We start from the raw sequence: 111,405 nt of genomic DNA on the forward strand, positions 1-111,405 counted from the left end.
TGACCTGCAAATAATTGAAGCGCTACTAATAGGGACGTCCCAATTATGTAGAACACCCAACCAAACTTTCTTAGACGCCTATAATCGAATAGCATGAAGCTGATGATCACGATCAATCCAAGTAGCACTGAGATAACCTTCGTCTCCACAAGGTTGACTGTTGAAATGTGGTCTCCTAATACAAACAGCGGAAGAAAACCTAATCCGAGTGCTCCCATAACGAGAATCAGCATATACCAATCGACCTTTGGTTTATGAATTTTGTTCAGACTCTTTCCAAGTTTCGCTGGCTCACCCATTTGCAGGATCGCTTTTTCTTCAGCTTCTTCATCTGAAAAGCCTTTATCTTTCCACTTATTTTTCGCTTCTATAATATGATAAGACAACTCGCTCGAAACATAACTCCTCGCCTCATGTGATTTTATTTCCTTCATCACCTTAGTTAGATAAGAGTGTATTGGATTTTCCGCCATCATTTACACCTCCAACAACCGCTTAAGAACAACGCTCCGTTTTGACTGTTTCTGTTCCGCTTTCTCCAATAGACGCTTCCCTTTACTGTTTAATTTATAATATTTCGCACCATCATCATGCCATGTTGACTGCAAACAATCGGAAACCTCTAGTCGATGCAAATATGTATAAAGGAAGCCTTCATTATCCTGAAAAGTGACAACGGATCGTGCTCTTAGCTTTGTTGCAAGCTCAACTCCTGTGTTCTCATGCATCAGAATCTGCATAATCGCAAATAAAATATCCTCTTCGGTTTCAAGCGAGCGATTAATCTTTTCATATATTTCTTGCTTGTGCTTATCGGTGAACGTTAAATCGTTAAATGTCTTAGCCTTCATCGCTTTTTTTAAATTTCTCAACCGATTTTCCATATCCTAATCCTCCAATCTTTCTTTCAACATCAACTTCGCTCGCTTCAGCCGCGTTTTCACTGTACTACTATTAACGCCTGTCACCTGCTTGATCTCCTTAATCTGTAGCTCTTCAAAATAGCGAAGATAGATGACTTCTCGATATTTCAAAGGCAAGTTCATCACTTCTGAAACCAACTGTTGGTCCTCGTCTCTTTGAATAATCATTTTTTCAACAGACTCCTTCGGAGCTGCTTCTACCTCCATAACACCATCTGAAACCGAAACATTATTGTTATACCAGCTCTTCAAATAATCTTTACAGTGATTAATCGCAATTCGCCATAACCACGTTCGCAGTTTTGATTTTCCGTTGTACTTATGTAAAGATTTATAACATTTGATGAAAATTTCTTGTGTTAAGTCCTCAGCAACTGTTTTATTTTTTACATAGGAATAAACTAGCTGTAACACTTCCTGTCCATACTTTTTCATGACTTCATCAATGATCCACTCAGAATCTGTTGCTTCGAACAGTTCATAATCTATTTCTTCCATGCCTGTCCCTCCGTCCTACTTAATTAGACGACGCATCCATTGAATAAGTTTGCGAAACTTGAAATAAAATCCATACAAAAAAAGAGGAGGTAACTCCCCCTCTCCTGTCTTCAGTTCACAATTATGCAAACGCGGATCGAATAAGCCCTTCATAAGGATCTCCCTCGATCTCCAAAAGCTTACAAAATGCCGGCTCTGTCTTGTAGCCTTGTTTCTTAAGTTCGATCACGCCATCCTTCAAACCTGGATACTTCTTCATCAATTCAAACTCGATCACCATATGAAGAAAGGCAAATTGGGTATGTACAGGTTGAGCTTGACCGAAAAGCTCAAACTCGAAGTGCTGAAACACGAAGGTTGCTTTTATAATTTCGTTTCCTCTAATTGTCGTTCTCTTTACCTTGAACGAATCTTTTGAGCTGTACAAGTTTCGAATTTTCGTTTCAAATGCTTCAGCATCATTCACTTCCATCACAATATCAAGATCTGAGCTCTCGATATCGATGTCGATCGGAATCGTTCCGCATAGTACAGGGTGATAGGCTTTTAAGTCTTTCATTATCTCCAGTTCAGATATCGCTCGATATGCTCTTTTTTGCTTCTTAGTACCTGTTTTCATTTCATGAAAGAGATCGTCACCAATTGCTTTCTGTTGCTCACTAAGACTAAACACTGGCAGATCCTAGCGTCATACCTCCATCAACCACGATTTCAGTACCTGTACAATAGGAGCTCTCATCAGACGCAAGAAAAGCAACCGCTCTTGCTATTTCGATCGGTTGACCGATACGTCCAAGAGGAATCGACTCATAAAATGCCGGAACACCTTGTCCTTGTGTCGCCATTTCCGTTTCGACTCCACCCGGATGAATCATATTCACGCGAATCCCTTTAGGTCCCACTTCGATTGCAGCTGCCTTTGACATGGCGACCACCGCAGCTTTTGTAGCAGCATAAGCCGTAGACTTCCCGATCGGTGCAAAAGCTGAAATCGAAACGTTGTTAATGATCGACCCTTTTCCCTGCTTCTCCATCAAGGGGAGAACTGCCTGCATTCCGAGAAATACACCTAGCTGGTTTACGTTAATTAATTCCTGGTAGTCTTCAACCGTTATCTCCTGAAACGACTTGCGCTTTAACACGCCAGCATTATTTACAAGAGCATCGATCTTTCCGAACTGCTCTTCAACTTCACTCATTCCCGCCTGCCATTGCTCTTCTTTCGTAACATCAAGCTGGATAGGATAGGCTTTTTGTTCATTATCTATTTCTTTACAAACATTCTTAGCACTCTCATAGCTTCTGGCAGCGACCACTACGGTCGCCCCAAGCGTGATGAGGTGTTCAGCGATCGCTCGACCCTGGCCACGATTCGCTCCCGTGATCACGATCACTTGATTCTTTAAATCCGGCATTTCTTTCCCTCCTCGGTCCCTCGTCGGTGCCTGTCACTCCCCGCTATTTGTCGAATGTCGATCTAGGCCTGATCGGTACCTCTCTTATCTTCTTCGCTGGATTGCCTCCAACTACTTCATTATCCTGAATGTCTTTTGTGACGACTGCACCTGAAGCGATGACAACATGATCTCCAATCGTTACCCCAGGATTAATAATCGCTCCTCCGCCGATCCATACGTTATCTCCTATGATGATTGGTTTTCCAAACTCTTTTCCAGAATTTCGTTCAACCGGATCAAGGGGGTGCGTCGCACAGTAAATATGGACGCCAGGAGCTACCATACAGTTATCACCAAAACGAACTTCACAACTATCTAGTATGACACAGTCGAAGTTCATGAAGAAATTTTCTCCAACATGAATATTGTACCCATAATCACACTTAAACGTTGGTTCGATCCCTACGTTTTCCTTTGTCGAACCAAACAAACTTCTTAATAACTGAGACCGTTCTTCTGTTTCTGTCTCACTCGTTTGATTATATAACCTCGTCAACCGACGAGCACGTAATCGATCGTTCAAAAGTTCTTCGTCACCCGGATCATACATCTCTCCGTCTAGCATCTTTTGCTTTTCTGTTCTCATTCATTGGCCTCCCAAACACAAAAGGAGCTTACCGTTAATTGGTAGATTCCATCAAGTTACGATTCTTTTCCTCTACCTTGTCCAGAAATGCTAGTAACATCTCCGTGTACAAAGCTGGCTGCTCGACATGCACAAGATGAGATGCAAACGGAATCACGCTCACATGAACATTTTCATGCATCCTCTGATACGTTGAAGCGGAAATCACTTCATCCTTATTCCCTTCACCGACCATATATAAAATAGGAGCGTCGATGCGATTTAAATCTGCTGTGTGTTCAAACGGATACCAATCCACATCACGAGCCATATAGATGAACTGCTTCCAGTCAGAATCATGAATTTGATCCAATTGGCCAACAATCTCTTTATTTTGTAAAAGGTCCGTTTGGAACTTCACTTCTTCCTTATGAGATTCGCTCCAATGAGCTGGTTGATCAGCCGTAACCCCTGACATCGTTAAGCTTAGCAGTCGATCCGGGAATGCTTTCGCAAACAACAGTGCGACGAGTCCTCCTAACGAACACCCGACCAAGTGAAACCGTTCTACCTCTAAATAATCCAATGTTTCTTTTAAATCACGCGCAGCATCTTGGAAGTAATTGGAAAAATTATCACTCACAGATTTCCCATGTCCTCTTAAATCAGGCACGATTACTTTTCTACTTTCCAGTAACGCCTCTTGTTGTGCTACGAAATCTGTTTGCCCCGTTTGTAAGCCGGAATGCAAAAGAACCACCGTCTCGCCATCTCCATACGTTTCTGTATGTAAAATCACCGTATTCCCTCCTTCTAATTTTCCTGATCCTATGGTTACACTTGCTCAAAACACTTTAATGATGCATTTTTGTATACGAGCCTCATTCGCTTCTATCCCTACCTGATCACTGAGCACCTTGTTCAATCTAATAAACTCAGGCGTCATCCTCTCTATGAGATCCATCATTTCATTTGACTCAGGGTTACACTTCCAATCTACTAAAAGAGAAAGTTGATGCTCCTTCAATTTCCCACGCTTACTTTCAACCTTCGACCAAACACCATATGAACCATCAAGATGCTCTCCAAGTTCCATGTACCACCCAGAAGCGATAAGCCAGCGAACACGATCAACGTTCGCATACGCATAGTACACTTCATTTCTCATCACAGCTCGGTAAGTTTCGTGAATAAATGAAAGCACTTTTCCTCTCCAGAACGCTACCTCCTCTGACGATAACTTGTAGTTAATGTCAGCAGATTTCTTTATCACATCAGTTATAAGGTTGCTCGGGTCATAGAGCACTTCAGCTCCTCGTAACCAAAGAGACGGAACGAACTCTTCAGGAGCATGATACCAGCAATCTACTTTTACAAAGCAATCGTAGTGCGCCACAATAACGGGTGATGTCGACACCCCTTCAAAAAACATCACCTCTCCCCAGCGACCTGATCGCTCACGCTTCTTGTTAATAAAATCGCCCTTGCTCTCTGTTCTGACGAGAACATGAAGGTCGATATCAGAATACAAATCGGCGTTCCCTTTCGCTAAAGAACCACTTAAGTAAATCCCTAGTACGTTCGGGTCTGAGCGAAGATCGGTTACAGCATTCTCTAAAAGAGAATCTCGATGTGCAGGTAATCCTCCATCTCGTTTCACATTCTTACTCACAAGTCTTAAACAACTCCTTCACTAGTAGCTACTCCCAAAAACAAACCTGTAGGCGATTACCATCAAGGTCATATAAATCAAAAAACGTATTCACCTCATCACGCTGAAGTTCGCTTACTTCTACGCCACGCTCTCGTAGCGTTTCGTACGTCTCCTCAATGGTAGATGTGAAGAATATCGGATAGCTCTGGTGATTAGAACGTGCTGTTTCACCTTCTTCAATCGTGATTGGAACACGACTATCGCCAACACTCAATATGCGATAGCCATCATCGCGAAACGTCTCTTTCAACCTAAGTTTTTCTTGATACCACTGACTAGATCGTTCAATATCACGTACCTTTAAACAAAACGTATCGATTCGCTCAAGCATCTCAAACCCTCCTTATTTTATGTGAACAAAAGGGAATCAACCCGAGATCATAATACAATTAAGGCATTCTCATCAACTCAGTCACTCGTGGTTGAAAATAATCTCTTACTGCCAAAAGATCGCTTCTCTCAAATGAGTGCTCTTTCAAACCTGAATAATTCTCGTAAGCCTTTTCGATAGTGATACCAATCTTTCCAGGAAATGATGTTCTCCCCCATATTCCTGCCTCTTGCTTTGATGAAATCACCTCATCATGTAAGTACCAATACACTCTGACAATGTTCAACATACAGTACACGGGATTGCTCTCAATGTCCTCTAAACAGTCTTCATAATCATATAGAATAGAAGATATATAGTCTGATCGCGGTACGACCGGAAATACCTCGCTGATAGGTGGTCCTTCAATGCAGATTCCTCGATTGATTAAAATCGTGAGATGTGCCGCTAGATCAGGGTCTTCTCCTTTTAAATCTGCGATTGCTTGAACATCTCCTTTCGAAAGAGCATGCTCATACCAGTCACGCCAACCTTCACTATAATGAAACTCATAGAAACATGGATGCTTCCAATCTTGTAAATGCTGTACGGTGAGAATACTAATTTCGACCGGAAACGGTTCATTCGAAGTCTTCAGAAGGACCTCTGCAAGGTGCTTGTTCTCTTCAATCGTTAATTCTCTTACCGTTACAACGAGAATATCGCTATCACTTCTCATCGGATTAAATCCACCCATCGCTAGAGACCCATGTATGTAAAAGCCTACAAAACCAGCCCCTAAGATGGCTTTCGTTTCTTTTAATAGATTTCTTACAAAACCTTTAACATCATGTGAACACTCTTCCCAGCTACAACTCATACCGCATCACCTACTTCGTTTCTCCGTCCCTCTTCTAAACAGGTTCAACATAAACACCAAAAAGCCTGCCCGCTCTCGTTCGACAAACATCGACCAAAAGCGGGCAGTACCAGGCACCGAAGCGGACTCTACCAGTCTGCTGCTGGCTTATTCAGCTGTGGCGCAAAGCCAAGTTCTTCAGCTGCTGCGCATATTATTTCTTTTCGGAAATAGAAACTACGATGGTATACGATCTTATCATTTTCAACTTCTTGGTATTGGATATCGTGGATTTTCTCTCCCTCTTCACCATCATAAAACACCACGATGACAGGTTTCCCCCAGAGAAAGAATCGTTCTGCACGAAAGCCAGGGAGACCAAACTGCATAGAACCTGATCGCATTTCGCTCTTTGAGTACTCTTGTAATCCTAAGCCTGGATCACATGATCAGTTTGTTGAAGATTGCCCTTCTTACCATGGCCATCAATAGGAGAGGCGTCTTTCAGCTTTTCCTTCATTCGCCTCACGCTCGCATAAACAGCTCCTGGTGTTGTTCGGACGATCCCAGCGACTTCTTTTGCATTGAATGCGAATACTTCTTTCAAAAGAAACACAGCGGACTCTCTGGGTGAAAAAAGGTCTGTTAAGTATGTGAGTGCTTCTTCACCTTCCAAACTATCGGAAAACTCCTCGATTGGCATATCTCCTTCTTCTAACGAACCAACGACTCGATTTTGTTTACGACACTGATCAATCCAAGTCGTAGTCGCTACTCGATATAGGTAGGACTTAGGGTTCGTCGGATGCCACCTCTGGTAAAGTCCTCCGAATGCTTTTACCATCGTTTCCTGAAAAAGATCTTCTCCATCCCACGGAGAGCCTGTAATGTAGCGACAGTAATTCCATAGATCTTGTTTGAACGCTGCAATTAATCCATCAAACTCTGACCTTAAATCTCGATTCTTTTCTGAAACAGCAAGCAGCTCTTTCTCTTCTTGATTGAATTCCATCGAATCCTCCTTTAGATGTTTTCATTATGTATAACGATTGAACACAAAAGAATTGTACACGTAATGGTACCTGGTACCACCCGGAATTTGTCGAACGCCAAATAGACAACGACTTTTGAACTATTTCCAATTTATTGGTGTCTAAATTTTCAAAATAAATTGACAGCGCTTCCATAAAAGACTACTTTAAATATAACGCACATTACATAAACCGTGATAAAACTATCATACAAGGAGATGGTGAGATGGCTACTTATTCGGAGTGTGAAAGTTGGAATCCTGCCGAAATGAAAGAACATCAGCTAAAAGGCTTGCAGAATACAGTTGAGCGCGCTTTTCAAAATGTCCCTTTCTACCGCGATGCATTAATGAAAGCACACATCACCCCAAAAGATATTCAGACACTAGATGATCTACGCCGACTCCCTTTCACTCAAAAACATCACCTTAGAGAAAACTACCCTTTTAATCTACTAGCAAGTCCAATGGAAGACATCGTCCGAATTCATGCCTCCTCTGGCACAAGTGGAAAGCCAACAGTTGTCGCATATACAAAAAACGACCTAGCCAACTGGGGCGAAATCGTCGCAAGAGCTATTTCCTTGGCAGGCGGACGAAAAGGAGACATCCTTCATAATGCATATGGTTACGGGCTATTTACTGGTGGACTCGGTCTTCACGTAGGATCTGAGCAACTCGGATGTGCAACCGTTCCAGTTTCTGGTGGTAATACAGTCAAACAGATTTCCCTCATTCAAGATTTTAAACCGAGGATTATATGTTGTACGCCTTCTTATTTATTGAGTATTGGTGAAGCCATGATGCAACAGGGCATCGATCCTGCCTCAACTTCGTTAGAAATTGCGATCCTCGGCGCAGAACCATGGTCAGAAGGAATGAGAGAGCAAATCGAGAGCATGTTCGAACTGAAAGCGACCGACATTTACGGCCTTAGTGAAGTGATCGGACCAGGTGTTGCCCAAGAATGTGTGGATTGTCAGGACGGTCTTCATATTGCTGATGACCATTTCTTCGTTGAAGCGATCGACCCTAACACGCTCGAACCTGTCGAAGATGGCGAGGACGGTGAGCTCGTGTTTACGAGTCTTACAAAAGAAGCATTACCGACCATACGCTACCGAACAGGAGATATCGCTTCGATTACGCGTGAGCCTTGTGAGTGCGGTAGAACGACGACACGAATGAGTCGCGTCAAAGGCCGGATCGACGACATGCTGATCATACGTGGAGTCAATGTGTTTCCATCAGAGATAGAGAGGTTTATATGCAGCCTAGACGAACTTGCACCCCATTATCAGATTCATCTTCATAAGAAAGGCCCGATGGATCACGTGGAACTACACGTTGAGGTATCTCAAGAATTCTTCACCTCTCTTAAAGACCAAACGTTCAGCCACCCTGCTGCACAGGAGTTGACCTCACGAATCGCGTTGATGGTCAAGACCGAAGCGCTCGTATCAATGGAAGTCTTCTTAAAAGAACCATCATCGCTACCTCGCTCTGAAGGAAAAGCAAAGCGAGTGTTTGATCACCGTACAGTGACAGGTACCACCCGGATTAGCTCGAATGCTGTCGAGCAAAAGTAATAGGCTTATTTACAGCAATCTTCCAGAACTTACTTTACCTAACATCTTTTAAGCAAAAAGCTATGTTAAAGATTATTGTTGATAATTGAACTAAAAAAGGGGAACCCCGCAACATTTGGGTTCCCTTAGGTATTTAACAATTGCTCCGATATTATGGTAAACTTGAATTCGAGACATCCTCAGGCTTTGAGCTAATCCAGCTGTAGTTTAAGAATTTTTATTTACTTCATTCTCAACGACCTTGAATACCTCAGAATATATTCCTTTTACATTATCTCGTTGTACTTCACTGTTTTTAATTGGATATGCAAATTTCCAGCCACGATAGCCTTTTTCTTCTCCTTCATACAACAATCCTGATATAAAATTCTGCGTACCATTAACCTTTTCAGCTTCTTCTTCATAGGACACGGGATTTTCTAAATCTTGAAAAGGTATAGTATTTGCCTGTAAGCCTACAAAGAAGAATGGAACGTTCTTATTCTTATACAGTTCTACATATTTTGAATTTGAAGCATCAGATAAATGGTTTTCCATAATGAATACTGCATCATACTTTCTTGTGTTTGAATTATGTAACTTACTTAAAGATAATTCATTAAAGTTTATCTGTTCCTCTCTAACATTAGGTTGTTCACCAACAACTGCAATCCTTAAAGGCACGCCATCATATGGCTCTTCTTTTACATCATTCGTTTGACAAGCACTCAAAAGAAATAACATCAATGTTAAAACAGTTAAAAGTAATTTATTTGATTTTATAATAAATACCCCTCCCCTCATCTTCTACATACCAACATATCATTTTGACTTTACTGAACTCTACTGCCCAATTTGTTTTAGAACTTCGGAGTACATTTACCCCATTAAGCTGACCTGTTATTAGCTAAAATAAAGTAGAGCGTAATCCTTTTAGATTAACGCTCCGATATAGTTGAATAAAGTTACCGTAAAAACCACCAAACAAAAAATATAATCACTGCAAACATAAACCAAATAAGTGCCACTATATATTTTTTATCAGTCTTTTTCTTTCTAGAATTAGCGGCCACTACGCCACTCGTTATGCTACTCGCTAAAACAATAGCAATTGCTAGCCAAGTCCAAAAACTCATAAACTCCCCCCAATTTCTTATTCTATTCACATAAATTTAGTCTTCAATATTTCTGCCCATTTGCTAAAGAACAGCACACTCATCACTTTCTCCAAAAACTCTCACAATCCGCCTTATCTTCAATATTAAACTCGATCATCTTCTCAAGTAACTCGTAATTCACTGGGCCCTCCCACGGAATTCGAACGAGCTGCTTGGTGAAACTATAGCCAGCACCTTCAATTTCATCTGCAAAATGATGGATTACCACTTGTTCAGGCGCAACCGACATATGATGTTTCGCTTTACTAAAAGCGATAATAAACGTTCCATGGTCGGTAAACATAGGCTGATTCCAGGCAACCCTCTTTTGTAAGTTCGGATACTTTTCCTCGATCCAGGCAAAGATCTCTTCCATTCGCGCTCGATGCTCTGGATGTTCGATCTTGTTCAAATAGTCTTCAAAAGTCTCCATTCGCGCTTCCCTCCCTAACGATATTTAAGCTAAACTTCTTAGCACTGTGGGTCTTTATTTATCCCCTCAGCTGATTTTTAAAGAAAAGGACAGTCTCTAATTCATCTTCTCGGTCATGAAAGAGATCTAATTCGTTCCCAACAGCAACCGCAAATTCTACGTAAGCATTTCCTTCAGCGGTAATCAGATTCTCACAAACTGTTAAGTCGGCCTTACTTTTGTATGCAGGATCAAAGCAAGTCGGAAACTCCTCTATTTCAATAGAAGTAGAGTACTCCCTGTCTCGTAATACCGAGCTTATACCTAACAGTGTAGAAGCACCACAGATGGCTGCGATCCATTTCTTCTTCTCATCGAAACGTTGGATAAGAGTAACCGTCATACAACAAAAATAATGCTTTCATCCAGTCAACCCTTTCTCCCAAACCATTCTACGATTCTCATTTCACCAACCATATACAACAATAACCTTAACAACGCGTAACACGTCAAAAAGCCAGCAATAATGCTGATGAGCAGCATGACCGCGAATCCTTTCACACTACCTACGCCAAATACAAAAAGTCCCGCCGCTGCAATCAATGTCGTTAATTGAGCATCTCCGATAGTTCGAAATGACCGGTTCGACGCTTCCATAACGAGCGCTTCGAACGAAGCGTCCTTCCTCTTGATTTCCTTTAACCGCTCGAAAGTTAGAATCGACGCATCAACCGCCATTCCAAGTCCGAGAATAAAAGCAGCTAGTCCGGTCAACGTGAGAACACCTTCTAGAAACACAAAGATCGCAAACGTTAGATAAAGATAGCACACCATACAGAAAACCGAAATCGTCCCAAGATAGCGATACTTCCCTATCATAAATAAAAAGATCAACATCATCGCAATCCCACTTGAAATCACCGTATTGTGTAGAGCCTTCTCACCGAGCTGTCCACTAACAGAACGCGAATATACTTCTTCGATCGGAGCAGGAAGATCGCCAGTACTCAGAACCTTAGCAAGCTTATCTGCTTCTTCTTGGGTGAAATCACTTGAGAGCGCAAGCCCTTTATACGGCCATGTTCCTTCAAGATCGCCTGCGAAAATCACATTTGGTTCAGATTCACTAAATGTATCTCCTTTGATATAATCCAGCCAAAGAACAAGCATCTCACCTTGATAGTTTTCTGTGATACTTTTCATATCGACAGCGTCTCGAAACGAGACCGTAACCTGTGGTGGAAGATGATCTGATACGTCTTCAACACTCACAGAGGAAAAATCTGTCGAAGAAAGAACAAGGTTGTTCTCGGTATCTCGGAACGTGATGTTGCCCCCGATCGATAAGATATCGCGCGCTTCCTCCTGATCCTCCACCCCTGCCAGCTGGACGCGAATCCGATCGTCATCTTCAACCCTAATCACCGGTTCACTGATTCCTAATAGGTTAACCCGATCACGAATGATGGAAGCGGTTTGTTTTACTAGTTTCTCTTTCTCAATGCTTCTTCCTTCATATGGATCCTCTACTTCGTAAAGAATTTCAAATCCACCTTGCAGATCAAGCCCAAGCTTAATCTCACCCGCGATGTTTTGATAGGTAGAGAGCATGAACGTAAGGATCAGAAGAATCGTAATACTTGTTGAAATCACCCAACTTCTTTTCATAGTAAAAGCATCCTCATTATGTATGATTAGTTACCCCTCTGGCTTCGTTCCAGAAAAGTAAATCCGATGAAACTTAATAAAAGAATCTTGTTTTTCTCTGTAAGACGATCAGAAACTTCAACAATGTCATTATCCATATCTTTGAAAATTTTCGTATACTCATGTGGAAATCGCCCGTTGTAAAAGTAAGCCCAGCGGTGTCCTTCCTCATCTTTTAAATGAAAGTCTCCTGAAAAACCTGACACGTTTACAGCGAGGAGTAACTCTCCATTCTTATCTTTTATTTCTCCATTTTGTTTGACGAAGCTCTTAAACTCTTCCTGTTCATAGGTTCCGATGACATCCTCATGGTCGTCATACACTGTTAACCTAGTGTTTTTAAAACCTTCTCTCTTAAACGAAAATAACTTTTCTCCTTCATTCGTAAAGAAGGCAACCTTGTGCGGAAACAATGACATCAGTGACGATTGAAACCATACGATTGGATAATGGCACCACCATAGGTTGATCAGTTCAAACCTTCCAACGAAACTTCCGCTCTTCTCAAATGAAAGAAGTCTTGGAATCATGCTTGCGTCTTGTTTTAATATGATATGATTACAAGCTAGCAGTGAAGAGCTTGATTGAGGAATCTCCATATCTTTGACTTGGTTATACTTCTGACGACTATTAACTGCAACAAATACCATAAATAATACTGGTAACAGAAGCATGAGTACCTCGAGCCACTCCCTATTTGTTTCTGGCATATTAAACGCCAGGAACACTGCCCCCAGAGCGAACAACAATACTAACACGACATAGGCGGATTTCTCTCTACGCTTAAACATTTCTGCGATCAACTCAGCACCTCCTTGTTTATACATTCGCTAACCTAAAAAAGGTGCACGCAGCACCTTTTTTCACTTTTCCAACAGCTTCCGATTAATAAAAACATACACACTTGTTAAAAGCACGAACATTGTACTAACGGACACGGTCTTCTCATAGGGGTAGTCTATAAAACTATGAAGAATGAGCAAGAGACCTAATGGCAGGAAGAATCCCGCTCCGACCACTGTTCCTAGCCGTGCCTTGTTTCGGATGTTTTTTTCATTAAACCCAGAAAGAAGCCAAGTTTGTTTCTTTAGCGCGACTAGATAGGAAACGACTAACAAGCTTATCCCGATCACAAATAGCTCCAGTTCCACAAGCCCCACCTCCGCAAGCAACCCTACTATATGTACGAATCAAAGAAGGTGAAGTTCCATTTTTTACATAAAAAAAAGAAGAGTTTCCAAATGACTACAAATAATTGCCATTATTCCATCTATTGAATGAGTGAGTTTGATGATACTCTTTCGTAAAACCGATTGCAGAAAGCGCCGCTCCGGCTGTTAGTCCATAGCTTCCGATCGCGAGCAGCTGTTGTCCTAACTTGTTTTTTCCCTTCTTTAAATTGACGAGACCAATCGCTTCAATCGCGACTGAAATCGATTGGATTCTCTGTCCTGCGACAATAAGAGCGGCATAATCAGATTCACGGAGACTAGAACTATGCGCTTCGAAAGCTGCTCCAGTCGATTGAATCACGTCACCTATGATATCAACGCTTAACCCTTCTTCGACTTGACCATTCAGCACGAACGAGCCACCGACCACGTTCGCGATATTCCCTGCAGCTTGAAGCCAGTCTCCTGCGATGCCCATTGTTTCATCTTCGCTCTCTTGGATTCTTGTTTGACCGATTGCTTGAAGCGAATTACCAGTCGCTTCAATACCATTCCCAAGGATATAGAGTTCACTACTGACCTCTTCATCAGCGGAATCACCTTTCACCGTTGCTGCAATCGTGTTTCCAATCGCGGTCACACCAGCGCCAATCGTCTGAATCCATGCCCCTGTGATCACTAACCACTCTCCATACACCTCCATTCTACACACGCTCCCTATCTTCTTTATCCTATTCTAGAAACCCGCACATGTAACAGCTTTCTCCCATAACACAAAAAAGGTGACAGACGCTGATGTCTGTCACCTTACTCCTATTCTTCCAACAATCCATTCTCCACAAGCCAATCGTGCGCAACGATCGAAACTGGATTTCCTTCAATATCTACCTTGTAATTCAACTTTCGCATGATATCACTATTTAGCTTTTCAGCTAGTGGTGCAGTGATTTCTTTCACTTCAGGGTACTTTTCGTACACGTCTTCATTGATCGTAAGTGCTGCTCGGTACGGTGGGAAGAAACTCTTATCATCTTCCAATGTGAGCAAGTCATATTCTACGATTGTAGGGTCCGTTTCAAACGCAACAGAGATATCAACTTGGCCTTTATCAAGGGCTCTCTGAGTTAAGCCGATATCCATCTGCTTGATTTGACCCGATTGAAATTCAAAACCGTATTTTTTCTCTACACCCGGAATGCCGTCAGGACGCTTTGCGAATTCAGCGTCTGACGCGATGGTAAGCTCTCCAGGATGCTCGTTAATATAAGAAGCCAGATCACTGATCGACTGAATGCCTAATTCTTTCGCCCGCTCTTCTTTCATCGCAAGAGCATACGTATTGTTTACGTTAGACATATTCATCCAATCGATCCCATTCTTCTTATCGATTTCTTGCACCTTTTCAAAAGCTTTGACCGGATCAGCGATACTTTCCTGACCCATATAGGTAATGAGCGCTGTCCCAGTATATTCCCACATCACATCGACCTGTTCATTTTCTAGTGCCTTACGAACAACCGAACTACTCAAGTTGTTCATTTGTTTCACATCAAATCCCTCTTTCTCTAAAAGGAATGAAGTCATTTCAGAGAGGATGTACTGTTCTGTATAGTTCTTACCTCCAACAGAGATCTGTTTTCCTCCAATTCCTAGCGAAGAGCACGAGGTCAGCATGGAGAGGATCGCAACGATCATAACCCCACTCAATAATTTTCTTCTCAACGGTAACACCTCCTAACGATCACATTACAATTCTTGCGGTGGCTTAGAGCCTTCAGGTACGATTTTTCGCTCGAGTAGCCTTAATAAATAATCAACAAAAATGGCTAGAAGCGTGACCGGAATGGCACCTGATATTAAGTATCCATTATCAAACAGCTGAATCCCAGTGAAGATCCAAACACCAAGACCTCCACCTCCGACCACATATGCAAGAGCAGCCGTTCCAATGTTCAATACGATTGCAGTACGCACACCTGCTAAAATCGAGTAGGCCGCATTCGGCAGTTCGATTCTGAAAAGAATTTGGATCGGCTTCATTCCCATCCCTCTTGCAGCATCGATTAAATTCTCATCGATGGAATCAATTCCAGCTACAGTATTTCGATACATCGGTAGGAGCGAATAGATGAACAGCGCGAACACAGCCGTTTTAAAGCCGATTCCAAGAAAACTGATCATTAAAGCAAGGACGGCAAGACTTGGAATCGTCTGCCCCAGATTCACGGTATTCGAGACGATCCATTCTGCTCGTCGGAAGCTTTTGCGAGTAACGAGAATCCCGCCTGGAATCGCAATAAGTAATGCTAATGCAGAAGAAACGAATACCAGCTGCATATGTTGCTTCACAAGCAATAGAAAGGTAGAAGTTTCACTGAAAATATATCCAAAGTAATTGTTACTGATCGCCCAGAAAAAGAACAAAGCGACCAGTCCATAAACGGTATAGCGAACGATAAGACTAATAACCTTCTTCTTATTCATATCATCACCCTTTCTGAACCAGGGTTGGCTTTGCTTTGATTTCGAAATGGAGATACTTTTGGACAATATCGATCGTGATCGCACCAAGCTTATTGTCTTCGTCATCGATTACAATCACCTGATCAGCTTCCTGATTTAACAGCATTGATAGCGTATTCCGAAGATCATGGTTCACGTTGATCGTTTTCGTGTCCTCGATGTCTTCATCGAACTCCGCTAGTCCAATGATGTCTTCTAAATCTTGGATCGTATGTAGACTCAAGCTTTTGATTGCACGGTCTTTTCCAAAAAACTCACGAACAAATTCATTCTTCGGACGGACGAGCATCTCGGAAGGTGTATCGTATTGCATCAATTCTCCTCCGCGTAGCAGCACGATTTTATCCGCCATTCTGATCGCTTCGTCTATATCATGACTTACGAAAAGAATTGTTTTCTTTACTTCTTTCTGAATTTGAAGGAATTCATCTTGAATTTTTTCGCGAATGATCGGATCTAGTGCACCAAAAGGTTCATCCATAAGCATGACGGGTGGATCTGCTGCAAGCGCACGAATAACACCGATTCGCTGTTGCTGACCACCAGAAAGTTCGTGCGGATAGCGCTTTCCAAACTTTTCACTACTCATGCTGATCATGTCCATCAGCTTCTTAAATCGTTCCTTCTTCTCCTTCTTACTCCAGCCTAGAAGGTCTGGCACAATCATGACGTTTTCTTCGATCGTCATATTCGGAAACAAGCCATTACTTTGAATAACGTAGCCAATCTTCCTTCTTAACTCGATCGAATTCAACGACATGGAATCTTCACCATCAATCATGATTTTCCCATCAGATATCGTCTCAAGACGGTTCACCATTCGGAGCAACGTTGTTTTCCCGCAGCCTGATGGCCCGAGCAACACGACGATTTCTCCTTGTTCAACAGTGAAATCCACACCTTTAACAGCTGTGACGCCGCCTTCATATGTCTTCGTTGTTTGATCAAACGTAATCATTTCTACACCTCACTCTTTAATTAGCAATGCTTTTTGGTGTGTACCTTTTTTGAATCCAAATCAAGAATCCATCTGCAATCATCGCTAGGATCGCAACAGCGACGGATCCAGTAATAATTAAGTAATTGTCTCCACGTGTGATTCCTTGAGTAATGAGAACGCCAAGACCTCCAGCTCCGATATAGGCTGCGATAACGCCAATGCCGATGTTAATCACGACGGCTGTTCGGATTCCTGCCATGATGACCGGAAATGCATTCGGAATCTCCACACGAAAAAGCCTCTGAATCGGTTTCATGCCAAGACCAATTGCTGCATCTCTCATCTCAGGGTCTACGTTACGGATTGCGGTATATGTATTCCGTATGATGGGGAGCTGCGCATAGAGCACTAACGCAACGAAAGCCGGTACGAAGCCGATACCAAGATTCACAATTGAAAAGACCGGAATCATGACTCCGAACAAAGCGATACTTGGAATCGTTAACATAACTGAAGCAATTTGAAGTACCGTCTCAGCTAGATAATCATTCGTTGTTAAATAAATGCCAAGTGGCACTCCGATCAATAACGCAACAAGAATCGCTGCGCCAACGAGAATCGCATGCTCGATCGTCAAATCGAAAATTCGCGATGCATTAATCTCAAGAAACTTAATCCATTTATCCAATATAATCCCTCCTCGTCCTTTTATTCCCTAAAAACGCACCATTGTCCATGTTAACATAATAACTCCGTTTCGTCTTTGAAGCTCCTGGTGACTTGCTATGATGACATAAAAAAGCTCCACCTTGAGTGGAGTTTACAGAGTGTCGAGAACGTCCTAAGGAGCATCTTCCACTGTTAGTGTGGTGATTTCCGCTCCAGGATGCTCGCTTTCCGCGGGGCGGGCGGTGAGCCTTCTCAGCGCAAAAAACGTTGCGCCTCCGGGGTCTCACCTGTCCCGCACATCCCGCTGGAGTCGAGCATCCTTCCGCTCCAATCAACATTAAATATGTGATTACGAGAAATAAACAAAGCTACTAAAACAACGGACAGAGAATGAAAGCAGATACCAGCTTAATCATCAATAGAGGTTGGGAACTTTGCTGTGATTGACTGAATCCAGTAGGAGTAAATACCGTTTGACCTCCTTGGAAAACGACCGTTCGAGACTCGGTGTGGACGGACTTTTGTCCACAGGAAAGCAAGTGGTATTCTCCTACGGGATAAGGAGTTCAATCACCTATGGCTTCCCACAAACTTAAAGCTCCACCTTGAGTGGAGCATACTTTTCTTTATCATCGTTTTCCATGTCCCACTTCGAACCGGATTTGCCCATGTAATAGAGAAAGCCTGCTGATGATAGTACTGTCAAGAGAGCTAGAATAAGCCCCATTATATGTCATCCTTTCTTAAAGAAACTCACAAGAATACGAAACTCTTATCATGCCCTTGAACTCATCCTAACACATTATGGTAATCACCTTCATCATTCCACTACAATCAATCAAAGCAGGGGCTCTCCCTATTTTTCAAGCTCACGCTGTGCAACCTTTTTGTTATCGTCATGCACACCGCTCATGAAATTAAAGAAAGTGAACTTCTCTTGCATATGCGCTTTTAGCCCATCGTCTTCCTTTGGTAGTTGCTCAAGGTAGTGTTTCGAGAAGTCCAGGCGACTATCCATCTCGCGCTCATCTTCTGTCGTCCGCCCGTGCCCCGGTACATGAAGCTGTATATCGAAGCGATCAAAGGTCATTTCTGCTTTTTGGATCGTCCGAACATAATCACGATAGCTACCTGTTATGAATGGGAATTCGACGTCTGATAAATAGTCACCTGACAGGAAGACTCCGTAAGGTTCAACAACAGTGAAGATACCATCATCTGTATGTCCAGGTGAGAGATAAAAGGTTAGCGTTACTTCGCCTATCTCAAGCTTCTGTTCGTCATGCGTCACGACCACATCTACTTTCGGGTAGATATGCTCATAGTTCCGTTCTAAATAACGGGCTTCATCAAAGTCTCGGTTTTGCTGAACGATCTTTTCTTTATCTGGATAATGTGCGAACGCTTCAGATGCGATGACGATAGCATTTTGAAAGGCACCTGCTCCGATAATATGATCATAGTCGTTGTGCGTGTAGATAATATAAAGCTGTTTACTACCGAGAATACTTTCGACGTACTTCTGAATACCATCCACCTCGACTGGCAGCCAATTCGGATCGGTCATAATCACAGCCTCATCCGTTTCAATGACTGCTGACGTTGTCATATACAATGAACTTTGAAATACCGTTACATTCTTTTTCTGATATTGAATCATACGCTCACACTCCTCTGCACTAGCATTTCTATACTCGTTACCCCATTCCTTTCGACAAAAAACGGGTGGTGCCTGTGAACAGACACCACCCGCATTATTTACTTCGAACGCTCAAGAATATCCATAACACTTTCACGATCAAGCTCTTTATAAGTTCCAACGCCAGGCTTGATGAATGTCTTTTCAACGATCGAGTCGAACTCACTATCATCAATATCATAATCAGCCAGCGTGCTCGGAGCGCCGATCGAGTTCCAGAAATCGCGAAGTGCACGTGCACCTTCACGCGCAACTTCTTCATCATTCTTACCTGTAGCATCCACACCAAGAACGTTCACCGCAAGCTGCTTCACGCGAGATGGATCTTCTTCTAGCACGTGCTCGAGCCAGTTCGGGAAGAGAATCGCAAGCCCGCCACCGTGCGGAATATCGTATATAGCCGAAATCGCATGTTCGATTCGATGAGTAGCCCAGTCGCCGCCATCTGTACCGTTCATCAACGTACCGTTGAATGCAGTCGTACTAATATACATCATCGTCTCTCTATGTTCGTAGGACTGAAGGTCACTTACAAGCTTTGGACCTGTTTCTATCGCTGTACGAAGAAGTGATTCGATGAAGCCATCGATCATCGGCGTGTTTTCTGTTCTGTGGAAATAGTGTTCAAGCGCATGTGACATGCTGTCGACGATTCCGTACACCGTTTGGTCTTCCGGAACAGAGAACGTATTCTCAGGATCTAGAATAGAGAACGTCGGATACACGTGCACCGATCCCCAGCCTAGCTTATCGTTCGTTTCCCAGTTCGTGATCACTGAAACGGCGTTCATTTCAGAACCTGTAGCCGCAAGTGTAAGCACCGTTCCGATCGGTAGCGCGTCTTCAATAGGAGCTTTCTGGGTGATGAGTTCCCATACATCTCCGTCGTACTTCGCACCGATTGCGATCGCCTTCGTGCAGTCGATTACGCTACCGCCACCTACAGCTAGAAGGAAATCGATTCCTTCGCTTTTACAGATCTCGACACCTTTTCGAACGGTCGATAATCGTGGATTTGGCTCAACACCAGATAGCTCGTGTACCTCAGCCCCGACAGAATAAAGCTGCTCCATCACAGTATCGTAAACACCGTTCTTCTTAATGCTTCCGCCACCATAGACAACAAGCACGTTCGATTCTTTTTTGATTTCAGTTGATAGTTGGTCCATCTGACCTCTACCGAAGTAAAGTTTTGTTGGATTATATTGTAGGAATGTATTCATCGTTACACCTCAGTTTGAATTTGATTACGATAGCTAGTTTAACATAAGGGGTCAGGCACGTGCCTGACCCCCTCGCTTAAATCCTTTCCAAGCTTCGTAAGCAACAATTCCAACAACAACGAGCGCTGTAATCATCAGCGAACGTTCAATATACCGCTCTGGTAAAGGAAAGTATGAAGCGACCTTCGAATGAATGATCTTGTTATTGAAAATAATCATGAGAAACACTGTCGTCGAAAACGCAAGCTGAAGCGCGTTCAGAATCGCCAATCGCTTCGTCCAGATTCCTGCAATGAGTTTGTAGCCAGCGAGAAGCACCTCACCTACAACAGCTGCCACAACAAGTGGCCAGTAGGACAATAAGACATCGTTATTAAAGAACGGCACAACCATTTCTCCATCTTTCATCACACCGATGAAGTTCGAGGCATTAAAATAAAGCGCTGCGATGACAGCTGTCCAAAAGAGATCCGAGAAAACCTCTTTCTTCAAAACGGCTTTTTCGCTTAAATAACTTGGGGTTTTCTTCAAATCCTCAGGTGACCATTTCTTCACCGTCTCTTTCTTATGTTCCGTCCGTTCAAAGATCACAAACCCAATTGTCACCCAGAACAGCACTTGTAACGTTACTTCAAAAAACACGACGAACGCGTTGCCTACCGCCATCCAAAAGATATTTATAACCGACAGTGCTCCAGAATGTTCGATGAAATCAACGGTGAGAAGAGAGAGAAATGAAACGAGAAGCGCGATCGGAAGGATGATTTTGAGCAACGATACGTACGTCTCGAAATACTTTGGTCCGATCAGATGCATCGGCCAGTTTTTAAACCCATTCGCTAACATAAACGGACTTCCGAGCTCACGTAACGTAGCCTTCACGTCTTCTTCACTGTAATCTTCAGGCAGCGTATCATAGATCGTTGACCTTAGTTCTAGCGCAATATCTTCACGTTCTTTCTCAGGTAACCTTCTCGTCACTTCTCCAATATACGCTTCAATCAACTTCACTTGATTCGTCTCCTTTCAATAGGGAGCGAAGTTCCGCAGACGTCTTCTCCCACTCTTCCTTCAACTGCTCGTAAATCTCTGTTCCAAATTCACTCAAAACATAATATTTTCTCGGTCTCTTCTCAGTTGTATCCCAGCTACTCGTCACAAGCTCCTGTTTTTCTAGTCTTCGAAGAAGTGGATATAGCGTGCTTTGTTCAATCGTAATTCCTGACTTCTCAAGGGATTGAACGAGCGAGTAACCATACTGTGGTGACCTTAACTGGCTGAGCACGGCGAGTGTCAACGTACCTCTCCTGAGCTCGGTTACTAAGGAATTTAACAACGTCATTCCATCACTGCTTTCTATTACTGTATGTCGTACACCATCTATACTATGTATCATACAGTAATGTGTGTGAACCAGCAAGAGAAAAGTAATAAGGGATCAGGCACGCGCCTGACCCCTTACCATAATCTTGTCATCTACTTTTGGCTCATCAACTTTCCCTGGCCTTTTAATGAAGAATGCCAGCACAAGCGCAACACCTGCAATAAATGTTGCTACAAAGAAAGCAAAATTAATGCCTTCAAGCATCGCCTTCATCATGATTTGCTGCTGACTCGCGCCAGTAACTGCTAATTCTGAAGCCGTTGATTCTGTATGTGTCGACATAACTGTAACGAGTAGCGCTGTTCCAATTGCTCCTGAAACCTGGTTAAGCGTATTGTTCATCGCTGTGCCGTGCGGATAGAACTTTGCTGGCAGCTGATTAAGTCCGTTCGTTGAGACCGGCATCATCACCATCGACATCCCAAACATTCGTACAGCATGAAGAATCATCAAGTACGTGTATGTTGTTTCTAACGTAAGCGTACTGAATAAATACGTTGTTACAACAGTGATACTAAGACCTGTCATCGCGAGTACGCGCCCACCGTACTTATCGAAAAGTCGACCCGTTATCGGTGACATGAATGCCATGACGAGCGCTCCCGGAAGCATCATAAGTCCAGCATCAAAGGGTGAAATTCCTCTTATGGTCTGTACGTAGATCGGTAAAAGCAACATTCCTGAGAACAGCGCCATGTTGATCACCATCGTGATCGAAGAAGATAGCGCGAACATCGGATACTTAAAAATCGTAAAGTTCAGCATCGGTCGTTCAAGTTTTGACTGTCTGACGATGAAGGTGATAAGTGAAATCACACCGACAGCAAGAGTAACGGTCACGTGTGGGCTATCCCACCCCTTGCTACCTGCAGAACTGAATCCGTAAAGAATCCCACCAAACCCCGCGCTCGATAACACGAGTGAAAGGAGATCAAGTTTTAAGATAACTTTATCCTTCTTATCCTTTAATAAAAAGAAACCAAGTAACAAAACGCCTATTGCGATTGGGGTGACGAAATGAAACAGCATTCTCCAATCGTAATGTTCGATGATCCACCCTGAAAGCGTTGGACCGATTGCCGGCGCCGCCATCAGAATCAATCCGAACACACCCATCGCTGCGCCTCGCTTTTCGATTGGAAAGCTAACGAGCATTACATTCATTAGAAGCGGCATCATGATCGCTGATCCTGATGCTTGAAGCATCCTTCCTCCTAATAAAACAGGAAACACATCTGCCATTCCTGCAACGATTGTACCGATTGCAAACAAACTCATTGCTGCAAGAAACAATCGTCTAACTGAAAATTTCTCAATTAAAAAAGCTGTGGCCGGAATCATAATTCCATTCACAAGCATAAATCCTGTCGTTAGCCATTGAACTGTCGCTGTTCCGATTTGCAAATCTGCCATAATGGACGGCAGCGCTATATTCAATAATGTATTATTTAAAAATGCAATGAAGGCTCCCACGATAAGCACTGCTAGAATGCCATATTGCGGACGAGGTGTTTCTTTCATCGTTGCATCCATGTTGATCCTCTCCTATACCCCTGGTTCATTTTTTATACCATAAGTTCACTACGAACATTTTATACCACTGGTTCAATTTAAGCAACACCTTTCTATCCCTATCTATGTAAACATTTGTTGTTTATTACGAAATCATGTATCATCTCTTTTATACAGGTAGTATATTTCCAAAACTAGACACAGGGTGATGATGAGATGAACGATCGAAAACAACAAGTGATTATTAAAGCTCATGAGCTTTTTATCGATAGAGGATTCCAGGCAACTTCAATCCAAGACATTCTCGACTATACTGGTATTTCAAAAGGAACGTTCTATAACTACTTTTCATCGAAGAACGAGCTATTGATCGCTTTATTTAAAACGCTTATCGTGGAGATGGAAACGAAGCGTAATAGCTTATTAGTTGGGAGAGATTCAGCAAGCATCGAAGTTTTTAAGAAGCAAATCGAAACTCAGATGAATACAAACAGAAAGAATCGTCTTCTAACGCTTTTTGAAGAAGTCGTTCTCTCACCCGATGAAGAGATAAAAGAATTTATCAAAGAAAGCCAGGCGCGCATGCTGCAGTGGGTCTACCATCGCTTTGAAGATCTGTTCAGTGTAGATGCAAAACCACACTTACTCGATTGTGCAATCATGTTTCTAGGCATCCTTCATCAAAATACGAAATACTATGCGCGGACGCATGGATCTACGGTGAACATCCAGCTTGTTGTGAACTATACCGTTAACCGTATCGAGAAAATCGTTAAAGAAGTAACAGATAGTGGAGAACAGCTTATTGACCCAGATGATTTAAAGAACTGGCTACCAGATGCTGAACTTAAAGATCAATCGCGAAAAGAAGAGCTGAACGACGCGGTCCTTTGTATGAAGAGAAAATTAAAACCATCAGCTGATTGCGCTCATTATTATGAGCTTCTTGAATTTATCCGAGACGAATTCACACAGTCAAAAGAGCCGCGTCATTATTTAATGAAGAGCGCGCTAACAACACTTCAAACCACCCTCCCTTCTTCGGTCGCTCCAGATCTTGAGAGAGTGGAAGAAATTATAAAAGGGTGTCAGGCACGTGCCTGACACCCTTTTATTCCCTTTTATTATTTTTTTGTTTGCACTCCGAGGATTTCTTCAGTAACATGAGAAGGAATGATGCGATTTCGTAGGATATCCTTAATCATTTTTGTCTTCTATTGAAAAACACTGTACTTCTTCATGATATGTAATGATTTAACCGGATTCAGCAATAAGATCGAGAAGGTTTGAGAGGAGAAAATGATATGCAACGGAATATAGAGCTACACAATTTCCTGCTAAATAAGGCAGAAGAACTTACCGAAGAATGGTATAAATCACTAGATAAATCAGACCCTGAGGGTGTGTACTCCTCAAACGACCCAAAAGTAATCAATAATCTAAAGGCCCAAAACATGTCGTTTCATCAACACCTATGCAAAATATTCATAATGGAGAAAGAACAGTTCTTCAAAGAATTTGATGAATGGATTATGGAGATCGCAACGGACTCGGAACACATTAAAACCCCTACTCACATGATAATGAGGGAATTTCTACGAGTTCGTGACCAGTACATTGCCTACATTCAGCAATTTATTAACCAGCAGGACTATTCCGTTCCACAGGAAAAAGCAGACCTCTGGAAAGCTGTTATCTTCGATGCGTTCGATATCGTTATGATGCGCGTATTTGAAGGAAAAGCTGAACATCTCAACAAGAAGATCGAAGAACAGCAAAAGACGATCAATGACTTAAGCTCTCCATTGATTTCGCTACAAAAAGGACAGGCACTCCTTCCTCTTGTCGGCGACATCGATGATGAACGAGCAACTTCCATTATCGACAACACCCTAACAGGTTGTATCGAGAAAGGCGTCAATCACCTTTTCCTCGACCTCTCTGGTGTTCTAATGGTCGACACAATGGTCGCTCAACAAATCTTCCAACTGATCACCGGCCTTAAGCTCATCGGTGTAACAGCTACACTATCAGGGATTCGCCCGGAAATCGCACAAACAGCCGTTCAACTCGGTATCGATTTCGGAGGCGTCCACATCTCTTCAAATCTAGCTCAAGCAATGACAGATAGCGTAGAAATTGAATCAGAAGACTAAGAAATTCAGGCTGTAGAAAATGCTCTACAGCCTTTTTTGTGTCCTCTGACTATCATTCAGCCTTCCACTTTCGCTAACCCTATCGCAAAGTGCTCCCACAAGATTTTCTCCACCTTTTCACTCATCGATCGCTCACATTCGACGATCAGGATGACGTCCGCTTTATTGCCTTTCACCCTTTTCTTCTTTTCTGTTTTCCAAAAAAAGAGTAACCTTATGATCACTCCTAGAATAAAACCAGTCACTGCACCAATAAGACCCCAATAGATCGGTCCCCATTCTAAATCGAACCCCTTGCTTGCTGCGATGACCGAAAAGGCAGTCGCTAACGGCAAACCAATATCAATAAGTGACACACCGTCAGAGCTATGGATCGTGTCAAAAAGCTTTCTCGTTTCTGCGCGCTTATCAAGCGGGACCGCATATATTTTTTCACGGTGAATTCCCTGTTTCTCAAGGTTGGAAATTGCGATTTCAAGATAGGAATGATTTTCAAACGTAGAGAAAATTTGCACGGTGTTCATAATAGTTTCTTTCCTTTCTTGATCACAAAACCTTTCGGCTGATACGTTTTAATGAGGTGCCCTCTTTGTTCTTTTTTGTAGAGTTTATTGTTTTCGACTGTATTGATGTAAGCATCAAATATCGCAAAACCATAAAGAGAAGGAATCATGAGAAGCCAATCAGGCTTTAGAACACTTGTCGCTTCACTCATTTCTCCAACGAACAACATCGAGACGGCCTCAAGCACATGAGAGAAATAAAAGAACGTTACACTCCAAACGATAATAAAGAAAGCTGTTACGATCCTATGCGTATACAACTGTCCGAGGCCAGGCATCAGCAAGGACCACAGCGCTGCCATACCAGGACTGCGCTTATCTAAATAATTCATTTCAAAAGCACCGAGGCTAAACGTATTGATTCTATGGTCTTCCATATCTGCTAATATAAACACTTTGTTCGTATCGACGGTAGTTCGGTAGGTATCCCATATCGCAAAAAGATAAACGGGTATGTAAATCAGTAACCAACGAGTATCTAACACGTCTTTCGCCTGCTGGATTTCTCCTTGAAACGAATAGATCATGGCCGTGTTCACATGCGCCTTCATGTTCACAATCACTTCCCATGCGAACAGAAGAAACCCTCTTATATATTTTGATAGTAATAAATGACCAAATCCAGGAAATGCAGCTGACCACCATGCTGTTACATATGGATTTCTTAAGTGCAGTTGAGTCGTACCCCATATACTGACATAGGCACGATACCGTCTTGCCGTATTATCGTTCGTATAGTTGTCCATGTTCAGAACATCCTCTATTTTATCTGTCACCTTCTATTCTCACTATTTTCAGGAGATACTATCCATCTCCAACACAAAAAAAACTGCCAGTACACGTGTACGGACAGTTTTTGTATGTTGTTATCGTTAAGCAGTCTTCGGATTTGGGCCATACGTATTGTCATCCACACTATCAAGCACAAGGAAAACGATCAAGATGATCGCCCCAACGATCGGAACAAAGGAAATCAGCACCCACCAGCCACTCTTCCCCGTATCATGCAAACGCCTAACCGCAACTGCTAACGACGGCAAGATGATCACAAGCGAATAAATGCTCGTCAGAATCACACCGATATCTGCAGCGACTTGAATCCACGAAAGAAGCGCACAAATAATGACATGAAAAAGAATAAACATCCAATACTCTTTCCGACGAGCCCTACCTTTGAAATTCACATACTCCTTTAGCACCTTCACATACCAGCTCATCCCGTTTCCTCCTCTGTCTAACAAAGTTGAGTTTCTCGCACAACTAATCAATGTATATTCAAGCAGAGAGGAATGTACTACTTTTAAATCAAAAGGCGATTGGTCTCATCTAAAAAAAACTGTTTTCGTAAGTATTGCTACTTAAGTGAGGGTGCTACGTGTTGTTCTTTATACAAAAATGCTTTCAAAAGCAACAGTCTACAAATAAACCGGATTATTGGAATAGTGGCTAATGCAGCGCCCCATTCTTTCCATCTGTTTTTGAAGTCTTGCATAAGAAACAGGTACTTCGAGCTGCAAGCCACTATGAAAATGCACCATTGAGCTCATTCTAGAAAGAGCCACTAAATTTCTCACATGGTGATAGAAAATCCAATAGCAGTCCATGTTGTCTGGGGATTCTGTAGGAAATGCGCAAATCCCGTTCGAGGTAGAAATGACGATTGGCGTTTGGTGTTCATATCTCAGATGATAAACCATTGCCTTTCTTCGCCCCTCATAGGTTGAACCGCCCTCAAGACAAGCATCACGAATCAAATCGATTTGAGGCCTTTTTGATAAATATACTCCGGATCGGTCATAGATTCTTGTTTCGTTCACTAATTCTTTCGCAGGTATAAGCGCTTCTGTGGTACGACTAATTTCATATTCCAACACTATTTCCTCGCATACAATCGTCATTCTTCTCTATTCCCTTCAGTAATTTAATTGCGATCTAGAACCCATGTCATTCAATTCATAACGGTTCCCCTTATGATTAAGAAGCGGTATACTTATGGAAGTTGGTTTCTTAAACTAGCTACTTCCTCTGAATGTTATCTTACCAGGACCAGCATTCAGAGGGCCTTTATGTAAGCACTCAACACGAACGTTTTCCTCCTATAGTAAATTCACACACGCACAAATCAAAACCCTCATGTGAACATGAGGATCGCCACCTTCATTCTTCCAACATTTCTTTTTCTGCTATATTTTCACACCTCCTAATTCGATTATAATTAACTATCTGAAATTTAGGAATAGTTTTTTAGGTAGAATTTACCTATTTTATCCCAAACAAAAAAAAGCTGTTTCACACGTTTCACCTCATCTTGCTTTTAGGCAAATGAGGTGTATAATAGAAGCTCTTTTCAAGAAGAAAAAAGCCGACCACCGTCACCGGTCGCCAGCTTACGAATCGACTCCATCTAAAATGTCTTGATAAACACCATTCCATGTCGGATAGTATGACTTCACTTCTTTAGCATCGATAAACGTTCTTTCAGCTGATTCATAGTCCCCTTCAAAAGGGTGGACCTCCGTGATCGCCATGCTGTAAAACACCTGATAGCCTACCTTAGGATATGGACTTCGCTCACTCCATTGATCATTGTCACTGTGATCAACTACGATCGAACCGAGTAATGTACAATCACCTGTGACATACCCCTCCTCGAATGCCTCTCGTTGAAAGCACGCTTCAGGCGTTTCTCCTTTTTCAATGTGTCCACCAGGGAAATCCCAACCTCTCTCGTTCAACTTGACTAAAAGGAGCTTACCATCTTTAAAACAAAACCCATGCACGCTCGTAATAAGACTTCTATGCGGAAGTCTGTCATCCGGACGCCACATTAACTTCACACGCGACTCTCCCCAGTTTACAACGACTGATGTCACCTTTTCATCGCCTCCCATAATTCCTTAAATATGGCTCTATGTAATGTCGATACTCCTTCGTTAACCCATCAGGTAGTCCGTCTAAACGGAAATATTTCAAATCCACCGATTCTGTTTCATCAACTGTCAGAGTTCCTCGAACCTCTTCCGTTACATATACCGTAGTAACCGAATACAACTCATCACCGTTCGAAACTTTTAAGTAATAATCTGATCCAGAAAAGACATCGAGGAGTGTCAGGTTGCCAATCGTTAACCCAGTTTCTTCTTTCACTTCTCTTCTAGCCGTCTCTTCAAGACTCTCGCCGAGTTCCATGAGCCCTCCTGGTAACCCCCAACCTCCATCCGTTCGATGCTGTAAAAGCAATTCGTTCTCTTCATTAATAATGATCACAACAGCCCCCGGTAAGATTAGTGGTCTATGGCCCACTAGTTCTCTTAATTCTTTTACATAGTCCATTCGATCTCCCTCTTCCTAACGGTTACTTCTTCCACTCTTCATTCAAAATAGCGTACAGGTACTCACTTCCCCACTCTCCTTTGAACCAGATGTTTTCTACGAAATGACCTTCTCTTCTCATTCCAAGGTTCTCTAATAACTTAATCGACCCTTCATTTTTCACATCTGTAATCGCAAAAACTCGATGTTTCTTGAGGTCATCGAACAGATAGGTCAACAGTGTCGTCAGTGCTTCATTCGCATACCCTTTCCCCTGGAATCGACTTGCTAACGTAAACCCGATCTCGACCTCTCGTGCGTCTTCAGCTAATGGATGCACAACGCAATCGCCGATCATCTCATTCGTTTCGATTAACTCGAAGGCAATTTGATAATATTCTCCAGGATCATCGAAGCTAGCCTTTGTCATCGTCTCAAAAAACGCAACTCCCTCTTCTCTTGTATACGAGTCCCACGATTGATACCGTGCAACCTCAGGATCAGCGCGATAGGCAACGAATGCATCTAGATCTGATTCCTTGAACGGCCTTAACACCAGCCGAGAACTTTCCATTGGAATAAACGTTTTCATACCTTCCCCTCACTTTCAAAACTAGCACGATTATACCTATGTCTTCTGTCTATACAAAACTATCATAATTTTCTTTCAAATACATGAAACTTTTTCCTTTTTCTAGTAACCTAGAAGGTAGCGTTTATTTTAAGGGGGAATTATAATGGAGCACACCTTAACGAAAAGATGGAATTTAGATACGATCTAATTCAGTTGACGGATAAGTATGTGAACTAGATTCTACTAAGCCAATAAGGTAGAGTCTGAACACAAAAGGGAGCATGCATGACAAAAAAAGCCCCTTACATCTGAAGATGATGTAAGGGGCTTTCTCTATACTCTCTTTCTATTATGCTTATTTGAAAGCTTAAAAGCGGTTGCCTGCTTATCTATGCTGATCGAGCAGTATAGGATTACCATCCGGATCTTCAAGCGTAATACTTGCAGGACCTTCACCTGACTCATCAGCTTCAGAAGTAAGTTCGATGCCGTTTTCTTTCAGATGCTTTTGAAGGTCACGAACGTCTGTGAACGAATCAAGGTTTTCGGCATTTTCATTCCATCCTGGATTGAACGTCAGAATGTTCTTCTCAAACATACCCTGAAACAAACCGATAACGCAATTTCCGTTCTTCATAATGAGATAGTTGTGGGACATGTCTCCACCGAAATCATTAAATCCAAGCTTCTCATAAAATGCCTTCGATTTCTCAAGGTCTTTCACATTTAAACTGATTGAGAATGCTCCTAAGTTCATAGTTCCTCCTAATAATAATATGTATTTTGATGTTGCTAGATACTAGATTCCCTCTCACTACGTATTATTCAATAAAAAGTAAGCGTCTCCTTCTTTCATTCATACAGGCACTTATTTTTTCTAGTTCAATATGATGGGTGTGAAGGAGTGTTGACGATGCAATGGCAGCAAAAAATTCAATATTTAATTGGGAATCCGATTGGGGTTTCATTTACGAATGGACAAGGAACGTCAGGTGTTTTATGTGGGACTTCGCAAGGAAAGCTTCTTGTCATGGAATACTTGTACCAAACGCAATTTGCTTTAAAACAATATGATTTTAATACGATCCAGGATATCAATGTATTCCCACCTTGTCATAACCAACAACCTCTCTATTAGAGGGAGGTCCCTGTCGAGGCATGGCAGAATGTCGAGAAAGTCTTAGGAACCATCTGCACGGTAAGGTGGTGATTTCCGCTCCAGGATGCTCGCTTTCCGCGGGGCGGGCGGTGAGCCTTCTCAGCACACATTCCGCAGGAGTGAATACCGCTTGACTCCGGTGGAAAGGAAAGCAAGCGGTATTCTCCTACGGCATAAGGGCCAACCTATTCAAGGTTTCCTAAAAGCTGACGTCCCTGTAGAGGGACTTTTTTATTATGTTACCTTTGTATTTATCAATGATCTCACTTAAGAAAGATTCACTTTCTGTTTAATAAAGTTCTCTTCGATCTGATGTTGCGGAAGAGGAGGACTACATAAATAGCCTTGGTACTCGTGACAGTTACTTTCAATGATACGATCCAATTGATCAGTTGTTTCGATTCCTTCTGCGATTACATTTAAACCGAGCTGTAAGGCCATATGAACAATCGTGTCTACAACAGCTTTGTCCTTCGAGCTCTCATGAATGGCTTGAGTGAACGACTTATCAATTTTCAAGGTATCTAATGGAAAGTCTTTCAAGTAACTAAGTGAAGAATACCCTGTTCCAAAATCATCAAGTGACAACTTCACGCCCATCTTCTTCAATCGATGCATGATGGGAATCGCTCGCTCATGTTCCTGAACAATACTTTCTGTTAACTCAAGTTCTAAATAAGAGGCTTCCAAATTCGTTTCACGTAAAATGTCTTTAACAACTTCAGGGAATTTCGGTTGGCGAAACTGCAATGCGGAGATATTGACTGAAATATGCTTCAAGGTTTTATCCTCTTCTAACCATTTTTTGAACTGAAAGCATGATGCTCTTAATATCCACTCTCCCATAGGAATAATTAAGTTAGCCTCTTCTGCCAAAGGAATAAATTCATTTGGTGGAACAAGACCGAGCGTAGGATGATTCCACCGGACAAGGGCTTCAAACCCTAAGATTTTCTGTGTCGTTACATTCACTTGGGGTTGATAATAAACTTCTAGTTCATCTCTCTCAATCGCTTTACGCAACCCCGTTTCGAGCAACATCTTTCTTGATATCACATGGTTAATCTCGTTCGTAAAATAGGAGTACTGACTCCCCCCTTCTTTCTTCGCTTCATACATTGCCGTATCTGCATGCTTTAGTAACGTAGCTGCACTAGTACCATCTTCAGGATAAATGCTAATTCCTATCGAGGTAGAAGTATAGAGTTCTAACGTTTCAAATAAGAAAGGATCAGAATTAACCTTGATGATTTCCTTTGCAACATTGCCTACTTGAAACTCACTCGTATGAGGAAGTACAACAACGAATTCATCCCCGCTTTGCCTTGCTAATAGATCTTTCTTAGCGAGACAAGACTGCGTTCGTCGCGCAACCTCCTTCAACAACTCATCTCCAACACGGTGCCCAAACACATCATTTATATGCTTAAAACGGTCTAAATCTAGAAACATGACTGCTATGGGATGAGAATGTGCGATAGCTTGTTCAATACAGGAAGATAAGTGCTCATGCAGCATTCTCCTGTTTGGCAAATGAGTTAAATCATCACGGTATACTAGTTCTTCGATTCGTTTTTGGCTTTCAATACGTTCTGTGATATCTCGGACAATTCCAGTAAAATATTCATTCTCACCATCATCGACCGTTGATAAAGAGAGTTCGATCGGGAAAGTACGGCCAGATTTATGTAACCCCTCAAGTTCCACCGTTTGCCCAATCACCCTTTTTTTCTGTGATGCACGATACCGTTCAATCCCATTTTGATGGGCATCTCGAAAATCCGCTGGCATAATTTTTTGTAGCGATTGCTCAATGACTTCATTCTCCTGATAACCAAAGATTCTCTCAGCTGCTTTGTTCCAGGATAATATATTCCCATCGTGATCAGCTGTAATGACTGCATCGTTGGCTGATTCAATAATCGAACGATGCATCCGATTCATGATATGAAAGCGATGATTACTAGCTTCGATCCTCGTTTGGTATTTAATCATGATAACGGTAAATGTCATGATTAATAAAACCCCTCCAACAACGATATAACCTAAGGTTGCTTGGCCAATGCCCGGTCTGATTTGTGGTAGCGGGGCTACACTCTTACCATTAAAGGAAGCGGCAGCCATTCCTGTATAATGCATACCTGATATCGCTACTCCCATTACGAAAGAACTTGTCCATAACCTCCATTTGCCACTTGCCGTTTGAGCATATGATAGAAAAAGCTTCAACGCCGTGTAAGAAGCGATAAATGCAATACCTACAGAGAGCGACACGAGACCCGTATTGTAAGTAATGGTAGCCGGCATTTGCATCGCTGCCATCCCAATATAATGCATCGAGATGATACCCATACCAATCAGACTAGATACGACTAGGTGAGTACTCGTTTTATAAATTTCTAAACTAATGACGTAAAATGCAATTGCGCTTGAAGTAATGGATAGAAGAATACTAATCGACATAAATAGCGGGTCGTATGTAATGAGCATGTTGGAATCATAAGCGAGCATCGCAACGAAGTGCATAGACCATATACCTGCGCCTAAAGTCAGACTCCCCAAACAGATCCATATGATTCGATCGTTACCTTTTGAATCATGTAGACGGCTAGCAATTCGTAAAGACGTGAAAGCAGATAGAACTGCTACTGCAAAAGACAGTGACACTAACCAAACATTGTACTGTCCAAACTGATCCCCCATAATCATTCTCTCCCCCTAATTTTACGATAATCTTAACTACACATTGCAACACCTTATTATAAAAAGCGATTTCCACTTCATCATGGTGATATCCATTCAATCCTCATAAACCAATAACAGAGTTAATTGTAGCCGTTCTACCTAGCTACTAGTTTGATAGTTTAGCAAGGGAGAAATAGACTCCAAAAGAAAGAGAGCATACCTTATTAAAGATAAGCTCCCTATATTAAAAAAACACAATCAACCCATATTCTACCATAGAAAACACATAAAAATGCCCTGTATTTATTTACAGGACATTTTCAAATGACATTTATTCGACACCAATCGAGCAATACCGGGTGGTACCTGTCACATGTTCATATACTCTCAATGAATGCTACCACATTCAAATAGAATAATTTTGCAAGATCTCCTGAATATCATTCAAATGTTTATTCAATGACACTGCTGGAACAATGACAAGTAAACCAACCCAGAGCACAACTCTTATCCATGATTTTTTCCTTAAAAGATCGATTCCTCCCCAGAATAACCCTACGATTATGGTGGTGAAGAAGAAAAGATATTCCTTTGGCAGGTAACTCACGAGATCTTTCAGAAGTCCAGCTCTCCATTCTTCACCTTCTTGCGGTAAATAGGTCATTCCCTCATCTTCCTGTCCCAATATGTTATAAGATTGTAGAACAACCCTATCTTCGTTTGTCTCAACCACTTCATATCCAAGCGGTGAATACCCGAGTGGATAAGCGATGAAATAAGACACAGAAAATGCAATGATGAGGAAGCCGATATAGAGAAGTCCTCCCCTTATTTTCTTTAACAATTCTTCACTCATTATTTACCTCACAATCTATTGTCTACTTCTGCCCTTCTTCTTTTTTCCACTTTATGTAATTATAAGCGAGTTGAACTAGTAAAAGAATGAACAAGATTACTAAAATGATGATGATTTTCGATACAGGTAAAGTTCCGTACCAATAAAGCGCTAAAATAATAATAGTTGCAAATGGAGCTATCCACAAAGTACGTATGAACTTCCTTCTATACGATAGTTTATAGTAATTAAAAGCAAAGCCTTTCCCTTTCTTTTCTTTGCCTTTATACCGTTTTGCGATTATGAGATTAACAGCTAAAATTAAAACAACAAGAAAAATATAATAAGTTAGACTCACCAAATCCTCCCGCTTCCTTTGATTTCGCCTTTGTATTTTAATAGAAATTCCCTTTTAACATAATCATTAATGACCAACGAACATCCCACATTCTACCATAAATGAGACAATTCAGAATAAAGAAGTCATTGATAAGTGGGTACTTTTCATAAAAACAACATGCCCCGTGACAATTCACAGGGCATGTTGTACGTAGATTATCGATCAAATGTTTGAAAATTGAATCCTTTCATTGAAAAGATCTCCTGTATGGATAGATACAAAAATCGATGTGATCGATAAGCGGATTATTGAACTGTTAGTTGAGAATGGGCGGATGTCATACGCTGACATCGGTAAAAAATTAGATCTTTCACGCGTCTCTGTTAGAAGGTGGATTGTGAACCGAATCATGCCCTCCCCCAATACTATACACAGTAAAAAGAGGATACCACTTGGCATCCTCCTTCTGATTGAACCCTCTTTCTCATCTATGGTCCAGTTTATTTGCTACGGCTTAGTAGCCGTAGCCGCCGCCACCATATCCGCAGCCTTTATATGCAGGAGCTACATTATTACATCCGCCTTGAGCACCGCCTAGTGCAGCTGCACCTACGATGATTAGAAGGATAAACAATACAACGATTAAAGCAAAGCCTTTCCCACCGCCACCGCGGTGCGCTTGCCCTTGAACATCACATTTTTCACTCATCTTTAAATTCCCCCCTTTTTCATTTCTTTACAGCGTATGAAATGGGTGAATGGTTTGTTCGGGCACTACGCATTCAAACCTAATTTTTTTATATCAAATAAATATGGCTACCCGTCCACGCGAATGAATGCTTGTATACATAAACTAGTACCGAATACTATGAATAATAGAAGAGGTGAAATCATGTCTTATCACGATCATTTCGGTAATAACGTTGGAAAATGTGTAGAAATCCGCTGTCACGATGGAAACGTTCATCGTGGGTACGTTGATCACTGCGACAACCATCACGTCTACCTTCGTCCAATGGACAGTGGACAAAGCGGACCAGGATACGGGAGCTACTTTTTCTTTGGAGCAGCTCTAATCGCAGTAACATTCGCATCGATCGCCGCATTTAGCTTTGGTCCATTTTTTTGGTAAGTCTAGCTTAGCTTTCGAGCATCACAGAATACAGGTACATGCACTAACATTGCCTCCCGGACTACCATCCGAGAGGTTTTTTTTGATGAATGCTAGCTCGAATTGTACAAGTTTGAAGCTTGTCTTCACATCTTTCAAACTTCTACATAATCTATTAATAAGAGAGGGCATACTTCTCCTCTTATTTTGGATAACGGGAGGGATATACATGTCTGGCTACAATAAAAACTTCGCGTTGATCGTGGTATTGTTTATTTTGTTGATCATCGTTGGTACTGCTTACGTCAAATGGTAAAAGCACCTATAAGAAAGAGCACCTTAGCTAGTTAAGGTGCCTTTTATCATACGCTTCATTCGGTTACTTCTTACAACAAAAACGATCGCTATAACCTGACTGACAACCGCTAAAAGCCAGCCGATCGCAGAAGAATAAGGAACATACTCATTCAATGCCATCCCCCCTGTAATAAAAGCAGGAGCAAGCATTAGAAAGAACATGGTGAACTTACGATTCTTACCTATCGTCATTTATCGAACCCTCTTTTCAAAAACTCCATAGTATCTTCCATTACCTGCTCAGGTTGTTCTAGGATTGTCCAATGTCCACTTTCCTTCACTTCAACAAGTTCCGCATTCTTAAAATGTGGCAACATGTGAGTGCGAATTGAATCAGGTGACAATACGTCATCACACCCTTGCGCAATTAAAATCGGTACGTTTTCGATCGCATGTAGCGAAGGAAACAAATCGTAATGCTTTTCTAGCTCAGAGCCGATTTGATGCATCGCTTGCTGATTGTACCGAAACTCCTTTTTATTCCCCAACGCTTCAACAGAGTGAACATAATAAGGATCGAGAAGACCATTCACCTTCACTGTCATACCTTTTCCTAATAAAGTTAAGAAGGAGTACCAACCGAGCTTCACCTTTTTATAGATTCCTAACCTTTGTAAAAGGGTATCCTTAAAACGCCTATAATCCTCTGCCGTTAAACCGATTGCTGCTGTGAGGACCAACTTAGTAATCGCTGAAGGATAGGAAGCGCTGTATGACAATGCGAGGATACTTCCCCACGACTCGCCAAATAGATGGACTTTATCGAGTCCTAGCGCTTGGCGTAAACTTTCTAGATTCTCGACTTCATCTTGGATCGAATACGACTCAACCCCCTTACCGGGAGATTGTCCACATCCGCTTTGATCATAGAAAATCAACTGATAATGCTCTGCTAATGGGGTCATATTTGGCAAGAAGTACTCATGACTCCCACCTGGTCCTCCGTGAAGAAAGATGATTGGTTCACCTTCTCCCATTATGTATACATATAATGACTTCCCATTGATCGCCATCCATTTTCCTTCAACCTCTAGTACTTCAGCACTCATAGCGCATCTTCAAGAATTCAAACGTACTCCCATTCGTCTCTTGCATAAACGTTTCTACATCTTGAAAACCTAGCTTTCGATACAATGCGATCGCTCGCTGATTGAAAGTCGCAACAGCAAGGGTAATGCGGGCTGGTGCATAAGTCGACTGAACATGCGTCAACCCAGCCTCCAAAAACACTTTTCCATAGCCATGTCCAGTGAGATCTGGGCGCAACCCTAGACCAATATCGACCGTGTCACGAGAAACCTGGTTCGCACTGAAAAATCCAATCAATTCATCGCTTTTTGTAACAGCAAACATCGATTCTCCGCGCATGTTAGGATCAAGGAATTCTGCAAGATCTTCTTCATCAGCTTCCATATCATAAAAGGAATATATGCCATCATAGTGCCAGCTGTGAGCAATATGCTCAGCTTGACTTTGTGTCATCACATCAAATACATACCCCATTTGAATCCCCCTTTGTTGCAAGTTCAGTCGTTACAGAATCCAGCTACTCACAACCTGAACGAGTCCAAATCCTATCGCAATCACTCCGCCGATCAGCAGTCCGATCAACAGTGACTGAATCATGTCACCTATACTAGAAGTCGAACGTTCTTCCGTTCCTTCTTCTAATTTGGTTAACTTTTGATTGATGCTTTTCAATTCTTCTAAGATTTTCTCTTCGTTGTTCTTGTCGATCATCGTTCCTCCTCGCAACCAAACTTACTCCACACCAATTATTCCAAACTATTCCATTGACCGCAAGATGAACACCTAAACTTGTATACACTTTTTAGCAATAAGTAGAATCAATCTTTTGTCTGATGCTTTTTCTATTTGGTAGATCCTAGGTACATCGGCAACGTTCAAAATCGTGAAGTGAAACCCTATCAACAGTATTGTTCAATTACAGTACATACAAAAACCCGAATAGTAGACTCCTACCATTCGGGTTCATACCTATTTCGACGTTTGCAATGCGGATCGCATCGGTGGGCCATATTCTTCTAAACTACCGTTCTCTAAGTCATCTACATGTTTGTAAAGAATATCATCGATTTGTTTTAGGTCTACATTCGAGAGTGTAACGTTATCTGCACCTTCTACACCGTCCATCTGGGAAGGCTTACGCGCACCCCATAATGCCACGTCCGCGCCATACTCATGATCAAGCAACCATCGGATTGCGAGCTGAATCACGTTTAAGTCTTTCTTTTCTCCAAACCGTTCTAACTCTTCAACAGCATCGATCATGCTAGGAAAACGTTCGCCCTGGAACAATTCGATTTTGCTTCGTAAATCATCGTCTGAGAAGCTTGCGTCCTTCGTATACTTCCCAGTTAGCATCCCGTGGGCAAGTGACCCCCATGATAACGTCGCGATATCATGCTTCTTGCAGTACTCGAACCAATCGATCAAGTAGCGCTGCAGCATGTTTAAGTGCATTTGTGATGTATGAATTGGTGCATATTTCTGCCATTCGTCCATTTGTTCCGGACTAAAGTTACTTACGCCAATCGCATGAATCTTTCCCTCCTCATAAAATTCTTTCATTTTCGTTGCAGTTTCTTCTATGGATACGTCCGTATCAGGCCAGTGGATCTGATACACATCGATATAATCCGTTTGAAGTCGGTTGAGACTTTCATGTAGCTCTTTCTCTAATCGGCTTGCCCTAGTGTCACGATAGTTGCTATCCTCTGTAAATCCTATGCCTGCTTTCGTTGCAATCACAAGATCTTCTCGCTTTACATTGGAGCTAGCAATCGCTTTTCCTACGAGTTCCTCCGATAATCCTTGCCCATAAGCAGGCGCGGTATCGATCATCGTTACACCTTTATCGATGGCTTCTTGAATCGTTTCGATCGATTCTTTTTCATCCGTTCCGCCCCAGCCGGAGCCGCCGATTGCCCATGTCCCGAGGGCAATTCGTGTTGCTTTTACGTTACTCTTACCTAATTTCACTTTTTTCATAGATAGGTCTACCCTCCTTGTTCTCGTATTGAAATAAGTAACCGTTTCTGAAAGTGTTAAAACATTCCAATGTGCTCTGAACGTGAAAACCCCATAAAAAAGCTGCACCTCCATCCACATCGGATCAAGCTACAGCTTTTATTCATAACGAATCAGATTCTTATACGAAACAAGCTTTTCATCTTCTCCATAAATATAATAAAGCACTACTAAACTAAGTAATAAATGATAGAGGTTCATCATGGAGCCAGAGTAATTCATCATGATCGCACTTGCAATTAATAGTCCAACACATAAGAGCTTCCTCATAAACTCAGCTCACTTCCCCGTTACAGTACTCATATGTTCTTCCCTTGATGCACTTAGAAAAAGAATCGTAACGATATAAAATGGATAAACCATAAACGCCCCCACCGCAAGTAATCCTAGTGCAGGACCGGGACTTTCCCCACCATATGTTATCGGGAATAAGGTTGATAAACTATAAACAAAAAGAACGAAGTAGGGCACCCAAAGAATAACGATCCAGAAGTTAGCTTTTCGGTCATCGAGCAACTTACTCGATAAAGAAAAAGCAATGAAGCTACCAACACCTACTTCAATCATAATTGTGATTCCTATAAGAACAATTACCGTACTTAGTTCCATCCCTGTTAATCTACTGATTCGATACACATTCATGATTAATTCTAGCGGGACGAATAGCATAAAAGCATAAAAAACACTAAATCCATTTACTTTTAGGAAAGGTTTCATCGATCACGTCCACCCTGATTATTAAAAGGTTATGTATGAAGAAAATGCACCGAATCAATGGTTCATTCGGCGCATTCTTCGTTTCGACCATACTACTCTTTCTGATCTTTCTCCACTTCTTCCTCATAAGCTGAAGCGACTTCACTTTCATACTGATGCTGTTCCGCATGCTCCATCTCATCTCCAGAGCTTTCCGTTATGGACTCCTCTTTTTCTTCTTCCTTTTTCTCATCAGAAGAGAAGTTGTTATGGTTTCCTCTCGATACGAAGCTCTCAAGCATTGCTTTCAAGTCCATTCCAGTGGACTCTTTCAGGCTTGCTTGTAGTCCTGTCATCGTTTTCGTCACGTTGTCTGTGATTTTGGCTGAGCCATTGCTGCTACCGCCACCCATATCGATCACTTTCATGTCTGAGATCTGAGATAGAGGCTGAGAAACTTCATGAGCATATTTCGGCAACATGTCGACAACCATTTCGATAACGGCTGCTTCACCATATTTCTCCATAGCCTGTGCCATAAGTTCTTTCGCTTCTGCTTCCGCTTTACCACGTTCACGAATAACTTCTGCTTCAGCAAGTCCTTTTTGCTTCTCGATCTCGGCTTTCGTCTCACCGTCGATGCGATCTTTCTCTGCTTCCGCTTCTGCTTTCGCCCGGATATCGTATGCGTCCGCATCCGCAAGCGCTTTTCTACGCTTCTGTTCTTCGAGCTCAAGTTCAACCTGACGCTGACGTTCGATGTATTGAACCTGCATCTCTTCTTCTTTTACTTTCTGATTAAGCGTTGCTTGTTCAAGGTTGTAAGATTGCTCAGAACGCGCGCGGCCACGCTCAACTTCCGCTTTGTATTCCGCTTCCTTCACATCTTTATCTTTCTGAGATTGCGAGATATCAATCTGACGTCTGATTTCGTCTTCTTCCGCTTCCTGATCTGTTTTCGCCTTGTGCATGCGGGTTTCACGTTTGGCATTCGCCTCAGCGATATCCGCATCTTTTCGAGCTTCTGCGATTCTTGGACGTCCTAGCGCCTCAAGATAACCGTTCTCTTCGTCATCATCTTTTAGTTCTTTCAACGCAAACGACGTGATCTCAAAACCTAGATTCTTCAGATCTTCTTCAGCGATGTTCTTTACTTTCTTGTTCACTGAATTGAAATCTTTGTAGATTTCATCAACTGTAAGAGAAGAAATGATTGCGCGAAGGTGACCTTCAAGAACTTCCTTCAACTCACGCTCTTTCTCCTTCTGTTCTTTACCTAGGAATTTCTCTGCGTAGTTTGCAACAATCTCAAGCTTACTTCCGATACTGATCTCTGCAACACTTGTTGCTTTGATCGGCACACCTTCAGATGTATACGCTTTTGGAGATGCAATCTCTAGTTGGAACGACGTTAGATCAATTGGCGTACTTGTTTGGAACATTTTAAGGCGAATACCGCCACCGCGCACAATCTTCATGCTTCTACCATTATCATCTACAAATATTCGATTATCCTGCTCTGCATCCCCAAGTTTCGGCCCCGTGATAATCAGAGCTTGGTTGGAGCTTGCCGTCTTATACCGCTTTTTGAAAATAAAAAAGCCAATTCCGCCCGCGATCAATAAGAAAAACAAAACGATCGCCGAAATAATGAGTCCGATAAATTCCATCATATCCCGTTCATCATCCTTTCCTGGTTTGCAATCTATGTAATTGCTCTACCTTTTCTACGAACGAGGACTAGAAACGTTTCAGAATTTACCGAATTAACCAGAAAAAAGGAAAAGAATCAGTCATTCAATCCTTTTCCTTCTAGAATATGTGGCGTATATTTCTCAATTCGAGAAACCCGCGTTTTCGATTGTTTTGCTTTAGAGAAATAGAGACCATACGCGCGTTGACGTCCTGGAGTCAATTCCTGAAACGCCGTTTTCAACGCAGGATCTTCATCGAACTTTTGCTGGAGTTCTTCAGGAATCTGGATATCCTTCTTCAGCTCAACTTCCAAACCTGCCTTCTCAACTTCGATAGCTTCACGAATATACGCTTTCAGTACTTCTTCCATTCCATCGATTTCTTCAACACTCGTAAACCGAATCTGACGAGCTGCCTGCACATTTTCCGTTTGCTGAACGAGAATTCCCTGTGGATCTTTAAGTAATGCACCTTTATGAAAGAGGATCGCACAATACTCTTTGAAGCCATGGATCAACACGATGTTTTTATCCTCAAACATGTAACATGGATGCATCCATTTCATATCTTCTGTCAGCTCACAGTCCAGAATGATTTCTCTCAATTTCTCAAACTCTTCTTTCCACTGCTTCCTTTTCTTTATGAAGCCGTCAACCTTACGATTCCTTTTGCGATCCGTCATTATGAAACACCCTCCTTGTATCACAATGATTCTTCCTCTAATCCGGAGTCCTCTTCTTGTTTCAAGTGCCCACTACCAACGTTCTTTTGCACGCTCTAAATGGTCCATATCAATCACATTCTTTTGCATCTGAGAAGGACACATCGTATTGTGCTTTCGTATCATTTCATTAATCTCATCAAGCTCACTCTCTGTTTTACAAGCATGAACTAAGATTGAGATTTCTTTTTGAAGTTTTAACCAAGGTGGTAAGAACCCAGCATCTTTTGCGATCTGTTGAAAGTTTTGGTAGACGTCTCTTTTCAAATAATCCTTAGATAGCGGTTTCCCTTTTCCCTTTCCTTGATAATTATCTTTTTCACCTGATTTTTCCAGCATTTCTCCAATGAAATCATTATATTTCTCCTGCATTAGCACGCCCTCCTTTTCTTCCTCTCTAGTACTATTACTCATCTTTCGATTGACTCCTTCTAAAAACTCGCCAAATCATCAAAAAAATCTTGTAGCACATCCAAATGTTTCTCTACTAACTAAAAAGTGGAATTTAGGAAATAACTTAGTACAAGAAACTTGATGTGAAGAAGGTGCACGAATGGAAACCCTCGATTACTGGATGTATCTCATGCTATCGATCCTAAAGTTATTTCTATTTAGTCTATATACAAACACAGCGTTTCAAATTGACTTTCTCCTCGTGAACATCGCAGGAATGGTGCTCCTTTCAGGATGGACGCTCTTATTAACCGCTAAGAAAAGACGATGGATTCTCGCTATCCTCCTCTTTTTACATAGTACCCTTATCTTATCCGACCTTTGGTACTATCGATACTTCGATGATCTCCTATCCGTTGCATTGATTTCACAGATGCTTCAAATGAGTGATGTTGGCGGCGCGTTCATGGAACTGATCATGGTGAAAGACTTTCTTCTTTTCGGCGACCTGATTCTGTTTGGTCTTCTCATTTTCCTTTTAAGAAAAAGAACAGAGAGACTGCCTAAAAAGAAAAAACGACTTATAACCGGTAGCGCGTATGTAGCAGCGATCATCCTCATCGCCACACCACTCGTTACAAGCTACTTTGATAAAGAAAAATGGCTGATGGATGATTCGATTTCAAACATGCGCGAGTATTATCAGCTTGGTTTCTGGGGCTACCACGGACTCGATGTCGTCACTGAATTGAAACGAAAAGCAGACGACAAACCGAACGTTTCGAATGAAGTGAAATCAGATATTAAGAAAACACTCAATAAAGAAACAGATCCAGCTGCGGTAAAAGATAAACCGAACATTATCCTTGTTCAGCTCGAATCGTTTCAGGACTCTGTTATCGACCAGAAAGTGAATGATCAAGTGTTAACGCCCAATTTGAACGAGTTAAAAAATGAAGCGCTCTATTTCCCATCGTTCTATCATCAAACACATGAAGGGCGAACGTCGGACTCAGAGTTCACGACAACAACGTCCCTTTATCCGTTGAAATCAGGTTCTGTCTATACGCGTTTTCCTACACATGAATACAAAGCGCTACCTGACCTTTTAAAGAAGTATGGCTATGAAACAGCAGCGATGCATGCCTTTAAGGAAGGATTCTGGAATCGTGATCATGTGTACGACAACGTTGGGTTCGATCACTTTTATAGTGAGAAGGATTTTCCTGACGGTGAGAAGGTAGGGATGGCGTTGAATGACCAGCGCTTCTTCACCTCATCGATCGAAAAGATGGAAGATTTGAAAGAACCATACTTCGCCTTCATGGTCGCCCTTTCAAGTCATACGCCTTATGACATTCCAAAGGAGAAACAAGAGTTAAATCTTGAAGGATATGATGATGTGCAATTAAAGAAGTATTATCAAACTGTCCATTTCGTAGATAAAGCAGTCGGCGTTATGATCGCTGAACTGAAGAAGAAAAACATGTGGAACGACTCACTCGTTGTCTTTTACGGTGATCACGACAGCGGGCTGACTGATCCTCTGGATGAGATGGCAGAAGAAGCAAAGGTCACATCCACCGTCGATGAGTTCGAGCTCGATCGCCAAGTACCGTTGTTTATCAAGCTGCCTAACTCGAATAAAGGAAAAGTGATGGAAGGAAACGGAGGTCAGATCGATATCGCACCAACGATTCTCGATGTGTTAGACATTAAACCTACATTCATGTTGGGGAACTCCCTGATCGATAACAAAGCAAACCTCACCGTTTTCCGCGATGGCTCGTTCCGATACAAAGATCTTTACTACAAAGCAAACTTAACGGAAGCTTCCGGAGAAGGTACATGTTACTCTGTCTCGTCTGAAAAGAAGGTTTCAGACAGTAAGTGTGAGAAGCTAATTGAAAAGTCAGCAGAGCAATTACGTCTCTCTGACGCCATCATCGAGAACAATGCGCTTGAAGATTGAGCAAACGAAAAACGCTATGAGCAGTCATAGCGTTTTTCTTGTAGTTACATAAGTCTAAGTTTATTCTCTGATGATTAATTATCGTTATGACTAATCTGCGTTGAAACCAAGCGATAGACAAAATAATGAACGCCACATAATCCTATGATTCCAGTCATCGTAAGAAAAGGCACCTCACTTACGAGTACCATGCTTAAACCAAACAACACAAAGCAAATGAGTATTCCTAGAATATTCAGGACATTATTTTTGAAATTCATAAACCTTATAATCTCCATTATTAGAAGAGTACCTTAAGATGTTTTCATCTTCAGGAATGCCTTCAAAATACGCACCGATTCCTCCAGTCGTACATCGGTGCCCTGAAATGAGAACCCGTTTATCGCCATACTCCGCTTCAAGATCACGCATAAAATCAAACACGCGTTTTATGTAGTCATAAGGATCTTCTACTCCTTTGTATAGAGTAGGGTCGGGAATACCTTTTGCTATTTTCACTTCATCTGTTGTTAGACGATCCGCTTCACCCAAGTCAAAAACATCTATTCGATTATCGATAACAGCTTTCTTCCCAGTCGCAATCTCTGCAGTTTGCACCGCTCGTTCCTGAGGTGAGGAAATGACGAGATCAAACTCAATATGCTGAAGCTTCTCTTTCACTTGCTCTGCCTGTTGAATTCCAATTTCATTCAACGGTGAACCATTCCTTCCTTGCATTCTTCTTTCCTTGTTATAATCCGTTTGTCCGTGCCTGATCACGTAAATCATTCGGTGAACTTCCCAGGAGCTGAAGCATATAGCTCGATAAATCCACATTTCGGACATACAAAACAAGGGTCTATCTTGCTCATCGTTTCTTTATTTGGTTTCACTGTCGCTTTGTATACACTAACAGGAAAACTATCCAACTTCGCTTCTACCATAGTCGCATCACATTTCACACAATTATTTGTCATCATTTCACGCTCCGATCCGTTTCGTTTCCCAATGATACATCTAGTAATTTCTCGTATTTCTGTTCAGCCACATTCAATTCATAGATTCGAATAAATGTCACTTCACATGTTGGATAAGGTGCCAACTCTATTCTAGCTTGATTCTCCATCTCCTTAAGGTCTTCCTTTGAAACCCCATTAGAGATCCCCCCGCCATACTTCTCTTTCCCTAGGGTTAAATGAGGGACGAAATCGTCTCGTTCAAAATACTGTTTGATCAAATGGTTAGGTGGAGAAATCGTCTCAACTAACAGATGATGCAGTTCAACCAATTCATCTGAACGAACCGGTAGATATAATACACTGTCACCAAAATACGCTGGACGATCCAGTGTCATCTGAAATGCCTTAACGGTTTTGCACACTTCTTTCACTTTCTCGATCCATTCTTGATTAGCGCTTAAGCCACCTTGTGCTTTCAAGGTGACATGAGGCTCAACGCCTGTGCGTTCATTCCATTTGCCTTGGAATTCTTCAATTCTTTTTAGATAGTCTTCAGGCGGTACGATACCGATAAAATACTCCCTTTTCACACGGAGTGCACTCCTTCCGAGTAAACATGTTATCTTAACTTAGAAACTAGCAATACCATTCCATAATACATGCAAGCAGTGATTTTTTATAATGATAGATTAACCTGAACGACATGGTTGATCCTATTCAACTCCACCTCTATCATACTCTCTCTTCAACACCCCATACATTGCGGCATCTTCATACGTTCCTAATACGAATCGATTCTCTCTCAAGATACCTTCTTGCTCCATTCCAGCGTTCTTTAATACCTTGATCGAACCTTCGTTCCGAGTGATCGCCGTTGCCCATACTTTATTCAACCTAAGCTCAACGAATCCAAAATCGATCATGCGCTTAACAGCTTCTGTCGCATAGCCTTTTCCCCAAAATGGTCTGCCAATCCAGTACCCAAGTTCACCTTGATTGTTCTTCTTATCGATTCGAATACAAACCGTGCCGATAATGGCATCGTGATTCTTTGAATAAACAGCGAGTGGATACTCAGTACCTTCCTGAATCAACCCAGGCTGGATATCGATCCACTCTTTAGCATGAGCTAATTCATAAGGATGAGGCAAACCGATAATGCTCGCCACTTCTTTGTTATTCGCTAATTCCTGAATACGCGCTGCATCATCTTCCTTAAATGTTCGTAAGACAATTCGTTCTGCATCCAATGGCTTCATGATTTCTCTCCTTCTTTTCTCTTTCAACAAAAAACTCGCCCCAGCCAAGACTCGAGGTCTTTGGGACGAGATGACGCGGTACTCCCCCAGCTTGTTACCGTGCTTACCACTAAGTTTTTTAAAATTCTAACACTCTTAGCAAGAACTGTAAATATTTTACCGCCACGCATCTCCATACTTCCGAATGAAGGCAATGTCTTTCTTGTAATGCGAAACATGTCCTTCTTCAACCATTTTCTGAAAAGCCATGTCTCCTTCCCCAGCTTTTCTCGCGATCGTTTGACAGATCCCTTCAAGCCGGTCCATCACAACCTGCACCCAATCTTCTTCAAACGTCTCCCCGTAAGCTTCAAAGAACATGTCGACCCGTTCCTTAATAGAAGAAGCATCTCTCTCTGGATCATAATCAATTTTAACTCCCGATTCAGTAAATGTATGTCGACTGAGCGGTACACACGTATAAAGGGTATAAGCGATATCCCAGATTCTTGGACCTGGTGCTGCAACATCGAAATCGATAATACCAACTGGTTCTTTGTCATGATAAATAATGTTATAGACAGCAAAATCATTGTGACAGATTACTTCATGATTCTGAGGGGTGTTATCTAATAATGGCCAGGAATCATCATAGGAAAAATCACTCACAGCATCATGATAAGATCGCAGCATTCTCGCAATCTCAAACAAAGACTCATCTGAAAGCATATACTCCTTCAAAGGATAGTTACCAGCCTCACCTTTAATAAAGCTCAGAACCTCTCTTCCTTTCTCATCAATACATAGGAACCTCGGGGAATGAAGATATCCCTTGCGCTCCAGGTGATTGAGAAGGGCATGAATTCTCTCGCTCCCTTCCTTTAAGTCTCGTCTAACCGTTTCACCCGAGCGATAGACATTCGACACGTTTCCTCCTGCTAATAACTCTTCTTCTGAACGGTTTGACATGAAGCCCACTCCTTTCTGCTAGTATGTTTATCTGACGAAGCAGTTTGCTGAAATATACACTCCTTTAGACTTCGGAATAGCAGTTGGCTTTCTTTGGATCAGGCATTGCCAGTAACTGCTTTCAACCTCTCTAGAAACTCATGAGACTGATCAATCCGTAATGCGACCCTTGTATACAACTTCTCGATACCAAAAACATGTGTAGCACGGCACGGCTTCTTTAATTCTAGAATAAGCTCAGGACGAACTTCTTCAAAATCTTTTGCTATAAAAGCAATTGTTGTATTCTTAGCGAACTCTTTCTCCAAAGACTCACGGTCAGTTGTAATCGATTCTATCTCATCTAAAGGAATGACCATTCTTTTTGTTAACCCAAGAGATAGGTACAATTCGTTATCCGTAATCCTTGCTGGGTTCAAACGAATCGCCTGAATTTCCGCAACAATAAAGGCTATTGAATAAATATTTAAGATGAGCAGGACAGCAGAAATAATCGCGGACTGCTCGTGTAACCACCAATGAAGTCCGATTGTTTCGATCGCGATCGCGTGAATCATCATGAGATGAATCATGACGACACTAGAATTTTTATGTAAAGAATAGCCCGTTTTGCCCTTCTCCTTTTTCCAAGAGAAGAACGCATAATAGAACATAAGCAGTTCTGAGACTAGCACCCGATAGATGATGGTTGATCCAACATTCTTTTCCACCATCCTCGGCAAAGAAAATAAGAACGACTCCTCACTTTGTCGAACGCCTCGAACGATTGAGGGGATATAACGGAACAACGCGATAAGCACGGCAATTTCTAGCGCGAAAAAGACGGCTCCCACCGCAAAATCAATGTAAGAAATGGTGAACAGCGACTCTAAATAGCGCTCAGGAATAAGCCACCTTACGAGAAGAAACCCTCCAGTAATCAATAAGACCAATCTCTTAAGCGAAAATCCTCCCACAATTGCTAATACGAAAAGCGGCGACACGATAGCAAGATCAACCACCGACGCCATAACGAGAAGCTGCGCTTCTTTCGGAACCACCGGTTGAGAAAGTGGTAGCCTGTAGACGAAAACGTTTGCGCTAAGCACGAGTAATAATACTAGCATCAACAAATAGTGTTTCTTATCGAGACGCCACGCTAGCACATCATCACCTCATTATTTCCATATTTACCTTTCTATCTTATTCATTCTCCTTTTCTGCCCTTCAATCCTCTACTACCACCTACTTCTTCCATCCCTCCGATCCGTATCAACTTCATAGAAGCGATCAATATCCCTTTTTCCATAAAGGAAATAATTTCATTTCTGTTAAACTTCGGGGAATTTCGACATGATAAGATAAAGGTAAAACTAGTAACGGAGGAATCGTAGAAGCATGGTATATCCTTTACTCGCAGACTCAATTATTCATTACGCGAAAGCAATCGCCTTGACGGTATCTGAAATCAACATTTTCTATAAAGGAACAAACGTATTCAAGAAAGAATATGCCACGGCTGTCAAAACGACAACGACGACAGTTGAGAATGGTCGTTTCACTATTGAGATCAAAGCTGAAGAAGAATCTCCGAAGCTAACGGAATTCGTCGAGAAACAAAGCCAGCTCATGGCAACGACTGTTGGGATTGACCAAAAAGGAAAAGACCTTTTATTAAACCTCTCAAGAACACTCGCCCTCTACCAACGACTGGATGAGATTCTTAGAAGAATTATGGACATGGCGATGGAGGTCTTACCACTTTCAGATTCTTGCAGCTTGTACATTTATGATGAAAAAGAAGACATCTTGATCCCGCGTGTTACGCGCGGTTTCAAATGGGAGCACTTGCAGCATATTCGCTTCAAGCCAGGAGAGTCTCTGACAGGATTCACGTTTCAATCGAAACGTCCGCAGATTTTCCACCATACCGATGAGGTTTACCAAGGGATGGAATCGATGTCGAAGGAGAACTGGAAGTACTTTGAAGAATCCACTCCGATTAAAGATGGAGAGCGAATGAAAGCACAAAGCGCCATGTGCTGCCCGCTTATGATTCAGAACGACTGTATCGGTGTGGTGAGCATCAATTCATTTCGCCAAACGGGACATTTTACGAATGAAGATTTAGATTTATTAAAAGCGATCTGTAACCAGGCAGCGTTTGCCGTCCATCGGGGTTACCTTTTTACTGAGCTTGAAAATCAAGCGGATAAATTGATGAAATTGAATCACGATATTCAACTTAAAAATCAATCGCTTGAGCAAACGCAGCATAATCACAATGAATTGATGAAAATCGCGATCGAACAACAAGGGATGGATCCGATCATCGCATTTCTAAGTGAGCAGTTGAGTAGTTCAGTCTTTATGTACGATGAATTCAGACAGCTCGTTTCATCATACGAAAAGGGCGAAGTTCCGTTCGATGCCGCTATCCCACCGTTTTTGGATCTATTAACACCAGATTTGATGCAACCGAGCCTTCTTGAAGAATATGATCTCGTCATCATTCCGATCATTACAAGAAGGGAACCTCGAGGATTTTTAGTAATCTCCAACAAAGTGTTACCTCTCGATCATCTCGAAAAAATGCTCATAGAAGAAGCACAAAACATCATATCCATAGAGCTTTTGAAACAGGAAGCTGTCTACGAAACGAAGCAGCGAATTCAAGGAGAGTTTTTAGAGGACATTCAAGGAAAAGTAGACATCAGTGTTTTAATCGATCAAGCCAAACTTCTCGGACTAAGCGATCGTGAGAATTACCTGTTCTTCGGTCTCCATATCGACCAGTCCACGAATGACGAATGGCGTGTCAAAGAAACCAAGAACCTCCATCATCTCGTTGAGAAATTCATCGATCATTACTTTAACAGGAATATCATTTTCAAACGGAACAACGGTCTTCGCGGGATTATTGGTTTCCCTACAGAAACGACTGAAGAATCCGTCCGAAGTCAAATGAATCATTTCATCGAACAACTAGACATGTATTTGAGAAAGCATTTCCAAGAGCGAACCTTTTCCTATGCGATGGGAAGGGTAACATCATTAGAAGAAATTAGAACATCTTATAAAGATGTCTGGTACTGTATCGAAATCTTCAATAGACACAAACGCCCTGATCAGCGCATGACGTACAGAGAGGTTGGCGTCGCGAAGATGATGATGAATAGTTCAGAGGAAGAACTTTACCAGTTTGTCGTGGATCAGGTGAGGCCGTTGATGTCCTATACAAAACAAAACAAACGGGAGCTTCTCACAACTCTTGAACACTATCTCTTCAATCACCAGAACCTAAAAGAAGTCGCTCAGCAACTGCACCTTCATAGCAATACTCTTAACTATCGTTTAAGACGAATCAGCGATATTTTATCAGGTGATATCCGTGATGCCGAAGTGATTTTCCACCTACGAATGGCGTGGAATATTATGAATTTACTAGGAACAAAAGAAGAATGGCTCTTCCAATCTTAGAAGGCATGCCAAGGTCAATTGTGTGAAATTCAATAAATGTATTAAATCTTTGTTTGATTACACAATAAAATTAGCCAGCAAGTCCGATACAATGGTTTTAAATATTCAAAAAACAACAACAACTAAGGGGTGCATGAGATGAAACGATTACTTGTTCTAATGCTAGCACTAACTGTCTTCCTAGGAGCATGTGGAGGAAATAATAGTGATTCTGCAACTGATTCCGGAGATGGAAGCTTTAAAGAAAGAACGTGGAAAGTCGGCTTTAACACAGTTGAAGGATCTGTCCGTGACGTCGCTGCTAAGAAGTTTAAAGAAGTTGTAGAAAAAGAAACAGATGGCGCGATCACAGTTGAAATTTATCCAAACGAAGAATTGGGTAGCGCTCAAGAAATGATCGAATCCGTGCAAGTCGGTGCACTAGACATGCAGATCGCTGGTGCAAATATGATGGCGAACACAATTCCAGAATATGCAACGCTTTCTCTTCCGTTCTTAGTCAAAAACTTTGACGAAGCTCACGCTGTACTTGAAAGTGAAACCGGTGACAAGTTGAAAGAATTAGGTTCTGATCAAGGATTAAAAGTACTATCTGATGTAGAACTTGGTTTTGCTCAAATTACGAACAACGACCACCCGATCAACACACCAGAAGATCTTGAAGGCTTGAAAATGCGTTCACCGAACGATGTAACATTGATTGAAACATTCAAGACACTTGGAAGTTCTGTTTCAACAATGCCATTTACAGAAGTGTATCTTGCACTTTCCCAAGGCGTTGTAGATGGTCAGTTCAATCCACTTGATGCCATTTATGAAACAAAGTTCCATGAAGTACAAGATCACCTTGCGATTCTGAACTTCACGTACTACTATTCTTATTTCATCATGAACCAGGGTACGTTCGATGGTCTTGAGCCTGAGCTTCAAGAAATCGTACAGAAAGCTTCGAATGAAGCACGTGATGCATCTTATGAATTTACAGCAAGCAAAGACAAAGAAATGCTAGATAAAATGCAAGATTCTTTTGTGGAAATCACAGAACCTGACGTTGAACCATTCCAAAAAGCTGTAAAGCCTGTATACAGCAAGATGGAAGAAAGAATGTCACCTGAAATCATCAAAGACGTTCAAACGTTCCTAGAAGAGTACCGCTCTGAACAATAACGACTATCATTCAGCGAGTAGGTCTCCTGCTCGCTGAATTTTCATTATCGGAGAAAGTTGGTGAATGAAATGCTAGAAAAGATCACATCGAGATTTGTGAAGGTTACTGAAGTCATCGCTAGTCTCCTTATGGTTCTCCTAACGCTTGTGGTATTTGCGGAAGTGCTATCGCGGTATGTCTTCGACTACCCTATTTCATCCTCAACGGAGATGACGCAAATCTTCTTCCCATGGATGATCTTCCTTGGAACAATCGCCGTTACGAAGAATGAAGACCATTTGAAAATCACTGTTCTACAAGAAAAGTTCGGACGAGGCGTTCAGTGGGTGCTGCAAGTATTCGCGAAAGTCATCATGCTCCTGTTTTCGGTTTATATGGTCTATGCAAGCTACTTACTAGCTGATGCTGTTCGCATGCAACCACTTCCTATGCTAAGAATCTCGAAGTCCTGGTTATACGCATCCGTAACCGTATCGTTCGCATTAGTTGCAATCTTACTTATTCTTCAAATCAGTTTACTACTTCGTAACAAACGTACGTGGATGGAAGGAGGAGAAATTCAATGATCGCCATTATGATAATTAGCTTTTTCGTTATGCTTTTACTCGGAGTTCCGATTGCGTTCTCGATGGGTATATCAGCGATTCTTTTCTTTATCGTCGACGGTATTCCAATGGAACTCGCTGCTCAGAGATTCTTTTCGAACACACAGTCCTTCGCTTTCTTAGCGATTCCATTCTTTATTTTCGCTGGAAACTTGATGATTCACGGAAACATTGCACAGAGAATCATTAAAGTAGCTGACTCTATGGTTCGCCAATTACCAGGCGGTCTTGGGTGTGTATCGGTTATTACGAGTATGGGGATGGCCGGTGTATCCGGATCATCCGTTGCGGATGCTGCGTCAACCGGAAGTGTATTGATACCTTCGATGAAAAAGAAAGGATATTCGTCTTCCTTCTCAGCCGCGATCAATGCATCTAGCTCCGTTGTCGGGATCATCATCCCGCCAAGTAGTACGATGATCATTATCGCATGGTTAGCAAATTTATCAGTCGCGCAAATGTTTCTAGCAGGTGTGATCCCTGGAATTCTAATCGGGCTAACGTACCTCATCACAACCGTTATCATCTCGATCAAACGTGGATACCCCCGTGAATCGATGCCTTCTTTCAAAGAATTCTTCACAAGTCTTTTCAAAGCATTCTGGGCACTCGTACTGCCGATCTTCTTAATCGGAGCCATCGTGTTCGGGATCGCAACAGTAACAGAAGCAGCTGCTCTTGCTGCTATTTATGCGTTTCTTGTTGGTAAATTCGTATACAGATCGCTTTCATTTAAAGGCGTTTATGAATCATTGAAAGAAACCGTCTATGGTACAACGGTTGTTATGCTGATGATCTGTACATCTATGATCTTCACATATGCACTGATTTCAGAAGGCATTCCAAACCTGATTTCAAACTGGATTCTTGGTCTTGGTCTATCTGATGCACTCGTCATCTTGTTATTGATCGTCATCATGCTTTTAGCTGGAATGGTGATGGAGCTCGTTCCGAACTTATTCATTTTCATTCCTGTATTCTTCCCGATTGCAACAGGTGTTGGGATGGACCCTACTCACTTCTCCATCGTGATGCTTTGTTCTTTCGCATTAGGACTATTCACGCCACCAGTAGGTTCTACCCTATTCATCTCGTGTCACATCGCACGAGTGAAAATCGAAAACACGATCAAAGATATTTTTCCATTCTTCATCACAGGAATCATCGCAATCCTATTGATTGCTTACATTCCAAGTTTGACGCTATGGATCCCAAGTCTATTTGAATAAGAAAGGAAGCTTTTCATGTACGGAAAAATGATCGAACAACTAGAAACAGAATACCCTCACATGGTCGAATGGCGCCGTCATTTCCATGAGAACCCAGAGCTTTCTTTCGAAGAAGTAGAAACACCGAAGAAAATCGCTGCCTTTCTAAGAGATATCGGCTTAGAAGACGTCGAAGAAGGTGTCGGTGGCCGTGGAATCGTCGCGAAGATCCACGGCGCTCTTCCCGGAAAAACGATCGCCTTACGTGCTGACTTCGATGCCCTTCCGATTCAGGATGCGAAAGACGTTCCTTATAAATCCAAAGTAGAAGGCGTTTCACATGCCTGTGGACATGATGCTCATACGTCGACACTGCTTCACACCGCAAAAGCTCTCTACGAAAACCGTGAGGACTTACAAGGAACAATCGTTTTGATCCATCAGTTTGCAGAAGAACAAACGCCAGGTGGCGCGAAACCTATGATCGAAGCAGGCTGCTTAGAAGGTGTGGATGAAGTCTATGGCACTCATCTCTGGTCCACGTTCCCAGTAGGATCGGTCTTCACGAAAAGCGGCCCCTTAATGGCTGCTTCCGACCGATTTGCCATTACAATCGACGGCAAAGGTGGCCACGGCGCTCTTCCTCATCAAACCATCGATCCGATCGTTTGTGGGTCTGCCATCGTTCAAAGCTTGCAGCATGTTGTCAGTCGGAATGTTGATCCTCTTCAATCCGCGGTCCTTTCATTAGGCGCATTTGAATCTGGTGGTCCATTCAATGTGATTCCGGCGAACGCGCAAATCTTAGGAACCGTTCGTACCTTTTCAAGGGATGTTCAAGTTTCTGTCAAAAAGCGCATAGCTGAGATTGTTGAATATACAGGTAAGGCTAACGGAGCATCGTGCTCCCTTCACTATGAAGAAGGCTACCCTACCCTTCATAATCATGAAAAAGAAACAAAGCACGTTCAACGAGCGGCAGAAGAATTATTCGGAGAAGACCATTCATTAGAAATGGATCCTATGATGGGCGGAGAAGATTTCTCTTACTATTTGTTGGATAAACCAGGTGCGTTTTTCTTTACTGGGGCGGGTCACAACGAAGCCTACCCTCATCACCATCCTCATTTTGATATCGAAGAAAAAGCGATGCTTCAAGCAAGTAAGATGTTTATCAAATTAATCAAGGTAAGCAATGAGGAGGAAGTATCAGATGGATAATCGAGTCAAACGATGGAAGGAGGAGTATGAGTCTCTTCCACGTCACACCCACTTACCGATCGATCATTTTATCACCTATTTTGATGCGATCAACAGTATTGGGGTTACGGAAGCTGGTGGTAACAGCCGCTTCCCTTATACATCAGAATATCGTACAGCGATCGAAGCGGTAAAAAAATGGATGAGAGCGATTGGAATGTCAGTTCATGAAGATGCGATCGGCAATGTGTACGGAAAGGTAAAAGGCATCAATACACATAAAAGCTTGATGCTCGGCTCCCACATCGATACCGTACCAAACGGAGGTATGTTCGATGGACTATTAGGAGTCCTTTCTGCATTATCAGCTGTCGAATCATTCATCGAACGAAACGGCATGCCGAAATGGTCAATCGAAGTGGCTGTTTTTGCTGATGAAGAAGGATCCCGGTTCAACCATGGATTACTTGGAAGCAGAGCAATGATCGGTGAAATCAACGAAGATGCGCTCCACACGTATCAAGATGATGAAGGCACGACGATCGCAGAAGCAATGAAAGCGGATGGCCTTAATCCCGACGAACTAAAAAGCGCTGAAAGAGATATGAACGAGTTCATCGGCTACCTCGAACTTCACATCGAGCAAGGTCTTGTATTAGAAAAGAACAAGCAACAGATCGGTGTTGTTGAAGGAATCGCAGGACCAGCAAGAGAAACGTTTACTTTTATCGGTAGCGCCGATCACGCTGGGAATACACCGATGACCATGAGGCAAGATGCATTGATTGGTGCCAGTGAACTCATCACAACGATCGAACAGCTCCCTTCGAAATACAGCGAAACCGCTGTTGCGACCGTAGGAAAAATCATCAACGCTCCAAACGGAACGAATGTGGTTGCTGGAAAAACAACAGTCACGGTTGATATTCGAGATATCGATCGTGATGCGAGAGAAAAACTGATCGACGCGATCAAAACGAATGCCACTCGCATAGCTGAAAAAAGAGGTCTCGCTCTCAAGAATTCAAACAGCATTCGCGTCGAACCTGTACACATGAATGACCGTATGACGAACATGATTGAAGAATCGACAAACGAATTGAACTTAACATACCGAAGAATGCCGAGCGGCGCCGGCCACGATGCCATGCTTCTCGGGAAGAAAATTCCGACAGGTATGATTTTTGTCCCAAGCAAGAACGGAAAAAGCCATACCCCAGAGGAATGGACATCACTAAGTGAATGCTTGGATGGCATCCTCGTGATGGAAAGAACGCTTGGAAAGATTCTATCGAGTTATAAAGAAGATTCATAAAGGCAGTCAGGAAGTCGTTAAGTTTTGAATGACAAACCGGCGCATTCAAATAGAAAATGCCACCCACATTGCATAATGATGTGGGTGGCATTTTTATATACTGATGGTCTTTCTTTTGTAATTCACTTGATACTTATCGCACTCTCCCCCAGATCGTCGCTAATTTATTTGTTTCGGATTTATTTCTAGTTACAAGAACAGCTAAAAGTACGGCACTAATCCCCCCGACTAATTTTCCAACGATCATTGCAAATACAATCTCCTTAACAACTCCTGCAACAAAACCTAAATGACTACCCAACACGAAGGCACCACTCACAGCAAAAGCTACATTAATCACTTTTCCTCTTGGGTTCATATCCTTAAGTAGGGATAACATAGGGATGTTATGAGCCAAGCTCGCAATCAGTCCAGCAGTTGAAACATCATTCATACCTAATAAAGCTCCGATTTTATTTAGTGGCTTTTTTAAGACGAAAGATAGAAAAGTAACCAACGGAAATGCACCTGCAAGAAAAACAGCAATCTTGGCTACAATTTCTATCCCTTCCACAAGTGGTGTCATATTAGGAATAATAACGACACCCGTAAAGGTTTCCACACTGATAGCAGCTAGACCTATAATCGCCACGACCTGGATGCCTTTAGCAAAGACAGCGAATCCAGCTATCATCTTATCAGTATATTTGAGTAATCCTATAGAAATGATGACAGACAAAAATATTGGAGGGATAAGGTTTGTTACAATAACCAGAAGATCCAACCCCGCAACCATCCCACCTACTAAACAACCAACAGGAACTGTTATTAACCCTAATAAAATCCCTTTTGCGAAATACTTATGATCTTCTTTGGAAATAATGCTTAATGCTACAGGAATGGTAAATGCTAGAGTTGGTCCCATCATCGTTCCTAAAAAAACCCATGCAAAACGTTCAGCATCCTTGCTTTGAGACATCTCCGTTGCTAATGAGTATCCTTCCATATCTAGCGCTAATAGAGTATTCGCAAATGAAGCTGGATCCGCACCAACCACACTATAAATTGGAGCGACAACAGGGGTTAAGAGACTTGCTAGAACAGGAGCTAATGAGATAATTCCTACCATCGCAAGTGTTAACGATCCCATTGTCATAAACCCCTCAGTAAACCTTTCACCAATTCCCCATCTACTTCCCATTATGTTGTCAATCGCACCGATACAAAAAAAGCCGATCACGATAGACACGATTATTTCATTGATTCCCATCCTTCAAACCCCCATTTGCAATCAAACTATGAACAGCTATGAATAAATCATTCTGACTAAAATGGACATCAGTGTGTTCCACAATCCATGACTTATCGTAACATGACAGGATCGTTATGTTAGGCTGTGAAGACATTTTGTATTGATGTTCTAGCCAATAACATTCCGAACCAAGACTGTTTGCAAATCAGCATGCAAAGAAAAAGCAGTCCAATCAGAAGCACAACATGTGTGTGGTGTACTTCATAACTGAACTGCTACTTCTTATATTAATCTATAATAAGAATCGAAAAACACTAGCTCTGCTTTTTACTTAACAGTGTAATCGTTACTAATATCATCAAGATTCCTACCACTTGGATGAAAGTAAGCACTTCTCCTAAGATCAGCACACCGAACAGAGATGCTGTAACAGGCTCTACCATCGCAATCACGGCTGCAAGAGATGCCTTTGTTTTCTTCAATCCTTCTAAATACGCAAAGAATGAGATACCCGCTCCAATGATTCCTAGCGTAATAAACCAGATAAGATCGTCTGAATAAAGCACCGACACCATTTCTTCAAGATCGATGATCATCAACATCAAAGCAGTAAAGGCAGCGAATGCCGTTGTTAGTACAAACGGGGGACGGCCATGTTCCGTCGCGAATTTAAAACCAAATATAAAGAGCGTATAGGAAAGGCCAGATAATAAGCCGCTCAAAATGCCGATCAGGTTCAAACTACCGAGCCCTACTTCAAATACGTTCGTTAATAACGTAATTCCAATCATCACGACAAAGATCGAAACCACCTTGAACGTCGTCGCACGCTCCCAGTTTAAGAAGAATGAAATCATAAATACAAACAGTGGCGCTGTATACATCAAAGTCGATGCAACAGCTACGCCTGACTGGGAAATACTTAGAAAATAAAAGCTGAAATTCCCAGCTACACCGATTCCGGCGAGCACGGACCAAAGGATTGTCTTTCTCTTGTTCTCCTCTCCTTTCGGTTTAGGGCGAAGCATCAGCCATATAGAAAGACAAACGAGCCCTACTGCCCCTCGATAAAACGAGATAACAAGAGGATCCCAACCTTTTTCCATCAAGATTCCTGCTAGTCCACCTGAAATCCCCCATAACATCGCTGCTAAAACAACGAACCATACGCCAAAATAATGCATCTCTATTCTCCTTTTGCTTATGTGATTTCTTGTTCAGATGGTAATTCCCATCCATATCAGTAACAAAACTCGAAATAGGAGAATAGTGTTAAATGATTTCATTGTTTAATAGCGACCTCGAGAAAGCCCGGTAAAGCAGGAATGAGTCACGAAGAAGTATGTCTAAGCTCCACAGTTATTGCAAAGGAAGGAACGAACGATCATTAGTGTAACAAACTACCAAACAGCAATGCACAACCGATAAAAACCGATAAACCAAGTGTTATGATAATGGTGGACACACTTCTTGCCACACCTTTCCACCCTCGAATACCTGAAAAACCAAACACCCCAGCTAGGAAAGTTAGTAACGAAAGCATGAAAACGAAACCTAAAGGTTGAATTCCCATTATGGAAGTAGTGAACCACCCTGAGAAAGCAACTGTCAGAAACAAAAGGATACAAATAAACGAAATCACGCATGACCAAACATTGAATTTTTCTTGCATATTATTCTCCCCATTCACTTCCACATGATTGGAATCAAATCAATAATGAAACAATGACATAACCAATAATAATTGCGAGAATTAACAGAAATGTTCCCTTCCATCCTAAACTACCTACCAAATCCACTAATCCCCCACTATTTGCTCTATTAAAGGAATTATTCAAATTCCCAGAAGAATTCCTTTTCAATTCTTCTAGTCTACGTTTCTCTCTTTGCCTTTCAGGCGATCTAGTTGGCTCATTCATCACTTCACTCCTTCACATTTCAGAATCCTGTCTACTACAATGAAAAAACTCACTGAAAACAACTCTATTTTTCTTCGTAATTCAACACGTATAAACCATTAATCTCAAAATTCCACTTCTTACTCTTCTTCAATTCATCTTCCTTGAAGCGATACATCACGGTTTGTTCAAACCCATCCTGATGTGAAAAGTCACCGCTCCCTACTTCAATGTCTCCTGACTCTCCCATCTCATTATGAGCACTCAAATTTATAAGTCCTGTTGAAAACGTGTTGTCTTTGTTAACCCGAAAGAGACTAATCATTGACCCCTCTGGAGAATGGTACGTATAACGGAAGCCTACAATAAGCGCAATCTCTTTCTCTTGATTAATTTTGTTAGTGTCTTCCTTAATTTCAACTAGAAAAACATCAGTCTGTTGATCGCTTGTAATCTTCATTGGCTTTGTTAAGCCATTCATAATTTCTTCTGTCGTTAATGTGAACTCTATGGTTTCTTCATATGGAACTGTTGTAGCGATATACTCATTAGGGTGTTGACGTATGTAAACAATCCCCTTCTCGTCTGCTGGAGCACAACTCACCATTAAAGAAAAAATAATCATAATGAAAACTACTCGAATCATCTTTTACCCGCAAGGTAACTTTCTTGAAAGACTGCCATCAGAATAATTCCGTGCCACTTTCCATCCCTAAATAATTGTTCTTTCTGTTCGCCTTCTTTATCAAACCCCAACCGCTCATAAAGTTTAATTGCTCTCTCATTATACGAGAACACTCTCAAGGTTATTTTATGTAAATTCAATTCACAAAAAGAATACTCCAATAATACATTCATAGCCTCTGTTCCATAGCCTTTGCCCCAATAATCGACATTACCAATGTCTATGATGCATTCAGCATTCCTGTTCTTAAGATCGATATTTATTAAAGAGACAATTCCAATAGGGGTATCATTTTCGCTTGTTTGTATCATATAGCTTTTTGATGTATCTGAGTTAATGATCGATTGTATGAACGCTTCTGTTTCTTTTACTGTATACACATCTAATTCTGGGCTCGTATTCTTCATAACCTCAGAATTGCTTCTCCATGTATGGTAAAGATCCGCATCATTCTCAGTGACTTTTCTTAAGTGAATTCTACTTGTCGAAAACATAAAAAGCTCCTCTCAAACATGATTTACTTCTGCCACTCTCCTATAACCTTTGACAAACTATTACCACTTCTATATTTCACCATAACATTACATGCTTCAAACTTACTAGAAGTTCACAATTACTAACGTCAACAATAGCCTTTGATTTGGCAAAGACACTTCGTCTAGCGAGAAGGCGTTTCATCATGTTTCTTTCTATTTAGCGCTTTTCAAATGTGGTAGAATATGGGTTGTCCTCAGAGCAGGAAAAATGCAGCAAACCAAGGAGGTCCATCATTGACACGTTTGTTACTAGTATTTCTTTCGATCATGTTGTTAGCTTCATGTAGTAATGTGAATGGAGTCGGTGATAAGGAAAGGAGTACCGTTGTAGGAGAAGAGACGCCACAGTTTGAAAGCTACAATGGAAGACCATTAAAAATAGCTGTCGTTGGACAGTCACCTGACATAAAGGAAGAAGAAAAGATCAAATTCATCCGTATGGATTTTGCAGGTCTACAGCAAATCGATTCACCTGAATTTGATGCAGTATTTATCATGAAAGATTTCTTACATGAGGCTGCTGAAAGTGACCATGCTGAACTATACAAAACAACGAACCTGCCGTTCTTTTTCATCCAATCAGAGAAAATAACCTATGCTTTCTCAAATGCAGATTCATCGTACGAGAGTGCCCCAAGCCTTAGCAATTCAGAATATGCGGTGGGTTACTACAATCAAAAAGAAGGTCATTTATCTTGGAAATATAATTCATATAATGACATGACTACTCCCGAAACAATCATGCAAGTGTACAGTATGATCTTTACCACTATTGAAGAATTACCACTCAATAACTCAAACAAAAAAGACTCGTCATCGACGAGTCTCACTTACTTCTATTCATCAAAGCGCTGAAGAAATCGGGGCGTGCTCTGAGCGATGTTTGTTAAAGAATTCTAACGAGGCAGCGTTGAACTCTCGTGGTTTCTCTACATTACAAACGTGGCCGCATTCTTCTAACACTAAATGCCGCGCTCGATTATCGCTCTTTGTGTCTTCTAACAACGGTTCTACAAAAAGGTGATCCTCTTCGCCCGAGATGTAGAGTTTCGGAATGCTCTTGCCTTTCTCTTGCACGTCCGCATATGTTTCTTTCACGGTGAACGCTAACCCATACCACGCAAGGAAATCGTTCCGATTCATTTTCACCGCTTCTCTAATAAACATCTTTCGAGAAACCGCATGATTCGCTTTTGGCATCATGATGTAAGCGAACAGCTTGTACAACCACATGTAAGGAACGAATCGTTTCACCGCGCTTCCAGCTAGGAGAAGAAACGTTGCAAGTGGAGTGAAGCGTGTGATCGCTCCTCCAAGGACGGCACTTTTCACTTTCTCCGGAGTACGCTGGAGCATATGATGCACCACGACAGATCCTAATGAAATCCCTACTAAGTGTGCCTTATCGATTTTCAACTTATCAAACGTTTTCAGAAGCTCATCAACAACTAATTCTTTATTAAATGACGTCTCATAGTTCGATGTACTAGGCGATTTTCCGTGCCCAGGTAAATTGATCGCTAAGACGTGAAACTGTTTCTTAAACGCTGCAATCTGTTTACTGAAAATGCCATAATTGCCTCCAAGGCCATGTAACAGAACGATCGTTTCATTATGATTGTCATTGCATTTGTAGTATTTGTAATCAAGCATGGTGTGAAATCCTCTCTATAAAAAGGGAGTTGTGTCCCAAAATCGCGACTGCTAAAGAACAAGTATAACCTTAAAAGGGTAAAGAAATAAATAACTAAACGTGAGAAATGTGCTCTCCATGTTGGATTTTACACTGATTGTCACACTTTTTTAACGAATACATTCCCAAAAACCCCTGCACCTACGCTGAGCTCCTACTCTTCCCTTAGCCTCGGCTCTGCGTTCCGCATCCTACACATCGACCAATGAAACGTCGTGTGCTGAATGGCATCATATATCCTCCACAAATCATGTACGATCCGAACGTCAACACCTCGTGAAGACAACTCTTGAAACAAATCACGAACCTCCCACTTCGCAATCGGCACCACCGTTGATTCACTCACATAGTAACCCGCGTTTTCATCCTGAAGGAAAAATGCCGCTGGATCAAATTCATAGATGGTTAATGTTGTGTTCTTCATGACTTCAAACCACTTCTGTTCGATGACGACAACATGTGAATGTAACTCAGATGAAAGATACATCTGTTTATGTAGATCGGTCGTCTCGCATCCTACATGGTAACAAACTCGAGGACAATCACGAGGCGTTAAGAAATTCGGTAAGCACCTCTCTTCGATTGCCCAGACTAATCCTTTTGATTGATCAAGATCCTTACGAGTAGGAATTCGTGGTTCAAACACGTCGATATCACTTTCTTCACTAACATGAAATAACCTCACCCGAACTCTCCTCCCTTCGACCTCATTTTATTCTACAAACATATGGTAAACCCTTGCATGATTTATAGAAGCAAAGCTGATGAATTTAAGAAGATATTATCGGTGAACAGCATCTATGCATCATGGATAGAAAGTCCTTCAGTGAGAATACTAACAGATAGCTTATGTTCGGAGTGATTCTGACATGAAAATAATACGACGATCCAAAAAACAGCAAAGCTTAAAAGAACAAATTATAGAAGATTTTCACCAAAGCAGTGATGTGCATTTTAAATCATTAGAATTGCCTTCCCTCGACATCACCCTTGTATTTATTGGGGACATCACGAATAGGAAAGTCATTCAAGATTTGATAATCGCGCCACTTCTCAAGCGTGCTAATCAGGATGAACCCATTAGCTCTTCTTCGCTTCCTAGCCTATTACCCGTAGAAGCGATCGATGTCGTACGGAATACTGAAAAGGTTAATACGTACTTAATGGATGGCTATACGATCATCATTGCAAATGGCCAGACTCAGATCGTTTATGCGATCGAGACTTCTAAATTTGTAAAAAGGAAAACAGAAGAACCAGTCAACGAGCCAACCATCAGTGGACCACGAGATGGTTTCGTTGAATCGATTCAAGACAATAAAGCTTTATTGCGTATGCACTTGCATTCGAACGATTTGGTTTTTGAACGATTTGCCGTCGGAGCAGAAATAAAAACATATATCGAATTGGTTTATGTTAAAGGAAAAGCATCGGATCAATTAGTAACAGAAGTGAGAGACCGCATCACCTCGATCGAAGCCGAGTACATAGGAGATGCAGGGTTGCTCGAACAGACGATCGAGAAGAATAAGTACTCTGTTTTCCCTGAATTAACAAACACACAGCATCCGATTAAAGTAACAAATGCGTTGATGGAAGGCAGAGTATCGATTCTTACAGATGGCTCACCCACAGTCCTTGTTGCACCGACTACACTGAACATGTTGCTGCAATCGCCAGATGATTATTACTTTAAGTGGATTCCAGCTTCGCTCACTCGTTTATTGAGTTATGCGGCCGCACTTATTTCTCTCTTATTGCCTGCAGTCTATATATCGTTAATTTCGTTTCATCATGGTCTTATTCCAACAGATCTCGCTATCTCTTTGTCTAAAACAAGAGAAGGTGTTCCGTTTCCATCCGTGATCGAAGCTTTCTTGATGGAACTTACGATTGAAATACTACGAGAAGCAGGGGTAAGACTTCCAAAACCGATTGGATCTACCGTTAGTATCGTTGGAGCAATCGTTATAGGTGAAACGGCAGTCAGTGCGGGTATAGTCAGTCCGATGATGGTGATGGTCATTTCCTTTACCGCAATATGTTCTTTTACAGTACCGAATTACCAGTTGAGTCTTGCCTTACGGTCATTACGGTTCTTCCTGCTTTTTTTCGCCGCGATCTTGGGTGTCTACGGTATCTTGATCGCCCTATTTATCCTAAGTACGCATTTAGTTTCCTTAAGAAGTTTTAACGTTCCTTTCATGGAACCTTTCGCACCATTACGAATGAAACAACTGAAAGATTCGATTATTCGCTTGTTTTTTAGACAAGAAAAAAAGGATGGGAAAGATGCATGAATGAAAAAGTAATGTCTAACTTCCCAATCATCGTTTTTCTCATATCGACGATCATCGGGGTAGGAATCGTTACGTTACCGAGAGAGGCTGCAATCATCATCGGTCAACCGAACATGTGGATCAGTATTATTCTAGGGGCTTCCATCGCTTTTCTTAATGGTATGTTGATCTTCGCCATGATAAAGAGATACCCGAATCAAACTGTCTATGACATTGGACCGAAAGTAGCCGGACGTTGGATAGGAAACGTGTTCAATTTTACTTTCATCGTCTACTCGATCGTCTTATCAGCTTTCATCGTCCGAACGATGGCTGAAATAGTGAATTATTATTTACTCGACCTTACCCCTAGATTTATCGTCATCAGCGTGCTGATCATCGCATGCTTCTATCTCGTTGCTTCTGGAATGGAAAACATAATGGCTTTCTTTCAACTTTACTTTCCAATCATCATTCTCATGTTTCTTGTCTTAACGATATTAAGTGTCCGCAATATAGAAATAACGAACTTACGGCCTGTACTCTCCCAAGATATCGTTCCTCTTCTTAAAGGAACGAAAACAATGTTCTTCTCATTTGTTGGCTATGAACTCATCATGATTCTTTCAAAAAACCGAACTTTGACGAGCTGGAGAGCGATGTCAACAGTCTTTTTACTAAGCATCGGAACTGTATGCACGATCTATGTCCTCTTCTTCATATTGAATATTGGGATTCTTAGTGTAGAAGAATTAAAAGTAACCACATTTCCTACAATAGAAATGGCAAAGTCAATCGAATTCCAAGGCTTTTTCTTTGAACGATTCGAATTACTCTTTCTGTTCGGCTGGATCATCACGATTTTCACAACCGTTGTTGCTTACTATTACACGGCTTTGCTTGGGTTAAGCACGACTCTTCAATGCAAAAAGAACGTGTATCTCAATGCAGGTGTTGGCATCTCCATTCTCGTTCTTTCCTTGTTTCCTGACGGAATAACAGAGCTCTTTTCATATGGTAGATACATCAATTATCTATCCTATGCTTCACTCATCGCTATACCACTTATTCTCTTGCTCATCTCGATCAGTAGGAGGTCTCTAAAATGAAACGAACATGGCTCTTCACCAACCTTTGTATGATCGTTGTACTGTTATCAGCTTGCTGGGATAGTAATGAAATCGAAGATGTTGGGCTAATCATTGGAATTGGGCTTGATTATGGTCAGAACGAGGAATTTTCTATGACTCATCAGTATGTGGTCCCGAACAATATCCAGGGGATGCAAGGGAGTCAAGGAACCGGACAACCATTCCAAAACCTTACACTAGAGGGTAATTCCTTTTTTGAAATCATCAGAGAGAATTCTCTTGAAACGGATCGTCCACCGAACTTTACACATCTAAAGTCACTTGTTCTTTCAGAAAAACTCATTGAAGAAGAATCTGTTCGAAAGCTAATCAGCTTTTTCCTTAGGGATCACGAATTCCGCAGAACAGTCGCAGTATTCACCACGAAAGAAAATGTAGCTACCATAATGGACGTGGAACCAACAAAAGAAATCTTTCCAGCTGTTCAAATCAAGGAACTCACACAAAATAATAATAAAAGCCTGGAAATACTAGAGAACACTAAATTTAGCGACCTTTCAAAAAGTGTTTCGGAAGATGTTAGCTTTGTCATTCCAGAGATTGAAATTAATAAGAATCGAATACGACTTTCGGGTGCTGCCATCATCTCTGATGAGAACTTCAAACTCGCTGGATGGTTGGATTCAAAGGAGGTTCAGGGTCTTAAGTGGATCACTAACACTGTAAAAGGCGGAATAGTTACTCTATACGATAAGACTAACAAGAATCCAGACGAACATGTTGTACTAGAAATAAGCAAATCGAATACACACATTCACCCGTCAATGGAAAAGGGTGAATTGAAGGTTGACGTTAGCATCAACACCACCGTTCGTCTTGGAGAAGATTGGCATATTGAAAGGGACGTGTTCAAGCCAGGGTGGAATAAAGAGATCACAAGGGATGCGGAAAAGCAGATAAAACAATCTACAGAGAACATAATCCAACTAGCTCAGGAAGAGTATGAATTAGATTTCCTGAACATCTCCAATTGGGTGAGGATCAAGGAACCCGCCTTTTATGAGAAACATAAAAAGGATTGGAATTCCACGTTTCGAGAGGTTCCGATCACTGTAAAGGTTAAGGTGGATGTCGATGGTTATGGTACTCAGGACCTGCAGTGAACGCCTTGTTATCTTCAGAAAAATCGTTACCTTCTAAAATAAAAAAATCGATAATGCCGAGGCATTATCGATTTATCACTATTTGTTATTAAGATAACTTCTTAAGCGCATCTTTATCGAAAGGCAGTAGGTCATCCGCTCTACCGTCGCGAACTTTCTTCACCCACTCAGGGTCCATCAAGAGAGAACGGCCGATTGCGACAAGATCGAACTCGCCATCATCTAGCTTCTTGATCAAACCATCAAGGCTCGTAGTGTTTGCACCTTCAAAGCTCGTGAACTCTCCATCAAGTCCTACTGAACCTACTGAAATAACAGGCTTACCTGTTAGTTTCTTCGTCCATCCAGCCAAGTTCAAGTCAGATCCTTCAAATTCAGGTTCCCAGAAACGACGTGTTGAACAGTGGAAAATGTCTACGCCTGCTTCAACAAGTGGCTGTAAGAAAGCATCTAATTCTTCAGGCGTTTTTGCTAGCTTCGCATCGAAGTTGAACATCTTCCATTGAGAGAAGCGGAAGATGATTGGAAAGTCCGGTCCAACTTCACGACGGCACGCTTCGATGATTTCGACTGCAAAACGGGTTCTTCCAACCATATCGCCACCAAAGCGATCGGTGCGCTTATTCGTTCTTTCCCAGAAGAACTGATCGATAAGGTAACCATGTGCACCGTGAAGTTCGATGCCGTCGAAACCTAGGCGTTTCGCGTCTGCAGCTGCTTGTGCATAAGCTTCCACCAACTCTTCAACTTCTTTTTCAGTTAGTGGCTCATTAACCTTTTCACCTGAAAGATCGAGACCAGACGGACCAACAGGTCGTGCTTCCTCATTCGGAAGATCTCCTTGTTTACGCGTCATGCCAACGTGCCAGAGTTGCGGTACGATTTTACCGCCTGCTTCGTGTACTTCCTTCACAACGTTCTCCCAGCCGCTCAATGCGTCTTCGCCGTGGAAAACAGGAATACTTGCACCCGAAACAGAAGCTGGATGATTGATTCCAGTTCCTTCTGTTACGATTAGACCTACGCCATTTTCAGCACGTCTACGATAATACGCCGCCACATCTTCTGAAGGCACGTTACCAGGAGAAAAACCTCGCGTCATCGGTGCCATCACCGTACGGTTTTCTAGATTTATGTTTTCACTTGTAAATGTTTCAAATAAAGCAGAATTCGTTGTTTTATTCAATGTATTTCCTCTCCTTCCATTAATGCAATATTAATTATTACAGATACAATCTATTAATGAAAGTAATCTGCTTTTAGGAAGGGATGGTTTCAACGTATACGTGTACATTCCATTCGTTTTATATGTATTGGGGAAAAAAGAGCGCATGCTAACAATTACTTCTCTTCTTTCTGAGAAAGCAAAAGGTCGATTTTCTGTTCCAAACGATCCATTCTCGACTGTCTTCCCTTCAATACGATAACTAGCACGATAATGAGGGCAGGAATTGATAGCAAGATGATAAATGCAAAAAGTTGATAAATGAGATCTCCAATATGCATACAAAACCTCCTTCTCTATTAACAGTTTATAAGAGTGTTCTCTTATTCGAAACTTCCATCACAAAAGGTGTGAGTAAAATAAGTCCAGCCACACCTATAATAAAAGATATAAACGTCAGCAAAGTGGAAGCGGCACTATGTTCAATGAACGCTATTATGCTAAACGTAATAACTAGACTCAACAAAACTTGTCGTCCCTGTGCTTTCGTTGTTAAGTACTGTGATTTACCACAATAAGAACATGTTAATCCTGAACCAAACAACAACGGCTGACTTTTGAGAGTATCATGCCACGACCATGTACTGCTGCAATGTTGACAAGTTGGAATAGGACGAACATCCTTTCTTTTAAATGAAACCAATGAAAGAACCCTTCTAAGAGGGTTCTTTCACCTATCACTTATTTTGCACTCTCATCAGGTTGATGAAGACCGAAGATATTTCCTTCAGTATCCGTGTAGTATGCCTGCCATGCCATCCCAGGTAGTGCGTATTTAGCCATTGCGACCTTTCCGCCATTCGAAAGGATGATCGATTCAGTCGCATCCAAGTCTTCGACACCCATTGTACAGGCAAATCCATTCACAGCTGCATTCATTTCTGGAGGTGGTGTTTGCCGTTGCATCAACGCTCCGTTAATTCCCATATCGTCGCCATCACCAGTCACTGCCCCGAAATAAGGCATACCAGCAAAATCGCTCCAATCTTCAAACTTCCAGCCAAATACCTCTCCGTAAAACTTCTTCGCACGTTCCATGTCATCAACATGAACTTCGAAATGAATGACTCTACTCATAATTACCTCCCGATTTCACTTTTTAATGAGAACATTCATGGTTGGTCCAATCTCGTATGTAGTGTTCAACTAGTACATTCTACTAATGACGTCATATTCCTTCATCATGATTACTCTTCCATATCATCTTTTATGGAAAGCTGCGCAACAACGGCATACTCTGCATCCTTCACCGAATCTGGAAGTGTTTTATAATCACCAAGATTTCCAGATGACATCTGGTTCTCACTCGATCCTTTTAAGTAACTGAGATAAACGGTCTCGCCCTTTTTGAACGTAACTTCTCCATCGAAGTTATCAAAAATGTAGCCTTGGAGATCCTTTGGTAGTTCCGTCGATCCTTTAGCAAAACCATCCGGTGAACCCATCGTGAAAAAAGCTACGTCATCTTCCAGATGAAGTTGAAACGAATGCAGCGCTTTGTCGTATTCTTCCTCTCCCATTCCATTATAAGACGTGAGCTGCTCTTTACCGCCGTCTCCATCTTGATAAACGAAGATGGAACGAACTAACGTTTCGTCTTCAGCTAATTCTCCATCAATCGTAAAGAACGTTTTGTAGTCGATTCCTATTTGATCAACGAGACTTTGCTCGCGTTCTGTTAACTTTGCTGACTTGATTGTCAAGGTGGTGGCACCTTCCGAAGATTCTTCCTGATCTTTCTTATTTTCATTACTACCTTCACTTGTGCATGCTGCTAATAGCATCAGTGCGCTAATTAGCATGAGAAATTGTTTCATCTCCATATCTCCTTACTGATTCTTCTAATTAATTTGTCGCATTCTTTCCATTCGCTCTTTTCTGCGCTCTCCAAGTGATGATCATACTCGGAACACCAGCCATCATGCTCACGAGAAAGCTCCACATGACATACCGCCATTCACCAGTAAATGTTGCCACACCAACAAAGAATACCAGCTGTCCGAGCAATGCAAACCAAACAGCAATCCACGCAAGCTTCAAATTTTCTTTCATCCTATCACCCTTTCCTAATACGTATACTTACTACCAATTATTTCAAACATACCTTCAAAGAACAATCGCTATTTTGAAACGACCAGATAACTTCACGGATATTTTCTTCATCGAGTTTGAGACGTGACTCTTGTTGCTTCGTTCAGCAGGAATAGCTACATGACTACTCAATGGTAATGGATAAATGAAGGGCAATGATCCGCTGATCATTGCCCTTCTGTCGATACGATAAGATTTATGACTTAAAAGATAATCCCCTATCCTTCAAAGCTTCCTTCAGTTTCGGAATCGAAGAGGGACCCATTCCGTGGAATGTCAAAACTTCTTTCTCACTGTATGTCGATAATGTTTGCAAAGAGGTAATCCCGTTATTCTCCAAAGCCCTCCTCGCTGGTGCTGAAAGAACGGAAAGAAAGCCGCGATCAGGCTTCCGCTCGTTTTCACAGATTGGACATGTTGGACAATCGCTGCTTTTGTAATAGGTATGTCCTCGATCACAAACCCTTTTATTTGCTGAAGGCATCCTCGAACATCTCCTCACTTCTTAACTATTGATTCTTTTCGCCTGCGAAACGATCGATTGAATCATGTAAGCTGCGGATTCACTTCGACTTAACCGTGGACTTTGCCCCGACCAAAGTGACATATATTCTGGCCTATTCTGTAACGCTGCTTCCTTTCGTATGCCCTTTGTGAGAGCGTTTTGCAATGGATAGTCTAATGGTTCATGACCTTCCATTCTTTCGATGAACGCGTTACGAATTCCTCTTGCTGGTTTCCCGCTAAAGGAGGCAGTCATTACGGTTTCTGTCTCCTTCGTATGTAAAATCGCCTCTTTATGTTGAGGTTTGGCTCCGCTTTCTTTACAGGTCACAAACGCTGTTCCTAATTGAGCCCCATCTGCACCAAGAACCATTGAAGCGCAGACTCCTCTTCCGTCCATAATGCCTCCTGCTGCGATAACGGGAATACTGACGTGGTCAGCGACTTGAGGAATGAGTGACATGGTGCCGATCATCGACTGCCTATATGAGTCTGTAAACGTCCCGCGATGGCCGCCAGCTTCACTTCCTTGCGCGACCACAGCATCCATTCCATGTTGTTCATTGAGAATCGCTTCCTCAACAGTTGTGGCAGTACCAATTAGAACGACGCCTTCATTCTTCAGGTCATGGATGATTGCCTTCTCTGGGATACCGAACGTAAAACTGCACACAGGAACTTTCTCTTCTTTCAAGACCTTCAGTTGCTTATCAAAAAGTGATTCGTCGACCTCAGGTTGTGTTTCATTCTCGATTCCGAGTTCATTCCGGAAAGGCTTGAGCAACTCGTTTACTCGACTGATTTCTGTCTCAGTCGCGCTTGGCCGTTCCGGAACAAAGACATTCACGCCAAACGATTTCCGGGTTAAACTCTTAATCTTTTGGATGCTCTTTCGCATATCCTCAGGCGCCATATATCCTGCACCTAGTGTACCAAGTCCTCCAGCATTAGAAACAGCAGCAACGAGTTCTGGCGTAGTAACGCCCCCTGCCATTCCAGCTTGTATAATAGGATGATTGATCTTCAGTAGCTCAAGTAATCGGCTATGATTCCACATGTGTTCTACCCCTTTCGCAATAGAAGCTGATTGGTGATTCTTCTCATATTATCCATCCGTTGAAAACCATACCTAGGTTAATAATGATGTGAAAAAAGATGGCTGGGTAGATACTATTGGTTTTTAATACGACGATCGCATAAAACAATCCGCCGAAAGAGAAAAGCAAGCTTAGCAGCATCGGTATTCCAATCGATAGATGGAGTAGCCCGAAGCCTATACTCGTTATTAAAACAGCGTAACGAGTGGAAACATTGCTCTTTAAACCTGATAGCAAAAACCCTCTCCAAATCACTTCTTCAAGAGTAGCATTGATAATAGCAAACAAAATACCAAAAAGGAACATTGATTTAATGTAGCTCATCTCTTGTTGTACGAATAACGGAATAAGTATTGTACTAGATCCCACCAGACCAATAAGTAAAAAATAAGGTAATGGTATGGTGTGAAAAGGCAGTGTGACTTTCTTGCTCCAATTAGGAAAGGATGCGAAGACAGATCGTTTCTGTTTAGACAAAATGAGTGAAACCACCGTTCCTAGTATAATAAATATGAGAAAGCTTCTATTTATCAAGATGTTCATTTCAACTGATAAGCCCCAAGCATTAATATAGTTGCTTCCGATTTGAAACATCATAAGACCTAGCAAGAAGAATAGAAACAAGGAAACTGTTGTACGGTATTTTTCCGTTACGAAGTAGATGATGACCAGGCACAAGATTGATAGCAATCCAAACTCAAACAACTTATATGAAAAGAGAACGATACCTACAAAAAACAAAATTGATAGAATGAAGAGAAATAGTTTGCGGTTCATACCAAGCTTCCTTTCAACCCACGTTTCATTACTTAACCTAGCACCCTTCTCTTTATCTAATTAAACAAAGAGGCTTTTAATCCTTTTAAAATCCTAAAACGAGCTAGTTCCTAAAAAAACAAAAAAACAGTTAGGCATAGTAACGTGCTAAGCCTAACTGTTTGTATTTAAGGATGTGAGTAAGTAACAAGCGACAATTTCCATACTCCGAAGCGAATCACGAGAACCTCCCCCTTAGAAGAATAGCCCCCTTTTACGTGGTTCTTACCTTAAAAACGTCCGATCGCCACAAATAAAGCTAATGCGAGAAAAAGGATGTTCATCCCAATCGCCTGATTTTCTTTTCGTTTAGCATGAAACATAGCTGCGAATACCATAATGAGTGCGATTCCAACCGCTGCAATCGGTGTTAGGATAGGCGCAATGCCTAACGCATAAGGTAAAATCAACCCCAGTCCACCTAGAATTTCCGCTACCCCAACAAACAGTACAAACCCTTTTGAATACTCATTGACAAACGGAAGACTCGATCTCGCTTTTTCATACTGAAATGACTTCATTGAACCGAACATAATAAATGCTAATCCTAAAGCAATCTGCACAATCCATAATGCCATGCTCATACAGAAACCTCCTGGTTATACTGCTTTAGTAATGGTTATTCCATTCGACCAACGAACAGTACAATCGAATACGATTTTCTTTTCTAACGAAAGAAAGGCTTTATATCAAATCGATTCACATACTGTTTCAGTGCCTCGAGGTCCTCACCCGCAAACCCAATGTACCCATCTGGACGAATGAGGTATAGCGCATTTTCCTTTAAACCTGACGTTATCATAGAAGGATCCCATTCGTATTCATGAAGAGGGATTGAGGTAGAGGCTAGATCGCTTTTCACCTCTTGATTTGCTTTCCCATAACAATGAACCTGCCAATCAAACGTTTGCAACGGGGCAAAGTTATCACCTGCACCGGTTTTCACCCATGGCAACCTGTCCCCTCCTCGCAGTTTTCCGACTGAACCTTCACTAATCTTACTATCACGATAATGAATACGCGTTTGTGACACCGTCTTGAAAAGCCCTTTACGAGCAGAAGAGAATCCTAATAGAAATGGTAGAATATAAGGGAAAAACACGGTTCGTAACAACCGCCCTTTAACATGTCGACCTATAATATTCGTAAATGCTCGATCAGTCGTTGAAACGAGCGTATTTGCAAATGCATGACGCTCATTTTCATACGATTCTACAATGTCTATTGATCCCTTCCCCTGAATCACACACGCTAACTTCCATGCTAAGTTAATCGCATCTCCGATCCCTGTATTCATCCCTTGCCCTCCTGCAGGGCTATGAATATGAGCAGCATCTCCAGCGATGAAGACCCTTCCTTCTCTAAACGATTCACTCACCCGATGATGAACCTTATAAGTAGAGAACCAATTTACTTGTAACACAGTCATATCAAGCTTCTTCTTAACTGTTGGATAAATGTCCCAAAAATCGATTGACGCTTCTGTGTTAATCTCCTCAGGCACGATTCCGATCAGACGGACGATTCCTTTTTTCCTAACTGGCATGAACACAAAAAACCCGTTTGCTTCCATGTTCATATACATATCTCCCAACACAAGGGATTCGCTCTCTGCCTCGACATCCGCCACAAAAAACTGTTGTTCATATGTGCCACCAGGAAAATCCGTTTTCATCCCATGGCGAACGGTACTATGGGTACCATCACAGCCACACAGATAGTGAAATGAGTATGCTTTTTCCTCACCATTTTGTTTGATGACTGCCTCAACATCATCACGTTTATCCGAGAAAGATACCAATTCCGTACCCCACTCAATCGTAACACCCGCTTTTTCTAACTCATCCACTAGCAGTCTTTCGTGAACATCTTGAGGAATACTCAGCACATAGGGAAAGGGACTTAACCCTCCTCCCAAGTCCTTAAATTTCAATTCCGCTTTATCTTCATGGCCCTCTCTAATATGAACAGCAGTTAGAGGGATGCCTCCGGTTACCACTTTCTCTGAAATCCCTAGTTGTTGATAATGCTCGAGAATCCGAGCTTGCGTTACGAGAGCACGAGACGTTTCACCTGGTCCGTCATTTTTTTCAATAATGCGGAAAGGAACACCTAATTTCGTAAATGTTAACGCCATCGCTAAACCTGTAGGTCCCGCTCCGACAATTAATACGTTGTTTTTCATTGTGACAACTCCTATACAGAAATTGATAGATTCTACTTAAACAATTTCTTGTTCGATGGGTGCAGTACCTTTCTTCGTACCAAACAACAGCACATTTCCAATAAAAAAAGAGACTTATCCTCTACTGAATAACTCCCCTACACGAAATACGATTCTTCTATCTAACACTGAAAGCAAACAACCCTCTACAACTATAGAAAAATCAGTTAGGCATTGTATACCTAACTGATTTTCTTAAAAGGAAAATGATGTGAGCCTAGCTTTCCACATTTTCCATATTCTCAAGTGAATCATGAGAAGCTTCTTCTTCTTCCTCATTCTCTTTCCCTGTAAACTCATCAAGCATCGCACGCACTTCATCTGTCGTTTCTGTACTCATCAAACGATGTCTTAATTCACTCGCTCCTCGGAAGTTACGAATGTAAATCTTAAAGAAGCGGCGAAGTGGTTTGAAGAGTCGAGGCTCCAGTTCTTCAGAATACTTATCATGAAGATCGAGCTGAAGACGTAGAAGATCGAGCAGTTCTTCGCTCGTATGCTCTTTCTTATCCTTTTCGAACGCGAATGGATTATGGAAGATTCCACGTCCAATCATCACTCCGTCTACGCCATATTTCTCCACAAGCTCAAGTCCCATCTGACGGTCTTCAATATCACCGTTAATCGTCAGAAGCGTATGAGGAGCAACTTCGTCACGAAGCTGCTTAATCTCTGGAATCAGCTCCCAGTGTGCATCGACTTGGCTCATTTCCTTTTTCGTACGGAGATGGATGGAGAGGTTAGCAATGTCCTGTTCCAAAAGATGCTTTAACCAGTGGCGCCATTCCTCTACTTCCAAATAACCAAGACGAGTCTTCACACTGACAGGCAGTCCTCCCGCTTTGGCAGCCTGAATGATTTCTGCAGCAACATCCGGACGACGAATCAATCCGCATCCTTTCCCCTTCGCTGCAACATTATGCACCGGACAGCCCATGTTGATATCCACTCCGCGAAAGCCCATTTCTGCCATGCCTATACTCATTTGACGGAAGTATTCAGGCTTGTCGCCCCATATATGAGCGACAATCGGCTGTTCATCTTCTGTAAACGTCAGACGTCCTCTTACACTGTCTTTTCCATTCGGATGGCAGAAGCTTTCTGTATTCGTAAACTCTGTAAAGAACACGTCAGGTCTTGCGGCTTCACTCACCACATGACGAAAAACGACATCTGTGACAGCTTCCATCGGTGCCAAAACGAAGAACGGCCGTGGAAGCTCATGCCAAAAATTATCTTTCATACTATATCTGAACCCTTTCCTTAAGAGACACATCAATCCCGAAATTTAAAAGTGAATTTCTCTGTTTTAATCATTATCGGTCAGCTTTCAACCATTATATACTTTAAGATGATTTAACGAAAAGTGCAAGGGGACGAGTTGTGAACATTATTGGCATTTCCCCGTTCCGTCTGAATGACCGACTTCATTTTCAATGAGAGAAATGCCTTTGCTATAAAATTCACTGTTCTCCTCATACATTCTTTAAACGACGCGTTTAGCTTCTATGACTACCGTACCAGCGATCCAGTCATAGATATTCTTTCTTCTTTTATTCGTAAAGGGAATGAACAGATAGAATAAGACGGTCACATTAACCGCAACCAACAGGAAATAAATGATGCTATCAGAAAAGTCGGACGGTAGCATGATTCGCCATATCGCAAAATGAGCGACTTCCCATGGAAGAAATTTGACCACTGTTCGTCGTACTGATCGGCCGATTCCAATACGATGACCTCTCTTGTCGCAAACGCGGAGCCCCATTTTTCTTTTTCCAAGTGTCCCCTGCCACTTAGAACATTCGCTCACGATAAAATAGAGCGAAACCGGAAGTGTAATCATCACAAAACCTGTCAGTTCAGCTAATTCAGGAGAACTTGTAAATAAGGGCTTAACATATGGTCGAAGGATGACCGAAAGTGTACCTACGACAAAGACCCCATACAAAGCGATTAAGAGGTAGTCGATTAAGAATGCGAAGATACGGTCTCTAAATGCAGAATAGGACAAACTGGTCACCCCCATAGATATGTCATCACGAAGTGCCTATATAGCTAGTATACCGTCTAGACACGAACTAGTGATGCCTCTGTTTCCGTTTGTTTTTCTCCACCAGAAAAGAAACAATGCCAAGTGAAAGAAACCCGAGGCCACTCATAATGATCGCGGTGATCCCAAGCGTAGTCGCTTCGAAATCAATAAGCATGGTAATAAAACTAATGCCCACGATCACTAGTAAAATCCAGTGTGAATAAGTAGTGATAAATTGTTTCATTGTAAGTCTTCCTTTATCGCGAATTAATAGCACTAGCTAGTTTCATTGTACTTTTTATACTTATTTTCTGAATAATACCAGGTACCTGCCCCAAACAGAATACCGAATAGAAGTGACGTCATGATATACTCTGAAATTCTTTTATATTCTTCAGAGAAGATGAAATCAATACAAACATTAACAAATAAAAATACAGACCCACCTACTAAAACTCCTTGTAAAAGGATATACTTCCATTTCCCCATTCCTCGTATTTTGCTCCATTTATTCACAAACTGTTCTTCTTTAGAAATAGTCATCACGCCTCTTTTGTATCATATTTATTCTGTAGATCTTTCTAGCAACCCGACACCAATTATTTCAAATCATGAAGACAAACTCAATTGGTACTCCTATAATACGTGAAAGTTTCCTAATTACCGGTTTTGCTTCTCTAATAATTGCTTTCTTACGAAAAACAAAAATGGCTTTTTAATTAAGCTAATACGTTATATCATGGAAGTCGTGAACATTAAGAAACGAGTGATTTTCATGAACAACCCTATAAACACAAGAGAAGTCCACCCTGCTTCAGGAGCAATTATAATGGCCCTAGGGATTTTCCTATATGCGGACATTGAGGCCTTTCCTTTCATTGATCAGTATGTAGGGTGGATCGTACTCATTGGCGTTTGGCTATTGAGCTTCTCGTTATTCTCATCACTGGGAGTACAGTTTTCCAGAAAAGATTATAGAAAAGAGATACTCCGACATCCTGTTCGTTTTTTTGCGATGGGGACGTGGATTGCGGGGGTATTTGTATTATGTCAGGTTACGATAAAGTATTTTCCTGCACTCTTCTATGGGGTTCAGGTGCTTGCACTTTTCAATTCAATTCTATGTTTCCTATTCTTAGGTGGCTGTCTTCTTCAATTTACAACTTTGTTAAGAAAGCAAGGTGCTTTTTCAACTCACGGAGTTATTTTGCTATCGACCGTCACGATTCAAGCTCTGGTTATTACGTGGGCAAAGATATTTTTCATACCAGTTGAGATTTTGATTTTCGGTATACTCTTTGGATGCTTTTTCTATCTTTGTGGCGCTTGGCTAATAAGCATTCGCTACATGAAAAGGACGAACTGGCTTCTAAAAGACGATTGGGCGAATACAAACTGCATTCTTCATGGAGCCTTATCGATCACCGGATTAGCTCTAGTATACACGCAGGCGATTTCACCAACATCTCTTTTTCTATTCTGGATAATCGTTCTTCTTGTCATGTTAAGTGTCGAAACGATTGAAATCGTAAGAGCGTTGGAGAGAATACGTGCATACGGATGGAAAAGAGGCTTGTTCACATATGATGTGAGTCAGTGGTCGAGGAACTTTACCTTTGGAATGTTTTACGCTTTTTCGACCGCTCTTCCACATCCACAAAGCTCATTACCTTTTATCGTCAAGTTCCATACTGTTCTTTTGCCAGTGTGGAGTTGGATTGTCTTACTCCTACTTTGTGTAGAGCTTTGCTTATGGGGGGCTGTTCTTTTCAGTGAGCGAAAAAGAGAGGATAAGAAGGATCGAAGTAGTTTTTAATACCACCTAATTTAAAAACCTAGGCGAAGTTACTGCATATAAGTGATGCTTCATTTATAATAATAGTGATTATTTTATAACGATTGGAGGAGAGATTATTGCAGACAATTACGTACGAAGATTCATTTCAATTCATTGATTTCTTTGAAGCAAACAGTCAAGCGTTTACAGAAACGCTACTAAAAGAAGCTGTTAATGTAAAAGATAAAATTGAAGAAATACGAAGAGTAGGCAATATCGATCTTGTTACGAATGCGCAAACACTCGTTGGATATATTATTGAAGAAAATGATCAAGAGCTATACACTTTTGCACAACAAGAAGGAATTGCTTGGGCCACACATTCCCTTGCTGTCTCTTTTAAATTAGAATGGGTACAAGCGATTCGGCGAACCCTGTGGGTGTTTTATGAAAAATATACGGAATTGGAAAGCAATGATAAGAGAAAAGATTTCTTTGAAATGGAAAAACAATTTAACAATCGAGTAGACTACTTTTTGAATTCCTTCTTCATAAGTTATACGGAATACAAAGATTCGCTTATTAAAGCTCAAAAAGAACTCGTTGAACATCTTTCAGTACCAATTATTCCAATTAATCACTCCGTAAGCATCCTTCCGTTAATAGGATCTATTGATGCACAACGAACTGAAATCCTTGAAGATAAAGTGTTATCCGCAATAAGCGATATGCGCATCCACACGTTGATTATGGACTTATCTGGAGTTGCAGATATAAGTCGTGACGATGTTCACCGGTTGATTCAAATCATCGATGGCGCCTCTCTGATGGGCTGCACCACTGTCATAACAGGATTGAGGAAGTTAGTGGTAATGAAAATAACGGAACTTGGCATTAATTTAAATGAAGAAATAAAAACATTAGGGACGTTACAGCAAGCATTAAGAGAGTATTTTTATACATCACAATGATCGCTTGTAGTTAGAGACACTAGGATAAAGAAAGAATGGCGTCCCCTAAAATTAGGATACGCCATTCTTTCTTTATAACGTGTTTGGATTCTTGTTCTACGCCCCGTTTAGATGAAACGAGCATTAAAGTTATCTCAACGTTCTAGTGACCTACTCCCCCACCATACCGTCGTTATCGTTATCACGCATATAGGGATATAACCAATGATCACTCATTATCGGCATACTGAAACCTGCTGCCTCTGCTTCTTTAATAGTCACTTGTCCATTACCGTTTGTATCAATACTAGAAATATCACCCTCTGTGTCTGAACTAGTTGTACCGTCAGGCTCGCTCTCAGTTAAACCGAGTGACGCGTTGACTTCATCAGGATTCACATTATCAAATGTATCAACGACTTCGTTATCCATTACCGTATAGGTATACTGATAGCTTGAAGGAATCTGCGTTTCCGTATTCGGATATGTGATAATTGCTTCAAAATCAGTAGCTTCACCTGCGCTACGGATCGCGTCTTCCATATAAGCTTGATCACCATGTCGGTTGAGTGTACTCTCTTGCGGGGTAATGTTATAAGCATTCGATACCCCTCCGAGAGAATCAGCAAGTATATGACCTTCATCTAAAACGTCGCTTTCTACGCCCGGAACCTTTGCCTCATCAGAATAATATCTGCCAGACGATAATACAGGTTCTTTACTGTCATCTTGTAGAATGACTTCGTCAGCAACGACACGGACTAGTTGCCCATATTCATTCGTAAATGCCCAATATTCACGGTCACCGTAACCAATGTCAACAACGACGTTAGGTTCTCGATGTCCAGACAAATCCCCACCATCAACTTCAATAAGTTTGTATCCTGAGAACAAATCATCATTTGGTTGAGTAGGTGATTCCTCAACTACTGGTTCATCAACATCCGCCGCTTCTTCTTTTTCACTATCTTTATCTTTTTCGACTGTAGTGACTTCTTGTGAATCGGTTTCTTCATCTGTACTGGATGCATCTTCGATGTTGGTACAACCAACCATAAAGATGATCGTGAACAGTAAGATGAAAGTATTCAATTGCCTTTTCATTTTGAGGACTCTCCTATAATAGTAAAATCGCGTAATGAAAACATTGATTATCATTACTACGGCTAAAATAATCATAAGAAAGAGTAAAGAAGGACCCATTACTTCTTCTACCTCCTTTATTATCCATTACTTTAACAGTTTAATTTTACCACATAAAACACCTTCAAAAGCATTTAGAAGCGATCTCATGAAATGCGCTTGATACAGTTTATTCTTCTCTTTGTACAAGTAGACATAGCGTAATCCTTTTTAGAGTAACGCCGCCTATAACTACAACTTAACCGTGATTTCTTATAGCGTCTCGAAATTCTTCAGCATTCAAATAACGAATACTTGTTATTTTTCCATCTTCATTTGTGGACGCTGTACCTTCAACATTCATCGTTTCACTTTTACCACTTTCCTTATTCGTATAGGAAACTTTCACTATGAAATCATAGTCTCCCTCTTTTGCTTCTCTTTCTTCAAGTGTCATTTCATCCACTTCCAAGATATAGGCAGGGTGAGCGATGTGCAAGAACCCTATTCCCCCACTAAGTTTTAAAATGTGACTATCGTAAAAATTAGTGCTCATGTAAGGCTTGAAATTTTCTTGTCTATAATCGTTGAGGTTTTCACTGAATTTTTCAATGTCTCCATTAGAGTTCAATAATTTTACCTGCTCCTCATTCGGGCCTGTAAATATAGTTTCCAAGACGGTTCGAACATTTTTCTCACCTTCGCTCTTGCCTTGACTCTCTTTATCGCTTCCTTTCGAGCTCTGCCCCGTTTCTTCGGAGTTTGTACAAGCTACAGCTAAAACTAGAATGCCTAACAACAGAAATGGTAGACAGTATTTCTTGAATTTACCCATTACATCACACCCTCCAATTCTCTGAAAATCATGACATCATTGATTATCTTATCTTCGCTTCTACTATTCATAGACAGCACCTTCGCAATAGGAGTTAAGTGATTATTCAGACTCCATACGCCAAAAGGACTTTATATCATAGTTACGAATGAGATGACATTTAGTTTCAAATGTCTACCATTTCGAAACTGAGTCATCAAGAAGGCTACCCTTTCACCGAAAATCACCTCGTCTACATCATACTCATGGACGATGGGCAACACATAAACGAAAGGTCTCTCCAACACTGGAAAGACCTTTCTCCATTTTATTACTTACAGTGATCTTCAACTATTTCCATTAAACGCTCATGTTCCTCCTCGGAGCCATTTTCAGACAACCTCGCGCCTGCAATGATCGGTGCCCAGGCAAACACCTCTTCTTTAGAAAACCCGCTTCGCTCACAATAAAGCCTGATATACCGATCAGCCCACTCCATTGAAAACCCAGCATACAACAAATACGTGCGATAAACATCAGCGCGAGGGTCCCCGGCACTCGAATCTACCCAATCGATGATTGCTATGCCGTGATCAGACAGAATAAGATTGAATAAATGGAAATCACCGTGACATAGGCTATTATCTACTTCCATTCGATCGAGTTTCTCAAGAAGTGAACGCTTTTGCCCTTTCTTTAATAGAGACGCCGCTTCAATTTGTCGCTTTAGCTTTTCGTTCATAGGTTCCAGTGATTTTGCCTCAATATGATGGATACTTCGCTGAGTATCAACAGACAACTCCATATAATGGTCAGCTTTCTCCACTTCTCCAAGTGCAAGATCACCGAGCGTCTTCCCTTTTATGTACTCCATAATGATCGCCTGTTTGCCATCGACCTTCGTGACGTCTATTACGTTTGGAACGGGTAGATGACAAGAGTAAGCATGTCTTTGTTTTTCAGCTTCGTACAGTGCTTCGGTGTCTGGTAGGTGATCTTTAAACACTTTGATCACATGATTATCCTGGAGATAAATGTTCGCAGTGTTTCCTTCTGCGATGGGAGAGCCAACTTTCATACATTCCACTCCTTTACCACTGGCGATTGTCTTGCTCGTTACATCAGGACGTAATGACTGAAGACCCAACGCTCGCATCACCCTTACCTAAAATAAAAGCGTAGCTCCGCAAATGATAATAGAGAAAATCGCAAAGCTCATCGCTACCTTGTAGAGCGTTTTCCCTTTCCCCTTCCTTGTGTCTAACGCTAAATTCGCCATTGAAAACGCGGTTGTCGTACTTAAGAGGATAGGAAATAGTGCTTCATTTCTAGTGAATCCAGCCCAAATCATCGCAATCATGGATGCCGTTGTAAGAATTAGTAATGAAATTTTTCGTTTCATAATGCCTCCCTTATGTATGTCCGTGCTTACACTCTTACCAATTATTTCAAATCCCCTCTCTAAACTCAATACTTTATTGCATTAAAAAAGCTTTTCTTTTATTTGAAAGTGATATGTGATTTTAGCCAGTTAATGAATGAAATGTAACTTTCCAAAATCGAGTAGGAGCTCACGTAACCGTAAGCTCCTTTAACGACGATATTTATCGAATTCTAGTAAGCACCTTCTGAATACGTCAACTCATAGCTATGCGTATAGATTTCAAAGATGTTACCGAATGGATCTTCTACATAGACCATTTTGAATGGTTTCTCACCAGGATAGTATTCACGGATCGGCATACGTTGCTTCCCACCATGCTGCTTGATCTTCTCCACGATTCCTTCGATATCAGGGTCTTGAATACAGAAATGGAAGATTCCTGTTTTCCAGTATTCGAAGTTATTTTCCGGCTGTTCGTTCTCTGGAAACTCGAACATTTCGATCCCGATTCGATCACCTGTTGAGAGGTGTGCGATTCGGAACTTCTCCCAGTCATTGCCGAAAACGTCTCGGCACATTTGTCCGATCGGTGTATCATCATTCTTCACATCAGAAGGTTCCATAATCACGTACCAGCCGAATACGTCTGTATAGAATTTCACTGCTTCCTCAAGGTTTGGTACAGATAGTCCAATATGAGAAAAACTTCTTGGATATGTTAACATAAAAGAATATTCCTCCTTAGAAACGTTTGATAGGATTGATTACAAAACACATTATATACTCGCTAGAATCACATGATAAGAACGCACTTTTTTGTGAGTCACTAACCTTAAGGTAAGTAAAGGACTGAATAACATATGGAAACACCAATTGATCAAGATGGAAAACTGAAATGTTCAATCGAATACACATTGAAGAAAATCGGAGGCAAATGGAAAACGGTCATCCTCTGGCACCTCGGAGTGGATGGCAACCTTCGCTACAACGAGTTACGCAGGCTATTACCAGGTGTTACCCACAAAGTATTGAGTCAGCAATTAAAAGAACTAGAGGAAGACGACTTCATCGACCGAAAACAGTACAACACGATTCCTCCCAAGGTTGAATACTCCTTGACGGGAACAGGGAGAACCGTGATGCCCATCCTTGAACAGATGCACAAGTGGGGAACCGAGCAAATGGACAACCAATAGATTTTCCTATTCACAAGGATTTATGCGAAAGCGCCATTCTCGACGGAGAATGGCGCTTTCGTGCCGTGAGATCGCATGAAAATTTCATCACACGAAAAGAAAGCTTGGAGGCACAATGCCATTCCAAGCTCTAGTGAAATCTGTTTCGAATGGAACTACTTTTAGAATACGTTCAATCTATTTTCGCCCCGCATACCTTACTCTTCTCGTAGATTCATTTCCGGTTCTTCGCAATTCAGGTTTAGTTGGAGCAACTGGATGGTGCTCTTCTAGTTTAATCGGTTTTTTAGACCAGATTGTCGCGAGAATCGGACCTGAAATATTGTGCCAGACTGCTGCAATAACATTGGGTAATGCAGCTAATGGACCGAAGTGAGCGGTCGCTAGTGCGACGCCAAGTCCAGAATTTTGCATACCGACTTCTATCGAAATCGCACGTCGTTGACTTTCATCTAACTTCATCATGAATGCTGTTAAATAACCGAGCGTGAGTCCAAAAAGATTATGAACCATAACGGCTGAAAAGATCAACACGCCAGATGTAGTGATACTCTCAACATTCGCAGAAACGACGGCTGATACGATCACGATAATTGCAAGTACTGAAATGAGCGGAATCGCTGTAGCGCTTTTATCAACAGTGACCGGAAAGAATTTTCTAATGAGTACGCCTAATGTAATGGGTACGATGATAACTTGAACAATCGATAGGAACATCGCAATCGGATCGACCGGCAGCCACTGCCCTGCTAATGCTAATAGAATAAGTGGTGTAACAATAGGTGCTAGCATAGTAGACAAAGACGTCATCGCAACAGAAAGAGCAAGGTTTCCTTTCGCTAAATAAACCATCACATTTGATGAAGTCCCACCAGGAACGGAGCCAAGCAAGACTAAACCAGCAGCTAATTCAGCTGGTAATTGAAAAACAATTGCAAGGAGTAAAGCAAACAAAGGCATGATGATAAACTGAGCGGCTACCCCAATGATGACTGGAACAGGTTTTCTAAGAACCAACTTAAAATCAACCGGCTTCAATGTAAGTCCCATTCCAAACATGACGACGCCTAACAGAATCGTTATGTACCTTCCTAATCCTAAGAAAGGAGCAGGCATGACGTAAGCAATGATCGCTACTCCAATCACCCAGATCGCGAAATATTTCCCTGCCAAATTACTGATTGTTTCTAATGGTTTCATCGGCTACACTTCCTTGTAATTAGACTTCATGATGAGTAAACTACTACACGATCTCCTGGGCTGATCTTAGTTGTCATTTCTTATATTCACCATGCAATAGAATCACTATTGAAACGAATTATACATAATAATCAAAATATTTCAACAGTAGATGGATAAAAATCTACATCGCACCTATTTCAAGCTTAGTAGCGAGCAATAAAGATGTGTTAAATGTTGGAACATCTTTAGTTGAAATCGTTTAGCTGATTGGAGAGGAAATCTCCATTACTCTTATAGCAACAATGTTTACGAAAAGAGCACAATAAAAAGAGCCTGATTTAGTAGTGAAATCAGACTCTAAAACAATATAATTGGAACTACTCCGTTCTCTCTCCTACCGCAAAATAATTCTCTTCAAAATCCGCAAAGTTAAAGACGCGGTTTGACCCCATCTGCACAATATCCCCAACCGTCACGCCTTTCTTGGTCAGTTCTTCATGCAAGCGATCCAGGTCTTTCGTAAAGAACATGAGTGAAGGGGTGCCGAGATTCATATCTGGCTGCATTTGCGCGATCACCGCTTTGTTATGTAGAACGAGGCTCGTTCCCCCCTCACCAGATGGCGCTACCTCAATCCATTTCATCATGTTATTACTTTCTTCAGAAACAACACTAAAGCCCATCATCTCTTTCCAAAACATCGCTGCTTTATCCTGGTCATTAACATAAACCATAACCTGCCCAACCTGATTAATCATACCAAGCCCCTCCTTTTCGGATATATGCTACTTTCGATAACGGTGCACTTGAATCCTTCTTCAATCAAAAAAGACGTGTGGTTTCACACGTCTTCGCCTACCTTAATGCTTGAATGGTGGGACATGATCTGTTTCTTGCTCCTTCTTAGAAAACACTAACTCATCCTTAGCATTTACACCCGCATAAAAAATTGATGAAACCTCCGTTGCCCCTTTACCTCCAAGCTTATCCAATAGCCAGGATTCTGTTTTATTCAACCGCTGCAATAAATCTTTTTGAATTTTACCGTCTAAGATCACTGGAATCTCGAAATCGTTCCCTGTCTTGTAAATCGACATATCTTCTCGAACAACGCCCTCTTTACCAGGGTATACCTTCACACTCAGTCTTCCATTCGCCTCCACGATAGCAAGCTCTACATCCCCCGTATGAAACACACCCTTTTCCCTCAGCATCTGAAGAACGTTATCGACCGAATATTGAATCTGCTTCAAATTCTTCTTGAGGAACTTCCCCTGATACATCACGACGGTCGGTTCGAACGTGAAGAGTCTCCCAACTTTTTGATACTTAAGCTTTATTCTTATAATGAGTTTTTGTAAAAGGGCAATGGCGATCATCGCGACAACAGTATGGATATGATTAATATCTGGATCAGCAATATCCGCACCCACAACCGCACCAAAAACGAGAACAACTAGAAAATCAAAAACTGGAAGTTCTCCGACCGAGCGTTTCCCCATGTAGATTCCGATTGCAAGCATGAACGGAAGAATAGTAGCAATACGAAAGATCACCTTCAGGGAATCCATAACAACATCCATGATGAGCACCTCTTTCATTCGATACGCTCATCATTCCCAAACCCTTCCTAATCCATTACGTTTTTCTTAGCATGATCATCACCATTCTTGATACGAAAGTTTGACACGTGGACTTGCCCTGTCTAATGAGCGAAATTTCCATACTACCTCTCCCATTTCTCGTTCATATTACACAGAAACATACACTGCAGACGGCTTGATTCGGACGAGAGGAACCGCCTCTCGAATGCCGTATAATTGTGTTTCATACGCTTCCACTTCGTACGCTTGTATCATCTCTTCAATCTCAGGACGTTCAAGCATGTCTGAGGAAACCATGATATCGTTCCCTACGCTTTCTTGCTCGATCCTCGATGCCATGTTCACGGTATGACCAAAATAATCAAGCTGATTATTCGCTGTCACCGCGATCGCTGGCCCGTTATACATGCCGAGCTTGATCGAAAGATCCGTATCATGCTCGGTATTGAAGGCATCGATCGATTGTTGGATGTCGATTGCTGTTTTCACTGCATCTTCAGGCACATAAAAAGCAGCCATAACGGAATCGCCAATCGTTTTAATAATTGTTCCACCGTGTTTCATAATCCGCTCTGACAAAAAATGAAAATGATCACTCACCTGTCGATAAGCATTTGCGTCACCCGCTGATTCGTAAAGAGAAGTGGAGCCGCGCAAATCACTAAACACAATCGTGACATTCTCAACACCGATCTCTTGTCCCTCAGCCAATACTTCAGAGGAAAAAAGACGTCGGAACTTCGTCATCGTCGTCACTTTCGCAGCAGTGACCACATTCGGATCACGCTCGATCTCCTCCACAACAGCGACGATCTCTCGACGGCTCTTATTGTGTAAGGTACATCCATTTCGGGAAAAACCATCCTTTTCAAACCCATCATCTCGGTATGTAAGCTCATCTTCTTCTTCTTCGCTTTCAGGAACGAGATGGCTTTTCGTAAGAATCCGAAGCCTCACGTCCTTGTCAGACGCAATTGTAGGAATATCCCACGATGTTCCTGCTCGAATCCGTTTTTGCAAAAGGATATGAGGCGTGATGTTCGGTCCACCGATGCAGTATGTCTGAGACACCGCTTTTCGAATCGACGGATGAACCGTAAAACGCAATTCGATCGTTTCATCAAAGTTCATGTTGTATGAAATTCCACAAAGATCACAGTGAACGTCACTCTTGACGTTTCGAAGCGATGATTCCGTTTCCTTTGCTACACGGCAAGTTGGACACATCAGGCTCCACGCAAGATTAAGAACACCGGCTTTTGTTGCTTCAAGAAAAAGGGATAAGACATCATCACGATCAAGACCCCACTGATCCGCAAGCTTGTACGGCTGCATCTCTACCACACCTTGATCGTGCGATTGAATGAGATGTTCCATAAAGAAATCCTTTGCTTTCGAAGGTTCGAGCTTGTTCATTACATGCGTGAGAGCTTGTTCGTTTGTTGTTGAATGGTGTTTTGGTTGGGGGACGGCGACGATTGGCGAATCCTCTAGCGCGATATACTTTTCAATATAAGCGTGTGTTTTTTTCATGCCTGGAATTGCAACTACAGGGATCACCAATTTCCCGAGAACGGTAGCGGGTCTAAGCATAGAAAAGACTTCAACTTCTGTCATAGGCTCTTCATCGACAGACACATCCTTCAGCTTGATACCAGCCCGGAATTCAGCAAGAGGACCTGAAGTATAAATTCGTTGGACAGAATAATATTCACCTTTTACCCATTCGAAAGGATACTCCTTCCATGACAAGGAAACACCACTCATCTTCGCTTTTGCAGGAAGGTAAAAAAGCGAATCATCGAACTTAGCATTTGAAAACTGTACGGGGAATAGTCCGATCATTCTGTTCAAATGATCGTTCGTAGCGAGAAGATCCCATACTTTCTCTTTAGGTAATGGAAATTGCTTAACGAGTGAAAAGCGACGTTCCTTCATCTAGTAACCTCCCAGCCATTATATAAGTGAAACGACGATTGCAATCACAATAAAATGGAAAACTTGATCTGTGATAACTTTCAACCACCCTACCGATCCATCTACATCTCTCATCACCACACGCGTCCACCAGGCAACAAACGTTCTTCTGTCTAGAATAAGGTGTGTGATGAAGATGAATGCGAGTTGCAAGATTGATAGACCACCGAACCCAATCCAAGCAAAGATTCCGAGCACTGCCGTATAAATCGAGACGTGTGATAGGAGAGGAAGCCATCGGTTATGCTTTCCTTTAGCCATCCATTTCGTTTGAAAAAGAAAGTCTCCAACTAAGTGGGCGATAAACAAATATTCAAACGGTGTCATGTTTTGCCTTCCTTTACCTACCGCTTTATTGCATTAGCGTGTATGATAGAATTATCCTAATAATACTTATTTTTCTTATCATACCATTTTTTTGTACAACGATAAGGTTCTTAACCTTTTAGAATCTACAAATGATAGACGGGGAGGCCTTGACCTGTGGAATCGAATCGTCACAACACGAATGAATTGAATTCAGAAGAACTCCTTGAAATCATATTCGATTATGCTGCGCAGATCACGACCGAGAACAACGTCGATCGTTTGTTGCAGCTCATGGCTGATATGGGGAGAAAAATGACTCTAGCTGACCGATGCACGCTATGGCTCTATGATGAAGCAAAGGATGAGCTATGGGCACGGGTGGCTCATGGATTGAAAGAAGTACACGTCCCTTCATCCGTTGGGCTTGCAGGTGCCGTCTTTCAATCTGATGAACCTCTCGTGATCGATGATGCCTATCAAGACGAACGGTTTCATTCCGTGATCGATGCACAGACCGGCTATCGCACGAAATCGGTTATGGTGCTTCCTGTGAAGAATAAACAGAATAAAACAATCGGTGTTTACCAGGTGATCAATAAGCTAACAGAGGAATCGGTTTTTCATTCGAAAGACTTGAAATACTTAAGTCTAGCAGCCTCTTATACAGGGCAAGCACTTGAAGCGATGCTCGCAAATATCGAAATAGAAGAAACACAGAAAGAAATCCTCTTCAAGATGGGTGAAATCGGTGAAGGACGCTCAAAGGAAACCGGGGCGCATGTGAAACGAGTCGCTGAGTATGCGAAATTACTCGCATTGAAAGCGGGCCTTGATGAAGAAGAAGCAGAGCTGATCAAGATCGCTTCTCCTATGCATGACATCGGAAAGGTCGCGATTCCTGACGTTGTTTTAAATAAACCTGGCAAACTAACCCCAGACGAGTTCAAAATGATTCAGAAGCACCCCAAAATTGGATATGAACTATTGAACAGTTCAAAAAGAACCATTCTTCAAACTGCGGCCATCATTGCTGATCAACATCATGAACGTTGGGATGGTAAGGGTTATCCGGAAGGACGCAGTGGAGAGAACATCCACTTGTATGGACGAATCGTAGCGATCGTGGACGTCTTCGATGCCCTCGGATCAGACCGACCATACAAAGAAGCATGGGATCTAGAGCGCATTCTTGCTTACTTCAGGGAAGAAAAAGGCAGACACTTTGATCCTACTTTACTTGATATTTTCCTTGCACATCTTCCTGAATTTCTTCGGATCAAAGAGAAGTATGAATGAGGGGGAAAGATTATGGGCACTAAAGAAGCCTTTGTCGCCTATGCCATTCAGGTTCGATGTACAAAATGCCAGCCAAATCCAATGTGATTTGACTAGCATTTTGTATAGCAGTTGATCTTCATTATTATTCGTTTCCACTAAACTCTAGGATATTTAAACCCTCGGATGCTTCTGGTGCTTCGAAAAAGTGAGTAACCTGAATAAACACCGCTTCCGTGTCAAAAGCTGCTCTTTCGGGTTCTTCGGTTCGTCTTTGGGTGATTTGACGTAAGCATTGCTCGTTAGTTAGATTCAGGAAAATGAGTTGATGGCTTGCATTAACTTCAGACGCCATATCCAAAAACCATTTTCGCAGTTTTGGAGTGTTAGCTGGAAAATCCATCACTACATCTGTACCTACACTTAATAGGTTTTGGACATGCTTTTTCACCAACGGCTTGAGCTGCGCTGAGAATTTTATATAGTCATCAAATGATGAAATCTGATTAGGATAAAGTGATGAAAGCCATTCATCTTCAGACAACCGTACCGCATGTTTATCGATGGCCAATTGTTTAGACTTAGTTGATTTTCCTGCACCCATTTTCCCACAGAAAAAGTATAGCGTGCCTAATTGCTTCATATTTTCTAACCCCCGCGCTTAATTTAGTGGTTGCTGCCCCACCTTTCTCCGTTTGCACAATAAGCGATAGCGTTTTTGCAGCAATAGCTTCCTATCGATCGTGTTCTACTTATACTTCTCTACGTTAAGCAAGTCCCCTTTCTGCATGAGAATTTTCATTGTTTCGATTAAGTTTACCTAGAACAAATGCGGAATTCTCTTGAATGTCATATTAGTTACCCAAACATAAAAACACCTTATTAAGTCAGTGCCTTAAGAATAACCGCAATGCCATTAAACGTCCCATGAATAATAACCCCAGGCCAGAACTATGCCTAGAGGAAAAGAAAACACCTGACTCTCGAGAAGGTCAATTAATTGCACAAGATACCATAATTTTATCCAATGAAACGTTTAAGGGAGATGCGGAATTAGCAGATAAGTTCTGGGAAGCACGTAAATCCGAGGAGACTTCTGTTGAGTTGAATTTGTATCCTGTTAACCAGGAAGTCATGACCTTCATGGAAGAGGCCATTCTTTATTATGAAAAGGAACAAGCGTAACTAGATACCAATACCCTTGAACCCAAGGGCTCACTTAGAAAGAGTGAGTCTTATTGAAGGTGGTTAGTTCTACATAATCCGGGATTTGTTCTAGAAGTGATCCCGATTCATTACTACTCGAATGCGAGATGACTACTTTTTTCTCGCTCTCTGTTTACTAAGTTTAGGAATAATAAAGTACCATGAAAGAAAACCGCCTATAGATAGTCCTATGACGTATTGCCATTTTATTTCTCCGTAAATGAAGTAGCCAATGAGGAGAGCAATGCCTGCAAACGTGATGGCGGAGATAATCCCATTTTTCATTCGTTCATTCATAGAGACCCCTCCCTTTTACTAAATAAATTGCTAAGATAATGTACCATTAAAAGTAGCTTCTTCCTCAAACTTAGTTAAAATCCCCCCAGATTACAAGCAACATTAAAGCTATACATCACCATTGTGGGTATTCAACTAATGCTCCGATTATAGAGAAGATTATTATTGTATTAAAGTGAAGGTTTGTCTCTTAGTTCCCAAGCCAGAAAAAAATAAATCCATATAGAAACAGAGGAGGTTAACACAAAGGGTAGTCTTACTATAAAAGAAGATACACCTACCAAATTTGCTATACCACCACATATTCCGTAACATACTTTATCCGTTGATGATTTTGTTAGTTTTTGCAGCATAGATACACCTTCTTATTTGTTTTTAATCGTACGTTTGTTATGTTCCACTACACTCCCCAAAACCTATATAGAGCGCTTAAAGACGATTCAGTAAGCGCTCTCATTTTGTGGAAGAAGAAAACAAACCTTCTTTTTCCACTTCTAACAATTATCCGTTACTCTGTTAAACCGAATCCCATAATATGATCAGTATAAAGAGCATAACTTTCATACTCAATGACATTATCAGGATTTGCAAATGGGACTATCTTTACATTACTCAGAACAAGCATACCTTGAAAATTGATCACCTTGCCGTCATTTATTAGAGGTAGAATAGTGTCTTCTGATTTCAATATTGCCTTATCAAGCAACGTCATCTTACTCTCATTTGGCTCTTCAGTATTAATTTTGTCTGCAATAATCAAGGAATTTGATGTAGTAATCTGAATCTTTCTTGGCTTCTCAACTCCCTCTTGCATTTCCTCCACAAGACATTGTGCTATAAATACCGGCAGTTTTTTCATGTCGTGCAGTGTGTTTAATTCATGACCCGTAAGATTAAATTGCAAAGAGTAGACCTCCAATTATGTATTTGACTATCATTCTCACAAAATGGCATGTGAAATCCAGTCGCCTTTCCAATAATATACATTCTAATTATTTCAAATGATTAACAGTTACTCAACCTTTATTTTACCTAAAAAAGGAGCCTATCCGTATTTACGAATAAGCTCCCTTGCTGATTTTATCCAAACGTATATCCTTCAAATACCTTCAACCCTTCGTCATTCAATACTTTTTCTACTATTGAAGGTTTGAGTGGGCTTTTAGCAAAGACATCTTTACAGGAAATCATGATGTTGTCACCTGCTATTTGCGCTAATTGATCGTGTGCAACGCTATATACCATTTTACCAAGATTTGACCAAACCATTGCACCTGAACACATGACACAAGGCTCGCAGCTGGTGTACAGGGTATATTCCTCCAAATCAAACAGCTGATTCTCTGAACAAAAATCTCTGATCAGCCCTATTTCTGCATGATAAGTAGGGTCTGAGTGGGTATGTACTTTGTTCTCAGCAACTTTTACAACTTCATCGCCTTTAACCAGAATTGCACCAAACGGTTCGTTTCCTTCTGCTCTTGCTTTTGAAGCTTGTTGGATCGCTATTTTCATGAAATATTCATCGTTGTACATCATAGAGCTCTCCATTTCTCGTAGAATTATCTCTCATTATAAAGGAGTGACCTCTCTCCTGCCATCAGTAGGTTGGCTAGTATACTCAGTCTTGCTTTTATCTCCAATAACAAATTGATTACCTCAAGATCCGCTGAAGACTGTAAGATTTGTGTACGTCAAATCACTTTTCAGAACTGCTTCCTTTCATTTATGGTGAAGATTGGCCTTTGTTCTGATTGATCTTCTTAATTGCATAATAGTTCCAAGCATAATAGATGACCCAGAACGGTAAAATCACCAAAACTGAATACTTCTGCATATCATCAGGAAGTATCCTAAAAAGTAACAACGTAACTATTAAAAACGGTGGCATTAGTATCCAGTAACGTTTATTCCTGAAATGATTCATAACTGCACCCCTTCATTTACCATTTTTAGGGAATCCACTTTGAGACAGCGAAGCTTAAACACCCACTCTTTCACTTCTTCTTTCAAAAAGAATTACGTCTCTCCATCGACCATCTTGCATTTGACCAATCCTTCGTCGTACTCCGACTTCCTTAAATCCATGTTTCTTATGTAAATGGATACTCGAAATATTTTCAGGGAATATCCCAGCACTGAGCGTCCAAAAGCCTGCTTCTTCTGACTTCTCAACGAGTGAGTGTACGACTAGTCCCCCAAGACCTTTTCCTTTTTCTCGTGGATGAACATAGACGCTTACTTCTCCCACTCCTCGATACACGAACCGTTTCGACGCTTTGTTCAACTTCCCCCACCCTTGAACGCCCTTTTCGTCCGTAACTACTAGCGTACATTGAGGAACTGCGTTAGAAATGAATTTTTCATATGTAGGCACTTCATGTTCAAACGTTGCGTTACCTGTCTCGATTCCCAATCGATAGATTTCTTTTACTTCGTCCCAATCTGATCTGGTCATTTGTCTTATGTTGTGTTGCATCGTTTCCACCTCTACATTCATCCTACCAATTTAATTAGGGATAAGCCCATTGTCTAGAAGTATCCTTGTTCTCCCAAATAAAATATGCAAAATGTGAGTGCCATCATAAACGCCCCTAACCAATCGTGGTAGTGGGCTTTACTTGAACGGTCTTGAAGATATTCCTCGACTCCTTGATTGATAAATTGAAGAGTAACCATGATAAACGTTGGGCTTGCTTTCACAATCATTGGGTAATGAGGTCGCTCAATCATAAATTCAACGGATAGGAAGATGAATGCAATAAGAAGCAAAACATCGATTACGATGGCGACTTTGTATCGATCCTCATGGAATAGCCATCTATTCCTACTTTTGATGCCAAGCTTTCGTTTCAGGTAGATTTCACTTATGAATAAGTAGGTGAGCATGACGATGAGTAAATAATTAAACATTGGGGACAGTCCCCCTTCCTACACAATTTACTGTTCCTTCTTCTTATACTCCTTCGATTTCCAGGCCCAGGAAAAAAACATTTGAAACAGCATAGCAAATAACGATATAAAGAAATACTCTCCCCAAGTGAAGGGATTGCCCATTATGAGATCGACAATAAATTGCCCCAAAAACAAAACCACAAAGATATTACCATCCTTATTCAATCCACTTCTCTTTGTCTTATTCTCCATCACGACAACCTCGCTAACTTCTTCTCTAAACTATAATACTGCTTTCCTTCATGCATCCGCTCATCATAGATTTCAAATCCAAGTGAATGCCAAAACCGTCGTGCGTGCTTATTCTCAACATGAACTGCGATTTGAATAATGTCAGCTTTCTTTTCTTTCACCATGCTTTCATACATCGCAAAGACTTTCCTAGCGTATCCCCGCCCCTGGTACCTTCCATCGATCAAAAGTAAGCTTAACCAAGGCTTTCCTGAACGAGGACTCTCCATCCCATACTCAAGAATTCCTATAGCGCTTTCATTTTCCTTTAGAACGTACCGTTCCGTGTTGAATGCTTTCACGTCGTCGTACTGCTCCAAAAGATCTGACTCTTCAAGCACCTCTTTATCAAATGCGATCACATTATATGTAGCATTAGTATTGAATATCTCTTTCTCCACTTCTAGCTGTGTACCATCGCTCTTTACAAACGTAATCATCAAGCTCTCCTCTACGCACGACATTAAAAGAAGCGAATAATCATTCTCGGGATGAACGTAATGATATTTGCGATAACCTCCAGGATCGTATACTCGCCTAGCTCTCTAAGAAACCCTTTCTCTTTTCGCTTCTTCACCTTTCTTCACCACTTTCAGCTATAGAGTTTCTTCATCCATGTTTCTAGCACATTGTCGATCGCAGTCATCGTTTCCTCTGCATCGTGATTGAACTTCAACCTGAAATAGCAGCTTTTCAAGAACCCCAGCACGTTCCCTTTCGTATGAAGAAACGCAACGCTGAATCCTTCTTGGTCGAAAGAAGACGATAGCTCATCCGCCAATCGGTTCACCCACGTTGCTAGAACATCGTCTTTCAGTCCACGTGAAAGAAGAGCCTCAATCGCCATCAGCAATCGCTCGTCTTCATCATCAACGTATAATCCTTTTTTGAACAAACAGCCCGCAATCGTATTCAGACATGCATCGATCCGCTCAACTCGGAATGCTTCATGACGAATGGCTTCATCTAACGCATCTGCACCATGAGCGATACTATGCGCCCAGCCTTTTCCCTTCACGTAACCTCTAATATCACGCTCTTCCTGCAAGTAGCGGAGTGTCGCTTCTGTTGCTTCTTCAACCAAACCATGCGATAGAAAAGATGATTCACGGTCCTTATGTAAAATCAACGCAACGATCAAAACAGAAAAGGAGCGTGTGAATACGGAATCACCTTTTTCCTCTCCGATCCTTAAGAAAAGATGCTCTTCGTCAAGACACGTCGATAACGTAGCGATCATTTGGTCTTCACTAAGGTGATTCTCCATCACCAGATGACAAAATGTCCGGTAAATCAGCTCATCTCGCAGCACAGGATCTGTTGAACCAATTCCACGCAGCATCTCCTGAAGTAGGTTCTCTATGTCATCCCCTGTCTCACAATCTAACTCTCTTAATTTCATCTCAAGCGTACGAACTCTCACTCCCACCACCCCGCCTTCTTCCATAGTTTAACAGATTATCGCTACCTCTACATGCTGATTGTCATAATATGGTTTACTCTAGTAAGTTCATAATCGAAGACCCATAGAGGTGTCCGTGCGAAGTGAATATACATAGATGAGGTCGGTTTCCTCGCTAATTTTCTCTCCATCTAACCGTTCGTAATGGCCTCATAGATACACATTCTAATCGCGCTGTATCTCTTTTCCTTCTTCATCGAAATAAGTGTAGTTCCGAAACTCGTAATCATCGCTTTCCGGCAGATCGACCGAGGTAACAGTAGCCTCTTGAGAAGGAAACTCTTGTTTCAACGTATTACCGTTTATATCAACTTGAATTTCAGCAATTTCATTTTTACGATTGGTGATGAACAGAATCTTTTTCTCGCTTCCTACTAAAGGCAAGAACATACTAAATGATTCATCTTCTCTAAATTCAATATAATTCCAGACATAGTTTCCTTCTTCATTTTTCTGGAATGTGATATAAGAGGGTTGATCATTAGATAGAAATCCTGCGACCCTCACATCATCAAAATCTTTTACTTTCAGCAATTCAATTTTCTTATCTTCATACCCTTCAATAGCCTGGATCACCTGCACGATTGAATCCTTGTTATTTCCATATACTGGTTCCGAACGATTCATATAAAATGTGAGGGCAAAAATCAAACCGAGTGCTCCCATCATTATTCCTATTTTCTTCCCCATACTCTCCCCCATTCGTTACGTATTCTCCGGCATCACCTTATTAATTGCGCCAACACAAACATCAGTAATAACACTCCGATCCCTAACGCGCGAATCCCGTAGAGCTTCTTCTCACTGATTTCTTCACCTTTCATCCTTAACCAACTAGGATAGAAAAACCCTACGACTGGCGCGAATACGAGTCCCACTACCATCAACCCGACTGCAAAAACATCCATATCCATCACATCCTCATCCACGATCAGGTACTGCTTTACCTTTTATGTGATCACCAAGTTCATTAATCACAATCGCCCCCACAATCAACAGCACCCCTATCCACTGCAAGAACGAAACTGATTCTGATAGCACGATCATCGCTGAAATGATAGCAACAGGTAACTCAATCGAACTCAATACATTCGCAAGTCTTCCTGTAATGAGTGGCGCGCCTTTCGCAAAGAATAGCGTAGGAATCACACCGCCAACAAGCGCAAGCCCCGTACCTAGCACCCACAATCGACCGTCAGTAACCGCTAGCGAGGGAATGTCTCGCACAAACACGAGCAACACGAGAACCATAGATCCCGCCACCATCAGTAGACTCCGAACAATAGGATTCGATCGTGTTGCAACTTGACCACTAAAGAAAATAAACCCTGCATACGAACCTCCTGCTAGAAATCCAAGCAATAAACCGACAGGATGCAAGTCAGACACATCGCCAGCGATGATGTTCGAAGCGAACACCACTCCTGTTAACGTCACAAGTAGTGAGAGAACATTCACTTTTGTTGGTTTAACCTTACTGAAAACCCACTCGTAAATCATCCCAATCCACACAAATTGAAAGAGAAGGATGATCGCTAACGAAGCGCTCAAATACAGCATCGCACCATAGTAGAAAACACTCGTTAACCCCATGGCGGTACCTGTGATCATGATTTTAATCAAATCATTTTTTGATATATCCTTTATCTTCAACCTTAATAATAAAATAAGAACCGACAACAGCATGAAGGCGAGCACCATTTGAACAATGTTTATTTGTCCTAATGAATACCCATATTCAAACCCTGTCTTCACAAAGATCGGCGTGAACCCGAAACTGCCAGCTCCTAATAAGACGAATATAATTCCTTTTACTTTCATAAGAATACTCCTTTATCTCATCTTCCCCTTTTTTTGTAAGAAGTGTTTTATATAAAAAAACGCACTCCCCATCAGGAATTACGTCTTTTATCCTTCTTATGTAACGTTACGTATACCTTCGCGGTTTAAAGAACATCAAAGAATGTGATACCAAGCGCAAGTCCAAATGAAACGAAGAAATCAAGAGGACGAATCTCTGACGAAGCAAGAAGTGAAGTTGCCACATCGATTACGCTTAGTGCAACAAACCATGCAAGGAACTTAAATAGCCTCTCCTTCTTCTCATCTCTGTCCATTCGAATCGTCTTCAAGAGTGCAAGAATAGCGAGGTATACCACATAAAGAAAAAAGTACACCAAACACCCAATGACAGTCACCATCCCAAAGGTACTGTCTGTATCGGTGTAAACAAGCAACACCATAACTACTAAACTAATCATCAACATACTAAATAAACCAACATGAACAGGATGCAATCTTCTCAACGGTTCATACTCCTTTTGCGATCAGTGATTTTGTCATAAACATTCTTTACCTACAAACGCCATTCTTCCATAGTTTAACAGACTGAACACCGTGAGGCGATGCCATTCTAATGTAAAAACAAGCATAATTTGTTAGAATGGTAAAATATAGATGTCTAGAAAAGGAGTGAGAGACAATTCCACAATGCGACGTTTGCCAAAACAAATTCTCCTGGAAAACGGTGCAAAAAGCCATGTTTTTTGCTTATCGTCCAATCACATGTAAAAAATGCGGAACAGTTAATCAGGTGACGTTCATTTCTAGAATTCTCGTAGCCATACTGAGCGTAGTACCGATCGGTCTACTCGGCATGTTTGTTAATGCTACTTCTACTATCTCTTTTTCCAGTACGATAGCACTCATGGCAGCATATTCGGTTGGGATGTACCTATGCCTTCCGTACATAGTAAACTATCAATCAACCAATGCCACTACGGGATAACAGACAAAGTGGCCAACTCTTATCTGAGTCATCCTCTATATATGAAAACCCTGGTTATTGTGCTCCCTATACCGTAGGAGTTTGAATACCGCTTGCTTTCCTGTGGACGAACGCCCGAGCCTCACAGCGGACAAAAACCCGTCCACTCCGAGTCTCGAACGCCCGTTTTCCACGGGAGTCAAGCGGTATTCACTCCTACTGGGGTGCAATCAATCGAAGCAAACTTTCCGACCGATTATGATCTAAGTAGGCATCTGCTTTCATTCTTTATCCGTTTCTTTAAGCTTTGGTTATTTCTCTTAGTCATACATTTAATGTAGATTGGAGCGGAAGGATGCTCGACTCCCTCGGAAAAAGTTATTATGGCAGGGTTTTAAACCACATTATTCCTGTGGAAAAAAGTTTTATCACTGTATAGTCCCGTTTAATATTCCTTTATTTTTAATTTGTTCAAAATAAAGGGAATGATGCTTACACGTTGCGTCAAGAGACTGGAAGGGCCTCCCAAATTTAATGATAGGCACCTATGATCTCTGCTTGCTAGGTGGACTCACCCTCCCATTTCTCCTGGCATCTTGTGCCTACATTCCTTCGTTGAGTCTCACCCTAACGCAGAGGCCGGCGTATGCTCCTGCATGGACTGATCTTACGATCGTCGAAAGTCGTGTATTGGCCGGCTTCTCAGTGTCTGGGCTGTTAAGCTTCTAGTAGCTTATGCTACTTTCGAAGTAGGTAGGAAAGGCATGTCTCGCATCATCCGTTCGGCATCAAACTCCACTTCATACACGCTAAGTCCGTGACAGATCTGAAGTAGTTTACGACAAAGAATGACAAGGGCTTCTTTTTTCGTTACCGGTTTCTCGCGATCAACGCTGTAATAATCATAAAGAGTGCGAAAAGCTGGATTGGCGTGAAGTAAAGGAAACACTGCTTTGTACAACAGAGATCGAAGTCTTCTGCGTCCACGCTTAGATATTCTCTTCTTACCGTTCGATTGTCCTGATGAGTTGGTTACTAGTGTAAGTCCCGCGAGTTTTAATAATTGGCGTGGATCCTTGTAACGTTTTAATGAACCTGTTTCAGAAAGGAGCTCTAAAACGGTCGTTTCGCTGATACCAGGAATAGACGTAAGATATTCAAAGTCTGGTAGTTTACGGGCAAGAACGATAAGGTTCTCAGTTAACGAGTTGATTTGTGATTCATATATGGCCATTTGGTCAAGTAACATCCTAATTTCTAAGCGTGCCATCTCAAGACCGTCTTGAAGTCCTATTGAGTCCTCTGCGATTTTAAGAAGGTTTTCTACTTTCTTTTTTGATAGGTAGCGAACGCCTTTTTCTTGAAGGGTGGCAATCAATTCTTCCTTAGAGAAGATCCGGAGATCTTCTGGAAGTGGAAAGTAATTAAGTATAGCTTGAGCTTGTTGACCGAGCCCTTTAAAAATAGTTGAGAACTCAGGGAAGTAAATATCGATCCAACGTCGGATGCGGTTTTGAATGGAAGCCACTTGTTCTTTTAAGCGGACTCGAAAGGCCGTCCCCCGACGGAGTTCTGAATCAATTTCCGTCATTTCTCTCGGTGAGCTGTAGTACCCTTGAGGGATCATTTTCGCGATTACTCTTGCATCTTTTTGGTCATTCTTACTCTGCAGATTATCGTCAAGCTCTTTCGTTTGTTTGACGTGCAGAGGATTGACAAGGACATATGGAATACCATGGTCTGTTAAAAAGGCTGCGAGATTCATCCAGTAGTGACCCGTAGGTTCAAAGCCGATGATGACCTCTGTTTTATCATGCGTTTCCATCATCTTTAAAACCAATGCATAAAAGCTTTCAAACCCCTGAAGAGATTGACGAATCGCAAAGCTTTTCTTTAATTCACGTCCACGTTCATCTATAGCACAGCCGTAATGATTTCGCTTGGCAATATCGATGCCAACAACGAGCGTTGTTTCTGAAATTTGATTAATACGTTGATTTCGATTAAGATGCATTTGAGGATCCTCCTAGTTATGGGCTATTGGTTAGCACCTGCATCATAACGGAGGGTCCTTTTTTATGCAATAGGCCTCATTCTGTTCTCACAGGAATGCTCCTGCGGGACGTGCGGGACAGGTGAGACCCCACAGGAGCGTTTTGAAAGCGACGAGGAGACTCACCGCCCGCCCCGCGGAAAGCGAGCATCCTGGAGCGGAAATCACCACAATAACGTGGCAGATGAGCCTTAAAACTTTCTCTACACAAAAAGGATGACTCTCATTTGAGTCATCCTCTTTTCGTTTCATTCCTCCCAAAACAAATCATCAAGCGTCTTTCCGAGCGCCTTACAAATCGCCACACACAATTGGAGCGTTGGATTATACTTACCCAGTTCGATCAACCCGATCGTTTGCCTGGAGACACCAACCTTTGTCGCAAGCTCCTGTTGCGATAGATCGTGCTCCACCCGCGCCATCTTTAGTTTTTTATTCTTCAACGTCGATCACCGCACATCCTGTTCATCATCTTCTTCCATATCCTCTAACTCTCGCTCGTTCACACGATCACTTTTATATTTTGCGAGCGCATAAGGGAGAACAAAAACACCAATCAAAAATGGAAGGTAAATCATCATACTACCAGCGAAAATACTTAAGAAGAAATAGATCGTTTCTTCTCTAGTGTCTGCATATTTTTGCGAATTAACAAACGCAAATGTTAATGAAATCGCAAGACCAGCTAGTAAACTGAGCACGAGGTTTCTCGTATTGACCTTCCATTTACTTTTTCTCTCATACATGTCGACTTCATCCGTGAAAATTCCGAGCATCGATGATCGGATTAAATAAAATATTCCACTAATGATGAGGATAAGTATTTCTGTCATGATACTTCCACCCGTGGACCCTTCGAAAGACACTTTATACACGACGGAAAGCCCACAAATAATCACGATGATCAAATACAGCTCACGATAAATTTTATTTTGGATCGTTGTCACACGTTCATCGAACTGCTTGTTCTTAAACCACAATTTCATCTTTCAATCCCCTTTAGTAGTCTGTTTTTGGTAACCCATAAAATGCAAACGCGAACAAGCCGAGGCTGACGATTGTGACGACAACCATATCCACGCCTTCCATCGCAAGAAACGGTAGGTCGTTCGGCAAGCTATATAACGGAAGATAAGTCACGAAGTCTTTTATGAATGCTGGCACAGCGCCGACCTGCAATATGATGCCGAGGATGCCAGGTAGCACAAGAATCGTTACGATCGAAAGAACGAAAAGGTTCATCGTCTTCTGGTAGAACATTGAGATCACGAGAAAGAATAATGTGAAGAACACGCCAAACAGTACATAATGAAAAACAGATGAGCCAACATCTCCCCATGAGAACGCTTAAGCGTTAAGAATATGATTTACATAGAGCAGCGCACCACAACCGACTCCAAACATAATCGACACGGCCATGATAACGATCACTCTTGATACAAGGAACTTCAGTCTGTCTCGTGCTGACGTGAACAGCAAGTAGATCGTTCCGTAATGAAGATCTATGATGACGAGCTTTGCACAATACACCCCAAGTGCAACTGTCGCGATCATCGAGTACAAACCAGTTACATTTTCCGGACGAAAAGGTCCATCCAACTGATAGATTGAATAGACGATGCCGCCACCTAACACAAGCGAAAGACCGATCGCTAAGAATAGCGGTATACTGAGGACGTTCCTTCTAAGCTCCAGTGTGAGATATTTCCCAAAGTTCATTTCGCTTCCCCTCTCATCTGTTCAAAATAAAAATCTTCTAACGTTGCTGTCTTCGTCTTCACATCGGTCGGGTAAATCGCCTCTTGACCTAGATGATGCAAGATTGGCTTCATGTTTCCATCGTAGATGAATGAAATCACATTCTGCTGTTTGTTGATGCCTTCTTCATTACCCAACATGCTGAACGCCTTATGAACCTCATCCTCTGAGAAAGCAAGGCTAATTACCTGTTCACGCTCACGGTCATGAGTGTACTGATTCACGAACGCCCCTTCTTTGATCACATAAACGCGGTCACTGATGTTCTCCACATCTTCTAAAATGTGGCTCGAAATCAGCACACCAATGTTTCGTCCCTTAACGAGCTCTCTTACATAACCAAGTATATTTCGTATCCCATCAGGATCCATGCCGTTCGTCGGTTCATCTAAAATAAGATAGTCGGGGTTAGAAATGAGTGCAAGCGCAATTCCAAGCCGCTGCTTCATCCCAAGCGAATAATGCTTCACCTTCTTTTTCAAATAGGAAGTCATTCCAAGCGACTCAATGATTTCATCCATCTGCTTGTTGCTCACTCCATACAATGCGCTAAAGTAGTTGATGTTGTACAACCCGCTCCTATTCGGAAAGAACTTTGGCTTCTCGATCAAGCTCCCAACTTTTGCTTGATCACCTATGCTTAACTCACCGTCGTACTTCACGATGATTCCAGAAAGAATCTTCATCAAGGTCGTCTTCCCAGCCCCGTTCGGACCAACTAACCCAACAACCTCTCCCTTTTCCAATGTAAAATCAATCTCCGATAGTGCAAGCTCGCCTTTCTTGAACGACTTCGAAAGACGCTTCATTTCGATACTCATTTCCCCACCCCACAATTTGTAAATAATTAACCTTCTTTTTCCATTATATAATAAAAATGTCTTTATGCAACATATATATGTCATTTAGATGATTATATTATTTAAAATTACATAATGATCCATTAAATAGACAATAAAAAAAGCCTGGTGGCATAACACATGCCGTCCCAAGCTCTTTTCGTTATGATCAATTACCTTTACAATCTCTCAAACGTCCCTCTCTTACGGACGGTTCGAAACCCTAATTCTTCATAAAGCCCGATTGCACCCGGATTGTTCTCATTAACATGGAGCACTACGGATCTCTTTCCATCTTGACGGAAAGCCTCTAAACAGCTACAAGTCAATTGTGCCGCAATTCCCTTTCGCCGCCACTCTGGTATGACACCAACTTGAATGATAAACCCCTTCTCGGTTGAAAATTCCTCATCAGCGTCAGCAGCAATAAACCCTATCGCCTTGTTATGAACGGTGGCAAGATAAGACCGTACAGGAAGAAAAGTCGAGCTAGACGAGATCCAATCGATCCATTTCTCCATCGACCACCCCGGAAATCCTGGACGATCTTTGAACGATGCCGCATATACGTCGTAAAAGTCTTCTTCTGACGAAGATGACCAGCTCTGGAACGTCAACGGTAACGAAGATTCTAGTTGAGGAATTTCAGTTAAATCATGTTCCATGACATGTTCTAGGAAGACCAATTCGTATCCCTTTTGTTCATACTGGTGAACGGTCTCTTCTGTGATGTTTTCACATTTAACGGTTTGCTCCATTACTTTCTCCTCAGTTCATATAGAGTGCATCGCTTCACGATCTTCCTCTTCACTTTTCCAATACTGTTCTGATAACTTCACTACTCCACTTATCACTACTTTAATGATCAGAATGTAAGAAATCACTAACACAGCATCCCCTACAAAAGTAACCACCCATATGAAGCTATATGGATTATAGTCGGACTGCATATTTAAAAATGAGTTGATGGAGCTCGTAACGATGTAAAGAAAATAATAGATTGGCGTGTAAATCGCAAGTTTCTTACCGGCTTCATGTGTTGAGCCGCTTTCTTTAAAATAAGTTGCCATCGTAGAATACACATTCCATAGACCATATAGATTGTAAAATGGAATCATCACACGTCTTAACGCGCCACCTGGAGTGATTGGGTACGAGGAATTCATCTCTCGTAAATCATTGTGTACTTTATAAAGCCAGACGAGATAGATGACAATACAAACGAAGAAATTCAAACCTAAAAGCAGTGCAACGATCGCATCATAATTAACGAAGGTTTCGCTGACTTCAACCACTTGTGCGATAAAGATATTTATCAATAGAACGGTAGTGAGCCCGATATCTGCCCAAAGAAATTTCGTTAACACGTTTCCTAACGTTTTCGACCTTAATTTCATCAAACTGCCCCTTTCCCTCTCTCTCTTCTACTGCGTATGGAACTCATCATTCGTTTCATTCACGTTCGTGTTAGCCATTTTTCCTCAAGCACCGATTGATTTCGTTCAAGCCTCATTCTAAAATGATTCATGATTCTCATCTGTTCTTCCGTAAGCTTCTCTTTATTCCAGTACCTGTGCATCAAGCTGTATTCGAACAGTTCTTTTAACTTGATAAATAAAGGAAGTTTCTCAAGCATTTCCGGTGAAAGGTTATTTTCCTCTTCGTATCCTTCGATAATCGCTTTTGTAACCTTACGTCCATAGTCCACGATGTTGCCTCCACCTGGAAACGAATACTCAATCGCACTATAGATTGGAACGGCTAGGTCGAAAATATAATAATGCTTCTCACAATCTTGGAAATCGATCAGCGTCAGATTTCGATCATCATCAACGACGATGTTTTCTAACCAGAGATCACCGTGAAGCAACCCATAATTTTCGTCTGTTTTCGGTATGCTTCTTATCGTCGAGTGTACCTCCTCAGCAATCGTTCGAATCGCACGTTCTTCTTCAGGAATATACGTTAGAAAGTCATACTCCCCACTGTCGTGCCAGTCGTTGATATGTTGAGGGGGATGAGTCTCTTCAAACTTTTTCGAAGTACGATGCAACCTACCAATCTCCCGGCCTACCTCTTTTAATACATCTGCATTCCACTCACTTCTAGGCAGGTGACCTCCAGGCGCTGCTTCATAGAGAACGGTTCGCACGTCTTTATCAGGTAGCGACATCTTTTCCACAACATTCCCATTTAATGAAGCAATCGCAGCCGATGTCCCAATGCCTTCATGTCGTAGAAATTCAGTATAGCGAACCTCTTCGACCTGCTCATCAAACGTCTTGTAGTTCGTAATTCTCGCATAATACGTTCCTTCAACAGCAACACACCGATACATCGCATTTGTGACTGCTTCAACAGTGGTTACATCAATCGGATAACGTTCGTTAAGTCGTTTACGTATCGCCTCTACCAAAGTCATTCTTCCTTTCTATGAATCTACTTTTTTCAAAGCCCAAATCAACAGTCATCCTTTATCTTCCAAAATCCTTACCATAAGGCTTGCAAGTAAAAAAGAGCACCCGATCATCACTGGTAAGACAAAGAGTATGCCAATAAGATCCGTTTTATAAGTGAACGGTACATACAACTCCCATATCCAACCTACAACTCTCCAAAGAAAAAGAAAGATAAAGAGAGTCAATACTAAGTAGATTGCTTTCCGAACTCCATTTCTCAACAATTCTCACTCCACAACACATACTCTCCCAATTATTTCAAACTACTGCTAGAACCGCAATCGTTAATAGAAAAATCAGAATCCTGGCTGAATCCCACCTCAATCGTTATAATGACAGTTGCTACTATTTTCTCTATGAAGATTGAATGAACAATAGGTTTACAAACCCTAATGCTTTAAACGAAAGAACGAAACAAAGGCAAAAAGGTGCGGATACGATGAACAAACAACAAGCTGCCAAAACCCCATACATAGTGAAGGATTCGGGTTTCTGGCGCGCAGCGATTAGTCTTGGCTTTGGTGCATTACTTATTTTTTCAGCACTATATGCGTTTCAGCCCTTACTTCCCGTTTTTGCGAATGAATTCAACCTTACAGCGACAACGTCGAGCTTGCTGATGTCCACGCCTGTCATGTCAATGATTCCAGGACTTCTCGTTCTAGGATTTATATCAGACAGATATGGAAGAACGTCTGTCCTGAAGATCTCGTTAATATTGGTCGTCACAACATTGCTCGTGATGCCGTTTGCAGAGTCCTTTCTATTACTGATCGTGATTCGTTGCATCCAAGGGTTTTTTCTTGCTGGCATTCCAGCGGCAGCGATGGGGTATCTTGGTGATGAAGTTGATTCATCAAGTGTAGGAATTGCCACGAGTATCTACATTGCAAGTAATGCGATGGGAGGACTTGGAGGAAGAGTTGCAACTGGGTATCTGACGGATTTGTACAGCTGGGAGATAAGCTTCTTTGTCCTGGCATCATTCGCAATCGTAGCTGCCATTTGTTTCTTCAGTCTCCTCCCCGCTTCTCGCTTTTTCACAGCCGGAAGTGGTCATATCATGAACGATATTAAAGGCATGCTTCTCCACTTGACGGACCGAAGATTATTATCGCTTTTTACCCTAGGCTTTCTCATTCAAGTCATTTTCACAGGAGTGTGGACATACTTGCCTTTCTATTTAGAGCAAGAACCCTTTTCCCTTTCGTTAAAATGGATTTCATTCACGTACTTTGCTTATATTCTGGGCGTGCTATCTCCTCCCGTTGCGGGGAAAATTTCTTCAGGGGTTGGCCTTCGCCGGACAATGATTGCCGGCTTATTTATTCTTGCTGGTGGCGTGTCACTCACACTCTTTCATGCTTTATCCTTCGTCCTAATCGGACTTAGTGCAATTTGCGCTGGCTTTTTTATCGCTCACTCCATGGCCTCTGCGTCTGTTGCAAGTACAGCGGAGCACCATAAGAGCAGTGCTTCAAGTTTTTATCTCATTAGTTATTATGCAGGCGTAGCTGCTGGAAGTTCAGGAGTAGGTATGCTTTGGGATCGCTTAGGCTGGGGAGGCGTCGTGACTTTGCTCATCCTCATTGTGCCGTTACTTATGCTGTTTACAAAGAAGCGCGTTTCGAAACGATCCAGCCATCATGCTTTGGGTGAGAGTATGAAATAAAGAAATACTTGCATATCAAAAAGGGGGCTTATTCTATTGATAAGCTCCCTTAAAAGAAAGACTCGCAATCGTAATCTATTACTGAGCACAACATGCTTTGGGGAATTTTGCCCTTAATGCACATGAAGTTACTTTATTTAAGTAATCGCTACCGACTAAATCGCACCTCTTACAAAGGGAGAAACTACCGAATAGACTGACAGAATGAGTATCATCCAAAAAATAAGAGAATTAATACGCCCAATCAACAACGGGCTTTTGTGAGAGAGTACATATGTTTTAAACAACGTATATAAAGAAAAAAGAATAAAAGAAAGGCCAACCCACACTGAACCCACATTCCCAACAAAGGAAATGCCCACACTCTCATACAACTTACTTAGAGCAAAATCGGTTAGTATAAAACCAACAACTAAAAAGCAAATGATTTCAATAAGTGTCACTAGATACCCTTTCCAAATAGGCAAGTCAATCACTTCCTTCCTTTAATTTTTTTAGCGTAACTACTACAATTCCTTCTTCTACAACCCTGTCCTATATATAGATCGCATACTTTTTATCATGCTAACACTACCCGGTAGATTCGAAATTGAGAGATTTATCTTCTCTACCGTATAACTCAATTTAAAATAAAAAAAATACTCAAAACCATACCAAATATAAAGCCTAGCACATGAGAAATAGCCCCCTGTATGCCTATAAAATTCCCTAAAACAGAATAAAAGATAATATAATTTGTAGCCCAAGTTCCTATTTGGAAATTAAATAAATCAGGTGATTGTATATATAGAAAAAACATACAACCGATTAGCGAAAATATACCTGGTGATGCACCTTTCCCACTAGTAAATGAAGAATACTTAGAAAACAACAAAGAAACGAATAGGTTACCTACCATGTAAATAAGTAGAAACAAACCACTTCCAATCTTATCTTCCAGCACGAATCCTACAAAATAAATACCAAAAGCATTTCCTAATAAATGAAAACCATTCGTATGGAAAAAAGGAGCTGTAAAAAGCCGATACCATTCTCTCTTAGTCATATGATCAAAACTCTTGCCAACTCCTAAATCAGCAAGCTTGTTTTTCAAAAGCAATTCATCCAATATATATATAAGGATATAAGCTATAAATAACACTGTCGCTACAGGGGCAGAAAAGAACATGGACAATATGTACACCAAACTTTCTTTAAGGGCTCTGTACCCTTTGAAAAGATTTTATAGAGTAAAGAAAATCAGTCGCATACCAATTAGAATGCTCAAAGCCATATAAAAAAACGTGAGTGATAGTGAATCTGTTATTATGGCGAACTAGATTAATAATATTGCTCTTCATCCACCTAGCACCGTCCTCCACATTGAATGAAATTTAATTATTAAGTTTAGTAGGGTTCTCAACCTTTGTAGAAACGATCTCACCACACCCTAAACAAAAAGTATAAATCTTTTGTAACGCCTTCATTGAAAACTTCTTGTTCATTGGTCGTATCGGCATATGGTCTGTCCCCTGGTCAAATTTTTCTCCACCACATTCTGGGCATTTTCTTCTCATAACCTACTCCTCCTATAACCTAATTTGTTCTACTAGTATTCTATAAAAAAGAGTATATCCGATAATAGAGTATGTTTTGGTTAATAAGGTATTTTTTAATAAATACCCTTCTTAGCTTAATGAAGTTTGAAAAGCATTTTCAACTCTACCTTTAGTGTTCTATATGCTGCTTATCCTTTTCTCCTACTTTTTTAGCTAAATATAGAAAAGCGCCTGTTAATAGTACTAATACGTAGATCTCCATATTGTCTCTCCCTTTCAAAGTTTATAAGCATTACGCCCCAACCCTAAGCTATGTACGATAAGATCCTTTCTCTCATCCCACCAATATTAGTAAATAGAATGTAAGTCTCTTTTCTAGTTTTGATCGCGACGGTATCTGTGCTTGCATAAGGATTACCAATCCGAATAGCAGATTTATCTTTCCCGCCATACGTGTTATCATAGTCCACTCTCGTTATGTCGGATAAAGGAATCTCAATTTTACTTAGCTGCCATTTGATGATGAGGTTCTCATTTTTCTTCGTGACATTGATTTCGAATAGGTGCATATGATTCACTCCCTTGCTTCTATTCCTATTTACGATTGTAGAGATGATAAAGTTTCAATTATTGGGAATATTTAGCGTTTTTTGTGATGGTTAATCGTCTAGGATGTTAAATACTACTTGTAAAACATTGAATAACAAAGGGAACCCCACTTCTTACTGGGATTCCCTTTGTTATTCACTAATCGATTCGAGACTCTATTACAGGTGTTGGCGTTTTCTTTCTGTTCGGTGCAGACCTATCACGCACTCATCTTCTTCGAATTAATGCCATAAAACATTATGTACGATAAGATCGCAATCCCTATGTAGAATAACTCCAAGCTCGTGTTGCTTAACTCCACTGCTCCCCCTCGTATGTGAAAAAACCCATAAAGAAAGTTAATAACCAGAAACAACAAT

Annotated in this window: 145 protein-coding genes and 1 pseudogene (2 of these 146 running past the window's edge); 25 read left to right on the forward strand and 121 right to left on the reverse strand. The window is 41.5% G+C overall.

The window, feature by feature from the left end; translation table 11 throughout:
* The 12 genes from SJY16_RS13965 to SJY16_RS14020 all read right to left on the reverse strand — a co-directional run.
* Positions 1–476 carry the start of an FtsW/RodA/SpoVE family cell cycle protein gene (locus SJY16_RS13965; RefSeq protein ID WP_377890059.1) on the reverse strand. 805 nt of this gene lie to the left of the window's left edge, so 476 of the gene's 1,281 nt are visible here — the first part of the coding sequence; it begins with the start codon at positions 474–476; its stop codon lies beyond the left edge, outside the window.
* Positions 477–884 (reverse strand): PadR family transcriptional regulator, encoded by a 408-nt coding sequence (locus SJY16_RS13970; protein WP_377890061.1) that lies wholly within the window; start codon positions 882–884, stop codon positions 477–479. It lies immediately after the preceding gene.
* Between the two features lie 3 nt (positions 885–887).
* The gene (locus SJY16_RS13975) at positions 888–1,421 is read right to left on the reverse strand and encodes a sigma-70 family RNA polymerase sigma factor (RefSeq protein ID WP_377890062.1); all 534 of its coding nucleotides are present in this window, start codon (positions 1,419–1,421) and stop codon (positions 888–890) included.
* Between the two features lie 121 nt (positions 1,422–1,542).
* Positions 1,543–2,040: a DUF4269 domain-containing protein gene (locus tag SJY16_RS13980; RefSeq protein ID WP_377892255.1), complete on the reverse strand. Its 498-nt coding sequence runs from the start codon at positions 2,038–2,040 to the stop codon at positions 1,543–1,545.
* Between the two features lie 46 nt (positions 2,041–2,086).
* Positions 2,087–2,836: an SDR family NAD(P)-dependent oxidoreductase gene (locus SJY16_RS13985; protein ID WP_377890064.1), complete on the reverse strand. Its 750-nt coding sequence runs from the start codon at positions 2,834–2,836 to the stop codon at positions 2,087–2,089.
* Between the two features lie 43 nt (positions 2,837–2,879).
* Complete coding sequence (locus tag SJY16_RS13990) at positions 2,880–3,464, reverse strand: maltose acetyltransferase domain-containing protein (RefSeq protein ID WP_377890066.1); 585 nt, start codon at positions 3,462–3,464, stop codon at positions 2,880–2,882.
* Between the two features lie 34 nt (positions 3,465–3,498).
* On the reverse strand, positions 3,499–4,242 hold the full coding sequence (locus tag SJY16_RS13995) for an alpha/beta fold hydrolase (RefSeq protein WP_377890068.1): 744 nt from the start codon (positions 4,240–4,242) through the stop codon (positions 3,499–3,501).
* 45 nt (positions 4,243–4,287) lie between these two features.
* On the reverse strand, positions 4,288–5,115 hold the full coding sequence (locus tag SJY16_RS14000; protein WP_377890069.1) for a nucleotidyltransferase domain-containing protein: 828 nt from the start codon (positions 5,113–5,115) through the stop codon (positions 4,288–4,290).
* A 28-nt stretch (positions 5,116–5,143) separates the two neighbouring features.
* On the reverse strand, positions 5,144–5,488 hold the full coding sequence (locus SJY16_RS14005) for a VOC family protein (protein ID WP_377890071.1): 345 nt from the start codon (positions 5,486–5,488) through the stop codon (positions 5,144–5,146).
* A 58-nt stretch (positions 5,489–5,546) separates the two neighbouring features.
* The gene (locus SJY16_RS14010) at positions 5,547–6,347 is read right to left on the reverse strand and encodes an aminoglycoside adenylyltransferase domain-containing protein (RefSeq protein ID WP_377890072.1); all 801 of its coding nucleotides are present in this window, start codon (positions 6,345–6,347) and stop codon (positions 5,547–5,549) included.
* A 128-nt stretch (positions 6,348–6,475) separates the two neighbouring features.
* A complete protein-coding gene (locus SJY16_RS14015; protein ID WP_377890074.1) occupies positions 6,476–6,730 on the reverse strand; it encodes a hypothetical protein in 255 nt (84 codons plus the stop codon).
* Positions 6,731–6,756: 26 nt separating this feature from the next.
* On the reverse strand, positions 6,757–7,338 hold the full coding sequence (locus SJY16_RS14020) for an RNA polymerase sigma factor (RefSeq protein WP_377890075.1): 582 nt from the start codon (positions 7,336–7,338) through the stop codon (positions 6,757–6,759).
* Positions 7,339–7,583: 245 nt separating this feature from the next.
* On the opposite strand from SJY16_RS14020, the gene SJY16_RS14025 reads away from it, so the two are divergent.
* Complete coding sequence (locus SJY16_RS14025) at positions 7,584–8,945, forward strand: LuxE/PaaK family acyltransferase (protein WP_377890077.1); 1,362 nt, start codon at positions 7,584–7,586, stop codon at positions 8,943–8,945.
* 207 nt (positions 8,946–9,152) lie between these two features.
* Here the strand turns inward: SJY16_RS14025 and SJY16_RS14030 are convergent, their stop codons facing one another.
* The 18 genes from SJY16_RS14030 to SJY16_RS14115 form a co-directional block, all read right to left on the reverse strand.
* Positions 9,153–9,728 (reverse strand): hypothetical protein, encoded by a 576-nt coding sequence (locus SJY16_RS14030; protein WP_377890079.1) that lies wholly within the window; start codon positions 9,726–9,728, stop codon positions 9,153–9,155.
* Positions 9,729–9,889: 161 nt separating this feature from the next.
* Positions 9,890–10,060, reverse strand: a complete 171-nt coding sequence (locus SJY16_RS14035) for a hypothetical protein (RefSeq protein ID WP_377890081.1) — start codon at positions 10,058–10,060, stop codon at positions 9,890–9,892.
* Positions 10,061–10,142: 82 nt separating this feature from the next.
* Positions 10,143–10,514, reverse strand: a complete 372-nt coding sequence (locus SJY16_RS14040) for an iron chaperone (protein WP_377890083.1) — start codon at positions 10,512–10,514, stop codon at positions 10,143–10,145.
* Between the two features lie 58 nt (positions 10,515–10,572).
* Entirely contained in the window at positions 10,573–10,896 is a 324-nt protein-coding gene (locus tag SJY16_RS14045; RefSeq protein ID WP_377890085.1) for a DJ-1/PfpI family protein, read from the reverse strand.
* A 26-nt stretch (positions 10,897–10,922) separates the two neighbouring features.
* Positions 10,923–12,161: a protein translocase subunit SecD gene (gene secD, locus SJY16_RS14050; RefSeq protein WP_377890087.1), complete on the reverse strand. Its 1,239-nt coding sequence runs from the start codon at positions 12,159–12,161 to the stop codon at positions 10,923–10,925.
* 26 nt (positions 12,162–12,187) lie between these two features.
* Positions 12,188–13,003 carry a hypothetical protein gene (locus tag SJY16_RS14055; RefSeq protein WP_377890089.1) on the reverse strand — a complete coding sequence of 272 codons (816 nt, stop codon included), beginning with the start codon at positions 13,001–13,003 and terminating at the stop codon, positions 12,188–12,190.
* 60 nt (positions 13,004–13,063) lie between these two features.
* Positions 13,064–13,351, reverse strand: coding sequence for a DUF3784 domain-containing protein (locus SJY16_RS14060; RefSeq protein ID WP_377890091.1), 288 nt, complete (start codon positions 13,349–13,351; stop codon positions 13,064–13,066).
* A 94-nt stretch (positions 13,352–13,445) separates the two neighbouring features.
* The gene (locus SJY16_RS14065) at positions 13,446–14,075 is read right to left on the reverse strand and encodes a DUF6944 family repetitive protein (RefSeq protein WP_377890093.1); all 630 of its coding nucleotides are present in this window, start codon (positions 14,073–14,075) and stop codon (positions 13,446–13,448) included.
* A 110-nt stretch (positions 14,076–14,185) separates the two neighbouring features.
* Positions 14,186–15,094 carry a glycine betaine ABC transporter substrate-binding protein gene (locus SJY16_RS14070; RefSeq protein ID WP_377890095.1) on the reverse strand — a complete coding sequence of 303 codons (909 nt, stop codon included), beginning with the start codon at positions 15,092–15,094 and terminating at the stop codon, positions 14,186–14,188.
* 24 nt (positions 15,095–15,118) lie between these two features.
* Positions 15,119–15,856, reverse strand: coding sequence for an ABC transporter permease (locus SJY16_RS14075; RefSeq protein ID WP_377890097.1), 738 nt, complete (start codon positions 15,854–15,856; stop codon positions 15,119–15,121).
* 4 nt (positions 15,857–15,860) lie between these two features.
* On the reverse strand, positions 15,861–16,853 hold the full coding sequence (locus tag SJY16_RS14080) for an ABC transporter ATP-binding protein (RefSeq protein WP_377890099.1): 993 nt from the start codon (positions 16,851–16,853) through the stop codon (positions 15,861–15,863).
* A gap of 16 nt (positions 16,854–16,869) precedes the next feature.
* Positions 16,870–17,523: an ABC transporter permease gene (locus SJY16_RS14085; protein ID WP_224880893.1), complete on the reverse strand. Its 654-nt coding sequence runs from the start codon at positions 17,521–17,523 to the stop codon at positions 16,870–16,872.
* Between the two features lie 573 nt (positions 17,524–18,096).
* Positions 18,097–18,231, reverse strand: a complete 135-nt coding sequence (locus SJY16_RS14090) for a hypothetical protein (RefSeq protein WP_377890101.1) — start codon at positions 18,229–18,231, stop codon at positions 18,097–18,099.
* A 129-nt stretch (positions 18,232–18,360) separates the two neighbouring features.
* Positions 18,361–19,164 carry an MBL fold metallo-hydrolase gene (locus tag SJY16_RS14095; protein ID WP_377890102.1) on the reverse strand — a complete coding sequence of 268 codons (804 nt, stop codon included), beginning with the start codon at positions 19,162–19,164 and terminating at the stop codon, positions 18,361–18,363.
* A gap of 98 nt (positions 19,165–19,262) precedes the next feature.
* Entirely contained in the window at positions 19,263–20,426 is a 1,164-nt protein-coding gene (locus tag SJY16_RS14100; protein WP_377890104.1) for an iron-containing alcohol dehydrogenase, read from the reverse strand.
* 51 nt (positions 20,427–20,477) lie between these two features.
* The gene (locus SJY16_RS14105) at positions 20,478–21,437 is read right to left on the reverse strand and encodes an HAAS signaling domain-containing protein (RefSeq protein ID WP_377890106.1); all 960 of its coding nucleotides are present in this window, start codon (positions 21,435–21,437) and stop codon (positions 20,478–20,480) included.
* The gene (locus SJY16_RS14110; protein ID WP_377890108.1) at positions 21,424–21,768 is read right to left on the reverse strand and encodes a PadR family transcriptional regulator; all 345 of its coding nucleotides are present in this window, start codon (positions 21,766–21,768) and stop codon (positions 21,424–21,426) included. The genes SJY16_RS14105 and SJY16_RS14110 overlap by 14 nt, the downstream gene beginning before the upstream one ends.
* Before the next feature lie 96 nt (positions 21,769–21,864).
* On the reverse strand, positions 21,865–23,343 hold the full coding sequence (locus tag SJY16_RS14115; protein ID WP_377890110.1) for an MDR family MFS transporter: 1,479 nt from the start codon (positions 23,341–23,343) through the stop codon (positions 21,865–21,867).
* A 195-nt stretch (positions 23,344–23,538) separates the two neighbouring features.
* Here SJY16_RS14115 and SJY16_RS14120 point away from each other — a divergent pair, with 195 nt between their 5' ends.
* Positions 23,539–24,426: a TetR/AcrR family transcriptional regulator gene (locus tag SJY16_RS14120; protein ID WP_377890112.1), complete on the forward strand. Its 888-nt coding sequence runs from the start codon at positions 23,539–23,541 to the stop codon at positions 24,424–24,426.
* 200 nt (positions 24,427–24,626) lie between these two features.
* A complete protein-coding gene (locus SJY16_RS14125) occupies positions 24,627–25,478 on the forward strand; it encodes an STAS domain-containing protein (RefSeq protein ID WP_377890114.1) in 852 nt (283 codons plus the stop codon).
* 56 nt (positions 25,479–25,534) lie between these two features.
* Here the strand turns inward: SJY16_RS14125 and SJY16_RS14130 are convergent, their stop codons facing one another.
* From SJY16_RS14130 to SJY16_RS14165, 8 genes are all read right to left on the reverse strand, one after another.
* Positions 25,535–26,002, reverse strand: a complete 468-nt coding sequence (locus SJY16_RS14130; RefSeq protein ID WP_377890116.1) for a hypothetical protein — start codon at positions 26,000–26,002, stop codon at positions 25,535–25,537.
* The gene (locus tag SJY16_RS14135) at positions 25,999–26,787 is read right to left on the reverse strand and encodes a hypothetical protein (RefSeq protein WP_377890118.1); all 789 of its coding nucleotides are present in this window, start codon (positions 26,785–26,787) and stop codon (positions 25,999–26,001) included. The genes SJY16_RS14130 and SJY16_RS14135 overlap by 4 nt, the downstream gene beginning before the upstream one ends.
* A 126-nt stretch (positions 26,788–26,913) precedes the next feature.
* On the reverse strand, positions 26,914–27,258 hold the full coding sequence (locus SJY16_RS14140; RefSeq protein ID WP_377890120.1) for a DUF805 domain-containing protein: 345 nt from the start codon (positions 27,256–27,258) through the stop codon (positions 26,914–26,916).
* A 198-nt stretch (positions 27,259–27,456) separates the two neighbouring features.
* Positions 27,457–27,939 carry a competence protein ComK gene (locus SJY16_RS14145; RefSeq protein WP_377890122.1) on the reverse strand — a complete coding sequence of 161 codons (483 nt, stop codon included), beginning with the start codon at positions 27,937–27,939 and terminating at the stop codon, positions 27,457–27,459.
* A 489-nt stretch (positions 27,940–28,428) separates the two neighbouring features.
* Positions 28,429–28,914, reverse strand: coding sequence for an NUDIX hydrolase (locus SJY16_RS14150; protein ID WP_377890124.1), 486 nt, complete (start codon positions 28,912–28,914; stop codon positions 28,429–28,431).
* 4 nt (positions 28,915–28,918) lie between these two features.
* Positions 28,919–29,374: an NUDIX hydrolase gene (locus tag SJY16_RS14155; protein ID WP_377890126.1), complete on the reverse strand. Its 456-nt coding sequence runs from the start codon at positions 29,372–29,374 to the stop codon at positions 28,919–28,921.
* A gap of 22 nt (positions 29,375–29,396) precedes the next feature.
* The gene (locus tag SJY16_RS14160) at positions 29,397–29,945 is read right to left on the reverse strand and encodes a GNAT family N-acetyltransferase (protein WP_377890128.1); all 549 of its coding nucleotides are present in this window, start codon (positions 29,943–29,945) and stop codon (positions 29,397–29,399) included.
* A 367-nt stretch (positions 29,946–30,312) separates the two neighbouring features.
* Positions 30,313–30,684 (reverse strand): VOC family protein, encoded by a 372-nt coding sequence (locus SJY16_RS14165; protein WP_377890130.1) that lies wholly within the window; start codon positions 30,682–30,684, stop codon positions 30,313–30,315.
* A gap of 156 nt (positions 30,685–30,840) precedes the next feature.
* Between SJY16_RS14165 and SJY16_RS14170 the strand changes: the two genes are divergently transcribed.
* Positions 30,841–31,065, forward strand: coding sequence for a hypothetical protein (locus SJY16_RS14170; protein ID WP_377890132.1), 225 nt, complete (start codon positions 30,841–30,843; stop codon positions 31,063–31,065).
* A 288-nt stretch (positions 31,066–31,353) separates the two neighbouring features.
* On the opposite strand, the gene SJY16_RS14175 is transcribed toward SJY16_RS14170, so the two are convergent.
* From SJY16_RS14175 to SJY16_RS14185, 3 genes are all read right to left on the reverse strand, one after another.
* The gene (locus tag SJY16_RS14175; RefSeq protein WP_377890134.1) at positions 31,354–33,795 is read right to left on the reverse strand and encodes an EAL domain-containing protein; all 2,442 of its coding nucleotides are present in this window, start codon (positions 33,793–33,795) and stop codon (positions 31,354–31,356) included.
* Positions 33,796–34,177: 382 nt separating this feature from the next.
* Entirely contained in the window at positions 34,178–34,627 is a 450-nt protein-coding gene (locus SJY16_RS14180) for a hypothetical protein (protein ID WP_377890135.1), read from the reverse strand.
* 22 nt (positions 34,628–34,649) lie between these two features.
* Complete coding sequence (locus SJY16_RS14185) at positions 34,650–34,964, reverse strand: hypothetical protein (protein ID WP_377890137.1); 315 nt, start codon at positions 34,962–34,964, stop codon at positions 34,650–34,652.
* A 271-nt stretch (positions 34,965–35,235) separates the two neighbouring features.
* On the opposite strand from SJY16_RS14185, the gene SJY16_RS14190 reads away from it, so the two are divergent.
* Entirely contained in the window at positions 35,236–35,544 is a 309-nt protein-coding gene (locus tag SJY16_RS14190) for an AsnC family protein (protein WP_377892258.1), read from the forward strand.
* A 3-nt stretch (positions 35,545–35,547) separates the two neighbouring features.
* On the opposite strand, the pseudogene SJY16_RS14195 reads toward SJY16_RS14190, so the two are convergent.
* Positions 35,548–35,616, reverse strand: a pseudogene (locus tag SJY16_RS14195) (YjcZ family sporulation protein); the annotation flags it as partial.
* Positions 35,617–35,838: 222 nt separating this feature from the next.
* On the opposite strand from SJY16_RS14195, the gene SJY16_RS14200 reads away from it, so the two are divergent.
* On the forward strand, positions 35,839–36,078 hold the full coding sequence (locus SJY16_RS14200) for a hypothetical protein (protein WP_377890139.1): 240 nt from the start codon (positions 35,839–35,841) through the stop codon (positions 36,076–36,078).
* Positions 36,079–36,286: 208 nt separating this feature from the next.
* Positions 36,287–36,373 (forward strand): YjcZ family sporulation protein, encoded by an 87-nt coding sequence (locus tag SJY16_RS14205; RefSeq protein ID WP_377892260.1) that lies wholly within the window; start codon positions 36,287–36,289, stop codon positions 36,371–36,373.
* Between the two features lie 23 nt (positions 36,374–36,396).
* On the opposite strand, the gene SJY16_RS14210 is transcribed toward SJY16_RS14205, so the two are convergent.
* The 10 genes from SJY16_RS14210 to SJY16_RS14255 form a co-directional block, all read right to left on the reverse strand.
* The gene (locus SJY16_RS14210; RefSeq protein ID WP_377890141.1) at positions 36,397–36,606 is read right to left on the reverse strand and encodes a hypothetical protein; all 210 of its coding nucleotides are present in this window, start codon (positions 36,604–36,606) and stop codon (positions 36,397–36,399) included.
* A complete protein-coding gene (locus tag SJY16_RS14215) occupies positions 36,603–37,463 on the reverse strand; it encodes an alpha/beta fold hydrolase (RefSeq protein WP_377890143.1) in 861 nt (286 codons plus the stop codon). Before SJY16_RS14215 ends, SJY16_RS14210 begins: the two co-directional genes overlap by 4 nt.
* Entirely contained in the window at positions 37,453–37,917 is a 465-nt protein-coding gene (locus SJY16_RS14220; protein ID WP_377890145.1) for a GNAT family N-acetyltransferase, read from the reverse strand. The genes SJY16_RS14215 and SJY16_RS14220 overlap by 11 nt, the downstream gene beginning before the upstream one ends.
* Before the next feature lie 30 nt (positions 37,918–37,947).
* Positions 37,948–38,154: a hypothetical protein gene (locus SJY16_RS14225; RefSeq protein ID WP_377890147.1), complete on the reverse strand. Its 207-nt coding sequence runs from the start codon at positions 38,152–38,154 to the stop codon at positions 37,948–37,950.
* A 258-nt stretch (positions 38,155–38,412) separates the two neighbouring features.
* A complete protein-coding gene (locus tag SJY16_RS14230; protein WP_377890149.1) occupies positions 38,413–39,426 on the reverse strand; it encodes an aldo/keto reductase in 1,014 nt (337 codons plus the stop codon).
* A gap of 138 nt (positions 39,427–39,564) precedes the next feature.
* Positions 39,565–39,735, reverse strand: coding sequence for a hypothetical protein (locus SJY16_RS14235; RefSeq protein ID WP_377890151.1), 171 nt, complete (start codon positions 39,733–39,735; stop codon positions 39,565–39,567).
* 9 nt (positions 39,736–39,744) lie between these two features.
* Positions 39,745–40,182 carry a hypothetical protein gene (locus SJY16_RS14240; protein ID WP_377890153.1) on the reverse strand — a complete coding sequence of 146 codons (438 nt, stop codon included), beginning with the start codon at positions 40,180–40,182 and terminating at the stop codon, positions 39,745–39,747.
* Between the two features lie 92 nt (positions 40,183–40,274).
* Positions 40,275–41,834: a flotillin family protein gene (locus SJY16_RS14245; RefSeq protein WP_377890154.1), complete on the reverse strand. Its 1,560-nt coding sequence runs from the start codon at positions 41,832–41,834 to the stop codon at positions 40,275–40,277.
* Positions 41,835–41,950: 116 nt separating this feature from the next.
* Positions 41,951–42,538, reverse strand: coding sequence for a YdeI/OmpD-associated family protein (locus SJY16_RS14250; RefSeq protein ID WP_377890156.1), 588 nt, complete (start codon positions 42,536–42,538; stop codon positions 41,951–41,953).
* Positions 42,539–42,610: 72 nt separating this feature from the next.
* Complete coding sequence (locus tag SJY16_RS14255; protein ID WP_377890158.1) at positions 42,611–42,991, reverse strand: DnaJ family domain-containing protein; 381 nt, start codon at positions 42,989–42,991, stop codon at positions 42,611–42,613.
* 139 nt (positions 42,992–43,130) lie between these two features.
* On the opposite strand from SJY16_RS14255, the gene SJY16_RS14260 reads away from it, so the two are divergent.
* The gene (locus SJY16_RS14260; RefSeq protein WP_377890160.1) at positions 43,131–44,942 is read left to right on the forward strand and encodes an LTA synthase family protein; all 1,812 of its coding nucleotides are present in this window, start codon (positions 43,131–43,133) and stop codon (positions 44,940–44,942) included.
* 74 nt (positions 44,943–45,016) lie between these two features.
* Here the strand turns inward: SJY16_RS14260 and SJY16_RS14265 are convergent, their stop codons facing one another.
* The 7 genes from SJY16_RS14265 to SJY16_RS14295 form a co-directional block, all read right to left on the reverse strand.
* Positions 45,017–45,202 carry a hypothetical protein gene (locus tag SJY16_RS14265; RefSeq protein WP_377890161.1) on the reverse strand — a complete coding sequence of 62 codons (186 nt, stop codon included), beginning with the start codon at positions 45,200–45,202 and terminating at the stop codon, positions 45,017–45,019.
* Positions 45,186–45,710: a histidine phosphatase family protein gene (locus SJY16_RS14270; RefSeq protein WP_377890163.1), complete on the reverse strand. Its 525-nt coding sequence runs from the start codon at positions 45,708–45,710 to the stop codon at positions 45,186–45,188. Before SJY16_RS14270 ends, SJY16_RS14265 begins: the two co-directional genes overlap by 17 nt.
* The gene (locus SJY16_RS14275) at positions 45,707–45,901 is read right to left on the reverse strand and encodes a hypothetical protein (RefSeq protein ID WP_377890165.1); all 195 of its coding nucleotides are present in this window, start codon (positions 45,899–45,901) and stop codon (positions 45,707–45,709) included. The genes SJY16_RS14270 and SJY16_RS14275 overlap by 4 nt, the downstream gene beginning before the upstream one ends.
* Positions 45,898–46,470, reverse strand: a complete 573-nt coding sequence (locus tag SJY16_RS14280; RefSeq protein ID WP_377890167.1) for a 2'-5' RNA ligase family protein — start codon at positions 46,468–46,470, stop codon at positions 45,898–45,900. Before SJY16_RS14280 ends, SJY16_RS14275 begins: the two co-directional genes overlap by 4 nt.
* Before the next feature lie 123 nt (positions 46,471–46,593).
* Positions 46,594–47,139 carry a GNAT family N-acetyltransferase gene (locus SJY16_RS14285; protein ID WP_377890169.1) on the reverse strand — a complete coding sequence of 182 codons (546 nt, stop codon included), beginning with the start codon at positions 47,137–47,139 and terminating at the stop codon, positions 46,594–46,596.
* Positions 47,140–47,295: 156 nt separating this feature from the next.
* Positions 47,296–48,087: a phosphotransferase gene (locus SJY16_RS14290; protein ID WP_377890171.1), complete on the reverse strand. Its 792-nt coding sequence runs from the start codon at positions 48,085–48,087 to the stop codon at positions 47,296–47,298.
* A 98-nt stretch (positions 48,088–48,185) separates the two neighbouring features.
* Positions 48,186–49,232 carry a beta-carotene 15,15'-monooxygenase gene (locus tag SJY16_RS14295; RefSeq protein ID WP_377890173.1) on the reverse strand — a complete coding sequence of 349 codons (1,047 nt, stop codon included), beginning with the start codon at positions 49,230–49,232 and terminating at the stop codon, positions 48,186–48,188.
* A 232-nt stretch (positions 49,233–49,464) separates the two neighbouring features.
* On the opposite strand from SJY16_RS14295, the gene SJY16_RS14300 reads away from it, so the two are divergent.
* From SJY16_RS14300 to SJY16_RS14325, 6 genes are all read left to right on the forward strand, one after another.
* Positions 49,465–51,546, forward strand: a complete 2,082-nt coding sequence (locus SJY16_RS14300; protein ID WP_377890174.1) for a helix-turn-helix domain-containing protein — start codon at positions 49,465–49,467, stop codon at positions 51,544–51,546.
* A 138-nt stretch (positions 51,547–51,684) separates the two neighbouring features.
* A complete protein-coding gene (locus tag SJY16_RS14305) occupies positions 51,685–52,713 on the forward strand; it encodes a TRAP transporter substrate-binding protein (RefSeq protein ID WP_377890176.1) in 1,029 nt (342 codons plus the stop codon).
* 69 nt (positions 52,714–52,782) lie between these two features.
* Complete coding sequence (locus tag SJY16_RS14310) at positions 52,783–53,280, forward strand: TRAP transporter small permease (RefSeq protein ID WP_377892262.1); 498 nt, start codon at positions 52,783–52,785, stop codon at positions 53,278–53,280.
* Positions 53,277–54,548, forward strand: coding sequence for a TRAP transporter large permease (locus SJY16_RS14315; RefSeq protein ID WP_377890178.1), 1,272 nt, complete (start codon positions 53,277–53,279; stop codon positions 54,546–54,548). Before SJY16_RS14310 ends, SJY16_RS14315 begins: the two co-directional genes overlap by 4 nt.
* A gap of 15 nt (positions 54,549–54,563) precedes the next feature.
* On the forward strand, positions 54,564–55,748 hold the full coding sequence (locus SJY16_RS14320; RefSeq protein ID WP_377890180.1) for an amidohydrolase: 1,185 nt from the start codon (positions 54,564–54,566) through the stop codon (positions 55,746–55,748).
* A complete protein-coding gene (locus tag SJY16_RS14325; protein ID WP_377890181.1) occupies positions 55,741–57,042 on the forward strand; it encodes a Zn-dependent hydrolase in 1,302 nt (433 codons plus the stop codon). Before SJY16_RS14320 ends, SJY16_RS14325 begins: the two co-directional genes overlap by 8 nt.
* Positions 57,043–57,175: 133 nt before the next feature.
* Here the strand turns inward: SJY16_RS14325 and eutH are convergent, their stop codons facing one another.
* The 6 genes from eutH to SJY16_RS14355 all read right to left on the reverse strand — a co-directional run bounded on the left by eutH (position 57,176) and on the right by SJY16_RS14355 (position 61,350).
* Positions 57,176–58,291 (reverse strand): ethanolamine utilization protein EutH, encoded by a 1,116-nt coding sequence (gene eutH / locus SJY16_RS14330; RefSeq protein ID WP_377890183.1) that lies wholly within the window; start codon positions 58,289–58,291, stop codon positions 57,176–57,178.
* 296 nt (positions 58,292–58,587) lie between these two features.
* The gene (locus SJY16_RS14335; RefSeq protein ID WP_377890184.1) at positions 58,588–59,457 is read right to left on the reverse strand and encodes a DMT family transporter; all 870 of its coding nucleotides are present in this window, start codon (positions 59,455–59,457) and stop codon (positions 58,588–58,590) included.
* Positions 59,458–59,660: 203 nt separating this feature from the next.
* Entirely contained in the window at positions 59,661–59,945 is a 285-nt protein-coding gene (locus SJY16_RS14340) for a hypothetical protein (protein ID WP_377890185.1), read from the reverse strand.
* A gap of 34 nt (positions 59,946–59,979) precedes the next feature.
* Positions 59,980–60,192: a DUF6366 family protein gene (locus tag SJY16_RS14345; protein ID WP_377890187.1), complete on the reverse strand. Its 213-nt coding sequence runs from the start codon at positions 60,190–60,192 to the stop codon at positions 59,980–59,982.
* A gap of 64 nt (positions 60,193–60,256) precedes the next feature.
* Positions 60,257–60,817, reverse strand: a complete 561-nt coding sequence (locus SJY16_RS14350; protein WP_377890189.1) for a hypothetical protein — start codon at positions 60,815–60,817, stop codon at positions 60,257–60,259.
* Positions 60,814–61,350, reverse strand: coding sequence for a GNAT family N-acetyltransferase (locus tag SJY16_RS14355; protein ID WP_377890191.1), 537 nt, complete (start codon positions 61,348–61,350; stop codon positions 60,814–60,816). Before SJY16_RS14355 ends, SJY16_RS14350 begins: the two co-directional genes overlap by 4 nt.
* Before the next feature lie 276 nt (positions 61,351–61,626).
* Here SJY16_RS14355 and SJY16_RS14360 point away from each other — a divergent pair, with 276 nt between their 5' ends.
* On the forward strand, positions 61,627–62,247 hold the full coding sequence (locus SJY16_RS14360; RefSeq protein ID WP_377890193.1) for a hypothetical protein: 621 nt from the start codon (positions 61,627–61,629) through the stop codon (positions 62,245–62,247).
* Here SJY16_RS14360 and SJY16_RS14365 read toward each other — a convergent pair.
* A complete protein-coding gene (locus SJY16_RS14365) occupies positions 62,236–63,045 on the reverse strand; it encodes an alpha/beta fold hydrolase (protein ID WP_377890195.1) in 810 nt (269 codons plus the stop codon). The genes SJY16_RS14360 and SJY16_RS14365 overlap by 12 nt on opposite strands.
* A 194-nt stretch (positions 63,046–63,239) precedes the next feature.
* A complete protein-coding gene (locus tag SJY16_RS14370) occupies positions 63,240–63,770 on the reverse strand; it encodes a DUF6886 family protein (RefSeq protein ID WP_377890197.1) in 531 nt (176 codons plus the stop codon).
* 184 nt (positions 63,771–63,954) lie between these two features.
* On the opposite strand from SJY16_RS14370, the gene SJY16_RS14375 reads away from it, so the two are divergent.
* From SJY16_RS14375 to SJY16_RS14385, 3 genes are read left to right on the forward strand one after another with little or no spacing between them, the layout of a single operon-like run.
* Positions 63,955–65,385, forward strand: coding sequence for a spore germination protein (locus SJY16_RS14375; protein WP_377890199.1), 1,431 nt, complete (start codon positions 63,955–63,957; stop codon positions 65,383–65,385).
* Positions 65,382–66,473 carry a GerAB/ArcD/ProY family transporter gene (locus SJY16_RS14380; RefSeq protein ID WP_377890201.1) on the forward strand — a complete coding sequence of 364 codons (1,092 nt, stop codon included), beginning with the start codon at positions 65,382–65,384 and terminating at the stop codon, positions 66,471–66,473. The genes SJY16_RS14375 and SJY16_RS14380 overlap by 4 nt, the downstream gene beginning before the upstream one ends.
* The gene (locus SJY16_RS14385; protein WP_377890203.1) at positions 66,470–67,618 is read left to right on the forward strand and encodes a Ger(x)C family spore germination protein; all 1,149 of its coding nucleotides are present in this window, start codon (positions 66,470–66,472) and stop codon (positions 67,616–67,618) included. Before SJY16_RS14380 ends, SJY16_RS14385 begins: the two co-directional genes overlap by 4 nt.
* Positions 67,619–67,706: 88 nt before the next feature.
* On the opposite strand, the gene SJY16_RS14390 is transcribed toward SJY16_RS14385, so the two are convergent.
* The 15 genes from SJY16_RS14390 to SJY16_RS14460 form a co-directional block, all read right to left on the reverse strand.
* The gene (locus tag SJY16_RS14390) at positions 67,707–68,804 is read right to left on the reverse strand and encodes an NADH:flavin oxidoreductase (protein ID WP_377890205.1); all 1,098 of its coding nucleotides are present in this window, start codon (positions 68,802–68,804) and stop codon (positions 67,707–67,709) included.
* Positions 68,805–68,959: 155 nt separating this feature from the next.
* Positions 68,960–69,124: a hypothetical protein gene (locus tag SJY16_RS14395; protein WP_377890206.1), complete on the reverse strand. Its 165-nt coding sequence runs from the start codon at positions 69,122–69,124 to the stop codon at positions 68,960–68,962.
* Between the two features lie 26 nt (positions 69,125–69,150).
* Positions 69,151–69,486, reverse strand: coding sequence for a TIGR04104 family putative zinc finger protein (locus tag SJY16_RS14400; protein ID WP_377890208.1), 336 nt, complete (start codon positions 69,484–69,486; stop codon positions 69,151–69,153).
* Between the two features lie 38 nt (positions 69,487–69,524).
* Complete coding sequence (locus SJY16_RS14405; protein ID WP_377890210.1) at positions 69,525–69,920, reverse strand: VOC family protein; 396 nt, start codon at positions 69,918–69,920, stop codon at positions 69,525–69,527.
* Between the two features lie 110 nt (positions 69,921–70,030).
* Positions 70,031–70,660 (reverse strand): hypothetical protein, encoded by a 630-nt coding sequence (locus SJY16_RS14410; RefSeq protein ID WP_377890212.1) that lies wholly within the window; start codon positions 70,658–70,660, stop codon positions 70,031–70,033.
* Between the two features lie 28 nt (positions 70,661–70,688).
* Positions 70,689–70,895 (reverse strand): hypothetical protein, encoded by a 207-nt coding sequence (locus SJY16_RS14415; protein WP_377890214.1) that lies wholly within the window; start codon positions 70,893–70,895, stop codon positions 70,689–70,691.
* 235 nt (positions 70,896–71,130) lie between these two features.
* Positions 71,131–71,418 carry an RNA polymerase alpha subunit C-terminal domain-containing protein gene (locus tag SJY16_RS14420; protein WP_377890216.1) on the reverse strand — a complete coding sequence of 96 codons (288 nt, stop codon included), beginning with the start codon at positions 71,416–71,418 and terminating at the stop codon, positions 71,131–71,133.
* 21 nt (positions 71,419–71,439) lie between these two features.
* Positions 71,440–72,495: an NAD(P)H-dependent flavin oxidoreductase gene (locus SJY16_RS14425; RefSeq protein WP_377890218.1), complete on the reverse strand. Its 1,056-nt coding sequence runs from the start codon at positions 72,493–72,495 to the stop codon at positions 71,440–71,442.
* Between the two features lie 43 nt (positions 72,496–72,538).
* Positions 72,539–73,312 carry a CPBP family intramembrane glutamic endopeptidase gene (locus SJY16_RS14430; protein ID WP_377890220.1) on the reverse strand — a complete coding sequence of 258 codons (774 nt, stop codon included), beginning with the start codon at positions 73,310–73,312 and terminating at the stop codon, positions 72,539–72,541.
* Between the two features lie 269 nt (positions 73,313–73,581).
* Positions 73,582–73,935: a DoxX family protein gene (locus SJY16_RS14435; protein ID WP_377890222.1), complete on the reverse strand. Its 354-nt coding sequence runs from the start codon at positions 73,933–73,935 to the stop codon at positions 73,582–73,584.
* Between the two features lie 83 nt (positions 73,936–74,018).
* A complete protein-coding gene (locus SJY16_RS14440) occupies positions 74,019–75,536 on the reverse strand; it encodes an FAD-dependent monooxygenase (RefSeq protein ID WP_377890224.1) in 1,518 nt (505 codons plus the stop codon).
* 256 nt (positions 75,537–75,792) lie between these two features.
* A complete protein-coding gene (locus tag SJY16_RS14445) occupies positions 75,793–76,818 on the reverse strand; it encodes a tRNA dihydrouridine synthase (RefSeq protein WP_377890226.1) in 1,026 nt (341 codons plus the stop codon).
* Between the two features lie 243 nt (positions 76,819–77,061).
* Positions 77,062–77,598, reverse strand: coding sequence for an RDD family protein (locus tag SJY16_RS14450; protein ID WP_377892265.1), 537 nt, complete (start codon positions 77,596–77,598; stop codon positions 77,062–77,064).
* 58 nt (positions 77,599–77,656) lie between these two features.
* Positions 77,657–77,854: a hypothetical protein gene (locus SJY16_RS14455; RefSeq protein WP_377890227.1), complete on the reverse strand. Its 198-nt coding sequence runs from the start codon at positions 77,852–77,854 to the stop codon at positions 77,657–77,659.
* Between the two features lie 32 nt (positions 77,855–77,886).
* Positions 77,887–78,153: a hypothetical protein gene (locus tag SJY16_RS14460; RefSeq protein ID WP_377890229.1), complete on the reverse strand. Its 267-nt coding sequence runs from the start codon at positions 78,151–78,153 to the stop codon at positions 77,887–77,889.
* 232 nt (positions 78,154–78,385) lie between these two features.
* On the opposite strand from SJY16_RS14460, the gene SJY16_RS14465 reads away from it, so the two are divergent.
* The gene (locus tag SJY16_RS14465; RefSeq protein ID WP_377890231.1) at positions 78,386–79,426 is read left to right on the forward strand and encodes a TDT family transporter; all 1,041 of its coding nucleotides are present in this window, start codon (positions 78,386–78,388) and stop codon (positions 79,424–79,426) included.
* Positions 79,427–79,524: 98 nt separating this feature from the next.
* On the forward strand, positions 79,525–80,358 hold the full coding sequence (locus SJY16_RS14470) for an STAS domain-containing protein (protein ID WP_377890233.1): 834 nt from the start codon (positions 79,525–79,527) through the stop codon (positions 80,356–80,358).
* A 150-nt stretch (positions 80,359–80,508) separates the two neighbouring features.
* Here SJY16_RS14470 and SJY16_RS14475 read toward each other — a convergent pair whose 3' ends face one another.
* From SJY16_RS14475 to SJY16_RS14495, 5 genes are all read right to left on the reverse strand, one after another.
* A complete protein-coding gene (locus tag SJY16_RS14475) occupies positions 80,509–81,441 on the reverse strand; it encodes a DNA/RNA non-specific endonuclease (RefSeq protein WP_377890234.1) in 933 nt (310 codons plus the stop codon).
* Positions 81,442–81,718: 277 nt separating this feature from the next.
* Positions 81,719–82,294, reverse strand: coding sequence for a hypothetical protein (locus SJY16_RS14480; protein ID WP_377890236.1), 576 nt, complete (start codon positions 82,292–82,294; stop codon positions 81,719–81,721).
* Between the two features lie 310 nt (positions 82,295–82,604).
* Complete coding sequence (locus SJY16_RS14485) at positions 82,605–83,351, reverse strand: phosphotransferase family protein (RefSeq protein ID WP_377890238.1); 747 nt, start codon at positions 83,349–83,351, stop codon at positions 82,605–82,607.
* Between the two features lie 87 nt (positions 83,352–83,438).
* Positions 83,439–83,675, reverse strand: coding sequence for a hypothetical protein (locus SJY16_RS14490; RefSeq protein WP_377890239.1), 237 nt, complete (start codon positions 83,673–83,675; stop codon positions 83,439–83,441).
* Positions 83,676–83,887: 212 nt separating this feature from the next.
* Entirely contained in the window at positions 83,888–84,382 is a 495-nt protein-coding gene (locus SJY16_RS14495) for a lactoylglutathione lyase family protein (protein WP_377890241.1), read from the reverse strand.
* Positions 84,383–84,517: 135 nt separating this feature from the next.
* Between SJY16_RS14495 and SJY16_RS14500 the strand changes: the two genes are divergently transcribed.
* The gene (locus tag SJY16_RS14500) at positions 84,518–84,853 is read left to right on the forward strand and encodes a winged helix-turn-helix transcriptional regulator (protein WP_377890242.1); all 336 of its coding nucleotides are present in this window, start codon (positions 84,518–84,520) and stop codon (positions 84,851–84,853) included.
* Between the two features lie 177 nt (positions 84,854–85,030).
* On the opposite strand, the gene SJY16_RS14505 is transcribed toward SJY16_RS14500, so the two are convergent.
* From SJY16_RS14505 to SJY16_RS14525, 5 genes are all read right to left on the reverse strand, one after another.
* Complete coding sequence (locus SJY16_RS14505) at positions 85,031–86,053, reverse strand: bile acid:sodium symporter family protein (protein WP_377890243.1); 1,023 nt, start codon at positions 86,051–86,053, stop codon at positions 85,031–85,033.
* Between the two features lie 359 nt (positions 86,054–86,412).
* Positions 86,413–86,793, reverse strand: a complete 381-nt coding sequence (locus SJY16_RS14510; RefSeq protein WP_377890244.1) for a VOC family protein — start codon at positions 86,791–86,793, stop codon at positions 86,413–86,415.
* A gap of 102 nt (positions 86,794–86,895) precedes the next feature.
* On the reverse strand, positions 86,896–87,618 hold the full coding sequence (locus tag SJY16_RS14515; RefSeq protein WP_377890245.1) for a DUF421 domain-containing protein: 723 nt from the start codon (positions 87,616–87,618) through the stop codon (positions 86,896–86,898).
* A gap of 168 nt (positions 87,619–87,786) precedes the next feature.
* The gene (locus SJY16_RS14520; protein ID WP_377890247.1) at positions 87,787–89,577 is read right to left on the reverse strand and encodes an adenylate/guanylate cyclase domain-containing protein; all 1,791 of its coding nucleotides are present in this window, start codon (positions 89,575–89,577) and stop codon (positions 87,787–87,789) included.
* An 18-nt stretch (positions 89,578–89,595) separates the two neighbouring features.
* Positions 89,596–89,943 carry a DUF3307 domain-containing protein gene (locus SJY16_RS14525; protein WP_377890248.1) on the reverse strand — a complete coding sequence of 116 codons (348 nt, stop codon included), beginning with the start codon at positions 89,941–89,943 and terminating at the stop codon, positions 89,596–89,598.
* A gap of 156 nt (positions 89,944–90,099) precedes the next feature.
* On the opposite strand from SJY16_RS14525, the gene SJY16_RS14530 reads away from it, so the two are divergent.
* Entirely contained in the window at positions 90,100–91,221 is a 1,122-nt protein-coding gene (locus tag SJY16_RS14530; protein WP_377890250.1) for an HD-GYP domain-containing protein, read from the forward strand.
* A gap of 124 nt (positions 91,222–91,345) precedes the next feature.
* Here the strand turns inward: SJY16_RS14530 and SJY16_RS14535 are convergent, their stop codons facing one another.
* Complete coding sequence (locus tag SJY16_RS14535) at positions 91,346–91,843, reverse strand: P-loop nucleotide/nucleoside kinase family protein (RefSeq protein WP_377890252.1); 498 nt, start codon at positions 91,841–91,843, stop codon at positions 91,346–91,348.
* Between the two features lie 284 nt (positions 91,844–92,127).
* On the opposite strand from SJY16_RS14535, the gene SJY16_RS14540 reads away from it, so the two are divergent.
* Positions 92,128–92,385, forward strand: a complete 258-nt coding sequence (locus SJY16_RS14540) for a hypothetical protein (protein ID WP_377890254.1) — start codon at positions 92,128–92,130, stop codon at positions 92,383–92,385.
* 132 nt (positions 92,386–92,517) lie between these two features.
* Here SJY16_RS14540 and SJY16_RS14545 read toward each other — a convergent pair whose 3' ends face one another.
* From SJY16_RS14545 to SJY16_RS14610, 14 genes are all read right to left on the reverse strand, one after another.
* Complete coding sequence (locus SJY16_RS14545; RefSeq protein WP_377890256.1) at positions 92,518–92,703, reverse strand: hypothetical protein; 186 nt, start codon at positions 92,701–92,703, stop codon at positions 92,518–92,520.
* Positions 92,704–92,873: 170 nt separating this feature from the next.
* On the reverse strand, positions 92,874–93,056 hold the full coding sequence (locus SJY16_RS14550) for a PspC domain-containing protein (RefSeq protein WP_377890258.1): 183 nt from the start codon (positions 93,054–93,056) through the stop codon (positions 92,874–92,876).
* 155 nt (positions 93,057–93,211) lie between these two features.
* Entirely contained in the window at positions 93,212–93,607 is a 396-nt protein-coding gene (locus SJY16_RS14555) for a hypothetical protein (protein ID WP_377890259.1), read from the reverse strand.
* A gap of 176 nt (positions 93,608–93,783) precedes the next feature.
* On the reverse strand, positions 93,784–94,242 hold the full coding sequence (locus SJY16_RS14560; protein ID WP_377890261.1) for a nucleoside deaminase: 459 nt from the start codon (positions 94,240–94,242) through the stop codon (positions 93,784–93,786).
* Between the two features lie 187 nt (positions 94,243–94,429).
* Positions 94,430–94,630: a hypothetical protein gene (locus tag SJY16_RS14565; protein WP_377890262.1), complete on the reverse strand. Its 201-nt coding sequence runs from the start codon at positions 94,628–94,630 to the stop codon at positions 94,430–94,432.
* A 54-nt stretch (positions 94,631–94,684) separates the two neighbouring features.
* The gene (locus tag SJY16_RS14570) at positions 94,685–95,182 is read right to left on the reverse strand and encodes a GNAT family N-acetyltransferase (protein ID WP_377890264.1); all 498 of its coding nucleotides are present in this window, start codon (positions 95,180–95,182) and stop codon (positions 94,685–94,687) included.
* Positions 95,183–95,235: 53 nt separating this feature from the next.
* The gene (locus SJY16_RS14575) at positions 95,236–95,616 is read right to left on the reverse strand and encodes a DUF4181 domain-containing protein (RefSeq protein ID WP_377890266.1); all 381 of its coding nucleotides are present in this window, start codon (positions 95,614–95,616) and stop codon (positions 95,236–95,238) included.
* A 27-nt stretch (positions 95,617–95,643) separates the two neighbouring features.
* Positions 95,644–95,850, reverse strand: coding sequence for a hypothetical protein (locus SJY16_RS14580; protein WP_377890267.1), 207 nt, complete (start codon positions 95,848–95,850; stop codon positions 95,644–95,646).
* Positions 95,850–96,329 carry a GNAT family N-acetyltransferase gene (locus SJY16_RS14585; protein ID WP_377890269.1) on the reverse strand — a complete coding sequence of 160 codons (480 nt, stop codon included), beginning with the start codon at positions 96,327–96,329 and terminating at the stop codon, positions 95,850–95,852. The genes SJY16_RS14580 and SJY16_RS14585 overlap by 1 nt, the downstream gene beginning before the upstream one ends.
* Before the next feature lie 152 nt (positions 96,330–96,481).
* The gene (locus tag SJY16_RS14590) at positions 96,482–97,312 is read right to left on the reverse strand and encodes a DUF2785 domain-containing protein (protein WP_377890270.1); all 831 of its coding nucleotides are present in this window, start codon (positions 97,310–97,312) and stop codon (positions 96,482–96,484) included.
* 204 nt (positions 97,313–97,516) lie between these two features.
* The gene (locus tag SJY16_RS14595; protein WP_377890272.1) at positions 97,517–98,041 is read right to left on the reverse strand and encodes a hypothetical protein; all 525 of its coding nucleotides are present in this window, start codon (positions 98,039–98,041) and stop codon (positions 97,517–97,519) included.
* Positions 98,042–98,073: 32 nt separating this feature from the next.
* Positions 98,074–98,265 (reverse strand): hypothetical protein, encoded by a 192-nt coding sequence (locus tag SJY16_RS14600; protein WP_377890273.1) that lies wholly within the window; start codon positions 98,263–98,265, stop codon positions 98,074–98,076.
* Between the two features lie 7 nt (positions 98,266–98,272).
* A complete protein-coding gene (locus SJY16_RS14605; RefSeq protein WP_377890274.1) occupies positions 98,273–99,172 on the reverse strand; it encodes an EamA family transporter in 900 nt (299 codons plus the stop codon).
* Between the two features lie 125 nt (positions 99,173–99,297).
* The gene (locus SJY16_RS14610; protein ID WP_377890276.1) at positions 99,298–99,657 is read right to left on the reverse strand and encodes a hypothetical protein; all 360 of its coding nucleotides are present in this window, start codon (positions 99,655–99,657) and stop codon (positions 99,298–99,300) included.
* A gap of 176 nt (positions 99,658–99,833) precedes the next feature.
* Here SJY16_RS14610 and SJY16_RS14615 point away from each other — a divergent pair, with 176 nt between their 5' ends.
* Entirely contained in the window at positions 99,834–100,139 is a 306-nt protein-coding gene (locus SJY16_RS14615; protein ID WP_377892267.1) for a TIGR04104 family putative zinc finger protein, read from the forward strand.
* Positions 100,140–100,851: 712 nt separating this feature from the next.
* Here the strand turns inward: SJY16_RS14615 and SJY16_RS14620 are convergent.
* The 10 genes from SJY16_RS14620 to SJY16_RS14665 form a co-directional block, all read right to left on the reverse strand.
* Complete coding sequence (locus SJY16_RS14620) at positions 100,852–102,132, reverse strand: IS110 family RNA-guided transposase (RefSeq protein ID WP_377890277.1); 1,281 nt, start codon at positions 102,130–102,132, stop codon at positions 100,852–100,854.
* Between the two features lie 287 nt (positions 102,133–102,419).
* Positions 102,420–102,614 carry a helix-turn-helix transcriptional regulator gene (locus SJY16_RS14625; protein ID WP_377890279.1) on the reverse strand — a complete coding sequence of 65 codons (195 nt, stop codon included), beginning with the start codon at positions 102,612–102,614 and terminating at the stop codon, positions 102,420–102,422.
* Between the two features lie 6 nt (positions 102,615–102,620).
* A complete protein-coding gene (locus SJY16_RS14630) occupies positions 102,621–103,157 on the reverse strand; it encodes a DUF6773 family protein (protein WP_377890281.1) in 537 nt (178 codons plus the stop codon).
* A 13-nt stretch (positions 103,158–103,170) separates the two neighbouring features.
* Positions 103,171–103,431, reverse strand: coding sequence for a hypothetical protein (locus tag SJY16_RS14635; protein WP_377890282.1), 261 nt, complete (start codon positions 103,429–103,431; stop codon positions 103,171–103,173).
* 87 nt (positions 103,432–103,518) lie between these two features.
* The gene (locus tag SJY16_RS14640; protein ID WP_377890284.1) at positions 103,519–103,890 is read right to left on the reverse strand and encodes a hypothetical protein; all 372 of its coding nucleotides are present in this window, start codon (positions 103,888–103,890) and stop codon (positions 103,519–103,521) included.
* Complete coding sequence (locus SJY16_RS14645; protein ID WP_377890285.1) at positions 103,887–104,750, reverse strand: ABC transporter ATP-binding protein; 864 nt, start codon at positions 104,748–104,750, stop codon at positions 103,887–103,889. The genes SJY16_RS14640 and SJY16_RS14645 overlap by 4 nt, the downstream gene beginning before the upstream one ends.
* Before the next feature lie 197 nt (positions 104,751–104,947).
* The gene (locus tag SJY16_RS14650; RefSeq protein WP_377890286.1) at positions 104,948–105,526 is read right to left on the reverse strand and encodes a GNAT family N-acetyltransferase; all 579 of its coding nucleotides are present in this window, start codon (positions 105,524–105,526) and stop codon (positions 104,948–104,950) included.
* 15 nt (positions 105,527–105,541) lie between these two features.
* Positions 105,542–106,165: a hypothetical protein gene (locus SJY16_RS14655; RefSeq protein WP_377890288.1), complete on the reverse strand. Its 624-nt coding sequence runs from the start codon at positions 106,163–106,165 to the stop codon at positions 105,542–105,544.
* A gap of 59 nt (positions 106,166–106,224) precedes the next feature.
* Positions 106,225–107,184, reverse strand: a complete 960-nt coding sequence (locus tag SJY16_RS14660; protein WP_377890290.1) for a phosphotransferase enzyme family protein — start codon at positions 107,182–107,184, stop codon at positions 106,225–106,227.
* A gap of 51 nt (positions 107,185–107,235) precedes the next feature.
* A complete protein-coding gene (locus tag SJY16_RS14665) occupies positions 107,236–107,448 on the reverse strand; it encodes a hypothetical protein (protein ID WP_377890292.1) in 213 nt (70 codons plus the stop codon).
* A 218-nt stretch (positions 107,449–107,666) separates the two neighbouring features.
* On the opposite strand from SJY16_RS14665, the gene SJY16_RS14670 reads away from it, so the two are divergent.
* Positions 107,667–108,899: an MFS transporter gene (locus SJY16_RS14670; RefSeq protein WP_377890294.1), complete on the forward strand. Its 1,233-nt coding sequence runs from the start codon at positions 107,667–107,669 to the stop codon at positions 108,897–108,899.
* A 619-nt stretch (positions 108,900–109,518) separates the two neighbouring features.
* Here SJY16_RS14670 and SJY16_RS14675 read toward each other — a convergent pair.
* From SJY16_RS14675 to SJY16_RS14690, 4 genes are all read right to left on the reverse strand, one after another.
* Positions 109,519–109,992 (reverse strand): rhomboid family intramembrane serine protease, encoded by a 474-nt coding sequence (locus SJY16_RS14675; protein ID WP_377890295.1) that lies wholly within the window; start codon positions 109,990–109,992, stop codon positions 109,519–109,521.
* A gap of 280 nt (positions 109,993–110,272) precedes the next feature.
* Complete coding sequence (locus SJY16_RS14680) at positions 110,273–110,455, reverse strand: hypothetical protein (protein WP_377890297.1); 183 nt, start codon at positions 110,453–110,455, stop codon at positions 110,273–110,275.
* A 287-nt stretch (positions 110,456–110,742) separates the two neighbouring features.
* Positions 110,743–111,006 (reverse strand): SunI/YnzG family protein, encoded by a 264-nt coding sequence (locus SJY16_RS14685; protein WP_377890299.1) that lies wholly within the window; start codon positions 111,004–111,006, stop codon positions 110,743–110,745.
* Between the two features lie 239 nt (positions 111,007–111,245).
* Positions 111,246–111,405, reverse strand: the 3' portion of a protein-coding gene (locus tag SJY16_RS14690) for a hypothetical protein (RefSeq protein WP_377890301.1). It continues 152 nt past the right edge of the window; 160 of the gene's 312 nt are visible here — the last part of the coding sequence; its start codon lies off the right edge, out of view — the gene reads right to left on this strand; it ends in the stop codon at positions 111,246–111,248.

It is taken from the genome of Alkalihalobacillus sp. R86527, assembly GCF_042466185.1.
Lineage (GTDB): Bacteria > Bacillota > Bacilli > Bacillales > Guptibacillaceae > Guptibacillus.

Coding starts and splice junctions, on each gene's coding strand:
- SJY16_RS13970 (WP_377890061.1), bottom strand. CDS start 884: ATGGAAAATCGGTTGAGAAATTTAAAAAAAGCGATGAAGGCTAAGACA.
- SJY16_RS13975 (WP_377890062.1), bottom strand. CDS start 1,421: ATGGAAGAAATAGATTATGAACTGTTCGAAGCAACAGATTCTGAGTGG.
- SJY16_RS13980 (WP_377892255.1), bottom strand. CDS start 2,040: ATGAAAACAGGTACTAAGAAGCAAAAAAGAGCATATCGAGCGATATCT.
- SJY16_RS13985 (WP_377890064.1), bottom strand. CDS start 2,836: ATGCCGGATTTAAAGAATCAAGTGATCGTGATCACGGGAGCGAATCGT.
- SJY16_RS13990 (WP_377890066.1), bottom strand. CDS start 3,464: ATGAGAACAGAAAAGCAAAAGATGCTAGACGGAGAGATGTATGATCCG.
- SJY16_RS14005 (WP_377890071.1), bottom strand. CDS start 5,488: ATGCTTGAGCGAATCGATACGTTTTGTTTAAAGGTACGTGATATTGAA.
- SJY16_RS14010 (WP_377890072.1), bottom strand. CDS start 6,347: ATGAGTTGTAGCTGGGAAGAGTGTTCACATGATGTTAAAGGTTTTGTA.
- SJY16_RS14015 (WP_377890074.1), bottom strand. CDS start 6,730: ATGCGATCAGGTTCTATGCAGTTTGGTCTCCCTGGCTTTCGTGCAGAA.
- SJY16_RS14020 (WP_377890075.1), bottom strand. CDS start 7,338: ATGGAATTCAATCAAGAAGAGAAAGAGCTGCTTGCTGTTTCAGAAAAG.
- SJY16_RS14025 (WP_377890077.1), top strand. CDS start 7,584: ATGGCTACTTATTCGGAGTGTGAAAGTTGGAATCCTGCCGAAATGAAA.
- SJY16_RS14030 (WP_377890079.1), bottom strand. CDS start 9,728: ATGAGGGGAGGGGTATTTATTATAAAATCAAATAAATTACTTTTAACT.
- SJY16_RS14035 (WP_377890081.1), bottom strand. CDS start 10,060: ATGAGTTTTTGGACTTGGCTAGCAATTGCTATTGTTTTAGCGAGTAGC.
- SJY16_RS14040 (WP_377890083.1), bottom strand. CDS start 10,514: ATGGAGACTTTTGAAGACTATTTGAACAAGATCGAACATCCAGAGCAT.
- SJY16_RS14045 (WP_377890085.1), bottom strand. CDS start 10,896: ATGACGGTTACTCTTATCCAACGTTTCGATGAGAAGAAGAAATGGATC.
- secD (WP_377890087.1), bottom strand. CDS start 12,161: ATGAAAAGAAGTTGGGTGATTTCAACAAGTATTACGATTCTTCTGATC.
- SJY16_RS14065 (WP_377890093.1), bottom strand. CDS start 14,075: ATGGAGGTGTATGGAGAGTGGTTAGTGATCACAGGGGCATGGATTCAG.
- SJY16_RS14075 (WP_377890097.1), bottom strand. CDS start 15,856: ATGAATAAGAAGAAGGTTATTAGTCTTATCGTTCGCTATACCGTTTAT.
- SJY16_RS14080 (WP_377890099.1), bottom strand. CDS start 16,853: ATGATTACGTTTGATCAAACAACGAAGACATATGAAGGCGGCGTCACA.
- SJY16_RS14090 (WP_377890101.1), bottom strand. CDS start 18,231: ATGGGGCTTATTCTAGCTCTCTTGACAGTACTATCATCAGCAGGCTTT.
- SJY16_RS14095 (WP_377890102.1), bottom strand. CDS start 19,164: ATGATTCAATATCAGAAAAAGAATGTAACGGTATTTCAAAGTTCATTG.
- SJY16_RS14100 (WP_377890104.1), bottom strand. CDS start 20,426: ATGAATACATTCCTACAATATAATCCAACAAAACTTTACTTCGGTAGA.
- SJY16_RS14110 (WP_377890108.1), bottom strand. CDS start 21,768: ATGACGTTGTTAAATTCCTTAGTAACCGAGCTCAGGAGAGGTACGTTG.
- SJY16_RS14115 (WP_377890110.1), bottom strand. CDS start 23,343: ATGGATGCAACGATGAAAGAAACACCTCGTCCGCAATATGGCATTCTA.
- SJY16_RS14120 (WP_377890112.1), top strand. CDS start 23,539: ATGAACGATCGAAAACAACAAGTGATTATTAAAGCTCATGAGCTTTTT.
- SJY16_RS14125 (WP_377890114.1), top strand. CDS start 24,627: ATGCAACGGAATATAGAGCTACACAATTTCCTGCTAAATAAGGCAGAA.
- SJY16_RS14130 (WP_377890116.1), bottom strand. CDS start 26,002: ATGAACACCGTGCAAATTTTCTCTACGTTTGAAAATCATTCCTATCTT.
- SJY16_RS14135 (WP_377890118.1), bottom strand. CDS start 26,787: ATGGACAACTATACGAACGATAATACGGCAAGACGGTATCGTGCCTAT.
- SJY16_RS14140 (WP_377890120.1), bottom strand. CDS start 27,258: ATGAGCTGGTATGTGAAGGTGCTAAAGGAGTATGTGAATTTCAAAGGT.
- SJY16_RS14145 (WP_377890122.1), bottom strand. CDS start 27,939: ATGACGATTGTATGCGAGGAAATAGTGTTGGAATATGAAATTAGTCGT.
- SJY16_RS14155 (WP_377890126.1), bottom strand. CDS start 29,374: ATGGACTATGTAAAAGAATTAAGAGAACTAGTGGGCCATAGACCACTA.
- SJY16_RS14160 (WP_377890128.1), bottom strand. CDS start 29,945: ATGAAAACGTTTATTCCAATGGAAAGTTCTCGGCTGGTGTTAAGGCCG.
- SJY16_RS14165 (WP_377890130.1), bottom strand. CDS start 30,684: ATGAACTTAGGAGCATTCTCAATCAGTTTAAATGTGAAAGACCTTGAG.
- SJY16_RS14170 (WP_377890132.1), top strand. CDS start 30,841: ATGCAATGGCAGCAAAAAATTCAATATTTAATTGGGAATCCGATTGGG.
- SJY16_RS14175 (WP_377890134.1), bottom strand. CDS start 33,795: ATGATTATGGGGGATCAGTTTGGACAGTACAATGTTTGGTTAGTGTCA.
- SJY16_RS14180 (WP_377890135.1), bottom strand. CDS start 34,627: ATGAGTGAAGAATTGTTAAAGAAAATAAGGGGAGGACTTCTCTATATC.
- SJY16_RS14200 (WP_377890139.1), top strand. CDS start 35,839: ATGTCTTATCACGATCATTTCGGTAATAACGTTGGAAAATGTGTAGAA.
- SJY16_RS14205 (WP_377892260.1), top strand. CDS start 36,287: ATGTCTGGCTACAATAAAAACTTCGCGTTGATCGTGGTATTGTTTATT.
- SJY16_RS14210 (WP_377890141.1), bottom strand. CDS start 36,606: ATGACGATAGGTAAGAATCGTAAGTTCACCATGTTCTTTCTAATGCTT.
- SJY16_RS14215 (WP_377890143.1), bottom strand. CDS start 37,463: ATGAGTGCTGAAGTACTAGAGGTTGAAGGAAAATGGATGGCGATCAAT.
- SJY16_RS14220 (WP_377890145.1), bottom strand. CDS start 37,917: ATGGGGTATGTATTTGATGTGATGACACAAAGTCAAGCTGAGCATATT.
- SJY16_RS14225 (WP_377890147.1), bottom strand. CDS start 38,154: ATGATCGACAAGAACAACGAAGAGAAAATCTTAGAAGAATTGAAAAGC.
- SJY16_RS14230 (WP_377890149.1), bottom strand. CDS start 39,426: ATGAAAAAAGTGAAATTAGGTAAGAGTAACGTAAAAGCAACACGAATT.
- SJY16_RS14235 (WP_377890151.1), bottom strand. CDS start 39,735: ATGAGGAAGCTCTTATGTGTTGGACTATTAATTGCAAGTGCGATCATG.
- SJY16_RS14240 (WP_377890153.1), bottom strand. CDS start 40,182: ATGAAACCTTTCCTAAAAGTAAATGGATTTAGTGTTTTTTATGCTTTT.
- SJY16_RS14245 (WP_377890154.1), bottom strand. CDS start 41,834: ATGATGGAATTTATCGGACTCATTATTTCGGCGATCGTTTTGTTTTTC.
- SJY16_RS14250 (WP_377890156.1), bottom strand. CDS start 42,538: ATGACGGATCGCAAAAGGAATCGTAAGGTTGACGGCTTCATAAAGAAA.
- SJY16_RS14255 (WP_377890158.1), bottom strand. CDS start 42,991: ATGAGTAATAGTACTAGAGAGGAAGAAAAGGAGGGCGTGCTAATGCAG.
- SJY16_RS14260 (WP_377890160.1), top strand. CDS start 43,131: ATGGAAACCCTCGATTACTGGATGTATCTCATGCTATCGATCCTAAAG.
- SJY16_RS14265 (WP_377890161.1), bottom strand. CDS start 45,202: ATGAATTTCAAAAATAATGTCCTGAATATTCTAGGAATACTCATTTGC.
- SJY16_RS14270 (WP_377890163.1), bottom strand. CDS start 45,710: ATGATTTACGTGATCAGGCACGGACAAACGGATTATAACAAGGAAAGA.
- SJY16_RS14275 (WP_377890165.1), bottom strand. CDS start 45,901: ATGATGACAAATAATTGTGTGAAATGTGATGCGACTATGGTAGAAGCG.
- SJY16_RS14285 (WP_377890169.1), bottom strand. CDS start 47,139: ATGAAGCCATTGGATGCAGAACGAATTGTCTTACGAACATTTAAGGAA.
- SJY16_RS14290 (WP_377890171.1), bottom strand. CDS start 48,087: ATGTCAAACCGTTCAGAAGAAGAGTTATTAGCAGGAGGAAACGTGTCG.
- SJY16_RS14300 (WP_377890174.1), top strand. CDS start 49,465: ATGGTATATCCTTTACTCGCAGACTCAATTATTCATTACGCGAAAGCA.
- SJY16_RS14305 (WP_377890176.1), top strand. CDS start 51,685: ATGAAACGATTACTTGTTCTAATGCTAGCACTAACTGTCTTCCTAGGA.
- SJY16_RS14310 (WP_377892262.1), top strand. CDS start 52,783: ATGCTAGAAAAGATCACATCGAGATTTGTGAAGGTTACTGAAGTCATC.
- SJY16_RS14315 (WP_377890178.1), top strand. CDS start 53,277: ATGATCGCCATTATGATAATTAGCTTTTTCGTTATGCTTTTACTCGGA.
- SJY16_RS14320 (WP_377890180.1), top strand. CDS start 54,564: ATGTACGGAAAAATGATCGAACAACTAGAAACAGAATACCCTCACATG.
- SJY16_RS14325 (WP_377890181.1), top strand. CDS start 55,741: ATGGATAATCGAGTCAAACGATGGAAGGAGGAGTATGAGTCTCTTCCA.
- eutH (WP_377890183.1), bottom strand. CDS start 58,291: ATGGGAATCAATGAAATAATCGTGTCTATCGTGATCGGCTTTTTTTGT.
- SJY16_RS14335 (WP_377890184.1), bottom strand. CDS start 59,457: ATGCATTATTTTGGCGTATGGTTCGTTGTTTTAGCAGCGATGTTATGG.
- SJY16_RS14340 (WP_377890185.1), bottom strand. CDS start 59,945: ATGCAAGAAAAATTCAATGTTTGGTCATGCGTGATTTCGTTTATTTGT.
- SJY16_RS14345 (WP_377890187.1), bottom strand. CDS start 60,192: ATGAATGAGCCAACTAGATCGCCTGAAAGGCAAAGAGAGAAACGTAGA.
- SJY16_RS14350 (WP_377890189.1), bottom strand. CDS start 60,817: ATGATTCGAGTAGTTTTCATTATGATTATTTTTTCTTTAATGGTGAGT.
- SJY16_RS14355 (WP_377890191.1), bottom strand. CDS start 61,350: ATGTTTTCGACAAGTAGAATTCACTTAAGAAAAGTCACTGAGAATGAT.
- SJY16_RS14365 (WP_377890195.1), bottom strand. CDS start 63,045: ATGCTTGATTACAAATACTACAAATGCAATGACAATCATAATGAAACG.
- SJY16_RS14375 (WP_377890199.1), top strand. CDS start 63,955: ATGAAAATAATACGACGATCCAAAAAACAGCAAAGCTTAAAAGAACAA.
- SJY16_RS14380 (WP_377890201.1), top strand. CDS start 65,382: ATGAATGAAAAAGTAATGTCTAACTTCCCAATCATCGTTTTTCTCATA.
- SJY16_RS14385 (WP_377890203.1), top strand. CDS start 66,470: ATGAAACGAACATGGCTCTTCACCAACCTTTGTATGATCGTTGTACTG.
- SJY16_RS14395 (WP_377890206.1), bottom strand. CDS start 69,124: ATGCATATTGGAGATCTCATTTATCAACTTTTTGCATTTATCATCTTG.
- SJY16_RS14405 (WP_377890210.1), bottom strand. CDS start 69,920: ATGAGTAGAGTCATTCATTTCGAAGTTCATGTTGATGACATGGAACGT.
- SJY16_RS14410 (WP_377890212.1), bottom strand. CDS start 70,660: ATGAAACAATTTCTCATGCTAATTAGCGCACTGATGCTATTAGCAGCA.
- SJY16_RS14415 (WP_377890214.1), bottom strand. CDS start 70,895: ATGAAAGAAAATTTGAAGCTTGCGTGGATTGCTGTTTGGTTTGCATTG.
- SJY16_RS14420 (WP_377890216.1), bottom strand. CDS start 71,418: ATGCCTTCAGCAAATAAAAGGGTTTGTGATCGAGGACATACCTATTAC.
- SJY16_RS14425 (WP_377890218.1), bottom strand. CDS start 72,495: ATGTGGAATCATAGCCGATTACTTGAGCTACTGAAGATCAATCATCCT.
- SJY16_RS14430 (WP_377890220.1), bottom strand. CDS start 73,312: ATGAACCGCAAACTATTTCTCTTCATTCTATCAATTTTGTTTTTTGTA.
- SJY16_RS14435 (WP_377890222.1), bottom strand. CDS start 73,935: ATGAGCATGGCATTATGGATTGTGCAGATTGCTTTAGGATTAGCATTT.
- SJY16_RS14440 (WP_377890224.1), bottom strand. CDS start 75,536: ATGAAAAACAACGTATTAATTGTCGGAGCGGGACCTACAGGTTTAGCG.
- SJY16_RS14445 (WP_377890226.1), bottom strand. CDS start 76,818: ATGAAAGATAATTTTTGGCATGAGCTTCCACGGCCGTTCTTCGTTTTG.
- SJY16_RS14455 (WP_377890227.1), bottom strand. CDS start 77,854: ATGAAACAATTTATCACTACTTATTCACACTGGATTTTACTAGTGATC.
- SJY16_RS14460 (WP_377890229.1), bottom strand. CDS start 78,153: ATGACTATTTCTAAAGAAGAACAGTTTGTGAATAAATGGAGCAAAATA.
- SJY16_RS14465 (WP_377890231.1), top strand. CDS start 78,386: ATGAACAACCCTATAAACACAAGAGAAGTCCACCCTGCTTCAGGAGCA.
- SJY16_RS14475 (WP_377890234.1), bottom strand. CDS start 81,441: ATGAAAAGGCAATTGAATACTTTCATCTTACTGTTCACGATCATCTTT.
- SJY16_RS14480 (WP_377890236.1), bottom strand. CDS start 82,294: ATGGGTAAATTCAAGAAATACTGTCTACCATTTCTGTTGTTAGGCATT.
- SJY16_RS14485 (WP_377890238.1), bottom strand. CDS start 83,351: ATGAAAGTTGGCTCTCCCATCGCAGAAGGAAACACTGCGAACATTTAT.
- SJY16_RS14490 (WP_377890239.1), bottom strand. CDS start 83,675: ATGAAACGAAAAATTTCATTACTAATTCTTACAACGGCATCCATGATT.
- SJY16_RS14495 (WP_377890241.1), bottom strand. CDS start 84,382: ATGTTAACATATCCAAGAAGTTTTTCTCATATTGGACTATCTGTACCA.
- SJY16_RS14500 (WP_377890242.1), top strand. CDS start 84,518: ATGGAAACACCAATTGATCAAGATGGAAAACTGAAATGTTCAATCGAA.
- SJY16_RS14505 (WP_377890243.1), bottom strand. CDS start 86,053: ATGAAACCATTAGAAACAATCAGTAATTTGGCAGGGAAATATTTCGCG.
- SJY16_RS14510 (WP_377890244.1), bottom strand. CDS start 86,793: ATGATTAATCAGGTTGGGCAGGTTATGGTTTATGTTAATGACCAGGAT.
- SJY16_RS14515 (WP_377890245.1), bottom strand. CDS start 87,618: ATGGATGTTGTTATGGATTCCCTGAAGGTGATCTTTCGTATTGCTACT.
- SJY16_RS14520 (WP_377890247.1), bottom strand. CDS start 89,577: ATGAAGGAACGTCGCTTTTCACTCGTTAAGCAATTTCCATTACCTAAA.
- SJY16_RS14525 (WP_377890248.1), bottom strand. CDS start 89,943: ATGACACCGTTTGAATATTTGTTTATCGCCCACTTAGTTGGAGACTTT.
- SJY16_RS14535 (WP_377890252.1), bottom strand. CDS start 91,843: ATGAAGCAATTAGGCACGCTATACTTTTTCTGTGGGAAAATGGGTGCA.
- SJY16_RS14540 (WP_377890254.1), top strand. CDS start 92,128: ATGAATAATAACCCCAGGCCAGAACTATGCCTAGAGGAAAAGAAAACA.
- SJY16_RS14545 (WP_377890256.1), bottom strand. CDS start 92,703: ATGAATGAACGAATGAAAAATGGGATTATCTCCGCCATCACGTTTGCA.
- SJY16_RS14550 (WP_377890258.1), bottom strand. CDS start 93,056: ATGCTGCAAAAACTAACAAAATCATCAACGGATAAAGTATGTTACGGA.
- SJY16_RS14560 (WP_377890261.1), bottom strand. CDS start 94,242: ATGATGTACAACGATGAATATTTCATGAAAATAGCGATCCAACAAGCT.
- SJY16_RS14565 (WP_377890262.1), bottom strand. CDS start 94,630: ATGAATCATTTCAGGAATAAACGTTACTGGATACTAATGCCACCGTTT.
- SJY16_RS14570 (WP_377890264.1), bottom strand. CDS start 95,182: ATGCAACACAACATAAGACAAATGACCAGATCAGATTGGGACGAAGTA.
- SJY16_RS14575 (WP_377890266.1), bottom strand. CDS start 95,616: ATGTTTAATTATTTACTCATCGTCATGCTCACCTACTTATTCATAAGT.
- SJY16_RS14580 (WP_377890267.1), bottom strand. CDS start 95,850: ATGGAGAATAAGACAAAGAGAAGTGGATTGAATAAGGATGGTAATATC.
- SJY16_RS14585 (WP_377890269.1), bottom strand. CDS start 96,329: ATGATTACGTTTGTAAAGAGCGATGGTACACAGCTAGAAGTGGAGAAA.
- SJY16_RS14595 (WP_377890272.1), bottom strand. CDS start 98,041: ATGGGGAAGAAAATAGGAATAATGATGGGAGCACTCGGTTTGATTTTT.
- SJY16_RS14600 (WP_377890273.1), bottom strand. CDS start 98,265: ATGGATATGGATGTTTTTGCAGTCGGGTTGATGGTAGTGGGACTCGTA.
- SJY16_RS14605 (WP_377890274.1), bottom strand. CDS start 99,172: ATGAAAGTAAAAGGAATTATATTCGTCTTATTAGGAGCTGGCAGTTTC.
- SJY16_RS14620 (WP_377890277.1), bottom strand. CDS start 102,132: ATGCATCTTAATCGAAATCAACGTATTAATCAAATTTCAGAAACAACG.
- SJY16_RS14630 (WP_377890281.1), bottom strand. CDS start 103,157: ATGAAATTGTGGTTTAAGAACAAGCAGTTCGATGAACGTGTGACAACG.
- SJY16_RS14635 (WP_377890282.1), bottom strand. CDS start 103,431: ATGTTCTACCAGAAGACGATGAACCTTTTCGTTCTTTCGATCGTAACG.
- SJY16_RS14640 (WP_377890284.1), bottom strand. CDS start 103,890: ATGAACTTTGGGAAATATCTCACACTGGAGCTTAGAAGGAACGTCCTC.
- SJY16_RS14645 (WP_377890285.1), bottom strand. CDS start 104,750: ATGAGTATCGAAATGAAGCGTCTTTCGAAGTCGTTCAAGAAAGGCGAG.
- SJY16_RS14650 (WP_377890286.1), bottom strand. CDS start 105,526: ATGGAGCAAACCGTTAAATGTGAAAACATCACAGAAGAGACCGTTCAC.
- SJY16_RS14655 (WP_377890288.1), bottom strand. CDS start 106,165: ATGAAATTAAGGTCGAAAACGTTAGGAAACGTGTTAACGAAATTTCTT.
- SJY16_RS14670 (WP_377890294.1), top strand. CDS start 107,667: ATGAACAAACAACAAGCTGCCAAAACCCCATACATAGTGAAGGATTCG.
- SJY16_RS14680 (WP_377890297.1), bottom strand. CDS start 110,455: ATGAGAAGAAAATGCCCAGAATGTGGTGGAGAAAAATTTGACCAGGGG.
- SJY16_RS14685 (WP_377890299.1), bottom strand. CDS start 111,006: ATGCACCTATTCGAAATCAATGTCACGAAGAAAAATGAGAACCTCATC.